This window comes from Maricaulis sp. CAU 1757, assembly GCF_054482675.1.
The window spans coordinates 208318-323660 of sequence record NZ_JBTLRI010000001.1 but is presented as its reverse complement, the minus strand read 5'-3'; the positions used below and the strand labels follow the sequence as shown (position 1 = coordinate 323660).

The 115343-nt window shown below is 66.4% G+C and carries 99 protein-coding genes and 2 other RNA genes (1 of these 101 running past the window's edge); 68 read left to right on the top strand and 33 right to left on the bottom strand.

Annotated elements, in window-relative coordinates:
- The 3 genes in view from ACXYMR_RS01530 to ACXYMR_RS01520 are tightly spaced (each overlapping or abutting the next) and all read right to left on the bottom strand, a layout consistent with a single transcriptional unit that may run on beyond the window.
- On the bottom strand, positions 1-2869 hold the 5' portion of the coding sequence (locus tag ACXYMR_RS01530) for an efflux RND transporter permease subunit (protein ID WP_458940983.1). Its footprint begins 233 nt before the window's first position; only the first 2869 of its 3102 coding nucleotides appear in the window; it begins with the start codon at positions 2867-2869; its stop codon lies beyond the left edge, outside the window.
- Entirely contained in the window at positions 2866-3948 is a 1083-nt protein-coding gene (locus ACXYMR_RS01525) for an efflux RND transporter periplasmic adaptor subunit (protein ID WP_458940982.1), read from the bottom strand. Before ACXYMR_RS01525 ends, ACXYMR_RS01530 begins: the two co-directional genes overlap by 4 nt.
- On the bottom strand, positions 3945-4496 hold the full coding sequence (locus tag ACXYMR_RS01520; RefSeq protein WP_458940981.1) for a TetR/AcrR family transcriptional regulator: 552 nt from the start codon (positions 4494-4496) through the stop codon (positions 3945-3947). Before ACXYMR_RS01520 ends, ACXYMR_RS01525 begins: the two co-directional genes overlap by 4 nt.
- A 258-nt stretch (positions 4497-4754) precedes the next feature.
- On the opposite strand from ACXYMR_RS01520, the gene ACXYMR_RS01515 reads away from it, so the two are divergent.
- The 3 genes from ACXYMR_RS01515 to ACXYMR_RS01505 all read left to right on the top strand — a co-directional run bounded on the left by ACXYMR_RS01515 (position 4755) and on the right by ACXYMR_RS01505 (position 7338).
- Positions 4755-5660 (top strand): S1/P1 nuclease, encoded by a 906-nt coding sequence (locus ACXYMR_RS01515; protein WP_458940980.1) that lies wholly within the window; start codon positions 4755-4757, stop codon positions 5658-5660.
- A gap of 90 nt (positions 5661-5750) precedes the next feature.
- Positions 5751-6794: an SDH family Clp fold serine proteinase gene (locus ACXYMR_RS01510; RefSeq protein WP_458940979.1), complete on the top strand. Its 1044-nt coding sequence runs from the start codon at positions 5751-5753 to the stop codon at positions 6792-6794.
- Between the two features lie 70 nt (positions 6795-6864).
- Complete coding sequence (locus ACXYMR_RS01505) at positions 6865-7338, top strand: GAF domain-containing protein (protein WP_458940978.1); 474 nt, start codon at positions 6865-6867, stop codon at positions 7336-7338.
- A 7-nt stretch (positions 7339-7345) separates the two neighbouring features.
- Here the strand turns inward: ACXYMR_RS01505 and ACXYMR_RS01500 are convergent, their stop codons facing one another.
- Positions 7346-8269, bottom strand: a complete 924-nt coding sequence (locus ACXYMR_RS01500) for an OmpA family protein (protein ID WP_458940977.1) — start codon at positions 8267-8269, stop codon at positions 7346-7348.
- A gap of 101 nt (positions 8270-8370) precedes the next feature.
- Between ACXYMR_RS01500 and ACXYMR_RS01495 the strand changes: the two genes are divergently transcribed.
- Both ACXYMR_RS01495 and ACXYMR_RS01490 read left to right on the top strand, forming a co-directional pair.
- Positions 8371-9096, top strand: a complete 726-nt coding sequence (locus tag ACXYMR_RS01495; protein WP_458940976.1) for a M48 family metallopeptidase — start codon at positions 8371-8373, stop codon at positions 9094-9096.
- Between the two features lie 326 nt (positions 9097-9422).
- Positions 9423-11501 carry a TonB-dependent receptor plug domain-containing protein gene (locus ACXYMR_RS01490; protein ID WP_458940975.1) on the top strand — a complete coding sequence of 693 codons (2079 nt, stop codon included), beginning with the start codon at positions 9423-9425 and terminating at the stop codon, positions 11499-11501.
- Between the two features lie 587 nt (positions 11502-12088).
- On the opposite strand, the gene ACXYMR_RS01485 is transcribed toward ACXYMR_RS01490, so the two are convergent.
- Positions 12089-14329: a S9 family peptidase gene (locus ACXYMR_RS01485; protein ID WP_458940974.1), complete on the bottom strand. Its 2241-nt coding sequence runs from the start codon at positions 14327-14329 to the stop codon at positions 12089-12091.
- A gap of 183 nt (positions 14330-14512) precedes the next feature.
- On the opposite strand from ACXYMR_RS01485, the gene ettA reads away from it, so the two are divergent.
- From ettA to ACXYMR_RS01470, 3 genes are all read left to right on the top strand, one after another.
- On the top strand, positions 14513-16180 hold the full coding sequence (ettA, locus tag ACXYMR_RS01480) for an energy-dependent translational throttle protein EttA (RefSeq protein ID WP_458940973.1): 1668 nt from the start codon (positions 14513-14515) through the stop codon (positions 16178-16180).
- Between the two features lie 296 nt (positions 16181-16476).
- Positions 16477-17217 (top strand): helix-turn-helix transcriptional regulator, encoded by a 741-nt coding sequence (locus ACXYMR_RS01475; RefSeq protein ID WP_458940972.1) that lies wholly within the window; start codon positions 16477-16479, stop codon positions 17215-17217.
- A 92-nt stretch (positions 17218-17309) separates the two neighbouring features.
- On the top strand, positions 17310-18089 hold the full coding sequence (locus ACXYMR_RS01470) for a CPBP family intramembrane glutamic endopeptidase (protein ID WP_458940971.1): 780 nt from the start codon (positions 17310-17312) through the stop codon (positions 18087-18089).
- Here the strand turns inward: ACXYMR_RS01470 and ACXYMR_RS01465 are convergent.
- A complete protein-coding gene (locus ACXYMR_RS01465; protein ID WP_458940970.1) occupies positions 18086-19354 on the bottom strand; it encodes an FAD-dependent oxidoreductase in 1269 nt (422 codons plus the stop codon). The genes ACXYMR_RS01470 and ACXYMR_RS01465 overlap by 4 nt on opposite strands.
- 97 nt (positions 19355-19451) lie before the next feature.
- On the opposite strand from ACXYMR_RS01465, the gene ACXYMR_RS01460 reads away from it, so the two are divergent.
- The 5 genes from ACXYMR_RS01460 to ACXYMR_RS01440 all read left to right on the top strand — a co-directional run bounded on the left by ACXYMR_RS01460 (position 19452) and on the right by ACXYMR_RS01440 (position 23991).
- Entirely contained in the window at positions 19452-20402 is a 951-nt protein-coding gene (locus tag ACXYMR_RS01460; RefSeq protein WP_458940969.1) for an ArsR/SmtB family transcription factor, read from the top strand.
- A 102-nt stretch (positions 20403-20504) separates the two neighbouring features.
- The gene (locus ACXYMR_RS01455; protein WP_458940968.1) at positions 20505-20966 is read left to right on the top strand and encodes an ATP-dependent zinc protease family protein; all 462 of its coding nucleotides are present in this window, start codon (positions 20505-20507) and stop codon (positions 20964-20966) included.
- A 40-nt stretch (positions 20967-21006) separates the two neighbouring features.
- The gene (gene rimK / locus ACXYMR_RS01450; RefSeq protein ID WP_458940967.1) at positions 21007-21912 is read left to right on the top strand and encodes a 30S ribosomal protein S6--L-glutamate ligase; all 906 of its coding nucleotides are present in this window, start codon (positions 21007-21009) and stop codon (positions 21910-21912) included.
- Entirely contained in the window at positions 21912-22946 is a 1035-nt protein-coding gene (locus ACXYMR_RS01445) for a succinylglutamate desuccinylase/aspartoacylase family protein (RefSeq protein ID WP_458940966.1), read from the top strand. The genes rimK and ACXYMR_RS01445 overlap by 1 nt, the downstream gene beginning before the upstream one ends.
- A gap of 82 nt (positions 22947-23028) precedes the next feature.
- Positions 23029-23991: a toll/interleukin-1 receptor domain-containing protein gene (locus ACXYMR_RS01440; RefSeq protein WP_458940965.1), complete on the top strand. Its 963-nt coding sequence runs from the start codon at positions 23029-23031 to the stop codon at positions 23989-23991.
- 203 nt (positions 23992-24194) lie between these two features.
- On the opposite strand, the gene ACXYMR_RS01435 is transcribed toward ACXYMR_RS01440, so the two are convergent.
- Positions 24195-24728 (bottom strand): fasciclin domain-containing protein, encoded by a 534-nt coding sequence (locus ACXYMR_RS01435; RefSeq protein ID WP_458941910.1) that lies wholly within the window; start codon positions 24726-24728, stop codon positions 24195-24197.
- 221 nt (positions 24729-24949) lie between these two features.
- Between ACXYMR_RS01435 and ACXYMR_RS01430 the strand changes: the two genes are divergently transcribed.
- The gene (locus ACXYMR_RS01430; RefSeq protein WP_458940964.1) at positions 24950-25519 is read left to right on the top strand and encodes a cupin domain-containing protein; all 570 of its coding nucleotides are present in this window, start codon (positions 24950-24952) and stop codon (positions 25517-25519) included.
- Here ACXYMR_RS01430 and ACXYMR_RS01425 read toward each other — a convergent pair.
- Positions 25516-29085 carry a hydantoinase B/oxoprolinase family protein gene (locus ACXYMR_RS01425; RefSeq protein ID WP_458940963.1) on the bottom strand — a complete coding sequence of 1190 codons (3570 nt, stop codon included), beginning with the start codon at positions 29083-29085 and terminating at the stop codon, positions 25516-25518. The two genes, ACXYMR_RS01430 and ACXYMR_RS01425, sit on opposite strands and share 4 nt — an antisense overlap.
- A gap of 130 nt (positions 29086-29215) precedes the next feature.
- Between ACXYMR_RS01425 and ACXYMR_RS01420 the strand changes: the two genes are divergently transcribed.
- The 29 genes from ACXYMR_RS01420 to ligA all read left to right on the top strand — a co-directional run bounded on the left by ACXYMR_RS01420 (position 29216) and on the right by ligA (position 62205).
- Entirely contained in the window at positions 29216-30673 is a 1458-nt protein-coding gene (locus tag ACXYMR_RS01420; protein WP_458940962.1) for a metallophosphoesterase family protein, read from the top strand.
- A gap of 87 nt (positions 30674-30760) precedes the next feature.
- Positions 30761-31459, top strand: a complete 699-nt coding sequence (locus ACXYMR_RS01415) for a TerB family tellurite resistance protein (protein WP_458940961.1) — start codon at positions 30761-30763, stop codon at positions 31457-31459.
- Between the two features lie 67 nt (positions 31460-31526).
- Entirely contained in the window at positions 31527-31823 is a 297-nt protein-coding gene (locus ACXYMR_RS01410; RefSeq protein WP_458940959.1) for a hypothetical protein, read from the top strand.
- Between the two features lie 77 nt (positions 31824-31900).
- Positions 31901-32815 carry a DMT family transporter gene (locus ACXYMR_RS01405; protein ID WP_458940958.1) on the top strand — a complete coding sequence of 305 codons (915 nt, stop codon included), beginning with the start codon at positions 31901-31903 and terminating at the stop codon, positions 32813-32815.
- Entirely contained in the window at positions 32812-33483 is a 672-nt protein-coding gene (locus ACXYMR_RS01400; RefSeq protein WP_458940957.1) for an N-acetylmuramoyl-L-alanine amidase, read from the top strand. The genes ACXYMR_RS01405 and ACXYMR_RS01400 overlap by 4 nt, the downstream gene beginning before the upstream one ends.
- A 34-nt stretch (positions 33484-33517) precedes the next feature.
- An RNA gene (gene rnpB / locus ACXYMR_RS01395) (RNase P RNA component class A) lies at positions 33518-33920 on the top strand.
- 294 nt (positions 33921-34214) lie between these two features.
- A complete protein-coding gene (locus ACXYMR_RS01390; protein WP_458940956.1) occupies positions 34215-34676 on the top strand; it encodes a division/cell wall cluster transcriptional repressor MraZ in 462 nt (153 codons plus the stop codon).
- Positions 34673-35677, top strand: a complete 1005-nt coding sequence (gene rsmH / locus ACXYMR_RS01385) for a 16S rRNA (cytosine(1402)-N(4))-methyltransferase RsmH (protein ID WP_458940955.1) — start codon at positions 34673-34675, stop codon at positions 35675-35677. Before ACXYMR_RS01390 ends, rsmH begins: the two co-directional genes overlap by 4 nt.
- Complete coding sequence (gene ftsL, locus ACXYMR_RS01380; protein WP_458940954.1) at positions 35674-36060, top strand: cell division protein FtsL; 387 nt, start codon at positions 35674-35676, stop codon at positions 36058-36060. Before rsmH ends, ftsL begins: the two co-directional genes overlap by 4 nt.
- Positions 36060-37814 carry a peptidoglycan D,D-transpeptidase FtsI family protein gene (locus ACXYMR_RS01375; protein WP_458940953.1) on the top strand — a complete coding sequence of 585 codons (1755 nt, stop codon included), beginning with the start codon at positions 36060-36062 and terminating at the stop codon, positions 37812-37814. The genes ftsL and ACXYMR_RS01375 overlap by 1 nt, the downstream gene beginning before the upstream one ends.
- Complete coding sequence (locus ACXYMR_RS01370; RefSeq protein WP_458940952.1) at positions 37811-39268, top strand: UDP-N-acetylmuramoyl-L-alanyl-D-glutamate--2,6-diaminopimelate ligase; 1458 nt, start codon at positions 37811-37813, stop codon at positions 39266-39268. The genes ACXYMR_RS01375 and ACXYMR_RS01370 overlap by 4 nt, the downstream gene beginning before the upstream one ends.
- The gene (locus tag ACXYMR_RS01365; RefSeq protein ID WP_458940951.1) at positions 39258-40685 is read left to right on the top strand and encodes a UDP-N-acetylmuramoyl-tripeptide--D-alanyl-D-alanine ligase; all 1428 of its coding nucleotides are present in this window, start codon (positions 39258-39260) and stop codon (positions 40683-40685) included. Before ACXYMR_RS01370 ends, ACXYMR_RS01365 begins: the two co-directional genes overlap by 11 nt.
- Before the next feature lie 7 nt (positions 40686-40692).
- A complete protein-coding gene (mraY, locus tag ACXYMR_RS01360) occupies positions 40693-41796 on the top strand; it encodes a phospho-N-acetylmuramoyl-pentapeptide-transferase (protein ID WP_458940950.1) in 1104 nt (367 codons plus the stop codon).
- 10 nt (positions 41797-41806) lie between these two features.
- On the top strand, positions 41807-43240 hold the full coding sequence (gene murD, locus ACXYMR_RS01355; RefSeq protein ID WP_458940949.1) for a UDP-N-acetylmuramoyl-L-alanine--D-glutamate ligase: 1434 nt from the start codon (positions 41807-41809) through the stop codon (positions 43238-43240).
- The gene (gene ftsW / locus ACXYMR_RS01350; RefSeq protein WP_458940948.1) at positions 43237-44364 is read left to right on the top strand and encodes a putative lipid II flippase FtsW; all 1128 of its coding nucleotides are present in this window, start codon (positions 43237-43239) and stop codon (positions 44362-44364) included. Before murD ends, ftsW begins: the two co-directional genes overlap by 4 nt.
- Complete coding sequence (gene murG, locus ACXYMR_RS01345) at positions 44361-45467, top strand: undecaprenyldiphospho-muramoylpentapeptide beta-N-acetylglucosaminyltransferase (RefSeq protein WP_458940947.1); 1107 nt, start codon at positions 44361-44363, stop codon at positions 45465-45467. The genes ftsW and murG overlap by 4 nt, the downstream gene beginning before the upstream one ends.
- Entirely contained in the window at positions 45464-46873 is a 1410-nt protein-coding gene (gene murC, locus ACXYMR_RS01340) for a UDP-N-acetylmuramate--L-alanine ligase (RefSeq protein ID WP_458940946.1), read from the top strand. Before murG ends, murC begins: the two co-directional genes overlap by 4 nt.
- Positions 46870-47793: a UDP-N-acetylmuramate dehydrogenase gene (murB, locus tag ACXYMR_RS01335; protein WP_458940945.1), complete on the top strand. Its 924-nt coding sequence runs from the start codon at positions 46870-46872 to the stop codon at positions 47791-47793. Before murC ends, murB begins: the two co-directional genes overlap by 4 nt.
- A 4-nt stretch (positions 47794-47797) precedes the next feature.
- Complete coding sequence (locus ACXYMR_RS01330; RefSeq protein WP_458940944.1) at positions 47798-48400, top strand: hypothetical protein; 603 nt, start codon at positions 47798-47800, stop codon at positions 48398-48400.
- Entirely contained in the window at positions 48397-49311 is a 915-nt protein-coding gene (locus ACXYMR_RS01325) for a D-alanine--D-alanine ligase (RefSeq protein ID WP_458940943.1), read from the top strand. The genes ACXYMR_RS01330 and ACXYMR_RS01325 overlap by 4 nt, the downstream gene beginning before the upstream one ends.
- 122 nt (positions 49312-49433) lie before the next feature.
- Positions 49434-50201 (top strand): cell division protein FtsQ/DivIB, encoded by a 768-nt coding sequence (locus ACXYMR_RS01320; protein ID WP_458940942.1) that lies wholly within the window; start codon positions 49434-49436, stop codon positions 50199-50201.
- Complete coding sequence (gene ftsA / locus ACXYMR_RS01315; RefSeq protein WP_458940941.1) at positions 50198-51529, top strand: cell division protein FtsA; 1332 nt, start codon at positions 50198-50200, stop codon at positions 51527-51529. Before ACXYMR_RS01320 ends, ftsA begins: the two co-directional genes overlap by 4 nt.
- A gap of 107 nt (positions 51530-51636) precedes the next feature.
- Positions 51637-52032: a hypothetical protein gene (locus ACXYMR_RS01310; RefSeq protein WP_458940940.1), complete on the top strand. Its 396-nt coding sequence runs from the start codon at positions 51637-51639 to the stop codon at positions 52030-52032.
- Between the two features lie 155 nt (positions 52033-52187).
- Positions 52188-53846 (top strand): cell division protein FtsZ, encoded by a 1659-nt coding sequence (gene ftsZ / locus ACXYMR_RS01305; protein ID WP_458940939.1) that lies wholly within the window; start codon positions 52188-52190, stop codon positions 53844-53846.
- Between the two features lie 245 nt (positions 53847-54091).
- Positions 54092-54991, top strand: a complete 900-nt coding sequence (gene lpxC, locus ACXYMR_RS01300; RefSeq protein ID WP_458940938.1) for a UDP-3-O-acyl-N-acetylglucosamine deacetylase — start codon at positions 54092-54094, stop codon at positions 54989-54991.
- Between the two features lie 131 nt (positions 54992-55122).
- Positions 55123-55965 (top strand): outer membrane protein assembly factor BamD, encoded by an 843-nt coding sequence (locus tag ACXYMR_RS01295; RefSeq protein ID WP_458941909.1) that lies wholly within the window; start codon positions 55123-55125, stop codon positions 55963-55965.
- A 21-nt stretch (positions 55966-55986) separates the two neighbouring features.
- Positions 55987-57684 (top strand): DNA repair protein RecN, encoded by a 1698-nt coding sequence (recN, locus tag ACXYMR_RS01290; protein WP_458940937.1) that lies wholly within the window; start codon positions 55987-55989, stop codon positions 57682-57684.
- Between the two features lie 137 nt (positions 57685-57821).
- Positions 57822-59924, top strand: coding sequence for a TonB-dependent receptor (locus ACXYMR_RS01285; protein WP_458940936.1), 2103 nt, complete (start codon positions 57822-57824; stop codon positions 59922-59924).
- 166 nt (positions 59925-60090) lie between these two features.
- Entirely contained in the window at positions 60091-62205 is a 2115-nt protein-coding gene (gene ligA, locus ACXYMR_RS01280; protein WP_458940935.1) for an NAD-dependent DNA ligase LigA, read from the top strand.
- Here ligA and ACXYMR_RS01275 read toward each other — a convergent pair.
- The 3 genes from ACXYMR_RS01275 to ACXYMR_RS01265 all read right to left on the bottom strand — a co-directional run bounded on the left by ACXYMR_RS01275 (position 62177) and on the right by ACXYMR_RS01265 (position 66436).
- Positions 62177-63985 (bottom strand): hybrid sensor histidine kinase/response regulator, encoded by a 1809-nt coding sequence (locus ACXYMR_RS01275; protein WP_458940934.1) that lies wholly within the window; start codon positions 63983-63985, stop codon positions 62177-62179. The two genes, ligA and ACXYMR_RS01275, sit on opposite strands and share 29 nt — an antisense overlap.
- A 61-nt stretch (positions 63986-64046) precedes the next feature.
- The gene (locus ACXYMR_RS01270) at positions 64047-64598 is read right to left on the bottom strand and encodes a hypothetical protein (RefSeq protein WP_458940933.1); all 552 of its coding nucleotides are present in this window, start codon (positions 64596-64598) and stop codon (positions 64047-64049) included.
- Positions 64598-66436: an aminopeptidase P family protein gene (locus tag ACXYMR_RS01265; protein ID WP_458940932.1), complete on the bottom strand. Its 1839-nt coding sequence runs from the start codon at positions 66434-66436 to the stop codon at positions 64598-64600. The genes ACXYMR_RS01270 and ACXYMR_RS01265 overlap by 1 nt, the downstream gene beginning before the upstream one ends.
- 149 nt (positions 66437-66585) lie before the next feature.
- Between ACXYMR_RS01265 and ACXYMR_RS01260 the strand changes: the two genes are divergently transcribed.
- The gene (locus ACXYMR_RS01260) at positions 66586-66750 is read left to right on the top strand and encodes a hypothetical protein (protein WP_458940931.1); all 165 of its coding nucleotides are present in this window, start codon (positions 66586-66588) and stop codon (positions 66748-66750) included.
- A 347-nt stretch (positions 66751-67097) separates the two neighbouring features.
- Here the strand turns inward: ACXYMR_RS01260 and ACXYMR_RS01255 are convergent, their stop codons facing one another.
- From ACXYMR_RS01255 to ACXYMR_RS01235, 5 genes are all read right to left on the bottom strand, one after another.
- Entirely contained in the window at positions 67098-67958 is an 861-nt protein-coding gene (locus ACXYMR_RS01255) for a 50S ribosomal protein L11 methyltransferase (protein ID WP_458940930.1), read from the bottom strand.
- A gap of 45 nt (positions 67959-68003) precedes the next feature.
- Positions 68004-68882, bottom strand: a complete 879-nt coding sequence (locus tag ACXYMR_RS01250) for an alpha/beta hydrolase (protein WP_458940929.1) — start codon at positions 68880-68882, stop codon at positions 68004-68006.
- Positions 68883-69109: 227 nt separating this feature from the next.
- Positions 69110-71401, bottom strand: a complete 2292-nt coding sequence (locus tag ACXYMR_RS01245; protein WP_458940928.1) for an ATP-dependent helicase — start codon at positions 71399-71401, stop codon at positions 69110-69112.
- Positions 71402-71508: 107 nt separating this feature from the next.
- A complete protein-coding gene (locus ACXYMR_RS01240; RefSeq protein WP_458940927.1) occupies positions 71509-72039 on the bottom strand; it encodes a hypothetical protein in 531 nt (176 codons plus the stop codon).
- Between the two features lie 87 nt (positions 72040-72126).
- Positions 72127-73731, bottom strand: a complete 1605-nt coding sequence (locus tag ACXYMR_RS01235) for a chloride channel protein (RefSeq protein WP_458940926.1) — start codon at positions 73729-73731, stop codon at positions 72127-72129.
- Between the two features lie 141 nt (positions 73732-73872).
- On the opposite strand from ACXYMR_RS01235, the gene ACXYMR_RS01230 reads away from it, so the two are divergent.
- A complete protein-coding gene (locus ACXYMR_RS01230) occupies positions 73873-74469 on the top strand; it encodes a hypothetical protein (protein WP_458940925.1) in 597 nt (198 codons plus the stop codon).
- Here the strand turns inward: ACXYMR_RS01230 and ACXYMR_RS01225 are convergent, their stop codons facing one another.
- Both ACXYMR_RS01225 and ACXYMR_RS01220 read right to left on the bottom strand, forming a co-directional pair.
- Positions 74470-74691, bottom strand: coding sequence for a ribbon-helix-helix domain-containing protein (locus tag ACXYMR_RS01225; RefSeq protein WP_458940924.1), 222 nt, complete (start codon positions 74689-74691; stop codon positions 74470-74472).
- Positions 74692-74741: 50 nt separating this feature from the next.
- The gene (locus ACXYMR_RS01220; protein ID WP_458940923.1) at positions 74742-75539 is read right to left on the bottom strand and encodes a peptidoglycan-binding protein; all 798 of its coding nucleotides are present in this window, start codon (positions 75537-75539) and stop codon (positions 74742-74744) included.
- 200 nt (positions 75540-75739) lie between these two features.
- Here ACXYMR_RS01220 and ACXYMR_RS01215 point away from each other — a divergent pair, with 200 nt between their 5' ends.
- The gene (locus ACXYMR_RS01215; protein ID WP_458940922.1) at positions 75740-76045 is read left to right on the top strand and encodes a hypothetical protein; all 306 of its coding nucleotides are present in this window, start codon (positions 75740-75742) and stop codon (positions 76043-76045) included.
- Here the strand turns inward: ACXYMR_RS01215 and ACXYMR_RS01210 are convergent.
- Entirely contained in the window at positions 76042-76284 is a 243-nt protein-coding gene (locus tag ACXYMR_RS01210; RefSeq protein ID WP_458940921.1) for a DUF4169 family protein, read from the bottom strand. The two genes, ACXYMR_RS01215 and ACXYMR_RS01210, sit on opposite strands and share 4 nt — an antisense overlap.
- A 7-nt stretch (positions 76285-76291) precedes the next feature.
- Entirely contained in the window at positions 76292-77686 is a 1395-nt protein-coding gene (fumC, locus tag ACXYMR_RS01205) for a class II fumarate hydratase (RefSeq protein ID WP_458940920.1), read from the bottom strand.
- Positions 77687-77838: 152 nt separating this feature from the next.
- On the opposite strand from fumC, the gene ACXYMR_RS01200 reads away from it, so the two are divergent.
- Complete coding sequence (locus tag ACXYMR_RS01200; protein ID WP_458940919.1) at positions 77839-78177, top strand: RusA family crossover junction endodeoxyribonuclease; 339 nt, start codon at positions 77839-77841, stop codon at positions 78175-78177.
- Positions 78178-79040: 863 nt separating this feature from the next.
- Positions 79041-80963: a S9 family peptidase gene (locus ACXYMR_RS01195; RefSeq protein ID WP_458940918.1), complete on the top strand. Its 1923-nt coding sequence runs from the start codon at positions 79041-79043 to the stop codon at positions 80961-80963.
- 255 nt (positions 80964-81218) lie between these two features.
- Here the strand turns inward: ACXYMR_RS01195 and ACXYMR_RS01190 are convergent, their stop codons facing one another.
- From ACXYMR_RS01190 to ACXYMR_RS01175, 4 genes are all read right to left on the bottom strand, one after another.
- On the bottom strand, positions 81219-82457 hold the full coding sequence (locus ACXYMR_RS01190) for an MFS transporter (protein WP_458940917.1): 1239 nt from the start codon (positions 82455-82457) through the stop codon (positions 81219-81221).
- Positions 82458-82475: 18 nt separating this feature from the next.
- Complete coding sequence (locus tag ACXYMR_RS01185; RefSeq protein WP_458940916.1) at positions 82476-82994, bottom strand: SspB family protein; 519 nt, start codon at positions 82992-82994, stop codon at positions 82476-82478.
- 117 nt (positions 82995-83111) lie between these two features.
- Positions 83112-83474: a transfer-messenger RNA gene (ssrA, locus tag ACXYMR_RS01180) on the bottom strand.
- A 9-nt stretch (positions 83475-83483) separates the two neighbouring features.
- The gene (locus ACXYMR_RS01175; RefSeq protein WP_458940915.1) at positions 83484-84557 is read right to left on the bottom strand and encodes a DUF3667 domain-containing protein; all 1074 of its coding nucleotides are present in this window, start codon (positions 84555-84557) and stop codon (positions 83484-83486) included.
- A 174-nt stretch (positions 84558-84731) separates the two neighbouring features.
- On the opposite strand from ACXYMR_RS01175, the gene ACXYMR_RS01170 reads away from it, so the two are divergent.
- The 6 genes from ACXYMR_RS01170 (at position 84732) to ACXYMR_RS01145 (ending at position 90310) form a co-directional block, all read left to right on the top strand.
- A complete protein-coding gene (locus ACXYMR_RS01170; RefSeq protein ID WP_458940914.1) occupies positions 84732-86705 on the top strand; it encodes a copper resistance system multicopper oxidase in 1974 nt (657 codons plus the stop codon).
- Positions 86705-87478 carry a copper resistance protein B gene (locus ACXYMR_RS01165; protein WP_458940913.1) on the top strand — a complete coding sequence of 258 codons (774 nt, stop codon included), beginning with the start codon at positions 86705-86707 and terminating at the stop codon, positions 87476-87478. Before ACXYMR_RS01170 ends, ACXYMR_RS01165 begins: the two co-directional genes overlap by 1 nt.
- A gap of 35 nt (positions 87479-87513) precedes the next feature.
- The gene (locus ACXYMR_RS01160; RefSeq protein ID WP_458940912.1) at positions 87514-87909 is read left to right on the top strand and encodes a hypothetical protein; all 396 of its coding nucleotides are present in this window, start codon (positions 87514-87516) and stop codon (positions 87907-87909) included.
- Between the two features lie 75 nt (positions 87910-87984).
- Complete coding sequence (locus tag ACXYMR_RS01155; RefSeq protein WP_458940911.1) at positions 87985-88758, top strand: PepSY domain-containing protein; 774 nt, start codon at positions 87985-87987, stop codon at positions 88756-88758.
- Positions 88758-89225 carry a c-type cytochrome gene (locus ACXYMR_RS01150; protein WP_458940910.1) on the top strand — a complete coding sequence of 156 codons (468 nt, stop codon included), beginning with the start codon at positions 88758-88760 and terminating at the stop codon, positions 89223-89225. Before ACXYMR_RS01155 ends, ACXYMR_RS01150 begins: the two co-directional genes overlap by 1 nt.
- A 536-nt stretch (positions 89226-89761) precedes the next feature.
- Complete coding sequence (locus ACXYMR_RS01145; RefSeq protein WP_458940909.1) at positions 89762-90310, top strand: DUF305 domain-containing protein; 549 nt, start codon at positions 89762-89764, stop codon at positions 90308-90310.
- A 49-nt stretch (positions 90311-90359) separates the two neighbouring features.
- On the opposite strand, the gene ACXYMR_RS01140 is transcribed toward ACXYMR_RS01145, so the two are convergent.
- The 3 genes from ACXYMR_RS01140 to ACXYMR_RS01130 form a co-directional block, all read right to left on the bottom strand.
- Positions 90360-90689 carry a hypothetical protein gene (locus ACXYMR_RS01140; protein ID WP_458940908.1) on the bottom strand — a complete coding sequence of 110 codons (330 nt, stop codon included), beginning with the start codon at positions 90687-90689 and terminating at the stop codon, positions 90360-90362.
- 126 nt (positions 90690-90815) lie between these two features.
- Entirely contained in the window at positions 90816-91871 is a 1056-nt protein-coding gene (locus ACXYMR_RS01135) for a chymotrypsin family serine protease (RefSeq protein WP_458940907.1), read from the bottom strand.
- Between the two features lie 99 nt (positions 91872-91970).
- A complete protein-coding gene (locus ACXYMR_RS01130; RefSeq protein ID WP_458940906.1) occupies positions 91971-93374 on the bottom strand; it encodes a hypothetical protein in 1404 nt (467 codons plus the stop codon).
- A 170-nt stretch (positions 93375-93544) separates the two neighbouring features.
- Between ACXYMR_RS01130 and ACXYMR_RS01125 the strand changes: the two genes are divergently transcribed.
- Positions 93545-94249 (top strand): glycoside hydrolase family 25 protein, encoded by a 705-nt coding sequence (locus ACXYMR_RS01125; RefSeq protein WP_458940905.1) that lies wholly within the window; start codon positions 93545-93547, stop codon positions 94247-94249.
- On the opposite strand, the gene ACXYMR_RS01120 is transcribed toward ACXYMR_RS01125, so the two are convergent.
- On the bottom strand, positions 94244-94774 hold the full coding sequence (locus ACXYMR_RS01120; protein WP_458940904.1) for a hypothetical protein: 531 nt from the start codon (positions 94772-94774) through the stop codon (positions 94244-94246). The two genes, ACXYMR_RS01125 and ACXYMR_RS01120, sit on opposite strands and share 6 nt — an antisense overlap.
- A 175-nt stretch (positions 94775-94949) precedes the next feature.
- Here ACXYMR_RS01120 and ACXYMR_RS01115 point away from each other — a divergent pair, with 175 nt between their 5' ends.
- On the top strand, positions 94950-95534 hold the full coding sequence (locus tag ACXYMR_RS01115) for a thymidine kinase (protein WP_458940903.1): 585 nt from the start codon (positions 94950-94952) through the stop codon (positions 95532-95534).
- Between the two features lie 30 nt (positions 95535-95564).
- Here the strand turns inward: ACXYMR_RS01115 and ACXYMR_RS01110 are convergent, their stop codons facing one another.
- The 5 genes from ACXYMR_RS01110 to ACXYMR_RS01090 form a co-directional block, all read right to left on the bottom strand.
- Entirely contained in the window at positions 95565-96770 is a 1206-nt protein-coding gene (locus ACXYMR_RS01110) for an efflux RND transporter periplasmic adaptor subunit (protein WP_458940902.1), read from the bottom strand.
- Between the two features lie 9 nt (positions 96771-96779).
- Positions 96780-99185: an ABC transporter permease gene (locus tag ACXYMR_RS01105; RefSeq protein ID WP_458940901.1), complete on the bottom strand. Its 2406-nt coding sequence runs from the start codon at positions 99183-99185 to the stop codon at positions 96780-96782.
- Complete coding sequence (locus ACXYMR_RS01100) at positions 99179-99913, bottom strand: ABC transporter ATP-binding protein (RefSeq protein ID WP_458940900.1); 735 nt, start codon at positions 99911-99913, stop codon at positions 99179-99181. The genes ACXYMR_RS01105 and ACXYMR_RS01100 overlap by 7 nt, the downstream gene beginning before the upstream one ends.
- Positions 99914-100000: 87 nt before the next feature.
- The gene (locus ACXYMR_RS01095; protein WP_458940899.1) at positions 100001-100894 is read right to left on the bottom strand and encodes a ribose-phosphate pyrophosphokinase; all 894 of its coding nucleotides are present in this window, start codon (positions 100892-100894) and stop codon (positions 100001-100003) included.
- Positions 100894-102402, bottom strand: coding sequence for a thymidine phosphorylase family protein (locus ACXYMR_RS01090; protein WP_458940898.1), 1509 nt, complete (start codon positions 102400-102402; stop codon positions 100894-100896). The genes ACXYMR_RS01095 and ACXYMR_RS01090 overlap by 1 nt, the downstream gene beginning before the upstream one ends.
- 343 nt (positions 102403-102745) lie before the next feature.
- Here ACXYMR_RS01090 and ACXYMR_RS01085 point away from each other — a divergent pair, with 343 nt between their 5' ends.
- The 12 genes from ACXYMR_RS01085 to ACXYMR_RS01030 all read left to right on the top strand — a co-directional run bounded on the left by ACXYMR_RS01085 (position 102746) and on the right by ACXYMR_RS01030 (position 115297).
- Complete coding sequence (locus tag ACXYMR_RS01085) at positions 102746-103735, top strand: RHS repeat-associated core domain-containing protein (RefSeq protein WP_458940897.1); 990 nt, start codon at positions 102746-102748, stop codon at positions 103733-103735.
- Between the two features lie 517 nt (positions 103736-104252).
- A complete protein-coding gene (locus tag ACXYMR_RS01080; RefSeq protein WP_458940896.1) occupies positions 104253-104642 on the top strand; it encodes a hypothetical protein in 390 nt (129 codons plus the stop codon).
- A 562-nt stretch (positions 104643-105204) separates the two neighbouring features.
- Positions 105205-106194, top strand: coding sequence for an RHS repeat-associated core domain-containing protein (locus ACXYMR_RS01075; RefSeq protein ID WP_458940895.1), 990 nt, complete (start codon positions 105205-105207; stop codon positions 106192-106194).
- A gap of 2325 nt (positions 106195-108519) precedes the next feature.
- Positions 108520-108996 (top strand): helix-turn-helix domain-containing protein, encoded by a 477-nt coding sequence (locus ACXYMR_RS01070; RefSeq protein WP_458940894.1) that lies wholly within the window; start codon positions 108520-108522, stop codon positions 108994-108996.
- Positions 108997-109355: 359 nt separating this feature from the next.
- Positions 109356-110213 (top strand): DUF2231 domain-containing protein, encoded by an 858-nt coding sequence (locus ACXYMR_RS01065; protein ID WP_458940893.1) that lies wholly within the window; start codon positions 109356-109358, stop codon positions 110211-110213.
- A gap of 36 nt (positions 110214-110249) precedes the next feature.
- Positions 110250-110684: a YybH family protein gene (locus ACXYMR_RS01060; protein WP_458940892.1), complete on the top strand. Its 435-nt coding sequence runs from the start codon at positions 110250-110252 to the stop codon at positions 110682-110684.
- Between the two features lie 29 nt (positions 110685-110713).
- Complete coding sequence (locus ACXYMR_RS01055; RefSeq protein ID WP_458940891.1) at positions 110714-111010, top strand: hypothetical protein; 297 nt, start codon at positions 110714-110716, stop codon at positions 111008-111010.
- The gene (locus ACXYMR_RS01050) at positions 111010-111447 is read left to right on the top strand and encodes a Spy/CpxP family protein refolding chaperone (protein ID WP_458940890.1); all 438 of its coding nucleotides are present in this window, start codon (positions 111010-111012) and stop codon (positions 111445-111447) included. The genes ACXYMR_RS01055 and ACXYMR_RS01050 overlap by 1 nt, the downstream gene beginning before the upstream one ends.
- Positions 111428-111994: an RNA polymerase sigma factor gene (locus ACXYMR_RS01045; protein WP_458940889.1), complete on the top strand. Its 567-nt coding sequence runs from the start codon at positions 111428-111430 to the stop codon at positions 111992-111994. Before ACXYMR_RS01050 ends, ACXYMR_RS01045 begins: the two co-directional genes overlap by 20 nt.
- 72 nt (positions 111995-112066) lie before the next feature.
- Positions 112067-114076 carry a copper resistance system multicopper oxidase gene (locus ACXYMR_RS01040; protein WP_458940888.1) on the top strand — a complete coding sequence of 670 codons (2010 nt, stop codon included), beginning with the start codon at positions 112067-112069 and terminating at the stop codon, positions 114074-114076.
- The gene (locus tag ACXYMR_RS01035; RefSeq protein WP_458940887.1) at positions 114076-114858 is read left to right on the top strand and encodes a copper resistance protein B; all 783 of its coding nucleotides are present in this window, start codon (positions 114076-114078) and stop codon (positions 114856-114858) included. The genes ACXYMR_RS01040 and ACXYMR_RS01035 overlap by 1 nt, the downstream gene beginning before the upstream one ends.
- A 37-nt stretch (positions 114859-114895) precedes the next feature.
- On the top strand, positions 114896-115297 hold the full coding sequence (locus tag ACXYMR_RS01030; RefSeq protein WP_458940886.1) for a hypothetical protein: 402 nt from the start codon (positions 114896-114898) through the stop codon (positions 115295-115297).
- Positions 115298-115343 lie beyond the last annotated feature (46 nt).

Sequence of the window (115343 nt, the reverse complement as noted above, 5' to 3'; positions counted from 1 at the left end):
TGCCGCGAGCGATGCGGGCATCGATCTCGTCGACCAGCACAATGGCGTTCTTGATCAACATGCCGGACAGGGACAGCAGGCCCAGCAGGGCGGTGAAGGAGAAGGCGACCTGGGTGACGAGGAGGCCGATGACCACGCCATTGACCGCCATCGGCACCACGCTCCAGATCACCAGCGGCTGGCGCACCTTGGCGAAGAGCAGGAAGGAAATGGTCAGCATGGCGATGAAGGTCAGGGGCAATTGCCGGCCGAGGGACGCATTGGCCTCGCTCGAGGCCTCGAACTCGCCCCCCCATTCCAGGCTGTAGCCGGGCGGCAGGTCGATGGCCTCGATCAGGGGCCGGATCCGGGCCAAGCCCTGGGCGGCGGTTTCGCCGGGCTGCGGATTGGCGCGCACGGAGATTGTGCGGGTACGGTCGCGGCGCTGGATCAGGGCTTCCTCGAAGGCCAGCTCAAAGCCGCGGGCCACCTGGCCCATGGGCACATAGGCCTGTCGGGCCGTGCTCCAGACCAGGCGGTCCTGCAGCTGGGCGGTTTCACCACGCTCATTGGCCGGAGCCCGGGCGATGATCGGGATCAGCGTCTCGCTCTCGCGATAGACCCCGACCTGGGCGCCGTCGGTGGCGAACAGGAGGGCGTTGGCGATGTTCTCGCGGGTGACGCCGATCGGCTGGGCCCGCTCCTCGACGATCTGCGGCCGCAGGACGGGAACGGGGTTGCGCCAGTCGGTGCGGATGTCGATGACATCGCCGTCGACATGGAGCCGTGCAACAGCCTGCTCGGCGAGGCCGCGCAGGACCTCTGCGTCCGGTCCCATGAAACGGGCTTCCAGCTGGGCCCCGGACGGTGGGCCGAAGACGATCCGGTCGATGCGGACATCGACATCGGGATAGCGTTCGCGGACATGGCCCAGAATGCGCTGGCCGAGGGCGGGAATCTGGTCGCGATCGGAGGTCTGGACGATCAGCTGGCCGTAGGACGGGCTGGGCTGTTCGGCGTTGTAGGTCAGCATGAAGCGGGTTGCCCCGGCACCGACAAACGTATCGTAGCTTACGGTCTCGTCCTGCTCACCGACGAAAGCGCCGATTTCGCGCATCGTGCGGTCGGTGGTCAGGATGTCGGTGCCCTCCGGGTGCTCCACATTGACGAAGAACATCGGTGTGTTGGCCGGCGGAAAGAAGGCGTTGCGAACCGAGCCGAAGCCGACATAGCAGGCCAGAGTGATGGCCAGCAGCACAAAGAGGACGATCCAACGCCGTGACAGGGCGCCCTGGAGGAAACCGCGATAGGCGTTGAACAGGCGACCGGAATAGAGGGCGTCTTCATCGAGTTCGGCCGAGGCGGCGGCCTGGGCGGCCTTGCGCTCATGGGCGAAGAGGTGGAAGCCGACCAGTGGCACGACACTGACCGCAACCAGCCAGCTCAACAGCAGCGAGATGGCGATCACGGCAAACAGGGAGAACAGGAATTCGCCGGTCGAGTCGGGCGACAGGCCGATCCCGGCGAAGGCCAGGATGCCGATGATGGTGGCGCCAAGCAGGGGCCACTGGGTCGCGGCGACGGCGTCCTCGGCGGCTTGCAGGCGCGGCTTGCCACGGCGGATTCCGGTCAGCATGGACTCGGTGACAACGATGGCGTTGTCGACCAGCATGCCCATGGCGATGATCAGGGCGCCAAGCGAGATGCGCTCCATCTCGATGGCGAACATGTTCATGAAGAACAGGGTGCCGGAGACGGTCAGGAGCAGCACGGCGCCGACGGTCAGCCCCTCGCGCCAGCCCATGAAAATGCACAGCACGGCGACGACGATGCCGAGAGACAGGGCCAGGCTGATCAGGAAGTCATTGATGGCGCGATCGACCACGAGGTGTTGCTGGTAGACCGGGTGGAGCTGGACGCCGACGGGCAGGCTGGCCTCGATCTCGGCCAAGCGGGCGTCGACAGCGTGACCGACATCGACGATGTTGGCGGTGGCGAGGCCGGCAATGCCGAGCGAGAAGGCGCGCACATTGTCGTGGTAGATGAACTGGCGCGGCCGTTCGACCGGGCCGCGGGTCACGGTGGCGAAGTCGGACAGACGGATGGTCTGGTTGCCGGTGCCGGGCGTGACCAGGAGATTGCGGATCGACTCGACGCCGCCCAGGGTCTGAGGCAGGCCGATACGGACATGGCGGTCATCGATGGCGGTGGCGCCGGCGCTGACCACGGCGTTCTCGCGACCGAGCTCGGCCAGCAGGCTTTCATAGGACAATCCGAGGCGGGACAATTCCTCCTGCGCGATCTCGATATAGATGCGCTCCTGCGGTTCGCCCTCGATGGCGACCTTGGCGACATTCTCGACGGTCAGCAGCTCGCGCCGCAGCAGGCGGGCGATGTCGCGGATCTGGCTGTCGGAATAGCCCTCGGCGGTGACCGCGTAGAACAGGCCGTAAGTGTCGCCGAAATCGTCCAGCACGACCGGCGGCCCGGCGCCCGGGGGCAGGCTGCCGGTGGTGTCACGCACCTTAGCGCGCAGGCGCGTCCACACGCCGTCGAGTTGGTCGCCATCGATGGTGTCGTCAATCTGGACGTGGATTTCCGACAGGCCCGGCGAGCTTTCCGAGGTGATGTCGGCAACTTCGGCGAGTTGCTGGATGGCGATCTCGAGGGTCTCGGTGAGCTCCTGTTCGACCTCCTCGGCGGTGGCACCGGGATAGGGGGTGAAGATGATCGCGGTCTTGATGGTGAAGGCCGGATCTTCCAGCCGGCCGACATTGGAAAATCCGTACAGCCCGCCGAGCAGGCAGAACAGGATCACCAGCCAGGTCAGGACCGGCTTGTTGATCGACAGGCGGGCAATGGCGGAGCCGGGTGAGGTGGCGCGGCTCATTGCGGAGTTCCGAAGCGGGTGCTGGCGGAGAGCGGACGCACGGGCATGCCGTCATAGAGCGCCTGCACGCCGGCGGTGACCACCTGCTCGCCGGCGCTCAGGCCGTCGGTAACGATGACCATGCGGTCGCGGCTGCCACCGAGCCGGATGGCGCGCGGACGGACGATGCCGGCATCCGGATTGTCCTCGCTGGCCTGGAAGACCCAGACCCGGGCGCTGCCGTCGGGGGCCTCCGTCACCGCGGTCAGTGGTACGCGCAGGGCGCTGGCGGTGGCGGCGGGACGGTTGAACTCTGCCCACACGGTGGCTGTCATGCCGGGCAGGATATTGGCCGGAATGTCGTCGGGCAGGGCAGCCAGGGCGCGATAGGTCTGCGAGGCGCTGTCGGGCTCGCTGACCAGTTCGCGCGGCTCCAGGGCAAAGGTCTGCCCGGGCAGGAAGGGGAAGGCGGCTTCCAGTGATATCAGGTCGGTGCGGTCGAACAGGGCGACCATGTCTTCGGACACCGGAACCGAGACGCGCAGCTCGCCGGTGTCCTGGATGCGCAGGATCGGCTGGCCGGGCGAGACGATCGTGAAATTGTCCACGAGGCGGCGGCTGACCAGCCCGTCGAAGGGCGCGGTCAGGGCGGTGTATTCCAGATTGCGGCGGGCGCTCTCCAGGGCCACGGCGCGCAGGTCGTAGGTGGTCTGGGCATTTTCCAGCGCCGCCTGCGAGGCGATACCGCGCTCGTGCAGCGTGGTCTGACGTTCCAGGTCGGCGCGGGCCTGCTGCAGCTGGACTCCGGCTTCGCGCACGGCGCGGTCGAAATCCTCGGTGTCGAGACGGGCCACCAGGGCCCCCTGCTCGACGCGCTCGCCTTCTGTGATCGGCAGTTCGGCCAGCTGGCCGCCGACCTGGAAGGCCATGTCGACGCTGATGCGGGCCTCGACCCGGCCGACGAATTCATAGCGGCTCTGTTCGGCCAGGCCAGTGACATCGGCGAGCTGGACCAGGCGGGGTGCGGGCTCGGCGACGGGTTCGGGCTGCGAGCAGGCGGCCAGCAGGGCAAGGCCGGCGAGGGGAAGCAGACGGGTCATGCGTAGAGCGCCTCGCTCATCTCGACCAGGCGGCCGCACACGGCGGGCAGCCGGTTTTCGTCGATGTGGTTGAGCCCGAGCAGGCTGGACAGTTTCAGCCCGTCCAGGGCGAGCAGCACGATGCGGGCCTGGATCGGGTCGGGGGTCGCGTCCGCGATGCGTTCGAAGATCGTTGTCATCATGGTGCAGACCGGGTCGAGCAGGTCGGGCTGTTCGGCCGAAGCGGCGAGCAGGGCGTGCGGCACGCTGGACGCTTCGTCGAAGCGTTCGAGCAGGGTGCGAACCACGGCGGGCAGGACTGGAGCGCCGGCGTCCAGCGCGGCGGCCTCGGCGGCGGCGATATCGGCGGACACCGAGCTCACCAGGCGCTCGACCATGGCCTTGAGCAAGGCCAGCTTGTTGGGGAAGTGGTAGAGCACGCCGCCCTTGGAGATACCGCTTTCGGCGGCGACCCCGTCAATGGTCAGGCGGCCGGCTCCCTCGCGTTCCACGACGGCTTCGGCGGCATCGAGGATGAGGTCACGTGTGGCGGGGCGTTCGGCGGACATGGGGACTCTCGGTGCGGTTCGATTGTTGCGCTGCACATAAACCGTCCAGACGGTACAGTCAATACCGTCCGGACGGTATAGTGATCGTGTCGTGACTACGTCGGGGCATGGCCAATGGATGACAATTCCGCTGTGGTGCCAGCAGGGGTTGTTGCGGGGAGTTCATGCCCGCTCTGGCCGGTAGAGCAGGGGCGGCCGGTGATCTAGAGAGCGCCCATGACCGGTGAATGAGTAATCGAAGCTGTCGGAGACGGGGCGATGAGTGTTTGGGTTCGTGGCGCATTGGCGCTGGGCGTGGCAACGGCCGCATTGGCGACAACCAGCGCGCCGGCGGCGGCCTGGGGCTATGAGGGTCACAAGATCGTCTGTGAACTGGCCTACCGCCACCTCACCGAGACTGCGCGGGCCGAGATCGATCGTCTGGTCGCCGGCGACGACGAGTTCGAGAACTTTGCCGACACCTGTTCCTGGGCCGACGAGGTGCGTCGCACAACGCACCGCCATACCTATCCCTGGCACTTCATCAACCAGGACCGCGACGACCCGGTGATCGACCCGGAAGATTGCGCCGAGGACGGTTGCATTACCGAGGCCATAGACCTGCATGCCGGCATTCTGGGTGACACCTCGCGCTCGGATGCGGACCGTCTGGAGGCGCTCAAATTCCTCGGCCACTGGCTCGGCGATATCCACCAGCCGCTGCACGTCTCGATCCACGGGGATCGCGGCGGCAATGACATCCAGGTGCTGTGGCGCGGCGAGCGCCATACCAGCCTGCACCGGGTCTGGGACAGCGAGATCATGCTCGACTACATGAGCGCCAGCTGGCCGTGGGCCGGGCGCGACGAGCGCGTCGCAATGCTGACCGAGGAGCTGGCCGCCGGCCTCCCGCTCGACGGGGTCACGGTATACGCCACGCTCGATGCAATCGGATGGGCCCAGGAAAGCCATGATATCGTCCGTTCCCGCGACTTTGCCTATTACTGGGCCGACGCCGAGCGGCCGATCGCGCCGGGCGAGCATTACTACGAGACCCATCTCGACACCGTGCATCACCAGCTCCAGCAGGGCGGGGTGCGCCTGGCCGGGCTGATCAACACGCTGATCGAAGGCGACAGGCTGGCGCAATCCGCCGCGACGCCGGCGAGCACCGCCCTCGACTAGCGGCCGGTTTCAGCTTGTCGGGCCGCTTAAGGCTTGGTTAATATTCTCCCGACCCGGGCGTTGTCCGGGTGTGTTCGGGGGGATGGTGTGGTGGTCAGTCTGGTAAGCGAGTGGGCCTGGTGGGGCGGTGCGGGAGCGCTGGCCCTGGTGACCATGCTGACCCTGATCTCCATGACGCTGTGGTATCGCCAGCGCGCCCGCAGCGATGTCCGCCAGGTCAGTGAGCTGCGTCGGCGGCGGCATGCCCGCTATGAGGATGCCCGGCGCGAGTACGAGAAGTACCGGCGCAAGATCGAGACCGGCAATACGGTCCTGATCGACCTCATCCATGATCTCGGCGAGGATCTGGCCGGACGCGACAGCGCGCGCCAGCAGATCGCCTTTGACGAGGCCTTCGAGGCGGTGGCGGCGATCCGCCAGGCCAACCCCCGGACCAATATCAAGATCGTCCTGCACACGCTGGGCGGCTATGCCCGGCCGGCCCACATGATTGCCCAGGCGCTGAAACGCCATGTGGCGCGACGCAAGTCCGGGGGCGGTGCCGGCAAGGAAGGCCAGGTTATCGCCTATGTGCCCTATGTGGCCATGTCGGGCGGGACGATGATCGCGCTGGCGGCCGACAGGGTGGTGATGGACGAGACCGCGTCGCTGGGGCCGATCGACACGATCTATGGCGGTTTCCCCACCGAGACCTATCGCGACCTGCTGGCCAAGAAGGGCGCCGAGGCGACCCAGGACGTGCTGCTGATGCTGGCGCACGAGGCGGAGAAATATGACCGCTATGCCGGCAAGGTGGCGCGCGAGATCGTCAACCCTGCGCACAAGAAAGGCGAGCAGGACCATGCCCTGGCCGACCATCTCGCTTCCGGCACGCGCTCGCATTCCGAGGCGATCAGTCCGGCCGAGGCCAAGGCGCTCGGCATGCGGGTCTCGACCAAGCTGCCGGAGTCGATTGCCGGTCTGGTCGATGCGCGCATCCGCATGATCAATACGCGCGTCGAGTACGAGGCCCGGCGGGAGGCCGACGCGGCGCCCAGCGAAGCCGAGGCCGCGAGCCCGGCCGACCAGGTTATCGAGCAGGCGATCCGGCAATCCTTGCGGGGTGCGGTGGGATTGCGGGCCGGACCGGAGTGATGTGCAGGCCGGGCCTTGAAACCGCGACCCGCATCGCCGATTTGTGGCGGACTGAAACAAGGGCCTGGCCATGACCTCCAAATCCGAACTCTACGAAGATGTCCGCAAGCAGATCGCCGCCGTGATTGCCGGCGAGACCAGCGCCACGGCGCGCTATGCCACGGCGGCCTGCCTGCTGCGCCAGCAGTTCGGGGAGCGCTTCTACTGGACCGGCTTCTACCTGGTCGATGCGGCCAAGGGCGATGAGCTGGTGGTCGGGCCCTACCAGGGCACGCTGGGCTGCCTGCGCATTCCCTTCGGACGCGGCGTGTGCGGCGCCGCGGCGGCGACACGCGAAACCCAGCTGGTCGAGGACGTGCATGCCTTCGAGGGGCATATCGCCTGCGATGCGGCGTCCAATTCGGAAATCGTCGTGCCGGTGTTCGACAAGGCCGGTCAGCTGGCCGCTGTGCTCGACATCGACTCGACCGAAATCGGCGCCTTCGACGCGGCCGACCAGGCCGGGCTGGAAGCGATCTGCGGCGAGCTGCTGACGCTCGACTGAGCGCAGCCTAGCGGGCGACGATCTCGACCCGGCGATTGAGAGCGCGGCCGTCCTCTGCGGCATTGCTGGCTTCCGGCGCGAGCGGCCCGACCCCGCGTGCCTCGAGGCGGTGCGGGGCGATGCCGTAATCTTCGACCAGGGCCGTGCGCACCGCTTCGGCGCGACGGCGTGACAGGCCGAGATTATAAGCCAGGTCGCCGCTCATGTCGGTGTGTCCGACGATGTAGAGGTCGAGCTCCGAACGGGCTTCCAAGAGATCGCGCAGCACGCCCAAGGACGGCGCGGATTCGGCCAGTAGGGTGTCGCTGTCATGGGCGAAAAGCAGACCATCGACGCGGACATGGCCGTGTGCGTCGAGCCCGGCGGCAAGAGCGTCGAGATTGATTTCGACCTGGCCGCGCGGCCTCTCGCCGGTCTCCACGATGTGGATCGAGGTGGCCCGGCGGCCGACCCCGACGGCAACATAGGCGATGCTGCCTTCATGGACGAGACGGCCGGCGACATAGCGTGAATTGGGGCCGTTGATGGCCCGCATGTCATTGGTCTGGTCGTAGACATTGCGCGTGGTCGAGGTCGAGCAGTCGCCATCGCCGGCGCAGGACCAGATTTCCTCCAACCCGGCGGCCTCGAGGGCGTCACGGTAATTGCTGAACACGTCCAGTTCCGAGCGACCTTCCGGATGGCTGTAATAGAGCTTGGTGACCCGGCCTTCGATGGTTTCGGTGATGGCTTCCCTGGCGTCCAGATCGAATCCGACGATGAGCGGGTAGGCATCATGCGGCCATTGCTCGCCATCGCCTGTCGAGCCGGAATAGGGCGTGATCAGCGGGTGGCCCTCGACATCGGTCTGGGCCTGGACGGAGGCGGGAAGCAGCGCCGGCGTGGCGTACAGGGCCAGGGCGGCAAGCAGGGCGAGCGGACGGACGGTCATGTGGGTCTCCCTCATTTGCCCGCACAGCCTACCCGCCCCGGGCTGCGCGGCATAGGGCAGGCCATCTGGACGGCGGCGCACGGTCCTGCTTAGTGAGGGCCATGAGCCGCCAGTCCATCCGTCTTGCCGACCGCGATGTCGCCTACACGCTGAAGCGGTCGGCGCGGCGGCGCACGATCGGGTTCACGATCTCGCATGACGGACTGACCGTGGCAGTGCCGCAGCGGGCCGGCATGGTGCGTGTCGAGGCGGCCTTGCGCGAGAAGGCGGGCTGGATCCTGCCGCGCCTCGACAAGTGGGCCGAGCGGCCGCAGCCGCGCCAGCTGGTGTTCGAGGATGGCGAGGAGCTGCCCTGGCTGGGCGGTGCCCTGCGTCTGCGCCTGGAGCCGGGCGGGGTGCGCACGACGGTGCGGCGCGATGGGAATGGCCTGCTGATCCGCCATGATGGCGAGATGGTCGGCGAGCTGCGCCAGCGGACGCTGACGGCGGCCGTGCAACGCTTCTACAGGCGCGAGGGCGAGGCCCACATGACGCCGCGGACGCTGGACTATGCCGCCCAGCTGGGGCGAACGGTGCGCAAGGTCGTGGTGCGCGACCAGAAGCGGCGCTGGGGCTCATGCGCACCGGACGGCACGATCCGGCTCAACTGGCGCCTCATGGGCTTCCCGCCGGAGCTGATCGACTATGTCTGTGCCCATGAGGCGGCGCACCTGGTCGAGGCCAATCACTCGCCCGCCTACTGGCGTGTGGTGGCGTCGATCATGCCGGACTGGAAACAGCGCCGCGCTCGCATGCGCGACGAGGCCGGCACATGGGCGCTTCCGTAGAGCATTCGCGAAAACGGGGATAACTTTTTCTGTATCCCCGCAAATTCTAAAATTTCTTCTTTTTATTTCAGTTGTTTATGATTTTTCCGACGCGGAAAATCCGCCGGGGTCTGTCCGGGGGGATAATCGGGCAGGGTCTGGAGATGCGGGGCGAGGGAGGGATGACTGCCCTGGCCCGATGCGGGTGCGCTTACGAAACTAACTGTCAGGTCATGCACTTGCCACAGTTCCTTAAGGTGCGGGTAGCGGTTGTGTCATATGGCGGGGGGCAGTTTGACGCGCATCACGGCCGGACAGCGAGGACGGCCATTGCGAGGGGATTCTTTGTGCTTTTGAAATCGCTTATGGCCGGCACCGCGCTGGCCCTTCTGACTGTGCCGGCCGGCCTGGCCCAGACCGTGGCCCTCGATGGCGCGGTGATCCAGTACGCGCCGGACTATTTTGCCACCTACAACCCGGTGACGGCGCGCGACATGGTGCGCCAGGTGCCGGGCTTCTCGATCGACAATGGCGCGCGGGTGCGCGGGCTTGCAGACACCTTTGCCAACGTGCTGATCGACGGCGAAAAGCAGAGCACCAAGTCGGAGAGCATCCATGACATCCTCGGCCGTATCCCGGCCGGGTCCGTGGCGCGCATCGACCTGGTGCGCCAGGCCGTGCCGGGCGTCGACATGCGCGGCCAGACGCGGGTGGTCAACGTGGTGCTGAACGAGACGGCCGACCGGACGACGACGCTGGAAGTGATCTCGGAATATGCGGTGGCCAGCGGGAGCCTGACGCCGGCCGTGGTGGTGTCGTCGAGCTGGGACGTGGGGGATACGCGCATCACGCTGGGCCTGCGACATGGCCAGCACATGGTGCCGATGGAGCGCCGGGAGCAGCTGCTCGACGCCCAGGGCCAACTGATCGAGCGGCGCGACGAGCGCACCTCGCCGCATCACATGATGACCCGGTTCAACGGCACCCTGTCGCAGAGCTTCGAGGATGGCAGCCGCGTCGAGCTGACCGGCTCGGCGGGGCGCAGTGGCGGGCTGATGCGGGATCGCTCGCGGATTTACGCGCCGGACGGTGCGCTGACCGGGGTCGACCTGTTCCTGGCGGATTCGGAGCATTACAACTGGGAGGGCGGCCTGACCTATGAACGGCCGCTGTCGGAACGCCTGTCGGCGCAGATCGTCGGGCTGAGCCGCGGCGGCACCTCGGAGGCGGAACGCCAGTTCGCCCAGACGGCGGCCGGCGGCGATACCCGCACCACCTTCTTCGACCAGTCGGTGGACTCGGCCGAGCACGCGGTGCGCAGCTGGCTGACCTGGGATCGCAGCACGGCGCACAGCTTCGAGCTGGGCGGTGAGGTCGCGTACAATGCGCGTGACAATGCGCTGGCCATCCGGGTGCAGGACGGCGGTAGCTCGCAGCTGACGGATCTGCCGGTCAGCGACACAATGGTGGAGGAGGTGCGCGGCGAGCTGTTTGCCAGCCATGTCTGGGCCGCCCGCGAGAATGTCAGCGTCGAAAGCGGGCTGCGCATCGAGCGCTCGCGCATCGAGCAGTCCGGCGATGCCTCGCGGGAACGCAGTTTCACCTATGCCAAGCCGCGCCTGCAGGTGACCTGGGAGGCCAGCGAGCAGAGCCAGTGGCAGCTGGTCGTCGAGCGCAGCGTCGCCCAGCTCGATTTCGGCGAGTTCGCCAGTGCCGTCGACCCGCGCGACAACCAGGTGCTGATCGGCAATCCGGAGCTGGAACCGCAAAAGGTCTGGCGCGGCCAGCTGCGCTGGGAGCGGCGCTGGGGCGAGGGCGGCAGCTTCGCCGTGACCGGCGTGCACGAGCGTATCACCGATGTGCAGGACCTGCGGCCGATCCGCCTGTCCGACGGCCAGGGCGGGGTGATCACCCGCGACGCGCCGGGCAATATCGGCGATGGCCGTGTGAGCTATCTCAATGTCGAAGCGTCGCTGCCGCTGGACGGCCTCGGGCTGGACAATGCCAAGCTCGACCTGTTCGGCATGCTGCGGCACAGCGAGGTGACCGATCCGACCACCGGGGAGAGCCGGGCGATCGACGACCTCGAACCCTGGCGCCTGGTGGTCGATTTCCGCCATGACATGCCCGAGCGCGACCTGGCGTGGGGACTGGGCCTGTACTGGCAGGGCGAGGAATCAAGCTGGCGCTTCGACCGCGAGATCCACTCGCGGATGGCGGCGCCGCAGATCAATGTCTTCGTCGAGTCCACCGTGCTCGAGGACACCACGCTGCGGGTGTTCTGGGGCGATGTGTTCAAGGCCAGCTATGAGCGTGAACGGGTGTTCTACGACGGCAGCCGCGATGTCGCCGACGTGGTCCGCCGCGAGCACCAGGAAATGCAGCTGGGCGGCTTCGTCGCGGCAAGGTTGGTGCGGACGTTCTAGCGGGGCCGCTGGCGCGGCCATCCTGTCGGGGCCGCTGGCGCGGCCGCCCCTCACCCTGAATCCCTCTCCCCGGTCGGGGTGTTTGGACCGGGGAGAGGGGGAGGGTTGGTTCTTTCAAATTCGATGTACGCCGTCATCCCACGGGGCCGCGTAGCGGCCTCCGGGGGACCTCGGCTATCAAGCTGACGAGAAGAATGAGGTGATCGCGACCGACTTGTTGGCTGAGGTCCCCCGGATCCCGGCTTCGCCGGGACCGTGGGATGACGGTGTTGTGAGGTGGAGAATGCGCGCCCAGGCGCGGAAAGGACCATTGATCTCTTGTCGGCCAGCGGGCCTCAGACAGGGTTTCAGGTCAAGGGCGTGGCAGCGCCGCTTCGCGGTCAGGACCCTTGACCTGAAACCCTGTCTGAGGCGGACTCTCGGCAAGAGATGAATGGGCAGGAGCGGGCGCGATGCGTCCGCATTTTTCTGCAACGCAGGGAGCTCCGGCCCCTCGCGAGCTGGTCCCCGCGACCTCTTCGGCCCCGCCTTCGCCAAGGCTACGGCGGGCCCACTTCCCCGCTAGGCGGGAAAAAAGGGTGCGCCCCCTACTCCCCCGGCTTCAGGTGCGCGTCGAAATAGTCGCGGACCATCGTCCACAGATGGACCTGGCGGTCTTCGCCGCGGATGCCGTGGCGTTGGCCGGGATAGGTCATCATGTCGAAATCCGCGCGGCGGGCCTGGAGCTCGCTGTAGAGGCGGACGGAGTTGGCGAAGATGACGTTGTCGTCGGCCATGCCGTGGATCAGCAGGAGCGGGGTCTCGTAGCCGTCGAGATGGGCGAAGACGGAGCCCTGCTCATAGCCCTCGGGGTTCTGCTCCGGGGTATCCATGTAGCGCTCGGTATAGGCGGTGTCGTAGAGGGCCCAGTCGGTGACCGGGGCGCCGGAGACGCCGGCGGCGTAGGCGCCGGGGGCCTGCAGTGTGGTCATCAGCGTCATGTAGCCGCCATAGGACCAGCCCCACATGCCGACGCGGTCGCCGTCGACGAAGTCCTGGGCCTTCAGCCAGTCCAGGCCGGCCAGCTGGTCGGCGACCTCGACGGTGCCCATGGAGCGGTCGAGATGGGCCTCGAAATCGCGGCCGCGATTGGCGGCGCCGCGATTGTCGACAGTGAAGTAGACATAGCCGGCGCGGGCGAAGATCTGGGCCCGCAGGCTCTGCCAGCCCTGGTGCACCTGCTGGGAGTGCGGGCCGCCATAGACGTACTGGATGGCCGGGTATTGCTGCGCCGGGTCGAAATCGGCGGGGTAGTAGAGGACATAGTCCAGCATGGTGCCGTCGGCGCCGGGGATCTGGCCGTATTGCGGGGCGACATGGGCGCCGGCATAGGGGCCGTAGGGGTGGTCGGCGTCCAGCCGGTTTTCCTCGATCCAGCGGATCAGCTCGCCGTCGGCGCTGTAGAGGCCGGTCTGCGGCGGCGTGGCCGGGTCTGAATAGGCGCCGATGAAGGTGGAGGCGTCGCTGTTGAAGCGGGCGCTCCAGCGGCCGTCGCCCTCGGTGATGCGGGTCGGTGCGGCGGAGCCGTCGAGGGGCACGGAATAGACGTGGCGCTGCAGCGGCGTCTCGGTCCAGCCGGTGAAGAAGACGCGGCCCGCCCCGGCGTCGACATGGTCGATCTCGTTGACGTTCCAGGCGCCGGAGGTGACGTCGCCGATGACGCTGCCGTCGGCGGCGATGTGGCGGATGTGGCGGAAACCGCCTTCCGTGTCCTCGGTGGTGATCAGCACGGAGCCGTCGTCGAGGGCCTCGAAGTCGTCGGCCAGGTTGATCCAGCTGTCGGCGGTCTCGGTGTACCACGGCTCGGCCGTACCGGTGGCCGGGTCGACGGCGAAAATGGTGAGGACGTCCTGGGCGCGATTGAGCATCTGGACGTAGGCGCGGCCGGCATCGGCCGACCAGTTGACGCGGGCCAGGTAGTAGTCGGCCCGGTCGCCGAGATCGACGGCGACGCGCTCGCCGCTGGCGCGGTCGATGATGAACAGCTCGACGGTGGCATTGGGGCGGCCGGCGCGCGGATAGCGCTGGTCGACGACGCGGGCCGAGCCGTCGGCGTCGATCTCGAGGCGCTGGATGTTGTCGACCGGGCTTTCATCGACGCGGGCCACGGCAAGGTACTGCTCGTCCGGCGACCACCAGTAGCCCGTCGAGCGGTCGAGTTCTTCCTGGGCGACGAACTCCGCCATGCCCCAGGACACGAGGCCTCCCGCGCCGTCGGTCAGGGCGGTTTCCGCGCCGGATTCCAGATCGGTGACGACAAGGTTCTGGTCGCGGATGAAGGAGACGAAATTCCCCTGCGGCGAGATGCGCGCATCGGTCTCGTAGGCCTCGGTCTGCATCAGGCGGCGGGCCTCGCCGGTCGCGACATCGACGCGGAAGACGTCGCCGTCGAGCGGCACCAGGATGGCTTCGCCCTGCTCGTCCCAGTCATAGCGCACGATGCCGCTGGAGGAGATGCGGGCGCGTTCGCGCAGCTGGCGCTCGGCCTCGGTCAGCTCGCGCTCGTCCGGCGCCAGCACGGCGCTGTCGACGAGGCGGTAGGGCTCGCCGCCCTCGATATCCATGGCCCACAGGTCGAGCACGTTCTGGTCGTTCTCCTTGGGCTGCAGGAAGGTGACCCGGCTGCCGTCCGGCGAAAAGGTCAGGGCGCGCGGTGCCGGACCGGTCAGGGACGGGCTGGCATACAGGCGCTCGATGGTCAGGGGCTCGGTGCCGAGGTCCGTGTGCGGGGCAGCCTGCAGGCCGGCGAGCAGGAGGCCGGTCGATCCGGCGAGCAGGGCAAGGGTCATGGCGAACTCCAATGGCACAATGTTTCAAGGGTGTGGAAACTGGCGAGCGGGGGCGGCGGCGTCAAGCAAGCGTGAGGGTCGGGATCGCGCTTCACCGCAGCGCACCACCGCATTGCCCCGCAGGCCGCACTCCGCTATGTCAGCGCCAGAATTCCTCCCCTCGCGACGAAGAGTGTCCGCCCCATGTCCGCCTATCAATACGTCTATCACATGGACAAGCTGTCCAAGACCTATCCCGGTGCCGCCAAGCCGGTGTTCGACGGGATTTCCCTGCACTTCCTGCCCGACGCCAAGATCGGTGTCGTCGGCGTCAACGGCGCCGGCAAGTCGACCCTGCTGAAGATCATGGCCGGCATCGACACGGAATTCTCCGGCGAGGCCTGGGCGGAAAAGGGCGTCAAGGTCGGCTATCTGCCGCAGGAGCCGCAGCTGGATGAGTCCAAGACGGTCTGGGAGAACGTCATCGAGGGCTCCGAGCACAAGAAGCTGATGGATGACTACAACGCCATCTCGATGAAGCTGGCCGAGGACTATTCCGACGAGCTGATGAACGAGATGAACGATCTCCAGGAGAAGATCGACGCGGCCAATGCCTGGGACATCGACTCGAAGATCGAGATGGCGATGACGGCGCTGCGCTGCCCGCCGCCGGAATGGCCGGTCACGGATCTCTCGGGTGGTGAGCGCCGCCGCGTGGCGCTGTGCCGCCTGCTGCTGTCCGAGCCGCACATGCTGCTGCTCGACGAACCGACCAACCACCTCGACGCCGAGTCGGTGGCCTGGCTGCAGCACTATCTGGAAGAGTTCGCCGGGGCCGTGCTGATCGTCACCCACGACCGCTACTTCCTCGACAACATCACCACCTGGACGCTCGAGCTCGATCGCGGCAAGGGCGTGCCCTATGAGGGCGGCTATACCGCCTGGCTGGAGCAGAAGGAAAAGCGCCTGGCCCAGGAAGGCCGCGAGAAGAGCGCCAAGGAACGCGCCCTGGCCCGCGAACTGGACTGGATCCGGGCCTCCCCGAAGGCGCGCCAGGCCAAGTCGAAGGCGCGTATCAAGTCCTACGAGGAACTGCGCGAGGCGGCGGAGACCCGCGAGATCTCGACGGCCCAGATCAACATCCCGCCCGGCCCGCGTCTCGGCGGCGTCGTGGTCGAGGTGGAAGGCCTGAAGAAGGGCTTCGAGGACAAGCTGCTGATCGACGGGCTGGACTTCAAGCTGCCGCCGGGCGGCGTGGTTGGCGTGATCGGTCCGAACGGCGCCGGCAAGTCGACCCTGTTCAAGATGATCACCGGCCAGGAGACCCCGGACGAGGGCTCGATCCGTCTCGGCGAGACGGTCAAGCTGTCCTATGTCGACCAGTCGCGCGACCAGCTCGACCCGAACAAGAATGTCTGGGAAGAAATCTCCGGCGGTCATGACATGATCGACCTGGGCGGCCGCGAAGTGCCGAGCCGGGCCTATGTCGGTGCCTTCAACTTCAAGGGCGGCGACCAGCAGAAGAAGGTCGGCCTGCTGTCCGGCGGTGAACGCAACCGGGTGCACCTGGCCAAGGTGCTCAAGGAAGGCGGCAACCTGCTCCTGCTCGACGAACCGACCAACGACCTCGACGTGGAAACCCTGTCGGCGCTGGAATCCGCGCTCGAGCGCTATCCCGGCTGTGCCGTGGTGATCTCGCACGACCGCTTCTTCCTCGACCGTATCGCCACGCACATTCTGGCCTTCGAGGGCGACAGCCACGTGGAATGGTTCGAGGGCTCGTTCTCGGACTACCTGGAAGACAAGAAGCGCCGGCTCGGCCCCGATGCCGACCTGCCCAAGCGCATCAAGTTCCAGAAGTTCGCACGCTAGGCCGACGAACGGACCTGACGCTGAAGAAGGGCCGCTCCGGAAACGGGGTGGCCCTTTCCTTTGGCGGACGCAGCCCCATTTCCGGTCTGACGCGTTACCTTCCCGGACGCTCCGGTTGACAAGGTCGGGTGGAGTCGCGTGTGTTGCCGGTCCTATCGACCGATCAGTGGACGCCCGTCGCGCGGCGGCGCGGCAGGCCTCTGCCGGCAGGGTTGGACCTTTTTGCGAGGGTTTCCGGTGGTTCCTGATCACCGGATGAATGGGCGAGGACAGCTTGCCCAGAAGGAGTGTGGTCCGTGGTCCGCGAGGAACAGCGCGAACTGAGAAACTGGCGGCGGCGCCAGGCACTCGGTGTGGTCAGCCTGTTCGGGCTTGCCGTGCCGGCGACCGCCATCCTGGCCGGGCTGGCCATTACCCAACCCGACACCTTCCTGACCAGTCCCGCAGTGCTGCTGCTGCCGGTGGCCCTGTTGTGGGTGTGGCTGCTGCACCGGTCGCCGCGGCGCTGGTGGCAGGCGCACCAGGACAAGAAGTCGGGCAAGGTGGAGGAATGGCGCGGCCCGATCGACCTGGTCGAGCGCTGGGGTATCGGACTCTTTCCCGTGCGGCGCTGTTATCTGAGGCTCGACGGAGAGCTGTTCCCGATCTCGCGCTTCTGGGTCGACCAGGTGGTGCCGGGTCTGGACTACACGGTGCGTTTCGCGCCGGAAAGTCACGCCGTGCTGTCGCTGCAGCGACACGGCCGAAGTGGCGGGCCGATCGCCGTGAGCCGGTCCAGTCACGACCTGACGCGGCGGGAAAAGGAATTGCTGCGCTACATCGCCGAAGGCCTGACCGACAAGGAAATCGCCCGCGTTCTCAGGCTCTCGCCCTCGACCGTGCGGACCTATAATTCCGAGCTCTACAGCAAGCTGGGCATCGAGCGGCGCACCCAGGCCGTGCCGATCGCCCACGAACTTGGTCTGCGCGGCTCCGACAATGCGCCATTGAATGCCAACCTGACGCCGGATGAGACGCCGGCTGAAAAGACCGACTGACACCTGTCAGTCGACACATTGCCGACATCTGTCGATGGGCAGGCCGGCTCTGTCTTGCCAGCGTGCTCCCGAATTCGCTTCGGGAGACCTGCATGACGTCGCTTTCCAACATTCGCACCAAAACCGACCGCTTCGGGTCGCCCTGGCGGTTCTGGCATGGCCTGCTCATCCTGGCGCTGGCCATGGCGGCCTACACGGCGCTGAGCATCGGACATTTCCAGCTGGTCGAGCGCACGGTCGGGGTTGAGGCCTATCTGGGCAGCGGCGATCGCCTGCCGGCCTCTGTGTTGCTGGCCGGTCAGCTGAACAAGGCGGTGGCGCTGGTCGGCGTGCTGGTCGTGGCGGGACTGGTGCTGCCACGCTTGCCGCTGAGCGCGGTCGGACTGAAAGCGGCGGCCTGGCGCTGGATCGGGCTGGCGGTCGTGATGGCGCTGGCGGCGTTCGTGCTGCGGCTCGGCCTGGCCAAGGAGATGGTGGCCTGGGTGCCGGGCTGGCTGCCCCTGGTGCAGCCGCCCTTCGCCCTGGACGGGGCAAGCGGGGTGGTGATGGCGACGGGCTTCCTGGTGATGACGGTGGTGATTACGCCCTTGGCCGAGGAAGTGTTCTATCGCGGCTTCCTGTTTCGCTGGATGAGCGCCTATCGCGGGGTCCGGCTGGCGGCGCTGATCAGCTCGATGATGTTTGCGGTCATGCATGTGGTGCCGCCGCAGGTGATCAGCGCCTTCGGCCTGGCGCTGGTGCTGTGCTGGCTGTACTGGCGCACCGGCTCGATCTGGCCGGCGATCGTGGCGCACATGGTCAACAATGCGCTCGGGATCGGGCTCGGCGCGGCGGCGCTGGCCGGCCGGCTGCCGGCCTGGCTGACGCCCTAGAAGCGTTTGGCGGAGAACGGCTCCGGGTCGACGGGTGTCGCGCGGCCATCGACCAGGGCGGTGAGCAGATCGGCCGAACCCATGGCCTGGGTCCAGCCGAGATGGCCGTGGCCGGTGGTCAGCCAGAGCCCGGGGGCGCGGCTCTCGCCTATGAACGGGCGACCGTCGGCGCTCATCGGCCGGAAACCGGCCCAGGCCTGGCGCGGCCCTTCCAGCAATTGCGGAGCCAGGCCGGGGTAGAGCGCCGTCAGGAGGCGTTCCAGATTGGCGATGCGTTCCGGACGCAGATCGCGCTCCGTGCCGGTGAACTCCGCCGTGCCGGCGACGCGCAGGCGCTCGCCGAGCGGGGTGACGATGGTGTGAAGGCTGGCGTCAACGACGGGCAGGGAGGGGCGGTGCTCCAGCGGGCCCATGTCGAGGGTCAGCGAATAGCCCTTCACCGGGCGCACCGGCAGGTGCAGGCCATGCGGGCGCAACAGGCTGGCGCTCTCGTGCCCGGTGGCCAGAACCACGGCCTCGACCTCGATGGTTTCCGTCTCGGTGGCGATGCCGACGATGCGGCCGCCACGGTCGAGCAAATGGCTGACCCGGCTGTCCCATTCGAACTCGACGCCGTCGGCTTCGGCGGCCGCCGCGAGACCGAGCGTGAACTGGCGCGCATCACCGCTCTCGTCATCGGGATAGTGGATGGAGCCGGCGATGCGTTCGGCGACGCCGGCGAGCAGCGGTTCGCGGGCCAGGGTGGCCTCGCGGTCGAGCACGTCGAGACGCAGGCCGAGATCGGCCAGGCGTTCGCCATTGCGCGCTTCGGCTTCCAGCTGGTCGCTGCCGGAGCAGACTTTCAGCGTGCCCTGGGCCAGCGCGTCATAGCGCAGGTCGAGGGCCTCGCGCACGGCAATGGTGCGGGCGAGGGAATGGCGTGACAGGGCGAAATTGGCCCGCGCGGCGGCCTCGAACTGGCGGGGAGATGCGTTGAGCAGGAAGCGCAGCCCCCAACCGGCCAGGCCGGGCGCGGCCCGCAGACGCAGCTTGAGCGCCGCCTGCGGGTCGGTCAGCGAGGCCAAGAGGCGCGTGTGCACGCCGGGCGCGTTCCACGGTTCCGGTTCCGACGGGGTCAGGGCACCGGCATTGGCGAAGCTGGTTTCCTCGGCCGGGCCGGAATGCGCGTCGAGCACGATGACGCTGTGGCCGGCCTGGCGCAGTGTCCAGGCAGCGGTCACACCGGCCAGGCCGGCGCCGATCACCAGAATCTCCTTGCCCGCCAAGTCTGTCTCCGATTTCGTCAGCTACACGGTTTGGTTTGAACTTCGCGGGGATGCGGATAAAAGCAAGCCGTATTGTGCATTTGCTGACACGGATTTCATGGACACATTGGTCACACAGCTGAAAGCGCTCGCCGAGCCGACGCGCCTGCGCATGGTGGCCCTGTTGTCGCGCGGCGAACTGACCGTGTCGGAACTGGTCCAGGTGCTGGGCCAGAGCCAGCCGCGGGTCAGCCGGCACCTCAAATTGCTGACCGATGCCGGGCTGGCCGAGCGGCTGCCGGAAGGTGCCTATGTGTTCTACCGGCTGACCGATGCGGGCGGCGGCCGGCGACTGGCGCAGATGGCCAATGATCTGGTGCCCGAGGACGACCCGGTGCTGACCCGCGATGTGTCACGGCTGGATGCCATCAAGCAGTCGAGGGCGAGGGCGGCACAGAGCTATTTCGAACAGGTCGCCGGCGACTGGGACCGCATCCGCTCCCTGCACCTGGCCGATCACAAGGTCGAGGCGGCCATGCGTGAGCTGGCCGGCGCCGGGCCGTTCGGGCTGATGATCGATGTCGGGGTCGGCACGGGGCGGGTGCTGGAATTGTTCTCCGACCGCGTCGAGCGCGGCATCGGTGTCGATATCAACCACTCCATGCTCAATGTGGCGCGGCTCAACCTGCAGCGCGCCAATCTGCGCCACTGCTCGGTGCGCCATGCCGATGTCGGGGCGCTGCCCTTCGAGTCCGATGTGGCCGACCTGGTGACCGTGCACCAGGTGTTGCACTACCTGGAAGAGCCCGGCCTGGCGGTCGACGAGTGCGCGCGGGTGCTGCGGCCGGGCGGCAATCTGCTCATCGTCGACTTCGCCCCGCACCAGCTGGAGACCCTGCGCGAGGAGCACTTCCACCGGCGGCTCGGCTTCGAGGACGGCGAGATGATCGGCTGGATCGAGGAAGCGGGCCTGGAGAAGGTCGACCAGGTGGCGCTTTATCCGGATGATCCCCAGGGCCAGCTGACGATGAAGATCTGGGTTGCCCGCAAGCCGGTATCCGCCCACTGAGCGGCGTGGCCGCGTGGTTTCGCCGCCGGCAAATCTGTGTCAGAACCAAGGGGATGGCGGCCGGACAAGCGGCCGCGGCACGGCGATGTGCCGGGAGGCGGAATGAGCAGCAGCAAGGGGTCGGCCCCGGCGATCATCGTCGGATGGCGGGAATGGGTGTCGCTGCCGGGCCTGGCCGATGTGCCGATCAAGGCCAAGATCGATACCGGCGCACGCACCTCGGCGATCCATGCCTGGAAAATCAAGCCGTTCAGCCGCGATGGCGAGAACTGGGTCAGTTTCGAGCTGCACCCCAACCAGGACGACAACAAGACGCGTATTCCCTGCGAGGCGCGCGTGCTGGAAAGCCGCAAGATCAAGAGTTCGACCGGGCACGAGCAGGAACGCTTCGTGATCCGCACGGACCTTTCCCTGGGCGGTCGCAAATGGCCGATCGAATTGACATTGACCCGGCGCGATGAAATGGGATTCCGGATGTTGATCGGGCGCACCGCCCTGTCACCCTCGGTTCTCGTCCATCCGTCGAAATCCTTCCTCTGGCCCGTCAAGGAACGGGCGCGCTGAGGGCCGTACCGGCCCGGCAATTTGTCTCTGGAGACCCGTCATGCGCATGTTGATGCTTGCCCGTAACGCCAAGCTGTATTCGCACCAGCGCCTGGTCGAGGCGGCCGAGGCGGCCGGGCACGAACTCGAGATCCTCGACACGCTGAAGATCTACATGAATATCGCGTCGCACCGGCCCGAGCTGCGCTATCAGGGCAAGGTCATTGAGAATGTCGACGCGATCATCCCGCGTATCGGGGCGTCGATCACCCATTACGGCATGGCCGTGGTGCGCCAGTTCGAGATGACCGGCGTGTGGTCGATGAATGAATCGGTGGCCATCGGGCGGTCACGCGACAAGCTGCGCTCGCTGCAATTGCTGTCGCGGGCCGGGATCGGCCTGCCGGTCACGGCCTTCGCCCATGACACATCCTCGGTGGACGACGTGCTCGACAGCGTCGGTGGCGCGCCGGTGGTGATCAAGCTGCTGGAAGGCACGCAGGGCGTCGGCGTGGTGCTGGCCGAGACGCGGCGCTCGGCCAAGTCGGTGATCGAGGCTTTCCGTGGCGCCAAGGTGGACATCCTGGTGCAGGAATTCATCAAGGAGGCCGGCGGTGCCGACATCCGCACCATCGTGGTCGGCGGCAAGGTCGTGGCGGCGATGAAGCGGCAGGGCGCCGAGGGCGATTTCCGCTCCAATTTGCACCGCGGCGGCGAGGCCTCGAAGATCAAGCTGACGCCGGAAGAGCGCTCGACCGCGGTGCGCGCGGCCAAGGTGATGGGGCTCAACGTGGCCGGCGTCGACATGCTGCGCGCCAATCACGGACCGGTCATCATGGAGGTGAACTCCTCGCCGGGCCTTGAGGGTATCGAGAACTCCACCGGTATAGACGTGGCCGCCAAGATCATCGATTTCATCGAGAAGAGCGCGGTGCCCGGTGCCACCAAGACGCGCGGCAAGGGCTGATGCGGGCGCCGTTCGAAATGGCCGGGGCGTCGATCGCGCCCGGCACGACCGGCGTCATCGACCTGCCGGTCTCCGTGCTGTCCGACCACACGCCGATGGCGCTCAATGTGCATGTCATCCACGGCAAGCGCGAGGGGCCGACCGTGTTCGTCTCGGCGGCGGTACATGGCGACGAGATCATCGGGGTCGAGATCATCCGGCGGCTGATCCGCACACCCCAGCTCAAATCGATCGCCGGCACGCTGATCTGCGTGCCCGTGGTCAACACGTTCGGCTTCATCTCGCACTCGCGTTATCTGCCGGACCGGCGCGACCTCAACCGCTCCTTCCCGGGCGGGCCGTCGGGCTCGCTCGCGGCGCGGCTGGCGCATCTGTTCATGACCGAGGTGGTGGGACGCTGCGATGCCGGAGTCGACCTGCACTCCGCCGCGGTCAATCGCACCAATCTGCCGCAGATCCGGGTCGACACGGCGGTGCCCGAGGCGCTGCGCCTGGCGGAGGTGTTTTCCGCCCCGGTGATCGTCCACTCGGCGCTGCGCGAGGGCTCGCTGCGCGAGGCCGCCCAGGCGCTCGGAAAGCCTGTGATCGTTTACGAGAGCGGCGAAGCGCTGCGCTTTGACGAGACGGCGCTGCGGATGGGCGTGAAGGGCGTGCTGCGCGTACTCGGCGAGCTCGGCATGATTCGCTCCGACAAGCGGTTGAAGCCGGCCCTGACGCCGGAGGTCAGCGACAAGTCGGTGTGGGTGCGCGCGGCCATGGGCGGGGTGCTGCGCATGCACCGCTCGATCGGCCAGCACGTGGCCAAGGGCGAGGTTATCGGCACGCTGTCCGACCCGCTCGGCGAAAAGGAACGCGAGGTCAAGGCCCCGGCGGCCGGGTTGATCGTCGGCCGCACCGTGCTGCCGATCGTCAATGAGGGCGACGCGATCTTCCACATTGCCGAGATCATGAAACGCCGCAACGAGGAGCCGCTGGCCCACATCACCGAGGCGCTGGGGCGAGATCCGCTGTTCGACGAAGACGAGATCATTTGAGGATGGCGGGCGGCCAATTAACCACCGGTTGCAATATTGTCCGAATCTGCAGACGGTCATTCCTTCGTAGAATGAGGGTGAGATGCGGGCCTTTTTGTCCTACGCTCATGAGGATGAGCGATACAAAGCACAGATACTAAAGCACCTCGCTCTGATGAAGCGAGAAGGGTTGATTGACGTTTGGCACGACCGAGAAATTCGTGTCGGGCAAGACATTGGGAATACCATCGACGCAAATTTAGAGTCAGCTGACCTGTTCATTGCGCTGATCTCATCGGATTTTCTTAGCTCGGAGTATTGTTTCTCTGTCGAGATGCGACGTGGACTAGAACGCGCCGGCCAGGGAGACTGCATTTTTGCGACTGTTATAGTAAGAAGTTGCGACTGGCAAAGCGCCGAGTTCGCTAAGTTGCTGGTGTTACCGACTGATGGAAAGCCCATATCGAGGTGGGCTGATATCGATGAGGCCTACACAAACGTCGCGCTCGAGTTACGGAAAGCTATCTCTGAATGGGTGAAGCGAAAAGGACGCACGGATAAACTAAAGGAATTGTCGCCTCAGGATAGGTCGCCGAAGGGCGTATTGGTTGATAGGCCCAAATCTGCTAATCTTACGATAAAGAAGAATTTTTCAGACCTCGAAAAAGACATTTTTCTTAAAAATGGATTTGAGTACATCGCTAAATATTTGGAGGCGAGTGCAGAAGAGCTATCAACGCGAAACTCTCCTATAGATTATTCGACTGAGCAAAATGGCGAGCGGGTTTTGTTAAAAGTGTACCGTGATGGGTCAATAGTTTCTCAGATTCAGGCCCGTTTGGGTAACCATATCGGTGGTCGGGGAATTTCCATCTCTTACGGTGTAAATGCGTCGAGGCCAGGAGCGATTAATGAAATGCTCGGGTTGGCTGATGACGGAGTGGAGCTGTATCTGACGCCTATCCTCGGATTTCATACTGGGGCGGAAAATGGAAAGAAGTTAAGTTTCGAAGGGGCGTCTGAATACATCTGGTCGTTTGTAATAGAGCCGCTGCAGGGAGATTGATATGCCTACGTCTGTTTTGTACGTTTGCCTCAGATGTCAAGAGGAATGGCAAGCTGAGGTGTGGACGCAAGAAGAGGCCAAATCGCAAAACCTCCAGCTGGGCAAAATGACTTGCCGAAATTCTCAGTGCAAATCGACGGACGTGAAGCCCAAGTCCGAACTGGAAGGTTAGTGGGCGAGTAGCGAACTCGCCCACTTGAAAGCTAGTCTTCCGGCATGATGACGGCGTCGATGACGTGGATGACACCGTTCGAGGTCATGATGTCGGCCTGGGTCACATTGGCCTGGTTGACCGTGACGCCATTGGTCGCGTCGATGGCGACGGTCGAGCCCTGGACGGTTTCCACCGACAGGGTCTGGCCGGCCAGCTGGTCGGAGGTCACGGCGCCGGAGACCACGTGATAGGTCAGGATGGCGGCGAGCTGATCACGGTTTTCCGGCAGGAGCAGGCTCTCGACGGTGCCTTCCGGCAGCGCTGCGAAGGCGGCGTCGGTCGGCGCGAAGACGGTGAACGGACCGTCGCTCTTCAGCGTATCAACGAGACCGGCGGCCTGGACGGCGGCAACCAGCGTGTCGAAGCTGCCGGCGGCAATCGCGGTATCGACAATGTCGGCCTGCTGTATGCTGCCATGGCCGGAACCGTGATGGTCCTTGACGGATTTGGACGGGGCGTCGGCCAGGGCCGGGGCGGAAATCAGGGCGGCCGCGGAGACGGCGAGAGTTACGAGACGCATGATGGCGCTCCCTTGGTTCGGGTGAAGCGGCACCGCCAAAATGGCGCCGCGGGTCGTCGGGTCTCGTGCACAAGACAAAAGCTCATACGGTATGAGTTCCGGATCAGATGAATGATTGCGGCGATTTAATCTGGGAGGGTCCGCCGGGCGGCCGCAAGCCTCGTGCTTGCGAGGGGCGGGTGCGCTGGCTTTAATGGCGTCAGCTCAAAAAGAGGGGGAGCGACATGATGCTTTTGACACTCGCCGGCCTGATGCTGGCCGTGACCGATCCGGGCGCCGGGCACGATCATCCACCGGTCATCGTGCCGCCGGGCGAGGGCGAGGCGGTCGGCGTCCCCTTCCATCCGGTCGACAAGCTCCTGTCGGAGGAGGACAATGCCGACGGGCTGGCCTTTTACGAATTCCGCGTGCCCCCGCAGAGCGCCGGCGCGCCGCCGCATACGCACACCCATGAGGACGAGTTCTTCTATGTCGTGTCCGGCACGGTGAGCTTTCTCAATGGCGAGGAGGTGGTGGCCGGCGGGCCGGGCACTTTTGCCGCGATGACGCGCGGTCATGCCCACGCCTTCTGGAATGCCGGCGAGGACGAGGCGGTGATGCTGGTCGGCGTGTCGGCCGGCGAGTTCGAGACCTTCTTTGATGCCGTGGCCGCGGAAGTCGCGGCGGCGCCGCCGGCCGGGCCGGAGGAAATGGGTGCGCTGGTCGGCCGCCTGGCGGCCGAGCGCGGCATCGAGATCCGCATGGACCTGCTGCCGGACGAGGCGGCCGAGCTGTACGGCATGCCGCCGCGCTAGGGCTGTTTTCCCAACCCGCCACCGCCCGGCGTGTCGATCTCGACGGCGTCGCCGGGATCAACCTCGATGCGGAACAGGCCGGGCAGGTCCTCGGTCTCGCCATTGGCGCGCTCGACGCGTTGCTGGCCCGGCCTGGCCGCGCCGCCGCCCTTGAGGCCGAAGGGTTCTTCCTTGCGGCGCGAGGACAGGAGGGCGACCTCCATGGCCTCCAGAAAGCGCAGCTTGCGGCTCGAACCGTGGCCGCCGGGCCATTGGCCGGTACCGCCCGAGCCGGGGCGGATGCGGTGATGTTCGACGCGCACCGGGTAGCGCAGTTCGAGCACTTCCGGGTCGGTCATGCGCGAATTGGTCATGTGGGTGTGGATGGCGTCGGTGCCGGCGAAGCCGTGCCCGTCATTGTCGAGCCCGGCGCCGGAGCCGCCGCAAATGGTCTCGTAGTACTGGTGGGCCGCATTGCCGAAGGTGAAATTGTTCATCGAGCCCTGGCTGGCGGCGAGCCGGCCGGTGGCGCCGAACAGGGCGTCGACCACAAGCTGGCTGGTTTCCACATTGCCGGCGACCACGGCGGCCGGCGGTTTCGGGTTGAGCAGGCTGCCGTCCGGGATGATCAGCTCGATCGGCTTGAGGCAACCCTCATTGAGCGGGATGGCGTCGCCGACGAGGCAGCGGAATACGTACAGCACGGCGGCGCGGGCGACCGAGGCCGGGGCGTTGAAATTGCTCGGGCGCTGGGGCGAGGTGCCCGTGAAGTCGACGAGCGCCGTGCCGGCCTCGCGGTTGACGGTGATGGCGACGCGGATCTCGGCGCCGTCGTCGAGGCGGACCGTATGCGAGCCGTCCGACAAGGCGCCGATGACCCGGCGCACGGCGCGCTCCGCATTGTCCTGGACGTGGCCCATATAGGCCTTGACCACATCGAGCCCGTTGTCGGCGACGAGGCGGTGCAGGGCGTCGGCGCCGCGGGCGCAGGCGGCCAGCTGGGCCTTCATGTCGGCGATGTTCTGGTCGGGCTTGCGGGCCGGGTGGGGCCCGCCGGCGAGGATGTCGCGCACCCTGTCTTCGCGGAATTCCCCGTCGCGCATGACCAGGACGTTGGAAAACTGCACGCCTTCCTCGGCAATGTCGGTGGAGAAGGGCGGCATTGAGCCCGGTGCGATGCCGCCGATATCGGCATGGTGGCCGCGCGCGGCGACGTAGAACAGGCGCTCATTCGTCTCCGGGTCGTGCACCGGGGTGACGAGGGTGATGTCGGGCAGATGGGTGCCGCCATCATAGGGCGCATTGACGGCGACGGCGTCGCCGGGGCCGAGATCGGGGTGGGCGGCGGTGGCGGCGCGGACGCTGTCGGACATCGAGCCCAGGTGCACCGGCATGTGCGGCGCATTGGCGACCAGGCCACCGGTCGCGTCGAACACGGCGCAGGAGAAGTCTAGGCGCTCCTTGATGTTGACCGAGTGGGCGGTGCGCTCCAGCGCCACGCCCATCTGCTCGGCCACCGACATGAAGCGCTTGTTGAACAATTCGAGGCGGACCGGGTCGAGCTCGGTGGAGGCGGTTTCACCCGTGCTGGCGGCGCGGCGGTGCAATGACAGCATGCCGTCGGCGAGGCGGGTCGCCTGCCAGCCGGGTTCGAGCACGATGGTGGTGTTGGGGTCCATGACGAGGGCGGGGCCGTCACAGCGGTCGCCGGCGCCGAATGCGGCCAGTTGGAACACCGGCACATCGCGCCAGGCGCCGTCCTGGTAGAGCCGGGTGGTGGCGGCGGGCTGCGGCGTGCCGCAGGGGTCGGGCAGGGGCAGGGTCCAGTCCGATGCGCCGGGCGGGTCGGCCTCGACGGCAACGCTGACACTGTCGATCTCCAGCGCGCCCTCCGGCACGAAACCGAACAGGCGCTTGTGAGCGGCGGTGAAGTCGCGGCGCATGGTGTCGATGTCGGCGGCACTGACGGGCAGGGCGGTGTCCGAGCCGGTCACCCGGATGTGCAGTTCGGCATGGTGGCGCAAGGCGGCGGCGTCGAGCCCCTGGTCGAGCAGGGCCTGGCGGGCCTCTTCGGTGAGGCGCTCGATCTGGGCGGTGGCATCGCCGAGCCCGGAGTGGAGCGGCAGGCCGAGGCTGGCCTGGCGGGTTTCGCGGATCTCCGCCAGGCCGATGCCGAGGGCGGACAGGAGGCCGCCATAGGGGTGGATCAACACGGTGGTCATGCCGAGCGCGTCGGCCACCCGGCAGGCGTGCTGGGCGCCGGCGCCGCCGAAGGCCGCGAGGGCGTAGGCGGACGGATTGACCCCCTGTCCGATGGAGATCTGCTTGATCGCCTGGGCCATGCTCTCGATGGCCACGGCAAGGAAGCCCTCGGCGGCGGCTTCGGCGCTGTCCAGACCCATGGCGCCGGCGAGCTCGGAGAGGGCCCTGCGGCTGGCGGCGACGTCGAGCGGCTGGTCGGACTCGGGGCCGAAGACGTGCGGGAAGAAGTCCGGCTGCAGGCGGCCGAGAACGATATTGGCGTCGGTGACGGCGGCGGGACCGCCGCGGCCATAGCCGGCCGGGCCGGGCATGGCGCCGGCGCTGTCCGGGCCGACGCGGGCGCGTTCGCCGTCGAACACCAGGAGGGAGCCGCCACCGGCTGCCACCGTGTGCACAGCCATCATGGGCGCGCGCAGGACCTGCCCGGCGACCCGGGTTTCGCCGGTGCGCTCATACTGCTCGCCGTCAAAGCGTGACACGTCGGTCGAGGTGCCGCCCATGTCGAAGCCGATGACCTTGTCATGGCCGGCCGTGCGTGCGGTGCGGGCCATGCCGACGACACCCCCGGCCGGGCCGGAGAGCACGGCATTGCGGGCATGGAAGGCTGCCGCCGGGGCCAGGCCGCCGGACGATTGCATGAAGTAGAGCGGGGTCTCGCCGAGCCCCTCGTCGACCCGGCCGACATAATCGCGCAGCACCGGCGAGAGATAGGCGTCGAGCACGGCGGTCGAGGCGCGCGGGCCGATCTTGACCAGCGGGCTGGCCTCGGAGGAGCGGACGATGGTGGCAAAGCCGGCCTCGCGGGCCAGTTGCGCGAGGCGGTCCTCGTGGTCGGGGCGGGCCCAGGCATGCATCAAGCCGATGGCGACGCTGTCGATGCCGGCCTCGCGGGCGACCTCGAGGGCCCGGCGGGCGGCGGCTTCGTCAAGCGGCCGGATGACCTCGCCGCTGGCGCTGCAGCGTTCGTCGATTTCCGCCACCCGGTCGTAGAGCGGGTCCGGGCGGGCCAGGTCGAGGGCGAAGATGTCGGGCCGGGTCTGGTCGCCGATGACCAGGAGGTCGGCAAAGCCGGCGGTGACAAGGAAGAGGGTCGGCGCGCCCTTGCGTTCGAGCAGGGCATTGGTGGCCACCGTGGTGCCCATCTTGACGGCGGAGACCGGCGCCCCGGCCGACAGGCGGCGCACGCCCTCGCTGGCGGCGTCGGCATAGTCGGGGCTTTCCGACAGGAGTTTCAGGGCGTGCAGCTGGCCGTCGGGGGCGCGTCCGATGACATCGGTGAACGTGCCGCCGCGGTCGATCCAGAATTCCCAGGCTTTGTCTGACATGGCGCGAAGGGAGCGGTTTTTCTCGGCCGATGCAAGACGGGATGACGGTGGAATCGCGGGCAGGTGGTTTTGACTCGAAACTCGACCTCAACGGGTGTATGGTCCCGACGCATCATTCAGGGAGGAGATCATGGAAACACTGGACAAGACCGGTCTGGCCGATCGGCTGTGCGAGGTCGGCATCCCGGCGCCCCGGGCCAAGCTCCTGGACACCTCCATCCATGATGTCTTCCAGACCCTGGTGGCGAGCGACGCTCTGGGCAAGGCGTCGATCCTGCGGGCGCAGGGCAAGACCTATCCGCCGCTGCCCGCAGGCGGACAGGCCCAGATGAGCCTGGTGCTGTACTGGCTGAAATACGAACCGCCACTGCTCAAGGATATCATTTCCTCCCTGCCGACCGACGTGCAGCGTGTCTGGGCTGTGATCGATACCGTGATCGTCGTCCTGTATCCGCCGACCATCACGCCGACCGAATACGCCTGGGCGGCAGCCCGAGCCGAGGGCGTCGTGGCACCGGACGGCACCATACTCGGGGCGGCCGAGTACCAGGATTTCGATCCGGGCTGGCTGTGGGCCTTTTTCAACTACCTGATCAACCTGGTCGACGAGTCGCGCATCGCTCCCTTTTCGCCGCCGAAGGGTGGAGCGCCCCATGTCGGCAAGTTGCAGACCACGAACGATGAATGCCGGATTGCCCTGGTGGGCGATTGGGGTACGGGCAAGTTCGACGCGGGCGGCTATGACCCCGCCACCGACGTGCTGGCCGCGATCGAGCAGCAAAAGCCCGACTACATCATCCACCTCGGCGATGTGTACTATGCCGGCACCGAGACCGCGCCGCCGCCCGAGGAGGAGTCGAAGCATTTCCTGTCGATGTGGCCGGACATGCCGCCGGGACGCAGTTTCACGCTCAATTCCAACCACGAGATGTATGGCGGCGCGAACGGGTACTTCAACGTCGCGCTGGGGCGCACGGCGAGCGAGCCGACCCCGTTTGCCCACCAGAACGGGTTCTCGTACTTCGCCCTGACCATGGGTGATACCGCCATTGTCGGGCTCGACGCCGCCTATTTCGATCCGTCCGCGCTGTACATGGAAGGCGGGCTGGGCGAGCTGACCGGGCCGAAAGCCGATCCGCAATACGACTTCCTGCGACGCATCGCGGCGGCGCATTCCAACCTCACCCTGCTGACCCACCAGACGGCGATGACCATGGACGGCACGACACTCTTGCCGCTGTGGAGCGATGTGACCCAGGTCGTGGACGCCAAGCAGATCCGGCTCTGGTACTGGGGACATATCCACATGGGTATCGCTTATAGCGACGGCTCGGTGCTGGGCCAGAAGGGCATACGGACCGGCTGTGCCGGCCATGGCGCCATCCCGATGGGAGTGCCCTGGGGTCTGCAGCAGAGCGGACAGGGCATTGGCTGGTTCAGCCACACCAAGGTTGGCGGCACGGCTTATCCCAACCGGGTCAAGAACGGCTTCGCCATGCTGACGCTGAGCGCTGCCGGGTGCGCCGAAGCCTTCTACGAGCCGGGCAATCGTGATCCGGTGTGGACCCGCCCCGCGTCGGCAAACTAGCAGTCCAGGCAGGACTGGCGGGCCGGATGTCACGGCCCGCAGTCTGCCCTATCGCCTTCCGGCCCGCTTGGCGCTAAACCCGAAATCATGGGTTTCTGGCGGTCATTGGCGAACCGGCTCAACGGGCGAGAGGATTTTCTCGACTGTGACGGGTGTGACGACGCGATCATGCATCGCGTCGACGATGCCGATTTTGCCATGGCGCTGATCGGGCTCGGGGCCAAGATGGCCAAGGCCGACGGCCAGGTGTCCCGCAGCGAGATCCGGGCCTTCTACGAGGTCTTCCGGCCGCCACCGGAAGGCCGCGCGCCGCTCGACCGGGCCTTCGAGCTGGCCACCCGCACAACGCTGGGGTTCGACGGCTATGCCAGGCGCCTGGCCAAGCGGTTCCGCGCCAATCCGGCGATCCTGGAGGACGTGCTCGACGGGCTGTTCCACGTCGCCAAGGCGGACGGCAGCGTGACCCCGGACGAGATGGACTATCTCAGCCAGGTGGCGGAGATTTTCGGTTTCTCGGAGCTGGAGTTCCGGCGCATCCGTTCCGGCCATGTCGATAATGGCGATGCGGACCCCTACATGATCCTCGGCATCGATGCCGATATCAGCGATGCCGATCTGCGTCGTGCCTATCGCCGGATCGCCTCCCAGAACCACCCGGATCGGCTGATCGCACGCGGCGCGCCGCTCGAGGTCCAGCGCATGGCGAACGAAAAAATGTCTGCGATCAACGCGGCTTACCGCCAGATTCAGCAGGAAAGGGCGGGCAATCACGGCGTCGGTGATTGACTGGAGCCGCGAGAATGCCAACATGAAGGGGCGGGGGTGAGACCACTCTGAGCCGAACCGAGGACCCATGACAGACGCCCGACGCACTTCAACAAGCCTGTTTTCCAGCCGAGCCGGCCGGGTGGCGCGCGACGTGCTCGCAGCGCTGCTGGCGCTGGCCTTCCTCGGCGTGATCCTGTTTCTCGCGGCCATGCTGACGGCCGCCTTCCTGGTGGTTGCCGGGCTCGCCCTCCTGGCCGGCGGGGCCTACTGGATGTGGCGCAAGCTGCGCGGATCGAAATCCTCCGGTGACCCGAGCATCCTGGTGGCCACGCGCGGCCCGGATGGCTGGACGGTCGAAGGCATCGACCCGCAGGGCCGCTAGGGCCGAACCGGAAAGTCCCCGGTTTTCCGTCACTTCATTGCTTGAACCTTGGCTGGTCCCGGTCCATGACTGGGGTCATGAAACCACGTGACTTTCTCGCCCTTGTGGCCGTGTGTGTCGTCTGGGGCCTGAATTTCGTGGTCGCCAAATTTGCCGTCACGGGGGCGCCCGGCTGGGTACCCGGCTTTGACGGCGTGCCGCCGATCTTCTTCGCCTTCCTGCGCTTTGCCCTGCTCTACGCCTTCCTGGCGCCGTGGCTGATGCCGCGGCCCAAGGACATGAAGACGCTGCTCATCGTGGCCATGTGCATGGGCGGGCTGCAATACGTGCTGATCTTCATGGGCATGCAATGGGCGACGCCGTCGGGCATGGCGATCGCGCTGCAGACAGCGGTACCCTTCGCTACCATCCTGTCGATTTTCATGCTCAAGGAAACCGTCGGCCTGCCGCGCATCGCCGGCATGACGCTGGCCTTTGGCGGGGTCATGCTGGTGGTCGCCAACCCGCAGGCGGGCGATCTCACCTGGGGCCTGCTGATCGGTGTCGGCGCGGCCTTCGTGGCGGCGGTGGGGATGATCTACGTCAAGCGGCTGCCGCTCGATTCGATCCACATCCAGGCCTGGATCGGGCTGATTTCCTGGCCGCCCCTGCTGGCCCTGTCGCTGACCTTCGAGAGCGACCAGCTGGCGGCCACCCTGTCGGGCGGCTGGTGGTTCCTGGCAGCGCTCCTGTTCACCGTGGTGCTGGTCAATGTGTTCGGGCATGGCGTGTTCTACAGCCTGCTCAAGCGCTACGACGCCACGCTGATCGCCCCGATCACCCTGCTGGCGCCGCTGGTTGGGGTGATTTCGGGAGTGCTGCTGACCGGCGACCCGACAGGCTGGCGGCTCTATGTCGGCGGGGCGCTGACGCTGGCCGGGGTGGGTATCATCGCGGTGCGCCAGAACCGCAAGCTGCCGACCGCGGCGCTGGCCCGGGAGAAGACGCTATGAGCCTCAAGGTCAAGGCGGCGCCGTCGCCGAACTTCAACGAGCGCAAGCGCCCGGTCCGCTTCATCGTGCTGCACTATACCGGCATGGAGACGGGCGAGGAGGCGCTCGAAAAGCTGCGGGACGACAAGGTCGGCGGCCGGGTGTCGTCGCATTATTTCGTCGAGGAGGACGGGCGCATCTTCCAGCTGGTCGGCGAGGACAAGCGGGCCTGGCATGCCGGGCGCGGGTTCTGGAAGGGCGAGGACGACATCAATTCGGCCTCGATCGGCATCGAGATCGTCAATGGCGGACATGCCTTCGGCCTGCCGGACTTTCCCGAGGCCCAGATCGCGGCGGTGATTGATCTCGTGCGGGACATCATGGGACGGCATGGGATCGCGCCTGCGGATGTCATCGGTCATTCCGACATCGCGCCGGGCCGCAAGACCGATCCGGGAGAGAAATTCCCGTGGTCGCGGCTGGCCGAGGCGGGCTGTGCGCTGGCCTTGCCGGACACGTTCAAGGCCGGCGAGCCGATGGCCCAGCTCAAGCAGATCGGCTATGCGCCGGAACCGGGCCAGAGGGCGGTGGTCGAGGCTTTCCAGCGACGCTGGCGTCCAAGCCGGGTCGATGGCGCGCTCGACAAGGAAACCCGCGAGCTGATCGGGCGCGTGGCGTCGCTTGCTTGACGGGGCGTCCCAACTGGCCGACATACACCGCCGATCAGGTGGCCGGGCGGCCGCGGCAGCAGGTCCGGAAACGGCGCTGTCGAGGAAAGTCCGGGCTCCACGGAGGCACGGTGCCGGGTAACGCCCGGCGGGGGCAACCCCAGGGAAAGCGCAGCAGAGAACAGACCGCCCGCCTTGGCCCGCTTGCGGGCTCCGGCGTGGTAAGGGTGAAACGGTGCGGTAAGAGCGCACCGCCCCGACCGCAAGGAAGGGGGCTAGGCAAGCCCCACCGGGAGCAAGACCGAATAGGGATGGACGCCGCTTCGTGCGGCACGGGCGCCTCCGCCTGCCATCCGGGTAGGTCGCACCAGGCGTGTCGCAAGGCCCGCCGCAGATGAATGGTCGCCCAGTCCCGTTCGCGGGATGGACAGAACCCGGCTTACAGGCCGCCTGATCACCTTTTTCTGCTCCGTCATGGCCCTCAAAATGTGGCCTTTGCGCCACAATTGCGCCGTTTTCCAACAATCCACCGTTTTGCACTGCTGCCCGCCAAGACCGCGTAATTGCTGGCGCCGGGCTGTGGATATTAACTTCTTGTTCCGCATCTGTTCTTGATTTCGCGTCTCGCGAATACTTCGGAAGGCGCTCTAAACCATAACATATGACCTCTTCGTCATTGTTTCCCATGCTGTCCCATGATATCCCATAATTAACCATCGGTAGCCCGTGTTGGGGTTGGGGAGTGTCTGGGCGTGTTTCTGTCGACCACGAGCAATGGCGTTGACGCCAAGGGACGGGTTTCCGTCCCTGCGGATTTCCGCGCCGTGGTCCGGGGCGGTCCGTTTGACGGCATCATCGTCTGGCCATCCTTCGATGGCCCCTATCTGGAAGGTGGCGGTCAGGCCCTGCTCGAACGCTACCAGGCGCTGATCGAGGACATGGATCCGTATGACGAGGCGCGGGTCGCCTTCGAGCGGGCCATTTTCGGCGCCGCGCGGCCGCTCAACTTCGACGCCAATGGCCGGGTCACCCTGCCCAAGGAATTCATCGATCACGCCGGTCTGGACGGCAAGGCGACCTTTGTCGGTCTCGGTTCGCGTTTCGAGATCTGGCAGCCGGACGCCTATGAGGAGCACAAGTCCACGGCCCAGAGCTTTGCCCGCGACAACAAGCGCTCGCTGCGCCTGGCCCCGCGTCCGGGAGGCAGTGCATGAGCGCCAGCCCGCACATTCCGGTGATGCTGGAGGAGGTCCTGACCGCGCTCGAGCCGCGCGACGGGGCACTCTATGTCGACGGCACGTTCGGCGCCGGCGGCTATTCGCGGGCCATCCTGTCGGCCGCCGATTGCCGGCTCATCGGCATTGACCGCGATCCGCGCGTGCAGTCGGCGGCGACCCAGCTGGTGCAGGCTGCCGGCGGCCGTTTCGTGTTCGCCGAGGCGCCATTCTCCGACATGGAGGAGGTGGTGCGGGCGCGCGGTGAGGCCGGCGTTGACGGCATCGTGCTGGATATCGGCGTGTCATCGATGCAGATCGACCAGGCCGAGCGCGGTTTCTCCTTCCAGAAGGACGGGCCGCTCGACATGCGCATGGCGGCGCACGGGCCGACGGCGGCCGATGCGGTCAACCATCTCAGCGAGGCGGAGCTGGCAGACATATTTTATGTCTACGGCGAAGAACGCCGTTCGCGCCGTGTCGCCAAGTTCATCTGCGAGGCCCGCCGCGAGGCGAAAATCGAGACGACAGGCCGTCTCGCCGACATCGTTTCCCGCGCAATGGGCGGAAAACATTCAAAGATTCATCCCGCCACCCGGGTTTTCCAGGCCTTGCGCATATTCGTCAATGACGAGCTCGGCGAGCTGGCTGCTGCGCTGGAGGCGGCCGAGCGGCTGCTCTTGCCGATGGGGCGCCTGGTCGTGGTTACCTTCCATTCACTGGAAGACCGCATGGTTAAGAGCTTCCTGCGGGCCCGAGCCGGGCTTGCCGGAGGCGGCGGATCGCGCCATGAGCCGGTCCGGGAGACCGGTCCCGAGCCCAGCTTCAAGCTGCTGCACCGCAAGGCGCTGGCAGCCAGCGCGGCCGAGGCCGAGGTCAATCCGCGATCTCGCTCTGCCAAGTTGCGAGCCGCCGTTCGAACCGCGGCGCCAGCCTTTGAAGAGGGGCCGGCTTCGCACAGTCATGTTGTGTCGCTTGCCCATCTGGAGGCTGCGCTATGATCCGCACGCTCAATGCGATTGCGCTCGTCGTGGCCGCCTGTCTCGCCGTCGCGCTGTACATCGCCAAGGCCGAGGCCCGGAGTTCGGAAGAGCGACTGGAGGAGATCCAGGCGCAACTCGCCGAGGAGCGTCGCGAGATCAATGTGCTGAATGTCGAGATTGCCCATCTCGAGGACCCGGAACGCCTGCGCGCCCTGGCGCGCCGCTATCTCGGCTTCGAGCCCCTCGATCCGGCACGGGAGGTCGAGTTGAACGATCTGCCGCTGCTGGCCGAACCGTCTGCGCGCCCGCCCCACGGGCGACCTGATGAGCGCCTGGTCAGCCAGGCGCCGGTGCCGCGTGCCGGGCCGGTCGAGCCGCATCCGGTCGGGGGGTCGGACTGATGCGTTGGTGGCCATTCCGCAAGCCGGTCTCGGCCGAACGCAAGGGAACGACCCTGCCGCCGCTGGCCGAAGCCGCGCCGGCCGACATGTCCCGCCTGTTGCGTATCGAGAGCGACGAGACCCGCGCCATTGACGCGGCACGCTCCCGCCTGCGCGTCATCGGCATGAGCCTCGGCGTGTGCTTCGCCATTCTCGCGGTGCGGGCCATGGATATCGCTTTCACCGGGCCGGCCGTGGCGGCGCCGATCACGGCGAGCAGTGACGCGGTGCCGCGCGGCGACCTGTTTGACCGCACCGGCGAAGTCCTTGCGACGACACTTGAAACCCACTCCCTGTACGCCGACCCGGCCCTGGTCTGGGACGCGGGGGAGACCGCGGAGGCGCTGGCCGCCGTCCTGCCGGACCTCGACGTGGCCAGCCTGACCGAGCAATTGTCGTCGCGCCGACGCTTTGTCTGGGTCAAGCGCAACCTGACCCCGCGCCAGCGCCAGGCGGTGTTCTCGCTCGGCCTGCCCGGGCTCGGTTTCCGTACCGAGCCGCGCCGGGTCTATCCGCGCGGGCGGCTGGCCTCCCACATTGTCGGCTATACCGACCGGGACCTGCAGGGTCTGGCCGGCGCCGAAAGGGCCTTCGACGGCGCGCTGCTGTCCGGTGACGGGCGGCCGGTGGCGCTGTCGATCGACATGTCGGTGCAATTCCATCTCGACGAGGTGATGCGCCAGACCATGGCCGAATTCAACGCCGACGCGGCGGTGTCGATCGTCATGGATGTTCGCACGGGCGAGATCCTCGGCATGGTCTCGCTGCCTGATTACGATCCCAACCGTCCGATGGAATCGCAGAACGGCGAGCGCCTGAACCGGGCTGCCCAGTCGGTCTACGAGATGGGCTCGACCTTCAAGGCCTTCACCGTGGCGCTGGCTCTCGAGCAGGGCACGGCGACGCTGGAAAGCGGCTATGACGCCTCCAATCCGCTGCGTATCGGCGGCCACACGATCCACGATTACCACGCCGAGAACCGGCGCCTGACATTGTCGGAGATCTTCACCCACTCGTCCAATATCGGCTCGAGCCTGATCGCCCTGGAGGCCGGGGCGGAGGCGCAGCGCGGCTTCCTCGGCGACCTCCGCCTGCTGGAGCGGGCCCCGATCGAGCTGGCGGAAAGTGCCGATCCGCTGCTGCCGCGCCAGTGGGGACCGACCGAGACGGCGACGATTTCATACGGGCACGGCCTGGCGGTGAGCCCGATCGCGACGATCGCCGCCTTTGCCGCCATCGCCAATGACGGCGTCTATGTGCCGCCGACCCTGCTGCCGATCGCGGCTGACGAGACGGTGGTCGGCGAGCGCGTGATGTCGAGCGAGGCGTCGCGCGCCGTGCTCGATTTGATGCGCGAGAACGTGACAGACGGAACCGGCGGCAATGCCGAGGCGCTGGGCTACCGGGTGGCCGGCAAGACCGGGACGGCCGAGAAACCGTCGCGCGGCGGTTATGACCGCAACCGTCTGGTGTCGTCCTTCTCCGCCGTCTTCCCGCACGATGATCCGCAATACGCGTTGCTGGTGCTGCTCGACGAGCCGCACGGCAATGAATCCACCTATGGCTATGCAACGGGTGGGTGGACAGCGGCCCCGGCGGTGGGCGAGATCGTGTCGCGCATCGCGCCCATCCTGGGCGTGGGCCGGACCGACGACGCACCCGACGAGCGGGCGGCGCGGGTCCGCGCCGTATTCATGCCGGAGGATAGTCGGTGACACTGGATGAGCTGATCGTCGGAGAAGGCCTGGAGGTCGCGGGCGGGGACACCGAGATCAGCGGACTGACGCTGGACAGCCGCAAGGTGCAGCCGGGCTGGCTGTTCGCGGCCCTGCCGGGCGTCAAGATGCACGGCCGGGCGTTTATCGGTCAGGCCATCCAGGCCGGTGCCGCGGCGGTGCTGACCGACAGCCCGCTGGAAGGCGTGGCGGTTCCGGTCATTGTCACGGCCGAACCGGCCGCCCTGCTGGCCCGCATGGCGGCGCGCTTCCATCCGCGCCAGCCGCACCACATCGTCGCATTGACCGGAACCAATGGCAAAAGCTCGACGGTCGAGTTCCTGCGCCAGATCTGGGCCGGTGCCGGACGCGAGGCGGCCTGTCTCGGCACGCTCGGCGTGACCCGTGGCGACGCGGTGGAATACACCGGCTACACGACGCCGGACGCGGTGGCGCTGCAGCGCGCGCTCGACCGGCTGGCCGGCGAGGGGGTGACCCACCTGGCCATGGAAGCGTCGAGCCACGGTCTCAAGCAGCACCGCCTCGATGGGGCCCGGATCAAGGTCGGCGCATTCACCAACCTGACCCAGGATCATCTCGACTATCACCCCGATTTCGATGATTACTTCGCATCCAAAGAGTTGCTGTTCACGCAGCGTGTCGACGGCGATGGCCGGGCCGTCATCATGGTCGATGACGAGTGGGGTGCGCGCATGGCGCAGAGCGCCCGCGCGCGCGGACTGGAGACCGTGACGGTCGGTTGGCGCGGCGATGATCTGATGATCCGGGAAATCACCCCGCGCCCGGCCAGCCAGGACGCGGTGTTCGACTGGCGCGGCAAGGAATATCGGATCGAGATCCCGCTGGTCGGCGAGTTCCAGATCCTCAACGCTCTCCTGGCCGCCGCGATCGCGCTGGCCGAGGGTATTGATCCGACGGTCGTGGTGGGCACGCTGGAGCGGCTCAAGGGAGTTGCGGGGCGGCTGGAGAAAGTCGGCGAGACCCGCCAGGGCGCACCGGTGCTGATCGATTTCGCCCATACGCCGGACGGGCTGGACAAGCTGTGCAGGGCGGCGCGGCCGCACACCCAGGGCAAGGTTGTTCTGGTGTTTGGATGTGGTGGTGATCGTGACCCCTCCAAGCGGGAGAAGATGGGCCGGGTGGCCGCGAAACTGGCCGACCAGGTCATCGTCACCGATGACAATCCCCGATCCGAGGATCCCGCCGCCATCCGCCGCGCCGTGCTGGCCGGCTGCCCCGAGGCCGAGGAGATCGCCGACCGCGCCAAGGCGATCCGGCGCGGCGTGGCCTTGCTGGGCGAGGGGGATTGCCTGCTGGTCGCCGGCAAGGGGCATGAGGACGGTCAGATTGTCGGCGATGTCGTTCACCCCTTCGATGATCGCGAGGAGGGGCGCAAGGCGTTGGCCGAGCTGGGGGTGATGCATGACGGATAGGGCTGATCAGGGCGAGCCCTTGTGGACGGCGCGCCAGGCGCTGGCGGCGACCGGCGGGCAATTGCACGGGTCAACCGATTGGGTGTGCCGGGGCGTGTCGATCGACACGCGGACGCTCGAGCCGGGCGACCTGTTCGTGGCGCTCGAGGATGTACGTGACGGTCATGATTTCGTCCGCGCTGCCGAGACGGCCGGAGCGGCGGCGAGCCTGGTGGCGCGCGCCGACACCGGGGACGGCGCCCGGCTGCAGGTGCGCGACACGCTGAAAGGGCTGCGCGACCTTGGCGTGGCCGCCCGCGAGCGCTGTGCCGCGATCCGGGTCGCGGTCACCGGCAGTGTCGGCAAGACCAGCGTCAAGGAAGCCCTGGCCCATGTTTTCCGGGCCGCGGGGCCGGCCCATTGGAGCGTCAAATCCTACAATAACCACTGGGGCGTGCCGCTGACCCTGGCGCGCATGCCCAAGGCCACGCAGCGCGCCGTGTTCGAGCTGGGCATGAACCATGCCGGCGAGATCCGAGACCTGTCGGGCCTGGTGCAGCCGCACGTGGCGCTGATCACCCGCATCGCGCCGGCACACCTGGAGCAACTCGGCTCGATCGAGGCGATCGCCGACGCCAAGGCCGAGATCTATGAGGGGCTGGTGGCGGACGGCGTGGCCATCTATCCGGCCGACGATCCGCTGGGCGATCGGCTGGCGCGCCAGGCCAAGCGCTCCTGTGCTGCCTTCATGATTGATTTCGGCACGGCGGCCGACGCCGCCGTGCGCATCGAGAGTTTCGAAACCGGGCTGGACGGCAGTCGTGGTGTGGCCAATGTCCTCGGCATACGGGTGCCGTTCCGTCTCGCCGCCACCGGCGCCCACTGGGCCTGGAATGCCGGGGCGATCTTCGCCGCCGCGGCCGGGGCCGGGCTGGACGCGCGCGAAGTCGCCGAGGCGCTGGCCGAGGTCGAGGCGGAAGCCGGGCGAGGCCAGTCGCGCAGCATCGCCATGCCGGGCGGCTCATTCACCCTGCTGGACGACAGCTACAATGCCAACCCGATGTCGATGGCGGCCGCAATCGCGGCACTGGGAGCGGCCCGACCGGGCCAGGGCGGGCGTCGCATCGCCGTGCTCGGCGAGATGCTGGAACTGGGTCCGAAGGCGGGCGAGCTGCACGCCGAACTGGCGCAGCCGCTCAAGGCCGAGGGGATTGACCAGGTGGTCACTTGCGGCGCACTGATGCGCCACCTGCACGATGCCTTGCCGGAGAGCCGGCGGGCAGGCTATGCGAAGGATGCATCGGCCGGGCTCGACCTGGTCAAGTCGATGGTGCGACCGGGCGATGTGGTTCTCATCAAGGGCTCCAACGCGTCCGGCCTGCATCGCATCGCCGCCGCGCTGAGTGACGGCTCCGCGTTTGGACTGACGGAGGCCTGAGGCCGACATGCTCTATCTCCTGCTCGCGCCGCTGGCCGAGGACCTGCAGCTGGCCAATCTGCTGCGCTACATCACGTTTCGCACCGGCCTTGCCCTGTTCACCGGAATGATCATCGCCTTTGCCTTCGGCAAGCCGATGATCAACTGGCTGCGCAAGAAGCAGGGCAAGGGCCAGCCGATCCGGGCGGAGGGCATTGAGCGGCATGTGGTGGAAAAGGCCGGCACGCCGACCATGGGCGGCTTCCTGATCCTGATCGGGGTGATGGTGGGCACGCTCTTGTGGGCGGACTTGACCAACCAGTATGTCTGGATCGTGCTGTTCGTCACCGCGGGCTTTGGCCTGGTCGGGTTCATCGACGACTATCTCAAGGTGACCAAGCAGACGACGGCCGGGTTTGGCGGCAAGTTCAAGCTGGCCTGCGAGTTCGTGATCGCGCTGATTGCCGTGTTCTGGACCACGGCCGCCGCCCGCGAGTTCGGAACGCCGGACGCCGTCACGACCTCGATCGCCTTCCCCTTCTTCAAGGACTTCCTGTTCAATATCGGGCCCCTGTTCTTCGTTTTTGCCTGTATCGTCGTGGTCGGGGCCGGCAATGCCGTCAACATGACGGACGGGCTGGACGGGCTGGCCATCGTCCCGGTGATGATCGCCGCGGCGACCTTCGGCGCCATCGCCTATGTCGTCGGCCGGGTCGATTTCGCCGAATACCTGCAGGTCCACTACACCGCCGGCACCGGCGAATTGCTGGTCTTCTGCGGTGCCCTGCTGGGCGCCGGGCTGGGCTTCCTGTGGTGGAACGCACCGCCGGCCATGATCTTCATGGGTGATACCGGGTCGCTGTCGCTGGGCGGGGCGCTCGGAACCATTGCCGTGGCGGTCAAGCACGAGATCGTGCTGGCCATTGTCGGCGGGCTGTTCGTGCTGGAGATGGTCTCGGTGATGGTCCAGGTGGCCAGCTTCAAGCTGACCGGCAAGCGGGTCTTCCGCATGGCACCGATCCACCACCATTTCGAGAAGCATGGCTGGGCCGAGCCGACCATCGTGATCCGCTTCTGGATCATCGCCGTGGTTCTGGCGTTGATTGGACTCGCAACCCTGAAGCTGAGATAGAGTCGAGGGTATGATCCCGATCCACGCATATGAGGGCCGCCGGGTGGCCGTGTTCGGATTGGGGCGGAGCGGCATCGCCACCGCCAAGGCGCTGCTGGCCGGTGGGGCCAAGGTGTCGAGCTGGGATGACAGCGAGGCATCGCGCACCGCCGCCGAGGCGGCCGGTCTCGAGCTCGATGACCTGAACCGGCGCGACTGGGGCGATGTCGCCGCTCTCGTGCTGTCGCCGGGCATCCCGCTGACCCATCCCAAGCCGCACCGCATGGTCGAGCTGGCCCGGGCCGTGGGCGCGCCGGTGATCGGCGATATCGAGCTGTTCGCCCAGGCCGTCGAGGCGATGCCGGACAGGCGCCGACCCAAGATCATCGGCATCACCGGTACCAACGGCAAGTCGACGACGACGGCGCTGATCGGCCACATCCTGCAGGAATCCGGTCGCAAGGCGCTGATCGGGGGCAATATCGGGGCGCCGATCCTGTCCCTGCCGGCGCCCTCGCCAGGGGCCCACTACGTGCTTGAGCTGTCGTCCTATCAGCTTGACCTGACGCAATCATTGCGCGCCGACGTGGCGGTGCTGCTGAACCTGTCACCGGACCATATCGACCGGCATGGCGATCTGCAGGGCTATTTTGCGGCCAAGCAACGCCTGTTCCAGATGCAGGCGCCCGACGGCATCGCCGTGATCGGCATCGATGACAATGACACGGCGGGGTATTTCTCGCGCCTGCGCGGGCAGCGCCGCGAAGACCAGGTGATCCCGATTTCCGTCGGGCGGGTGTTCGCGCGCGGCGTGTATGCGCTCGGTGACCGCGTCTATGACGCCCTGGACGGGGCTTCGCACCCGGCCGTCGACCTGTCGCACGCTCCGGCCCTGCCGGGCCGTCACAACGCCCAGAATGCCGCGGCGGCACTGGCCGCTGTCCGGGCGCTGGGCGTGACGGCACGGGCGGCGGCGAAGGCCATGGCGAGCTTTCCCGGTCTGCCGCACCGGCTCGAGCGTGTCGGCGTGCTCGACAACGTCTCCTTCGTCAATGACAGCAAGGCGACCAATGGCGAGGCCGCGGTGCAGGCGCTCAACTGTTTCGACCGGATTCACTGGATCGTTGGCGGACGGGCCAAGGAGGGCGGCCTGGCGACCACGGAACCGGCTTTCGGGCGGGTCGCCAAGGCCTATCTCGTGGGCGAGGCCGAGAAGCGCTTCGCATCCGAACTGGATGGCAGGCTGGAGTATGAGCGATGCGGCACGATCGAGCAGGCGCTCGAGGCGGCGACGCGCGATGCCAGGGCCGGCGAGGGCGCACGCATGGTCCTGCTGTCGCCGGCCGCTGCCTCCTTTGACCAGTTTTCCAGCTATGAGCAACGCGGCGATCATTTCCGTGACCTGGTCGCGGGCCTGATCGAACGCGAGGGTGCCGGAGCCGGCGCCGAGGAGACGGCCAAGTGAAAGACAGCTTGCCCCGGGCGGTCGCGACCTGGTGGCGGGGCGTGGACCGGACCCTGCTGGTCATTGTCATCGCCCTGATCATGACCGGCCTGGTGCTGTCGATGGCGGCCAGCCCGGCGGCGGCCGAACGCCTCAATCTCGATGACCCGTTCTACTTCCTCTACCGGCAGAGCGTGTTCGCCGGGCTCAGCCTGATTGGCCTGCTCGGCATTTCCATGCTCAGCCTGAAGGGCGCCCGGCGCCTGGCCGTTCTGGGATTGCTGGGCTCGCTGGTCCTGATGGTGGCAATCCTGTTCATCGGCCACGAGGTGAAGGGGGCGACGCGCTGGATCCGCATCGGATCGTTCGGTCTGCAGCCCTCGGAATTCCTCAAGCCGGCCCTGATTGTCACCGCGGCCTGGCTGTTCTCGGAGGAAAAGCGCGGGGCGCCGATTCCCGGCCGGCTGATCGCCTTCGCCTTGTACGGCATCGCCATCGTCCTGCTGATGCTGCAGCCGGATTTTGGCCAGTCAGTGCTGCTGACGCTGATTTTCGGGGGCATCTTCTTTGCCTCCGGCCTGTCCTGGCTGTGGGTGGCAATCCTCGGCGGATTGGCGGTGGCCGGGTCGGGGCTGGCGTACATGACCCTGCCACACGTGGCCAGCCGGGTGCAGCGCTTCCTCGACCCTGAAAGCGGCGACACCTACCAGATCGACCGCGCCACCGAGGCCATCTCGCGCGGCGGCATTGCCGGCGTCGGGCCGGGCGAGGGCGAGGTCAAGCACTTGCTGCCCGACGCCCACACCGATTTCATTTTCTCCGTGGCGGCGGAGGAATTCGGCCTGATGGCCTCGCTCGCCATCATCGGGCTGTTCGCCCTGCTGGTGGCCCGGGCGTGGTTGCAGGCGATGCGGCTCAATGACAGTTTCGCGCAACTGGCGGTGGCCGGGCTGGCGCTGCAATTCGGACTGCAATCGCTGGTCAATATCGCCGTAAACTTGAACCTCATTCCGCCCAAGGGCATGACCTTGCCCTTCGTGTCCTATGGCGGCTCATCGATGCTGGCGCTGGCCTTCGGGGCCGGCCTCATGCTTGCCTTCACCCGGCGCCGCCCCGGCGCCTACACACCCAGGTTCAGTCCATGACGCCACGTCGCTGCCTGCTTGCGGCCGGAGGAACCGGCGGCCACATGTTCCCCGCCCGGGCCGCCGCCGAGGCGCTGATCGAGCGCGGCTGGCAGATCCGGCTGGTCACCGATGCGCGCGGCCTGCGCCATGCCGAAGGTTTTCCGGCGGTCGCCGTCGACACCATCAATTCGGCCAGCCCGTTCACCTCGAACCCGGTCAAGCTGGTGAAGGCCGGGGTCGAGCTGACCCAGGGCATGACCCAGGCGCATGCCATCATGAACCGCTGGAAACCCGATGTCGTGGCCGGCTTTGGCGGCTATCCGGCCTTTCCGGCCTTGGCCGTGGCACAGGCGCGCGGTCTGCCCTTCGCCATTCACGAGCAGAACGCGGTCCTGGGCCGCGTCAATCGGGTATTCGCCGGCCGCGCGGGCTTCGTGGCCTCGGGTTTCGAGCGTCTCGACCGGCTGCCGTCGAAAGCGCGCAAACGCCATCTTCTGACCGGCAATCCGCTGCGCGAGGCGATCCTCGAAGCGCGCGCTGCGGGCTATCCGGAACTGACGCCGCAGGGGCGCATTAACATCCTCGTCCTGGGCGGCTCGCTGGGCGCGCGCATCCTGTCGGAGACGGTGCCGGCGGCCATCGCGGCGCTGCCGCAAGACTTGAGGGCCCGCCTGGACGTGGTGCAACAGACGCGCGAGGAAAACCTCGATGAGGCGCGCGAAACCTACAGGTCGGCCGGAGTGAATGCGCGCTGTGAACCCTTCTTCGACGATGTCGGCGGCCTCTATGCGGCCACGCACCTGGTGATCGGCCGGGCCGGGGCCTCGACAGTGTCCGAAGTGGCGGGGGTCGGCCGGCCGGCGATCTTCTGCCCGCTTGCCATTGCCGCTGACGATCACCAGGCCGCCAATACAGAAGGCCTCGAAAAATCGCTCGCCGCCGATGTGCTGCGCGAGGGCGATTTCACCGTCGAGCGCCTGAGCCAGTTGCTTGAAACCCGTTTGTCCAAACCCGAGGACCTGAAGGAGCGCGCCGCCGCGGCGCGCTCGCTCGGTCGCCCCGATGCCGCCGAAGCGCTGGCCCGGGCGGTCGATGGTCTGGTCCGTGGAGCCCTCGTATGAAATTCAAAGATCTTCCCTTCCAGGTCGGCCCGATCCATTTCGTCGGCATCGGCGGTATCGGCATGAGCGGCATTGCCGAGGTGATGCTGAATCTGGGCTATGAGGTGCAGGGCTCGGACATCAAGGAAAACCCCAATGTCGAGCGCCTGCGCGAAAAGGGCGCCCGGGTCATCATCGGCCACGGACCGGAGAATGTGGACGGGGCGGGCGCTATCGTGGTGTCCTCGGCGATCAAGCCGAACAATCCGGAATTGCTGGCCGCGCGCGGCATGCGCATACCGGTGGTGCGCCGGGCGGAAATGCTGGCCGAGCTGATGAGGCTGAAGTTTGCGGTCGCGGTCGGTGGCACGCACGGCAAGACCACAACGACATCGCTGGTCTCGGTGTTGATGGACGCGGCCGGTGTCGATCCGACGGTGATCAATGGCGGCATCATCACGGCCTATGGCTCCAACGCCAAGGTCGGGCTGGGCGACTGGATGGCGGTCGAGGCGGACGAGAGCGACGGGTCCTTCCTGAAGCTGCGCGCGACCATCGCCATCATCACCAATATCGATCCGGAGCACATGGAGCATTACGGCGATTTCGACACCCTGCGCGCCGCCTTCCACCAGTTCGTCTCCAATCTGCCCTTCTACGGCTCGGCGGTGCTGTGCTCGGATCATCCCGAAGTGCAGAGCCTGGCCAGCAAGATCGAGGATCGCAGGGTCATCACCTACGGCTTCAACCCGCAGGCGGATGTGCGGATCCAGAACCTGCGCTCGACGCCGGAAGGGTCGACCTTCGACCTGGCCTGCCGGGTGCGCGGCCAGGAGATGCAGTACTGGTGCAACCTGTTCCTGCCGATGATGGGCGAGCACAATGTGCTCAATGCCACGGCAGCGCTGGTGACGGCGCGCGAGCTCGGCCTGACCGAGGACAAGGCCAAGGAGGCGCTCAAGGGATTTGGCGGCGTCAAGCGCCGCTTCACCCAGACCGGCACCTGGAACGGCGCCCGCATCATCGATGATTACGGCCACCACCCGGTCGAGATCAGCGCCGTTCTCAAGGCGGCGCGCCAGGCGTCGCACGGCAAGGTGATCGCGGTCATGCAGCCGCACCGCTATTCACGCCTGCACGATTTGTTCGAGGAATTCTCGACCTGTTTCAATGATGCCGACAGCGTGCTGGTGACACCTGTCTACGAAGCCGGCGAGGACCCGATCGAGGGTGCCGACCAGGCCCACCTGGTCGACAGCCTGGGCTCGCACGGGCATCGCGACGCCATCGCGGTGACCCGCGACACGGTCGCCGAGGAAATCGCCAAACGGGCCGGCGAAGGGGATGTGGTGATCTGCCTCGGGGCCGGTGACATCACCGGCTGGGCGTATGAATTGCCGAATGAGTTGGAGGGCGTTGGCGCATGAGTCTGGTCGACCGCCTGCCCGATGTGCGCGGCAAGTATGTCGAGTCCGCGCCGTTGAAAGACATCACCTGGCTGCGCGTCGGCGGGCCGGCGGAAGTGCTTTACCTGCCGGCCGACGAGGCCGACCTGGCGCGCTTCCTGGCCGAGACGCCGGATGAAGTGCCGGTGCACGTGCTGGGGGCCGGGTCCAACACGCTGGTGCGTGATGGCGGCGTGCCCGGCGTGGTGATCCGTCTGGCCGGACCGTTCGCTCGGACCGAGGCCATGGACGGCCAGCGGCTGCGGGCAGGGGCCGGGGCGCTCGACAAGATGGTCGCCAAGGCGGCGGCCAAGGCCGGTCTGGCCGGGATGGAATTCCTGGTCGGCGTACCGGGGACGATCGGCGGGGCGCTGCGCATGAATGCCGGCTGCTACGACCAGGAGACCAAGGACATCGTGGTCGAGGCGGTGGCGCTGGACCGGTCCGGGCGCCGCATTGTCGCTTCACCCGAAGAGCTCAATTACGCCTATCGCCATTGTGACGCGCCGGAAGACTGGATCTTTACCGAAGCGGTCCTGCAGGGCACGCCGGACACGACCGAGGCGATCACCGCCCGGATGGAGGCGATCACCGCCCGGCGCGAGCAAACCCAGCCGATCCGCGAGAAGACGTCCGGCTCGACCTTTGCCAACCCGGATCCGCCCGGCACGCCGGACCAGCGCAAGTCGTGGCAGCTGATCGACAGTGTCGGCGGCCGGGGCTATCGGGTCGGCGGGGCGCATTTTTCCGAACACCACTGCAATTTTCTGATCAATGAAGGCGATGCGACCGCGGCCGACCTGGAACAGGTCGGCGAGGATATCCGGGCCCGCGTCCGCGAAACACACAAGATCGACCTGCGCTGGGAAGTCCGGCGCATCGGGGTCGACAAAGGGGAATAGGCCGATGAGCAAGCAGCTGGAACAACTGGTCGCCCCGGTGCGCGACAAGTTCGTCGAGGCCTACACGCTGTGGGTTGCCGAAATGGCGCAGCAATTCGACGAGGGCGTGTGCGAGCATCCCTTCAAGATCGCCTCCAACCCCAATCTGATGCGGCAGCTCTATCGTGTCGATTTCGCCGTCAGCCTGAAGGACCAGCCGGAATTCCGCGAGTTCAAGATGGAGAGCATGCTGGGATTCCAGCCGGCCACCGGGCCACTGGACGGCATGACCCTGCACCTGCACCCGTTCCGCTGGGACGGTGCGGTGGTGCAGATCGACGGCGCGGTGTGGGACGAGACCGGGCTGGAGCAGTGGTTCGAGCGCTGGTTCGGCCTGGTGATGGGCGCGCCCATCGCGTCCGCGCGCGGGCAGCCGTCCGGCCGCATCCATGCGGTGGTGCGTGAGGGGCAAGCCCTGCACATCGACTTCGGTTCGGCGCCGGTCGCCGCCCTGGGCGAACTCGCCGAACTGGCGCGGCGCAGCGGCGTGGCGCATTTCGGCGTGCATGATGCCACCCTGCTGGCCCAGCAGCAGGCCGGTGGTGGTCAGGGGCAGACCCTGTCATGACCCGGCGCGTCGCGGTTCTGCTCGGCGGCCTTTCGCCGGAGCGTGAAGTCTCCCTCGTCTCCGGCCGGGCGTGCGCCAAGGCGCTGCGCAGCAAGGGCTATGACGTGGTCGAGATCGATGCTGGCCGGGACTTGTACACCCAGCTGGTCGAGGCAGACCCGGACATTGTTTTCAACGGCTTGCACGGCGAGTGGGGCGAGGATGGCCTGGTCCAGGGCGTGCTCGAGCATTTCGGCAAGCCCTATACCCATTCCGGCGTCGCGGCGTCGGCCCTGGCAATGGACAAGCAGCGCGCCAAGGATGTGCTGCGGGCCGCCGGCATTGCATGCCCGGAAGGCTTCATCGCCAACCGGTTCGAGGCCGCCAGGACCCACGCCATGGAACCGCCCTACGTGGTCAAACCCAACGCCCAGGGTTCTTCGGTCGGCGTCCACATCATCCTGGAAGGGGCCAACCAGCCGCCACAACAACTCGCCGGCGAGGGCTGGGGGCTGGGTGACGAGGTGCTGGTGGAAAAATACATCCCCGGCCGCGAGCTCACCGTGGCGGTCATGGAAGACCGGGCCCTGTGCGTCACCGAGATCGTGCCGAAGACGGCGTTCTACGACTATGACGCGAAGTACCTGACCGGCGGATCCGATCATATTTTACCGGCCAAGATTCCGGCCGCAGTGGAAAAGCAGGCCATGGAACTGGCGGTGAAAGCCCATCAGGCGCTGGGCTGCCGGGGCCTGACGCGCTCTGATTTCCGCTACAATCCCGACGAATCCAACCCTTTATGGTTACTCGAAATTAACACCCAACCGGGCATGACTCCTACTTCATTGGCGCCAGAACAGGCGCAGTTTTGCGGGATCGAGTTTGCTGATCTCGTGCAATGGATGGCGGAGAACGCGTCGTGTCGAAGGTAGGGCGTGGCGGGTCGCGGAAGACAGCGGCCCGGCGCAAGTCCAGATCCCGAAGCGCCGCGGTGTCTGCACCGCGGCGTTTGCGTAACTGGGCCGAGGCCCAGATCCGGGGTGCAAGATATCGTATGGCGAACGCCGCCCGGCTGGGTGGCATGGCGATGGCCGGCATGGTGGCCGTCGCTGTCAGCGGACTTGCGGCCTTCGGTCAGCTCGATGACGTGGTGGCCTATGGCGGAGACAAGCTGGCGACACGTCTGGTGGAAGCCGGGTTTGCAGTCGACGCCGTCGACGTCACCGGCGCGCAGGGCAATGCCGCCCACACCATCGTGGCGGCGACCGGGATCCGGGCCGGGCAACCGATCTTCGCGATCAATCCGTCCGACGTGCGTGACCGCGTGGAAGCCCTCTCGACGGTTCGCAGTGCCCGGGTGGCGCGGCTGCTGCCGGACCGGGTGGCGATCGTGGTCGAGACACGTGAGGCGTTTGCGCTGTGGCAGGTCGATGGCGACCTGCACATCATCGACCGCGACGGCGTGGTGCTGGCGCCGGCCGACGTGATGAACCCGCCGCCTCTGCCGCTGGTCGTGGCCGAGGGGGCCAACGAGGCAGCAGCGCAGATCATCGAGGCGCTGGACCGTCATCCGATCGTCCGCGAACGCGTGGTTGGCGCGGTGCGGGTCGGCGAGCGACGCTGGAATTTGCGGCTCGAGAACGGAGCCGACGTGAAATTGCCGGAAGGCGATGTGTTTGCCTCGATCGCCATACTGGCGCGATTGCAGGCGGAGCGTGGTGTGCTGCGGCTGGCCGCAGAGAGTTTTGACCTGCGCGGTGATGGGGACCTGATTGTTCGGGCCCTGCCGGACCGCGTAAGTCTTCGGGAGCGTGATGCGTGAGTGTGTTTAGTTTTCTCCGGCCGGTTCAGGCCAGTCCCGTCGACGGGGTGAAGACCACCGGTGTGTGCGCCGCCCTTGATGTCGGCACCAGCAAGATCGCCTGTTTCATCGCCAAGTCGGACCAGACCGTGTCAGGCCCGCGGCCCCGCGTTGTCGGCGTAGGCCACCAGTCGAGCCGCGGCGTGCGCGCCGGCGCAGTGGTCGACATGGATGCGGCGGCGGACGCCATTCGCACGGCCGTTGAACAGGCCGAGCGCATGGCCGGGCTGGCTGTCAATTCGGTGACCGTGACCCTGTCCTCCGGACAGCCGAGCTCGACGCGCCTGGCCGCCGAGATCGACCTGCCGCAGCGCGAAGTGACTGAGCGCGAGCTGCGCCGCCTGCTCAATGGCGCACTGTCGGAATTTGCCGTCGACGACCGTGTGGTGCTGCACGCCATTCCGCTGTCCTGGTCGGTCGATGACCATCGCGGCATTCGCGATCCGCGCGGCATGTTCGGACGGACGCTGGGGGTCGAGGTACATGTCATCACCGCCGCCATTGGCCCGCTGCGCAACCTTCTGACCTGTGTCGAGCGCTGTCATTTCGACCTCAAGGGTGTGGTGGCGACGCCCTACGCCTCGGGTCTCTCGGCGCTGGCCGATGACGAGGTGCAACTGGGCGCGACGCTGATCGACATGGGCGCCGGGGCAACCACGGCCTCGGTCTTTGCCGAGGGCGCGCTGCTGCACATTGATGCGGTTCCGGTCGGAGGCTCCCATGTGACGTCGGATGTGGCCCGCGGCCTGTCGACGCCGCTGGCTGCGGCCGAGCGCCTGAAGACGCTGTACGGGTCGGCGCTGGACAGCCCTGAAGACGATCAGCAGATGATCGAGGTGCCCTCGGTCGCCGGCGAGAACGGGACGATCTACGACAGCGTTCCGCGGGCCCTGCTGAATTCCATTATCCGCCCGCGCCTGGAAGAGACATTCGAGCTGATCCGTGACCGTCTCGAGGCGGCCGGGGTCAATCACTCGGCCGGTCGCCGGCTGGTGCTGACCGGCGGGGCATCACAGCTGCCCGGCGCGGCCGAGCTGGCAGCGCGGGTGTTCGGCAAGCAGGTGCGCCGGTCCGGACCGAGCGGGGTCTCCGGTCTCGGGGATGCGGTGTCCGGTCCGGCTTTCAGTGCGGTCGCCGGGATCGTGCGGCGCGAGACGCGCGGAGCGGCTGAAGCGATTGCCGGCCCGCCGCGGCTCGGTCAGGTGCCGGTGAGTGCGCCGCGGCCGCGTCCGGATCACGCCTCCGGCCGCGCCACGGCCATGTGGCGCTGGTTCGCCGAGAGCTTCTGAGCAGGCCGGCAAGCGGGTGGTTGTCGCATAAACAATTACGAGGTGTCTGACGCGCGCGTGTGGGACAACAGGCTTCAATTCGTCCTGTTGCACCCGAGGGGGCATGCATGTCCTTCAATCGCGTCCGCTACCTGTCCGAGCTCAATTGCGTCGAGGCCGTCATTGACGGTTATGAGGACTGGCAGTCCGCGATGCAGGTCGTCGAGGAGATGATCGAGCTCGCCGAGGATCGCGACTGGGTCCGGTTCCTGATTGATTTCCGGCTCGTTGACATGCGCGTATCGGTCTCTGAAGCACCCGATATCGCGACATTTTTCGACAATCTGATGGATCAGAAGGGCGAGTTCGCCCTGCTCCTGCCCGTGGAAGCACGGGGCGAGGCGACCGTGCGATCCTTCGGCGGCAAGATGGTCGCCCTGGGGCATTCGGTTGTGTACCTGAAAACCGTCCATGAGCGGGACCTGTGGTTGCGTGACGATACCCGGCACGCGGCGGCGGGTTAACTGTAACGCGACTGCTTCCGACTGTGATTCCGGCCGAGTCCGTAGCGGTTTCGGCGGAAGAATTAACCTCGGTATTAACGCCTGCTTAAGCGTCTCGGAGCGACACTTCTCGGTGAATCGCCCTTAACCATCGCTCTCGCTAACGGGGTCCCCCAATGACGCTGAACCTCTCCATCCCTGAAACTACTGAATTACGGCCGCGTATCGTCGTTTTCGGTGTTGGCGGCGCCGGGGGAAATGCCGTCAACAACATGATCGAATCGCAACTTGAAGGCGTCGACTTTGTCGTGGCCAACACCGACGCCCAGGCCCTGACCCGGTCGAAGTCGGAAAAGCGCGTGCAAATGGGCGCTGCCATCACGGAAGGTCTCGGGGCGGGGGCCCGGCCGGAAGTGGGAGAGCAGTCGGCCGAGGATTCCATCGAGGAAATCCGCGAGCACCTCGCGGGCGCACACATGGTCTTCATCACCGCCGGCATGGGCGGCGGAACCGGCACCGGTGCGGGACCGGTCGTGGCCCGGGCCGCTCGCGAGATGGGCATCCTGACGGTCGGTGTGGTGACCAAGCCCTTCCACTTTGAAGGCTCGCGCCGCATGAAGCTGGCCGATAGCGGTATCGACCAGCTGCAGGAGCACGTCGACACGCTGATCGTGATCCCGAACCAGAACCTGTTCCGCATCGCCACGGAAAAGACCACCTTTGCCGAAGCCTTCTCGATGGCCGACCAGGTGCTGCACTCCGGCGTCCGCGGGATCACCGACCTGATGGTCATGCCGGGCCTGATCAATCTCGACTTCGCCGACGTGCGTGCGGTGATGAACGAGATGGGCAAGGCGATGATGGGCACCGGCGAAGCGAGCGGCGAAAAGCGCGCCGTGGAGGCCGCCCAGGCGGCGATCTCCAACCCGCTGCTGGACGATGTCTCGATGAAGGGCGCCACCGGCGTGCTCATCAACATCACCGGCGGCTATGACATGACCCTGTACGAGGTCGACGAAGCGGCCAACGAGATCCGCGCCGAAGTGGATCCGGAAGCCAATATCATCGTTGGCTCGACCTTCGACGAGACCATGGAAGGCTCGATGCGCGTGTCTGTTGTCGCGACCGGCATCGACGCGGAAGTCCAGCAACAGGCCGATCCGCGCAGCCGCGCCCGTTCGGCGCCGGCCGCCCCGGCCAAGCCGGAGCGCCCGCAGGCGACCAGCCCGAACGACGCCATCCTGCCCTGGAAGCGGATGAATACCGACCGCCCGGGCCGGCTGATGAATGAGGACACGCGCGGCGAGACGCGCCAGCCGACCACCGACATGCGCCCGGCCGAGCCGGCCCCGCAGCAGCCGCAAGCCCCGGTCGAGCCGGAGCCGCAGGCCCAGGCCGAGCCGATGAAGCGCGCCGTCGGCGCCGAAGACCTCAGCGATGCGATCTCCGACCGTGAGGTCGAGACCCAGCGTGACCCGTATCTTGCCGAGGTCCGCACCTCGCAGGTTGAGCACCGCGGCGAGGCTCCGCAGGTGGTTCAGGACCAGGCCCGCCTGGCCCAGGAAGCCGCCGCGCTCAATGCCCGCTACGAGCAGCGTCGTACCCAGACCGGTGCGCCGCAGCAGGCTGGCAGTGATGCCGAAGAGGGCAAGCGGGGCTTCTCGCTCTTCGGTCGACGCCGCAAGCCCATCGAGCCGGCCCCCAAGGCCGCCCCGGTGACCAAGAACACTCCGGTCCAGACCAGTCCGCGTTCCGCCTCCGGCGATCTGTTCGGTGACAGCCTGGAAGACGGTGACCTGGAAATCCCGGCCTTCCTGCGGCGCCAGGCGAACTGAGGCTCCCCGGAGCTCCTGACATGAAGAGCCCGCCGGCTGGTTCCGGCGGGCTTTTTCGTGGCTGACGCGGCGGCCCTGCCGCCAATGCTGCGCGTGCGTAACATTGCGCAACAAAGCTTTAATTGAAGCGGGACAGGGGCTGGTGTTGTGTGCAGCTGAGCGCGGCTGTCCGTGTCTCGGCGCGCGCCCCGAAACGTGTGCGCCCGTGTTCGAGTTTTTGTGTTCCTGGCAAGAGTGGCGTCACAGTGATCCATCGGCAAACCCTGGCAGCACCCGTCGTCAGCGCGGGTATCGGTCTTCACACCGGTGAGCGCGTGCGCCTGGTCCTGCGGCCGGCCTCGGCCGGTACCGGCGTCGTCTTCGTGCGCTCGGACATCAAGGATTTGCCCAACCGGGTTGCCGCACGGGCCGACGCGGTGACCGAGCTGCGCCTTGGCACCACGATTGCCAATGCGGACGGTGTGTCGGTTGCCACGGTCGAACACCTGATGGCGGCGCTGGCCGGCCTCGGTGTCGACGATGTGGTGGTCGAGGTCGACGGGCCGGAGCTTCCGGTCATGGACGGTTCGGCGGCGCCTTTCGTCGAGCTGATCAACCGCGTTGGCCTGAAGCCGCACGCCATGCCGCGACGCGCCATCCAGGTGCTCAAGCCGGTCAGCATCGAGGCCGATGACAAGCGGGCCAGCTTCCTGCCGGCCCTGCGCCCGGCCATCGAGATCGACATTTCCTTCGAGCACCAGGCGGTGGGGCGCCAGTCCTGCGTCTTCGACATCACGCCCGAGATCTTCAGCCACGACATCGCGGCTGCCCGCACCTTCGGTTTCAAGAAGGATTACGAGGCGCTGATCCAGCACGGCCTGGCCCGCGGCGGTTCGATGGACAATGCCATCGTGCTCGACGACCACGGCGTGGCCAATCCGGAAGGCCTGCGCTTTTCCGACGAGTTCGTGCGTCACAAGGCGCTCGACGCGATGGGCGATCTCTACCTCGCCGGCGCGCCGATCATCGGCCTGTATTCGGCCTCCCGCCCCGGGCATGCGCTGAACAACCAGGCGCTTCGCGCACTGCTGGATGACCGGTCCGCATGGATGTGGGTCAACATGCGCGACAGCGAGGCGGTCGATGTCGCCATGGCGCGCTCCTGACCCGGCTTTGAACGGCCGGTCACCACTTCTCACTGAACCGGCTCTTTTGCCTTTGGCAATCATCCGCTACAAACGCTGAAGAACAGGTGGTCGTCCGGCCGCCGACAAAGCTGTTGAGCCCTTGTTCCATGATGTCCTTGCCGCGTTTTACTGTGCCGCGTTTCCTTGTGCCGCTTGGCCTGTCTGCAGCCCTGGCCGCGTGTGCCAGCGGGCCTGACGCGTCCGTGGCCTATGTCGAGCGGCCGGCAGAGACGATTTACGGCGAAGCCTTCGATTCGATGGACAGTCGCGAGTTCGATCTCGCCGCGGCCCAGTTCGACGAAGTGGAACGCCAGCACCCCTATTCGGAATGGGCCCGCCGCTCGATGTTGATGGCGGCCTTCGCCAACTACCAGGCGAACAATTACGACGAGGCGATTTCCGACGCCCAGCGTTTCATCTCGCTGCACCCGGGCAATCGCAACGCGCCTTACGCCTACTACCTCATCGCCGTGAGCTATTTCGAGCAGATCGTCGATGTCGGTCGCGACCAGGCCGTGACCCGCCAGGCGCTGGACGCGCTCGAGCAGGTCGTGCGCCGTTATCCGGAAAGCCGCTATGCCACGGATGCGCGCCTGAAGATCGACATGACGCGTGACCACCTGGCGGGCAAGGAAATGGACGTCGGACGCTGGTATCTGCGCCGCCATTACCATCTTGCCGCCATCAATCGCTTCCAGAACGTGCTGCGCGATTACGGCACCACCTCGCACGTTCCCGAGGCCCTGCATCGCATCGTCGAGGCCTATGTGGCCCTGGGTGTCGATGGTGAGGCGCGTGAAGTCGCTGCCGTGCTCGGCTACAACTTCCCCGGCTCGCAGTGGTACCAGGACAGCTATGACCTGCTGACCCGCGAGGGCATCGCCACCGAGGAATTGGTTGACCATGGCGATCCGAGTTATTTCGAGCGCGCCTGGCAGCGCCTGTTCGGCTAGTCGAGGGAGCCTATCGGCTGAATGCTGCTCTCCCTTTCCATCCGCAACATTGTCCTGATCGACACGCTGGATGCTGTATTTGAGGGAGGGCTGTGTGCCCTGACCGGCGAGACCGGCGCCGGCAAGTCGATCCTGCTCGGCGCGCTGGGACTGGCCGCCGGCGAGCGCGCTGACCGCGCCCAGGTGCGCAGCGGCGCCGACGAAGCCCAGGCGATCGCCGAGTTCGACCTGCCCGACAACCATCCGGCGCGCGCCCTGCTCGACGAGGCCGGTCTGACGGTGGAGCCGGGTGAGGCGCTGATCCTGCGTCGGCGGCTGGCCGAGGACGGTCGCAGCCGGGCCCATGTCAATGATCAGCCCGCCAGTATCGGCCTGCTGCGGCAGCTTGGCGATGTCCTCGTCGAGGTGCACGGCCAGCATGACGGCCGCGGCCTGATGGATCCCAGATCCCATCGCCAGTATCTCGACCGCTATGCGGGTCATGACGCCCTGCTGGCGGCGACCCGGCGCACCTGGCGCGACCTGGCCGAGGCACGCAAGCGCAGTGAAGCGCTGCGCCAGCACCAGGAAAGCTCGGATGAGGAACGCGATTTTCTCAACCACGCGCTCGAGGAATTGGACCGTCTGCGTCCCGAAGCCGGCGAGGAAGAGGCGCTGTCCGAGGAGCGCCAGTTTTTACAAGGCGCGGAGCGGGCGCTTGGTGACCTGCAGTCGGCTCAGGAAGCGCTGGCCGGGGAGGGCGGCGGCCTGGAGGGCCGGCTCAATGCCGCGCTGCGCGGACTGGAGCGCGTGCGTGAGCATATCGGTACGGGCGGCGGCAAGGCGGGCGAGGCGCTCGAGCGCGCGGCCACAGCCATCGACAGGGCGCTGATCGAGTTCAACGAGGCGGAAGACGCGCTGGGCGATGCGGCCGAGGCGTTCGATGTCGAGCCGGGCCGGCTCGACCAGGTCGAGGAGCGGTTGTTTGCACTGCGTGGCCTGGCCCGAAAACACCACGTTTCGGTCGAGGAGCTGGCGGCGCTGCACGAGACATTGTCCGAGCAGCTGGATGCGATCGAGAACGCGTCCGAGCGGCTGGCCGAGGCCGACAAGGCGGTGGCAGCCGCGCAGGCGCTTTATGACGACGCGGCGCATGCCCTGACCCGCAGTCGCACCGCAGCAGCCAAGAAGCTGGCCGAGACGGTCGAGGCCGAGCTGGCGCCGCTCAAAATGGACAAGGCGCGCTTTCGCGTGGCCCTGGTGACCGACCCGGAGCGCGCCGGCCCGGAGGGAAGCGACCAGGTGGCGTTCGAGGTTTCCACCAATCCCGGCTCGCCCTTCGGTGCGCTGGACAAGATCGCCTCAGGTGGCGAGCTGTCGCGCTTCGGGCTGGCACTGAAAGTGGCACTGGCCGATGGCGATGACGGCCTGGTCATGGTGTTTGACGAGGTTGACCAGGGCGTCGGCGGGGCCGTGGCCGACGCCGTCGGGCGGCGTTTGAAGCGGTTGGCAGAAACCGGTCAGACCCTGGTCGTCACGCATTCCCCGCAAGTTGCAGCCCTGGCCGACCATCACTGGAAGATCGTCAAGCAGGATGACGGGGCGGGCGGCGTGCGCACCACCCTGGTCAAGCTGGACGGGGCCGAGCGCCGAGAGGAAATTGCCCGAATGCTGTCCGGTGCCGCGGTCACCGAGGCCGCCCGGGCGCAGGCGGACGCCTTGATGGCGGTGGAGGCCTGAAGCCGGTCTGCCACCGGTCCTGCGGTGAAACTGCAACTGATATGCAATTAAATTCATGAAGGCGGCTTTCTGCGATTGACTTGCAGGTGCGATCCATTATCCACGCTGGAAACGCTCTCCAGTCGAGGAATTAGTCCATGCGTATCTGTCTGTCGGCCCTTCTCGCCAGCGCCGCCACGTCCGCCCTTGTGGCCGGCGTCGCCCACGCCGATCCGTCCGCCGATCTCGATGTCATCACGGTCAATGGCCGCTTCCTGTCGCTCGACCAGATCAATGCGGTGAAGACTCCGACCCCGATCATCGACGTTCCGCAGAGCCTGTCGATCATCTCGGAAGCCCAGATCGAGAACCAGGCGTTCAATGATCTCGGAGACGTGCTGCGCTATACGCCGGGTCTGTCGATCAGCCAGGGCGAGGGGCACCGCGACGCCATCAATATCCGCGGCAACCAGACCACGGCCGACTTCTTCCTCAATGGCTTGCGCGATGACGTGCAGTATTACCGCCCGCTCTACAATGTGGCCCAGATCGAGATCCTGCGCGGCTCCAACGCACTGCTGTTCGGCCGCGGTGGCGGCGGGGGCGTGATCAACCGGGTGACCAAGTCGGCCATTGTCGGCGAGACCTTCGCCGACGCGGCAGCCAGCATCGACACGTTCGGCGCCCATGCATTGAGCGGGGACGTCAATATGGCCCTCGGCAATGAAGCGGCTCTGCGGGTCAATGGCTTCTACGAGCACCTCGACAATCACCGCGACGCCTTTGATGGCGAGCGCTACGGCTTCAACCCGACCGCAACCTTCGAGCTGAGCCCGCAGACCACGCTCAATCTCTATTACGAGTATCTCAATGACGATCGCGGCGTGGATCGCGGTGTGCCGTCGGTTTCTGTCGCCGGCCAGCCGGACATTCCGCTTGCCGGGCAGCGGGACACCTTCTTCGGATCGCCCGAACACAATCTGACCACGCTGGAAGCACACATCGTGCGGGCCCGCGTCGACCATGATTTCAACGGTGCCCTGCGCGGAAATCTGACCGCCCAGTTCGCCGATTACGACAAGCTTTACCAGAACCTCTACCCGGCCGGTTTCGACAGCTTCGCGGCGCCGCAGACGGTCACGCTGGACGGCTACCAGGACATCACGGCGCGTCAGAATGCGCTGATCCAGGGCAATCTGGTCGGCGAGTTCGCCACCGGCGCCTTCTCGCACACCCTGCTGGTCGGTGCCGAGTATGGCGACCAGTCGACCGACAATGCGCGCAATGACAACCGCTTTGCCGCCAATAATGACGACCAGATCACCATCGCCTTCACCGACCCGCTGGTGATCCCGGCGTTCTCCTTCTCGGCTCCGGCACGCGACCGCTCGTCCGAGGTGGAGACGATGTCGCTGTACATCCAGGACCAGGTCGACATCACCGAGCAGCTCAAGGTCGTGGCCGGCCTGCGCTTTGACCGCTTCGATGTCTCGGTGCTGGACCGCCAGGCCATTTCGGCTAGCGATGACGGTCGGCGCAGCCGTGTCGACGAGGAAGTGTCGCCGCGCTTTGGCGTGATCTACAAGCCGGCCGACAATGTTTCCATTTACGCCAGCTATGCGGAAACCTTCCTGCCGAGTTCGGGCGACCAGTTCCTGACCCTGAGCCGGACCAGCGAGGACATCCAGCCGCAGGTCTACGAGAACACCGAGCTGGGCCTGAAGTGGGACATCAATTCCGATCTCAGCCTGACCACTGCGGTGTTCGAGCTGGAGCAGGGCCTGTTCACCACAGTTGATCCGGACGATCCGTCGACGGTCATCACGGTGCCCGGCAGCACCACGCGCGGCTATGAGGTCCAGCTGACCGGCAAGATCAGCGACACCTGGTTCCTCAATGCCGGCTATTCCTACCTTGATGGTGAAGTCGATGGCGGCAGCTTTGCCGGCAATGAGACGCGTCAGACGCCCGAGCACATGATCTCGCTGTGGAATGAGTATGCTGCCACTGACCGGCTGACCCTGGCTCTCGGCATGACCCATCAGGCGGCCTATTTCGTGCGCGAAGACAATGCCGTCGAGGTCCCGGCCTACACGCGGGTGGATGCGGCTGTGTACTACGAGCTGAGCGATGTGACGCGCGTGCAGCTCAATGTCGAGAACCTGCTGGACGACGAGTATTTCCCCGACGCTCACAGCAATGACAACATCTCGACCGGTGCGCCGACCAATGCGCGCCTGACCGTGCGGCACCGCTTCTAGGCGGCTGGCCATCTGGCACAAGGAGGCGGCGGTTCCTGCGGGGCCGCCGCCTTTTTTGTGACCCGGGCTGGATCCGGGAAGACGTGCACCCGCGCCGCAGCACAGTGTCGACCTCGAGACAAAACTGCCGCAAATATAGGCGCGAGGCAGCGGACGGAACCGGACAATGAGCGCTCTCAAGGACGTGGATCAGCTCAGCGCCAGCGAGGCGCGCCAGGAGCATGCCCGCCTGGCCCGCGAAATCGCTAAGCACGACAAGGCCTACTACCAGGACGACGCGCCGAAGATCTCCGACGCCGTGTATGACCAGCTGCGCCGGCGCCTCGAAGGGATCGAGGCGGTGTTTCCCGAACTGATGGGCGCTGACAGCCCGTCGCGCCAGGTCGGTGCCGCACCGGCCAGCAAGTTCGGCACGATCACCCATGCAGTCCCGATGCTGTCTCTGGGCAATGCCTTCAGCGATGACGAGGTGGCCGAGTTCATCGGCCGGGTCCGGCGTTTCCTCGGGCTGGAGGACGGGGCGCCGGTGCATGTCACGGCGGAGCCGAAGATCGACGGGCTCTCAGCCTCGATCCGCTATGAAAACGGCCAGCTCAAGCACGCCGCTACGCGCGGTGACGGTCTCACCGGTGAAGACGTCACGGCCAACATCCTGACGCTTGACGATATCCCGCAATCCCTACCGGGGACGGACTGGCCGTCAGTGCTGGAAGTGCGCGGCGAAGTCTACATGTCGCATGACGATTTCGCCGATCTCAACAGGCGGCAGGAAGAAGCGGGCAAGCCGGCCTACAAGAATCCGCGCAATGCGGCCGCCGGCTCACTGCGGCAGATCGATGCGCGCATGACGGCGCAGCGCCCCCTGCGTTTCTTTGCCTACGCCTGGGGCGAGGTCTCCGAGCCGCTGGCCGACACCCAGTGGGGCGCGGTCGAGCGGCTCGGCGCACTCGGTTTTCCGACCAATCCGCTGATGCGATTGTGCGAGAGCGCCGAGGGCCTTCTGGAAGTCTATCGCGACATCGAGGCCCAGCGGTCCGAGCTCGGCTATGACATCGACGGCGTGGTGTACAAGGTCGACCGGCTCGACTGGCAGGAGCGGCTGGGATTTGTCGCCCGCGCCCCACGCTGGGCCATTGCCCACAAATTCCCGGCCGAGCAGGCGACCACGACGCTGGAGGCCATCGACATCCAGGTTGGCCGGACCGGCGCGCTGACCCCGGTGGCACGGCTCGCCCCGGTGACGGTCGGCGGCGTGGTGGTCTCGAACGCGACGCTGCACAATCAGGACGAGCTTGAGCGCAAGGACGTACGCCTCGGCGACAAGGTGGTGATCCAGCGCGCCGGCGACGTCATCCCGCAGATCGTCCGGGTGGTCGACCGCGACCGAGCCGATCGGCCGGAACCCTACGCCTTTCCCACCGAGTGCCCGGTTTGCGGCAGCCAGGCGGTGCGCGAGCACGATCCCAAGACCGGCAAGCTGGACGCGGTGCGGCGTTGTACCGGCGGGCTGATCTGCCCGGCCCAGGTCAAGGAGCGCCTGAAGCACTTCGTGTCACGCAAGGCGTTCGACATTGAGGGGCTCGGGACGCGGCAGATCGAGGACTTCCACGGCGAGGGCCTGGTCACCGAGCCGGCGGAGATATTTACCCTGAAGGCGCGCAACGCGGCCGGCCAGGTCACGCCGCCGCTGCAGGAGCGCGAGGGCTATGGCGAGACCAGCGTGGCCAATCTTTTCGCTGCCATCGAGGCGCGTCGAACGATCGGGCTGGGGCGTTTCCTCAACGCGCTGGGCATCCGCCATGTCGGCGAGAACACGGCGCAATTGCTGGCCCGGTCCTACGGCAGCTGGACGGCGTTCCGGCAGGCCTGTGAACAGCTTGCCGGCAGCGCGGCGCGCGAGGAGATGCTGGCCATTGACGGTATCGGCGAGGCCGCGGTGGAAGCCCTCCAGCAGTATTTCGAGGAGGCGCACAACCGCGCCATGCTCGACCGGCTGGTTGCCAAGCTGAGGATCGAGGACGCGGCAGCGCCGGCCAGTGACAGCCCTGTTGCGGGCAAGACGGTGGTGTTCACCGGGACGCTGGAGCGCATGACACGCGATGAAGCCAAGGCCAAGGCGCAGGCGCTGGGTGCCAAGGTGGCCGGTTCGGTGTCGGGCAAGACGAACTATCTGGTGGCAGGGCCGGGGGCCGGCTCAAAGGCCAAGAAGGCGGCCGAGCTGGGAGTCGAGACGCTGAGCGAGGACGACTGGTTCAAGCTGATCGGCGAGACGGCGGGCTGAGCGCACCAGATGCCTGCTGGTCCTGACGCTCGGCCAGTTCGTGCAGGAAGTGCTGCAGTGCGTCGAGGCGCAGCGGCTTTGCAAGATAGCCATCGAACAGGTCGATGCCGGTCAGCTTGTCCGCCTCGCCCCGGCTGACCGCGGACACGGCGACGATTTCCATGAGCTGGGGCGGAAAATCCCGGCGCATGATGCGGGCAGCCTCGACGCCATCCATGACCGGCATCTGCAAATCCATGAAGACCAGGTCCGGCCGGGTTGAACGGCAAAACTCGAACGCCTCCTCGGCGCTCAGGGCGGACGCGATATCGAGCGGCCCGTCATCACTCATCACCTGTTCGAGCAGGGCGCGCAGCACAACATGATTGGTCGCGACATCGTCAACGATCAGGACGGTTTCCAGCCTGGGGCGTCGCAAGGGGCGCGCCGGTGCGCTGCTCCGGGCGGGTGCCAGCACGCCGGGCGCGAGGTCGAGCGCAAGCCTGAATGTCGTGCCGCTGCCCGGGCGCGAGCTGGCGGTCAGATCGCCGCCCATCAGGCGGGCCAGCTGGCGGCTGATCGACAGGCCCAGACCGGTGCCGCCATATTGTCTCGTGATCGATGAATCGGCCTGGCTGAAAGCTTCGAATATGTGGTCGAGCCGGTCGGCGCTTATCCCGACGCCGGTATCGTGCACCTCAAAGCAGGTGGGCAGGGTCCCCGCTGGGGTGGGGGCTGACTGGGAGACCCGGATATCGATGCCGCCGGAGGCCGTGAACTTGATGGCGTTGGACAGCAGGTTGTTGAGCACCTGACGGGTGCGCAGGGGATCGCCACGCACAACGCGTTCCGTCAGCCCGGCGGTATCGATGCTGAAGGCCAGGCCTTTCTCTTCCGCCTGCGAGATCCACGCGGCCCCGGTGCGGTCCACGAGATCGTGCAGGTCGTAATCGACCTGTTCCACCTGCAGCTGGCCCACCTCGATCTTGGACTGGTCGAGAAGCTCGTCGAGCAGTTGCAGGAGGGTGGCGCCGGACTGGCGGATCAGGTCAAGCCGGCCCTGCTGCTCAACCGGCAGGCCGCCAACACGGTCCATCACGTCGGCCATGCCCAGCATGCCGTTGAGGGGGGTGCGGACTTCATGACCGACATTGGCGAGGAATTCGGTTTTGGCACGCTGGGCGGCCCGACTGTCGGCGAGCGCTTGGGCCAGCTCCCTATTGCCGCGCTCGAGCCGGCTTTCCGCATGTCGCGATATCGAGCGCAGGATGGAGGAGATCATCACCACGAACAGGCAGGCAAAGGCGAAGGCGAGGCAGGTCGCGGTCAGCGGGTAGGCCAGCGTGCCCTGATAGCTTTCGGCGAGGCGGATCACCGAACCGAAGAACGCGATGGCGAGCGGTACGATCCACAGCAAGCTGCGGGGTCCCCAGAAGTGATAGAAGCCGAGAATGATGCTGGGCAGGTAGGCGGCAGCCGGCGGCACGAGGCCGCGATTGCCGAGGACGGCCAGCCCGTAGGTCAGCGTGATGAGCACGGCGATGGTGGTCATGGTCACGCCCGGCCGGCGCAGGACCAGGCCGACAATCCCACTCAGCAAGATCAGGATGCCGCTGGCCAAGGTCAGGGCGACCATGCCCGGACGGCCCTCGCCGGTGACGTGCAGCAGACTTGCGTTGAACAGGGCGAGCAGGGCCAGCAGGATGGAGAAGGCAAACGCCAGACGGCCCCGGAGGGCTGCTTCCAGCTCCCGGTCCGTATCCTGACCGGTCAAGCGGTCGACATGGACCCAAATGTCCACCAGGCACCTCCTGTGCTGGCAGTCAGTCTGGCGGGCCCGCCCTTAACGCTTTGCTCCGCCTTCAGTCATTTCTGATGACCTGGTCGTCGACCCGGCGATACACACCGTCGATGGGCATGTCGCCACCGCGTGCTTCCAGGTAGGCGAGGAGTACGCCCTTGAGGCGGTCCCAGTCATCGACGCGGCAGTAGCCGCTTTCCTCTTCGATGGGCGTGGTGACGTCCCAGTGGTCGCGGATGGCGCTGTCGAGATCGGCGCAACGCGGGTGGTGGTAGGTGATGGTGCGGCCGTTCTCGTGCACGTAGAGCAGGCCGTAGAGCCAGTGATTGTCGTCACGCCTCATGCCGACATAAAGCGCTCCGTCAAGTTGGCGCAGGCGCACGCCTTCGTGCGGGAAATCAGCCATGTCCGAGACATAAAAGCCGCCACGGTGCTCGATTTCGCCCGACCACATGTCGTAGTCGAAGGCGCGACCGTCAGGGTGGTGCGGACGGTGGGCGTAGACGCCTTCGCTGATCGGGAAGTCGGCCCGGAAGCGGCCGATCAGCGCGTCTTCCGAATAAAAGCAGCCGCCCAGCAGGGCGGCTGCAATCAACACCACAAGGGGGCGCACTAGGGCGTGGCTCCCAGGAAGGACTCGGTCGCCTTGACCAGCCAGTCGGCGACTTCGCCGGTGACGTGCGGCAGGATGCGTGTGCGCACCTCGCGGTGATAGTCGTCGAGCCATTGCAGCTCGGCCGGAGTGAGCAAATGGGTGTCGACCAGGCGGCGGTGGATCGGCGCCATGGTCAGGGTCTCGAAACCAAGCATCGGCCGGTCGCCGCCCTCGGGCACCTCGGGGTCGGTGACGACCTGCAGGTTCTCGATGCGGATGCCATAGCCGTCGGCCTTGTAATAGCCCGGCTCGTTGGACACGATCATGCCCGGCTCGAGCGGCACCGAATTGGGCGCCTTGGCGATGCGCTGCGGGCCTTCGTGCACGCCCAGGAAGCTGCCGACGCCATGGCCGGTGCCGTGGTCATAGTCGAACCCGGCCATCCACAGCGGTTGGCGCGCCAGCACGTCCAGCTGGGTGCCGGTCGTACCCTTGGGGAAGCGGATCATCGACAGGGCGATATGGCCCTTGAGGACGCGCGTGAACTGGGTGCGCATCTCCGCCGTCGGATCGCCGATCGGCACGGTGCGGGTGATGTCCGTGGTGCCGTCCGGGTACTGGCCGCCACTGTCGACGAGGTAGAGCGATCCGGGCACCAGTTTCAGATTGGTGTCCTCGGAGACGCGATAGTGGGCGAAGGCGCCATTGCCCTGGGCTCCGGAGATGGTGTCGAAGGACAAATCGCGTAGTTCCGGCAGCTCCTTGCGCAGGCTTTCCAGCTTGCGGGCCGCCTCGATCTCGTCGACCTCGCCGGTCTGGGCGGCGGTATCGAGCCAGTGCAGGAAGCGGGCGATGGCCGCCCCGTCGCGGATGTGGGCGCGGCGCGAGCCTTCCACTTCGGCGGCGTTCTTCTGGGCCTTGGGACGCATCACCGGGTCTTCCAGCTCCTGCACCTTGGCGCCGCCGGTCTTGAGCGTTTTCAGCACCCAGGCCGAGGCCGTGGTGGGGTCGACGCGGACGGTTTTGCCTTCAAGCTCCTTCAGGCCGGCGCCGAACTCGCTTTCCGGGCGCAGGGCGACCTGGTTGCCGAGATGGGCACGGGTCTCGTCACCGATCTTGTCGGGGTCGACGAAGAAGGTGGCGGTGCCGTCCTTGTGGATCAGGGCGGCCGACAGCGGCAGGGGCGAGCGCGAGACATCGCCGCCGCGGACATTGAACAGCCAGGCAATCGAGGGCGGCGCGGTGATCACCGCCGCGTCGGCGCCGCCGCGCTTGATGGCGATGCCTATGCGGGTGCGCTTGGAGGCGTGGTCCTCGCCGGCGAACTCCATCGGGTGCGGCACGACCTCGGCCTTGGGCGCGGCCGGGCGGTCGGTCCAGGCCTTGTCGACCGGGTTCTCGTCAACCGAAACCAGCTCGACGCCGGCACGCATGGCGGCAGTCTCGATGCGCTTGAGGGCGGCGGGCGAGTGCAGGCGGGCATCATAGCCGATGCGCTCGCCCTCGCGGCCATTGTCCTGGATCCAGCCATACAGGCCCTGTTCGACCAGGTCGGCATACTCGAAAATGTCGCCATCGACCTGGTTCTTGACCTGCAGCGTGTAGCGGCCGTCGACGAAGACGGCGGCACGGTCCTTCATGACGATGGCGGCGCCGGCCGAACCGGAGAAACCGGTGGCCCACAGCAGGCGCTCATTGCAGTCGGGCAGGTACTCGTTGTCGTACTCGTCCTCGTGCGGAATCAGGAAACCGTCCAGGCCGAGCGCGTCGAGCGCGGCGCGGATCTTGGGGACATTCTCGCGACCGTAATGCGGGCCGCCCTTGGCGTCGAAAGTCTGGGAAATCATCTGGGTCATGGAGCGGAAGGTATGCTCGTGCGGGGTCCCGTTCAATGGTCGTCCCCAGAGCCCTGCATTCCTGCAAGGCTGCCCTGCTGAAGCACGACTTCGCAAGCCGGTCGAAGGGGATCAGAAGGTGCGCCCCGGTGGTCCTGATTAACGGAGTGATGACCATGCTTTACGGCCTCGACGACCTCAACCGCAATGGCGGCGACATGCTGTCGCGCTCGATGAACCGCTCGCGCGCCCGGACCGGTGTGCGTGTGCTGCCGCGGACCACGGATGTGGACGGGTTTCTGAGTGCGTGCGGGTTTCGCGGCAAGCGGAAGTAGGGCCTGGCGGGTCCGGTCGAGTTCTGTTCGGCTTGAACGGCGCGTCGGGGTCCCGGACTTTCGCCCCGCCTTCGCGGGGCATGCATCCGGGATGACAGCCCTTCACAAGGGTTCCCCATCGAAAGGACGCGCCTCTGCGCGGAAAGGTCCATTGATCTCTTGTCAGCCAGCGGGCCTCAGTCAGCTTTCCAGGTCAAGGGCGCGCACCCCCGCTCCGCGGGTATACCCCTTGACCTGGAAAGCTGACTGAGGCGACATCTCGGCAAGAGATGAATGGGCAGGTGGGGCGCTTAGGGCGCCCCTTTATTTTACTGGCTCGGACGGGTCCGAGGTCGGCTCGGCCCGGCTCAGCCCTTCTTGGCCACCAGCGTCTCCCAGCCGTCGATCGGCTCCTGCCGGTGCACCTTGAGGCCTGCCGCCTCATACGCCTGGCGCACCCAGGCCTCCTGTTCGGTCAGCAGTCCGGACAGGATGACCTGGCCGTTGTCGGCGAGGGCGTTGGCAATGCCGGGCGCCAGCTCGACCAGCGGGCCGGCCAGGATGTTGGCGAAGATCAGGTCAAACTTGCGGCCCGCCAGCTTGGCGTGATCAAGACCTTCGGCGGTGAAGCAGTCAATCTGCGGCGTCCCGTTTTTCTCGCAATTGACCACGCTCTCCTCGACCGCCTCCGGGTCGATGTCCGAGGCCAGCACCTCGGCGTCCGGCAGGAGCTTGGCGGCGGCGATGGCGAGGGCGGCGGTGCCGCAGCCGAGATCGAACACGATGGCTGGGCGCTCGCCGCGATCGAGCATGTCGGAGAACGCGATCAGGCAGCCGCGCGTGGTGCCGTGATGGCCGGTGCCGAAGGCCGGGCCGGCCTCGATCTCCAGCCCGGTCTGGCCGTCGCGGACAGCGTGCCGGTCATGCGCGCCATGCACGGTGAAACGCCCGGCCTCGACCGGTTTCAGGCCTTCCAGCGAGATGCGGACCCAGTCCTCTTCGGGGATCGGGGCGCAGGTCAGGGCGATGCTGTCGGGCAGGCCGGCGACGGCGCGGAAGGCGGCCTCGTCCGGGCTGGCGTCGAACATGACGTCGAGCTGGTGGGTCGGACCGGCCTCGAACAGCGACCAGGACAGGGCGATCTGCGGGGCGGCCGCGTCGAGGCGTTCAACGGCGTCGGCGAGGACGGGAAAGTCGGCGAGGGCGGTGAGGCGCCAGAGCGTGGTCATGTCGGGGCTCCGAAGGACGAGGGTGCGCGGCGCCTGGCGCCGGTTTCACTCCGCTTGCGGCATTTCCAGCGCCTGTTCAAGGGCGCGGCGTATCTCCGTCCAGGCCGGCGTGGTCGGGTCGATCAGCTCGAAATGGCCCGCGCCGTCGATGACATGGTGTTCGACGCGGTCTCCGCGAGCCCCGGCGAGGGTGCTGTAGCGGTCGCCGAAATCCGGAGGCACGATGGGGTCCAGTGCGCCGGAGAAGAGGATCTGTCGGACCGCCAGTGGCGGCATTGCGGCCGGTGAGAGTGTGGCGAGGTCGGCGTCGCCGATCAAGCGGGACACCGTGTCCGGTTCTCCGCAGCGGCCCGGGCCGTTGTCGCGGTAATCCGCCAGGTCGAGGATGCCGGCGAGGCTGATGACGGCGTCCGGCTCGAGGACGCGGTCATGGGCCGCCCAGACGGCCAGGTGGCCGCCGGCGGAATGGCCGAGATAGGCTAGCCGGTCGAGGTCAAGATCGTGCGCGGCGGCCAGCGTGCCAAGATGGGTAACGCCGGTGCGCACGTCGTCGAACGTGCCCGGCCAGCCGCCATCGGCATGGCCGAGGCGGGCATATTCGACGTTCCACACTGCGATGTCCCGGTTGCGCAGATCGGCCGCAAGATAGTCCTGGAGGATGGTGCCAGGAACTTGTGACAGCCAGCAGCCGCCGTGGATCATCACCACGACCGGATGGGGGCCGGGACCTGTCGGCAGCCACAGCTCGCCGAACTCCTGCTCGCCGGGTCCGTACTGGACGCGGTGGTCAGCGGTTTCGCGTGGGCGCTCGAGGAGGTCGCTCCAGGTGATGGGACGGGAGGCAGCGTGAGGGTCGGCCGGGACGGGCGGGGTGGTCTGGCAGGCTGCGAGGGTGAGGGCCGCGATCAGGGCAAGGCTACGCAAGCGGACACTCCGGAACTTGGGCTCGTGGTGAGACATGCGAGCGCAGGCTCGGAATAGGGCATGGATGTCTTGCCGGGAGTTCGCCTCAGAGGGTCAAAGCGGTCAAGGCGCATGCCCGTTGCGTGGCGCCGACGGCGGCCTTGACAGCTTTGACCCTCTGCGGCCGGCTAGCCTGCATAACATCGAGCAGGCTCGCTTGTCCCAAGAGGAACTCGGCGCGCTCGGGGCTACGGCAATTCCCGCAGGAAGTTCTCGACCACCTTCTTCTCGCCCGCCTTGTCGAACTTGACGGTGAACTTGGCGCCGTCGGCCTTCTTGACGGTGCCGTAGCCGAACTTGTCGTGGAAGACGCGGTCGCCGGCTTTCCATTTGCCGGTGGTGTCGCTGTCGCCGCTCTCGATCAGGGTCGCCTTGGCGTTGATGGTGGGCGGGTTGGAGCGGGCGCCGGACTGGGAGTTGGCCTGGTAGCGTTTCCAGCCGGGGCTTGAATAGGACGAGGCCATGGGATTGGCCGGCTCGCGGACATTCTCGAAGCCGGGGCCGCCATCGTAATAGCCGGTCTCCGAGCGCGCCTCGACATGGTCGACCGGCATTTCGTCGATGAAGCGGCTGGGGATGACCGACTGCCAGCGGCCATAGATCATGCGGTTGGCGGTGAACGTGATGATGGCGCGTTCGCGCGCCCGCGTGATGCCGACATAGGCGAGGCGGCGTTCTTCCTCGAGGGATTTGGTGCCGCCCTCGTCGAGCGAGCGCTGGGAGGGGAAGACGGTCTCTTCCCAGCCCGGCAGGAAGACGAGGGGAAATTCCAGGCCCTTGGCGCCGTGCAGCGTCATCAGGGAGACCTCTTCCTCTTCGGTGGTGCGGTCGGCATCGGTCAGCAGGGCGACGTGTTCGAGATAGGCCTCGAGCGTATCCCACTCGCCCATGGCGCGGACCAGTTCCTTGAGGTTTTCCAGCCGGCCGGCGGCCTGGGGCGTCTTGTCCTCGCGCCACATGGCGGTATAGCCGCTCTCGTCGAGGATGATCTCGGCGAGCTCCTCGAGGCGGCTCTCCTCGGCCTGTTCGCGCCAGCGTTCGACGTCGCGCAGGAAGACCTGAAGGCCGGTGCGCGCCTTGCCGCGGATCTCGTCGGTCTGGACCATGAGGCGGGCCGCTTCCGACATCGGCACGCCCATGGAGCGGGCAGCCATGGCGATCTTCTGCACCGTGGTGTCGCCAATGCCGCGCTTGGGCGTGTTGACGATGCGTTCGAAGGCGAGGTCGTCCTCCGGCGAGCGCACCAGGCGCAGATAGGCATGCGCGTCGCGCACTTCGGCGCGCTCGAAGAAGCGCGGTCCGCCGATTACCTTGTAGGGCAGGCCGAGCATTATGAAGCGGTCCTCGAAGGCCCGCATCTGCCAGGCGGCGCGCACCAGCACGGCGCAGTCCTCATAGGAGCGCTGGCCGGACACCCAGTTCTCGATCTCCTCGGCCACGTAGCGGGCTTCCGCCTCGCCATCCCAGATGCCGCGCACCTGGACCTTCTCGCCGGCCTCGTCCTCGGTCCACAGCGTCTTGCCGAGACGCGAGCGGTTGGCGGCGATGAGGCCGGAGGCGGCGCCCAGGATGTGGGCGGTGGAGCGGTAATTGCGTTCCAGCCGGATGACCTCGGCGCCCGGGAAGTCCTTCTCGAAGCGCAGGATGTTGTCGACCTCGGCGCCGCGCCAACCATAGATCGACTGGTCGTCATCGCCGACGCAGCAGATATTCCCGGTGCCCTGGGCCAAGAGACGCAGCCAGAGATACTGGGCGATATTGGTGTCCTGGTATTCGTCGACCAGGAGATAGCGGAACTTGTCGTGATAGATATTCAGGACATCGGGGTGGTCCTTGAAGATGTGCAGGGTGTGCAGCAGCAGATCGCCGAAATCGCAGGCGTTCAGGGTGCGAAGGCGATCCTGGTAGAGCTCGTAGAGCTTCTGGCCGCGACCCTCGGCGAAGGCCCACTTGTCGTCCTCGCCAAGCTGGGCCGGCATGAGGCCGCGATTTTTCCAGCCGTCGATCAGGCTTGAGAGATGGCGCGGGGTCCAGCGCTTCTCGTCGATCCCCTCGGCCTGGATGATCTGTTTCAACAGGCGCAGCTGGTCGTCGGTGTCGAGGATGGTGAAGCTCGACTTGAGCTCCACGAGCTCGGCATGGCGGCGCAGGATCTGGGCCGAGATGGAGTGGAAGGTGCCGAGCCAGGGTACGCCCTCGACGGCCTCGCCGATGATCCTGCCGACGCGCTCCTTCATCTCGCGCGCCGCCTTGTTGGTGAAGGTGACGGCGAGGATTTCCCACGGCCGGGCGCGGCCGGTGGCCAGGATGTGGGCCAGGCGCGTGGTCAGCACCCGCGTCTTGCCGGTGCCGGCGCCCGCGAGCACCAGCACGGCGCCGTCAAGCGCTTCCACGGCGGCGCGCTGTTCCGGGTTCAGACCCTCGAGATAGGGCGTCGGCGGCGCCGGCCGCGCCATGTCGGAAATGGAGAGATTGGACATCGGATCTTCAGCTGGATGACGGATCAGCCGCTATTGTGGACCGATTGGCCCGCCAGCCCAAGGCCGCGATGTGTGATTGTTCGACTTTTGTTCGAAGCCGGTTGTGGTCAGCCGAACAGCGCGTCGACGTCGGCCTGGACGCTTTCGTCCTGGTATTCCGCCTCGCCTTCGGTCTGGCCGTGGATGGCGCCGGAGGCGGCGGCGATCAGCGGCTTGATTTCGGTGGTGGCGGTATGGGCGATGGCGGCGAAGTCGTCGGGGCCGGGCTCGCCGCGCAGGCGCTCCTGGGCTTCCATCACCTCGGTGTCGATCTGCAGGATCAGGGTTTCAAGGTGGGCCCGTACGGCCTTCGGTGCGGCGCCATAGGCGAGGATGGCCAGGTCCTTGTCCTTGAACGCGGAATTGGCGAAGTGCCCGCAATAATCGAGCGGTTGCCAGTCGAGCACGTCCTCGGCGCAATCGGGCATGTCGGGCAGCATTTCCATCAACATGACCACTTCGTTGAAGTGGTTGAGATAGTCGGTGGCGAGCCCGGTCTCCGGGTTGATATTGGCGGCGGCAAGCGCCTCGGCCGACAGGGCGCCCTGTCCCAGTGCAGGGCGGGAACCCGCCTCGATGTCCTGCCAATCCGGTGTCATTCCGCCACCTTTAGTCGGACAATCTTTCCAGAGAGTAAGCGCTCATAAAGCATGAACAGTTCCGGCTCCGGTCCGTCCGGGAGCGGTTCAGCCGTGCTCCTCCTCGCTGATCTCGGCGAGGCGGCGGGCATAGGCCGCCTGGGCATCGGCCTTGGTGATGACACCGACAATGTCCTGGTCGCCGGTGCGGCGCCGCACGGCTGCGCGGTCGAGCTGCTCGGCATCGAGCACGGACAGGGCCTTGGACAGGGTGTCGTCCTCGAAGACATGGGCGCTGTCAGGGAACTCGGCATCGCCCCAATCATCCAGCCCGATATAGAAATCGCGCACCCGTACGGTCTGCAGGACGAGGCGGCCGGAGCCGCCGGCGATGTGGTAGCCCTTGCGCTGGACCTGGAGCTGGAACAGCGACCCGCCGAGCACCGACTGGGTCAGCACGGTGGCCAGGGAGACGGCGACCAGCACGGCAACCGAGGCCTCGTAGCTGGCGGTCAGTTCGAACACGATCAAGGTGGTCGACAGCGGCGCGCCGAGCACGGCTCCGGCGACCGCGCCCATGCCGATGACGGCGAAGAAGCTCGCCCCGGCGGTCTGATCTCCCAGCAGTGCGGTCATGATCAGCCCGAAGGCCGAGCCCAGCATGGCGCCTAGATACATGGAGGGCGAGAAAACGCCGCCGCCGAAACGGCAGGCCAGGGTGATGATGGTCGCGATCACCTTGAGGGTGATGAACAGGATCAGCTCGCCGAACAGGTATTCGCTCTGCAGGGCGTTGGAGGTCGCTTCATAGCCGACCCCCAGGATCTCCGGCGCCAGCAGGGCCAGGAGGCCGATCACCAGACCACCGGGGATGGGCAGGAACCAGGTCGGCACGGAGAAACGGTCGCACAGGCTCGTCAGCCGTCCGGGCAGGAACAGCATGCCGCGATTGAACAGGATGGCGAGGCCGGCGGCGGCGATGCCGAGCAGGGCCGCGGCGGGAAAATCCCACAGCGTGGTGGTGGCGATCTCCGGCATGCCGAATACCGGGTCCTGGCCGAGATGCTGACGCACGATGACGGCGCCGACGACGGAGGACACGGCGACCGGCGCGATCGAGCGCAGGGCGTAATGCCCGAGGATCACCTCGAAGGCGAACAGGGCGCCGGCGACCGGGGCGTTGAAACTGGCCGACACCGCGGCGGCGGCGCCGCAGGCCAGCAGGATGCGGCTACCGCGCGGCGGCATTTTGAGAATCTGGCTGAACGCCGAGGCCAGCGAGGCTCCCAGATGGACCGCCGGACCCTCGCGCCCGGCACTGGCGCCGCCGCCGAGTGATATGGCCGAAATCACGGCAGAATACAGTCCGGCGCCGACCGGGATGCGGCCGGAGCGCACGGCGCGCGCCTCGACCACGTCGGACACCACCGAGGCGCGCGTTTCGGGCGTCAGGCCAAGCTGCTTGCCGATCAGCAACAGGATGGCGACCAGGAGGCCGGTGGCCAGCGGGATCAGGATCAGGCGCGAGGCGGGCAGGGTCGCGGCGGTCGAGGCGAGCTCGACCTCGGTGACGCCGAAGGCGGTCTGCTCGACCAGGGAGATGCCGAGGCGCAGGCCGAGCGTGGCATATCCCGCGACCACGCCGACGGTCAGGCCCAGAAGCCAGAGGGCCGGCCCGCGTCCTTCGCGCATCGCTGTCAGCAGATAATTCACGTCCTCGCCCGCCCAGCAGTCCGTTCGCCCTCAAACTGGGTTGTATTGCGGGCGCGGGTCAAGTTTGGTGCGCCGTGACACCATCCGTTTGGGCGCGGGCATCAAGGACGCTAAGGTCGAAAGGCAAAGGGGGGACCTGAAATGAAAAGCACACTTGCAATCGCCGCACTGGCCTTGCTGGCGACCGGGGCGGCCTGGGGCCAGGCGCCGAGCAGCGTCTACACGCGTATCGACGAGAATTGTGCCGGGCGAGCCCTGGGCGATGAGCAGCCGGTGTACGAGACGGCGTGTGCCGGGCCGTCCGGGTGGAGTGTCTACCTGCATGCATCGGAGCATGGTCAGTCGATCCGATATGTGGCGGACGGACAGGCCTGGTCGACGCCGGTCATGGCGCCGCAGCTCGGCATGTTCGGGGAGTTCCACGATGTCATCGAATGGCGCTATCGGGGCGATGAGGTGAGGGCCAGCATTCACCGGTATTTCCATTACAGCCCCGGCGCGTCCGGTGCGGGCGGGGAGATGGCGCAGCGCCAGACCCTGCAGGTGACCGGTTTGCGGGCGGGCGTCGACGACAGCGCCTGTGCGGTGGCCTGGATCGCCGCGGACCGGGTTGCCAATGCCAATGAACTGGCGCGTCGCATCGCCGACCGGATCGTGCCGGCCGCAGCGTGCCCGTCGAAAGTCCTGGCTATCGAGACCCTGGATGACGCCCGGCGGGCCGGTCTGTCGGCGGATTGATCAGCTCTTAGCGGCCCGCCGCTGCAGGCGTCGAAGCACCCAGACCCGGACCGAGGAGGCCAGGGGTTCAGTGCCGCGCGCCTGGTCGAGATCGGCGATGAGGGCGGCCACGGCGCGACCATCCTCGGCGCAGGCGCGGTCGATTTCGGCCCAGAACTCCGGTTCGAGGGAGACGCTGGTGCGGTGACCGGCGAGGGAGAGCGAACGTTTGACCAGCGGCATGGCGGCAGGCTCCCCGATCCTGACCGGTCGGGCAAGCCTGCTGTGCCGTGTCAGCCGGCCTTGGGCAGCTTGGCCCAGGTGGCGGGGCCGACTATGGCATCGGCCTGCAGTGTTTCGCGGGACTGGAACAGGCGCACGGCGAGCTCGGTGGACGGCCCGAAATCACCGTCGATGACGACCGGGAAGCCGGCCTTGCGCAGGCACTCCTGCAGATAGGCCACGGCCGGGCCCTTGTCGCCGCGCTTGAGGACGGCGCGGGCGCCGGGCGGGTTGTCGGCCTCGATCAGGATGCCGCCGAGGCGGGCCAGCTCGGTCTTGGCCTTGCCGAGATAGTTTCGCCGGTCCTCCAGCCCGTTAGTGCCGCCATTGATGGCCCGGGTGACGGCCACCAGATCGTCGCGATCGGCCTTGTCGTTGATGTTGCGGCTGGTCCAGTATTCCGCCGCGATGATCAGGGACAGGGCCGGTTCGGCGGCGCGTTCCGGCTCGCCCTCCAGGTCGATGCCGAGCTTCTTGCCGAGGGCGCGGTAATTGGCCCGGCCGGTCAGCTGGATGAGGCCGCGACCCTTGTAGCGCTTGCCGTCGCCGGGCTCGCTATTGCCGAGATCGGCGCGCCCCTCATAAGCGGCCCCGGAGGCAAATTCCTCGGTGGTCCGGAAGCCGGCGCTCTCATGCGCCAGCTGGGCCAGGAAATGGGCGATGCGGAGCGGCGTGTCGATACGGTAATCGGCCAATGTGGCACGCAGCGTGGCCCCGACGGCGTTGATGATCTCGGCCTGCCGGCGGGCCTTGTCCCCGGAGAAGCGTGGCGCGATGGCGTGCAGGGTATCGGCGTTGACCGGCAACATGTCGGATCTCCCAGTTCGCAGAGCTGCCCGACCCTACACCAAAACCGGATTGTGCGGCGTGATCCTCGCCACGCGCGCCGGCGCGGCCGTAAACGTCGTTCACGGACTGGTTACCCTCATGGGAAGAATTCGAGGCGAAATTGATTCAGATGCGCTAGGCAAGGGGTTCGCATGGGCTGCGAAGGCTCCAAGGGGTTGCGATGTCGAGATGGTATAAACCGGTTCCGCTGACGCCACGGGCGCGGGACACCGTTCCGGACGAATCCGGCGTGTATGTCCTGCTCGAGAACGAGGCTGATTTGACGTCAGTGCTCAAGATCGGGCCGACGCGGTCACTGCGGCGCATGTTCGAGCGTGAGGCGGAGGGGCCTGCGGCCGAGCGTCCGGCAAAGCCGACGGCGATGATGTTCTGGCCGACCTCGTCCGATGCGCGCGAGGCGTCCAGGCTGATCGTTGAATACCGTCGAAAGCGGGGACGGTCACCGGCCCTGAATGCGGCTTTCTAGCCGTCTGTTTCAGTGGCCGGGGGACGGCCTGGATCACCGACCGAGCCCGCCGCGTCCCCGGCGGGCTCCCGTCGTTTGGCCTCCAGTTCTTTTTGAACCTTGAGACGCTGCGCCTCGGCCAGTTCACGGGCTGCCTTCGGCATGCCGTGGGCGACGCGATTGGCCGCGGCGGCTCGCGCCTTGTCGGCGCGGGCCTTCTGCTTGCGGTACTGGCGCAGGTTGACGGGCTTGGCGCTCATCGGCGGATCAGGCGTTGGGGCCGATCATTTTCTCCGGACGCACGATCTCGTCGAACTGCTCCTCGCTGACGAAGCCCAGCTTGACCGCCTCCTCGCGCAGCGTGGTGCCGTTCTTGTGGGCGGTCTTGGCGACGATAGTGGCGTTGTCGTAGCCGATGGTCGAATTGAGCGCCGTGACCAGCATGAGCGAGCGTTCCATCAGCGAGCGGATATTGTCCTCGCGCGCGGTGATGCCGGTGACGCACTTGTCGGTGAAGGTGTTGGCGGCGTCGGAGAGCAGGCGGATCGACTGCAGCACATTGTAGATGATCACCGGCTTGAACACGTTGAGCTCGAAATGGCCCTGGCTGCCGGCGAAGGAGACGGTGGTGTTGTTGCCCATGACCTGGGCGCACACCATGGTCATCGCCTCGCACTGGGTCGGGTTGACCTTGCCCGGCATGATCGACGAGCCCGGCTCGTTTTCCGGCAGGGCAATCTCGCCGAGACCGGAGCGCGGGCCGGAGCCCAGGAGGCGGATGTCATTGGCGATCTTGAACAGCGACACGGCGGCCGAATTGAGCATGCCCTGCGCCTCGACCAGCGCGTCCTTGGTGGCCAGTGCCTCGAACTTGTTAGGCGCGGTGCGGAAGGGCAGCTTGGTGAAGGCGGCGACTTCCTCGGCGAACTTCTCGGCGAAGCCCGGCTTGGCGTTGAGCCCAGTGCCGACGGCGGTGCCGCCCTGGGCCAGTTCCATCAGCGCGTCCATCGTGCCCTCGACGCGGCGGATGGCATTGCCGACCATGGCCGTGTAGCCGGAGAATTCCTGTCCGAGCGTGAGCGGGGTGGCGTCCTGCAGATGGGTCCGGCCGATCTTGATGATGTCCTTGAACTCGTTCGCCTTGTCGTTGAGTGCATTGTGCAGCTTGCCGAGCGCCGGCAGGAGGCGGTGGTCGATTTCCTCGGCGGCGGCGATGTGCATCGCCGTGGGGAAGGTGTCGTTGGACGATTGCGAGCGGTTGACGTGGTCGTTCGGGTGCACCGGATCCTTCGAGCCGACAGTGCCGCCGAGCATCTGGATGGCGCGGTTGGAGACCACTTCATTGGTGTTCATGTTGGACTGGGTGCCCGAGCCGGTCTGCCAGACAGACAAGGGGAAATGGTCGTTCCACTTGCCCTCGGCCACTTCGAGCGCGGCGGCGGCGATGGCGTCGGCCAGTTCCGGCTCGAGATTGCCCAGCTGCTTGTTGGTCAGGGCGGCGGAACGCTTGACGATGCCGAGGGCGCGGATCAGCGGCACCGGCATGGTCTCGGTGCCGATCGGGAAGTTGATCAGGGAGCGCGCGGTCTGGGCGCCGTAGAGCTTGTCGGCGGGAACTTCGAGAGGGCCGAAGCTGTCGGTTTCGGTGCGCTTATCGCTCATGAGGGGAGACTCCTTGCAGCCCGCCGGACGCGGCTTGATGATGGCAAACTTGATTCGGACGTGTAGCACTTGGGCGTGATCCATCAAGATGATGATGCGTTTCAGGTCTGCCTCCGGCATCCGAAACCGGTCCTGGAAAGGTTCAGGCACGAATGTCTGGCGATGAACTCAATCTGCGCGTCGACGCGCTGACCACGCAGACGCGGCGCTTCAAGTCGCTGATCGGCGAGTTCCTGCGTCTGGAATTCAAGCGGGCGCGGCCGAAATGGGGTCCCTACGAGGTGTGCATCGAGATCGAGGGCGTGGCCGGTGATGATGGCCGCGATGTCGATCCGGTGGCCAAGGCCGTGCTCGACGCGCTGACCGGGGTGGTGTTTCACGAGGGCAGCCAGGTGCGGCGCCTGGAAGTGATCAAGCGCGAGGGACCCCGCCCGCGCATCGCGGTGACGGCGCGGCCGATGGCCGAACAGCGCGTGCTGGAAGACGCCTGAGGGGCGCGGCTTCCAGCGACGGTTTGCGAAACCGGGGAAAACTTTCGCGATGTCCCCGCAACTTTCTGTGCTTTATCCAGCTATATCAAAGACTTGAAATTTTTATTGCGCGCCAAATCCGCCGGGGGTCTGTCCGGGGGTAGGTTCGTGCAGGGTCGGGGAAATGGGGGTGTTCGGATGTATTGGGAAAGATCGGTACAGCGTCCATCCGGGGGGCTCAGCCAACCGGGGTGCGGATTGGGCGAGCTTGCCATGGCGGGCTGGATAGCTGAGGTCCCCCGGTCAAGCCGGGGGATGACGGTGGATTGGGGGCAATGCAATGCGCGCGCCGGGCGCTGGATATGTGAAGCTCGATGCGGCGAACACCGGGGTGATGGGTCCCGGACCTCCGCCCCGCCTGCGCGGGGCATGCATCCGGGATGACATTTTTTGTGTTTGGTTGGATTTATCGCGCCACAGCGCGGAGAGAGCCATTGATCTCTTGTCAGCCAGCGGGCCTCAGGGGGAATTTCAAGTCAAGGCCGCCTTCGGCGCCGCTCCGCGGGCATGCGCCTTGAGTTGGAATTCCCCCTGAGGCTTTCTCTCGGCAAGAGATGAATGGGGATGTGCGGGCGCTGGGGGCGCCCGGGATTGCCTGCGGAGGGGGCGCGTTTCGCCTGAAGGCTGGGCGCGATTCAGCGCGCCGAACGATCTGAGCCTCGCCCTGTCCGCACGCACCGTCATGGCCGGGCTTGGGCGGAGTAAAAGGGGTGCGGCGACGTGATGGCCCGGGAATGCCTAACCTTTTTGTCATCGGGTTTTTCTGGCCATGGGCGGACGACCAGCCTAGCCTGTGCCCAGCTCAGTCGAATGAGGGGAAGATCATGAAAAACTGGATGTATCTGGCGGCCACGGCCCTTGTGGTGGCGCTGCCCGGCATGGCGTCGGCACAGGTCGAGCGCGTGGTGCGCGGCAATCTGGAGATGGAGAATATTCCGGATATCCCGGAGGATGTGTCCGAACGGCTGCGCACCTACCAGAACACGCGTTCGGCCGGCTTCCAGGGCTTCCTGCCCGATGGCGGCATCCTGATCTCGACGCGCTTCGGCGAGACCAGCCAGATCCACCGGGTCGACCAGCCGATGGGCGCGCGCTCGCAGCTGACCTTCTATGACGAGCCGGTCAACGGGGCCAGCATCCGGCCGGGCGGGGCGGGGGAGTTCGGCTTTGCCCGTGATCGCGGTGGTGACGAGTATTACCAGCTCTTCGTGTTCGACCTGGACAGCGGTGATGTGCGCCGCATCACCGAGGACGAGACGCGCAACGGGTCGGCGAGCTGGTCGGACGACGGGGCCCATATCGCCTGGTACCGCTCGACCGAAGGCGATCCGGACTGGGATATCCTGGTGGCCGATGCGGACGACCCGACGAGCCGGCGGGTGCTGGTCGAGGGCGAGGGCGCGATCTTCCCGGGCGACTGGTCCGATGACGGCGCGCAAATCCTGTTCGGGCGCTATTATTCGATCACGCACAGTGACCTGTTCGTGGCCGATGTGGCGACCGGCGAGGTGACGGAAATCAATCCGGACGCCGACGTGGCCTATGGCGGGGCGGAATTCCTGCCCGACGGCGATATTCTTGCGGTGACCGATGACGGGGCGGAGTTCCGCCGCGTGGTGCGTTTTGACGCGGACAGCGGCGACAAGGCCTTCGTGACGCCGGAGCATGGCTGGGACGTGTCCTCGATGAATGTGTCGCCGGACGGCCGCACCCTGGCCTATATCCTCAATGCCGGCGGGCTGTCGGAGTTGCATTTGCTCGATATCGAAAGCGGCGAGAGCCTGGCCAGCCCGGACCTGCCGGTCGGTCTGGTCGGCGGGCTGGAATGGGATGAGGACGGCTCGCGCCTGGGCTTCACGCTCAACGCGGCGACATCGCCGAGCGATGCCTGGGTGTATGAACTGGCATCCGGTGCGCTGACGCGCTGGACGCAGAGCGAGGTCGGCGGGCTGGACACGTCACGCTTCGTCGAGCCGGAGCTGGTCTCCTTCGAGAGCTTTGACGGGCTGGACGTGCCGGCCTTCGTCTACAAGCCGGACAGCGAGGGACCGCACCCGGTCATCGTGTCGATCCATGGCGGCCCGGAAGGCCAGTACCGGCCCAGCTTCTCCTCGACCATCCAGTACTGGGTCAACGAGCTGGGCGCGGCGGTGATTGCCCCGAACGTGCGCGGCTCGAGCGGCTATGGGCGCGAATACGTGATGCTGGACAACGCCTTCAACCGCGAGGACTCGGTGCGCGATATCGGCGCCCTGCTCGACTGGGTGGCCGAGCAGCCGGACCTCGATGCGGACCGCGTGGTGGTTTATGGCGGCTCCTATGGCGGCTACATGGTGCTGGCCTCGATGGTGCACTATTCCGACCGCCTGGCGGGCGGCGTCGACATTGTCGGCATCTCCAACTTCATCACCTTCCTGGAGAACACGGCCGGTTATCGGCGCGATCTGCGCCGGGCCGAGTATGGCGATGAGCGCGATGACGACATGCGGGCCTATTTCGAGGAGATCTCGCCGTCCAACCGGGCGCACGAGATCACCGCGCCGCTGTTCATCATCCAGGGGCTGAACGATCCGCGCGTGCCCGCGAGCGAGGCGGAACAGATCCTGGTCGCGGTGCGCGAGGCGGGCGGCGATCCCTGGTACCTGCTGGCCAATGACGAGGGCCACGGCTTCCGCAAGAAGTCGAACCGGGACTTCCAGCGCGAGGCGGAGACGATGTTCCTGCGCGAGGTGCTGGGGCTGGAATAAAAGTTGTCGGGCAGGGCGGTGCGTCTTCCCGTAGGTACGTAATGGGGAAGGTGTCATCCCGGATGGATGCCCCGCGGATGCGGGGCGCAAGTCCGGGACCCATCATCCCGGTGTCTGCCGGTTTTGCGAGCGGGTCGGGGAGCGAGGGTATGGGTCCCGGCCCTCCGGCCCGCCTGCGCGGGCCATGCGGCCGGGATGACAGTGGTGTGTGAGCGGGCGGGTGCGGGCGCGGCGCGTCCGCTCTACCAAGACGGCTCAGCGCATCCCCCCCGCCATCTTCACCGCTTCCGGGCGCGCCCGCAGCCTCACCATGGCGACGATCCCGACGGCCGGGCCGATGGCGAGCGGGGTGAAGGCCCAGGTCCAGCCGACGGCTTCGATCCACAGCGGCAGGAGCTGGACCATGAGGGCGGTGAGGGCGAAGCCGAGGGCGGTCTGCAGGGTCAGCAGGGTGCCGGTGGTGCCGGGCGGGGCGAGCTCGGTGATGGCGGCGGAGAATTGCGCGCTGTCGGCGATGACGCTGATACCCCAGACCATCAGGACAAGGATGAGGACGAGCGGGGCGGCGTGGAAGAGCGGGCCGGCCAGCAGGGCGCAGCTGCCGGAGACGGCGAGGGCGGCGATGGTGATGGCGGTGCGGCCATGGCGATCGGCCAGGCGGCCGGCCAGGATGCAGCCGATCGTGCCGACGGCAATCGTGGCGAAGGCGGTCAGGTCGCCCCAGGCCGCCGGGGCGTCGCGGCGGGCCCAGTAGGCGTGGGCGAAGGGGCCGATCCAGGCCCACAGGGCGTAGAGCTCCCACATGTGGCCGAGATAGCCCAGATTGGCCAGGCGCAGGGCCGGGTCGCGGATGGCCAGCCTCGCGGCGGCCGGGTTGAAGGCGGCGGCTTGCCAGGCCGGGCCGATGCGGGTCTTGAGCACCAGGCCGGCGGCCAGCACGGCGAGGGCGGCCGAGACGGTGAAGGGCAGGCGCCAGTCGAGGCCGGAGCCGGCCAGCTGCACGGCGAAGGGCAGGGCCGAGCCCAGGGTCAGGGCGGCGACCAGGAGACCGACGAGGAGTCCGGTATCGCCCCTGCCCCAGCTGGCGGCGAGCTTCATGCCGACCGGGTAGACCAGGGCCAGGCCGGCACCGGCGATGAGGCGGCTGGCGATCATGGCCAAGCTGCCGGGTTCCAGGCCGAGCGCGGCCAGATTGGCGAGGGCGGCGATGACGGCGCCGACGGCGAAGACATGGCGGGCGTCGAACCGGTCGGGCAGGCCGGCCAGGGCGCTGGCCAGGGCGCCGATGACGAAGCCGGCCTGCACGGCGCTGGTCAGGGCGGCCCGGCGCCAGGCCGCGAGCGGGGCGGCGGTCACCAGATCGGGCAGGGCTGCGGCCCCGGCGAACCAGACCGACAGGGCCAGGAGCTGGGCGGCGATGATCAGGCCGAGAGCCGACCATTTCGCCCGGTCAAACCGGGCGGGCTGTGGATGAGCAGGCGATGGCGGGCGCATGGCGGGGCCCGGCCGGCGCTATTTCTTGCGGAAGCTGTCGAGGCTGACGACCTGGCCGCTGCCGTCCGGCGAATGATCGTCATCGCCATTGTCACCGCCATCGTCCTTGTCGGCCTTCTCGGCGGCCTTTTCCGGCTTGGCCTTGCCGATCGAGGCGGGGGCGTTGGCCGCGGCCTCTTCCTCGTGCTCGAACTGCAGGTGGAAGCCGACGCTGGGGTCGTGGAAGCGGGTGATCGCGGAATAGGGCATCTTGAGATATTTCGGCACGCCGGAGAATTTCAGCGTCACCTCGAAGCCGGTCTCGGTGATTTCCAGGTCCCAGAACTGGTGCTCGAGGACGATGGTCATCTCCTCGGGATACTTGTCCTTGAGGCTGGGGTCGATATCGACGCCGGGCGCCCCGGTGCGGAAGGTGATGTAGAAATGGTGCTGGCCGGGCAGGCCTTCCGGCGCCGCGGCACGCAGCAGGGCCTGGCGAACGACGCCGCGCAGCGCGTCCTGCGCCATCAGGTCGTACCGCATCAGATCCTTGGCCATGTCGTGTCTCCCCCGGACGTCATTGATTTCGAGCGTACTCCACGGCAGGGGCACGTCAACGGGGAAGGGCGGCTGGCGCTGTGGGTGGGGTGAAGCGAGGGTAAAATAATCAAGGAAAGTGGAGGCTTCTGTTGCCAGGTGCCTCCGGACCCCGCCTGGACTCGCTAAGGGCCCAGGAGTTTTAGAGCGAGATTACCCGCGCTGCATTACGCAGCGAGAGCGACCTCTTCAGCAAAGTTGTCGTTGGCAACTTTAAAAATGAGCCTGTATCGGGCCTCACCCGAGCGAAAGCAGTCCCTTTTACCCGTCCGTCGATCCTGTTTCGGCCCCAAGCAATGCCCGCCAACGACGGGGATAGAGATTGGTGGAGCCGCCGGGTACTGCCCCCGGGTCCGGTCCGGTTATTATGAGCGCGTTTATCGCTATAGCTGGCGAACCAGCACGCTCAATATAGGGGATTTGCCCGGCGTTTTGAAGGGGGGAGCGCGGTTACAACGCGGCCAGCAGCATCAGGCTGACGGCAACCAGGGAAAAGCTGACAACCAGGGCGAAGGCCTGGACCGGCACGCGCAGCGCGGCGCCCCACCAGCTGGACGCGTAAAAGTGCCGGTCGGCCCGCCACAGCGTGACCAGCAGGCCCAACCCGCCTGTCACCAGAGCGGCAATGGTCAGGGCGACACTGGGAGCCCAGTTGGCCAGCAGCAGCGTGGCGCCGATCAGGGGCAACAGCGGCACCTGCAGGTAAAGCACGGCAATCAGCTGCTCGATCAGCCGGCGGCGGGGGTGCAGAAGCCGGTTCAGCAGGGCGAGGATCAGCACCGTGAGCAGCAGCGCCTGACCGGCCGAGGCCGCGGCCCGGGCTTCCAGGAAGCGTGGCTCGGCCGCGGCCTGGTACTCGAAATCGGACATGAAGCCGGGCAGGCCGTCATCCTGCGCTTCCTGCACCAGGCAGGCCCGGGTGTCGCCGTCGATCAGGCGCGGGGCGGGCGGCTCGCCCATCTCGAACACGGTGACCACGATGCCGGCGTCGGCGGGGTAGTTTAGCGAGCCGTCATCGGCGATCTCGTCGGGACCGGGCCAGGCGCCGCACAGGTCTGGCGGGGCGGGGCGGGCCAGCAGGTCGGCCTGGCTCGCCTCGGTGCGCTCCTCGGCCGGGATCAAGAAGCTGCGGCGGTAGGCGATCTCGGCATCGTCGAGCGCCCGCACGCTGTCCTCATTCGGCAGGATATCGACCGCCAGCACGCGCATGTCGAAGCTTGCCATGGCGGCGAAGAAGGCCAGGCTGACCAGGAGGTAGAGGCGGACCGGCGGGGTGAAGCGGGCGCGCTGGCCGTCGGCATAGCGCCGGGCCAGTCGGCCGGGATCGACCAGGGCGGCGCGCAGCGTGGTCAGGAAACGGCCGTCCCAAGTGAAGATGTCACCGACACTGTCGGTCAGCAGGGTCCAGGCCGGGCGGCGGATATCGCGCTCGTGCTGCCCGCACTGGCTGCAGTACGGGCCGGTGAGCGCAGCGCCGCAATTGGCGCAGGGTGCGCCGGGTCTGGAGTGCTCGGTCTGGGTCATGGGCTGTGCGTTGTCCCCCGGAACCCCATTGGTGACCGGGTCGGCGCAGGGGTCAAGCGGTCGTGTCGGGCGGCGCGGCGCGGCTGCGACGCTGTGCTGGGCTGGATTTGCGATTGAGCGACCTATATGAGCGGTGACCGAACTTTCTCTCGTGCGCTCAGGAGTGTGTGTCTCGTGATTTCCCGTCGCTTGTTTCTCGGATCCGCGGCCGCCGCCGGCGGCGTTGCTGCCAGTGGCCTTCTGCCGGCCTGGGCGCAGTCCGGAGGTGCGGCCAATCTGAACGGGCTGCGGCCCCTGTCGGGCGAGGTCTTTGACCTGACGATCGGCCATTCGCAGGTGCGCATCAACGGGCAGACCGGGCCGGCGATCACGGTCAACGACCAGGTGCCCGCCCCGCTCTTGCGCTGGCGTGAGGGCGACGAGGTAACGCTGCGCGTGCACAACACGCTGGCCGAGGACACCTCGATCCACTGGCACGGCCTGCTGCTGCCCTTCGAGATGGACGGGGTGCCGGGCGTGACCTTCCCCGGCATCCGGCCGGGCGAGACCTTCACCTACCGCTTCCCCATCGTGCAGGCGGGGACCTACTGGTACCATTCGCATTCCGGACTGCAGGAACAGATGGGCCATTACGGGCCGATCATCATCGAGCCTGCGGGCGCTGACCCGGTCGCCTATGACCGAGAATACGTGGTGGTGCTCTCGGACTATACCTTCGAAGGGCCGCACCGGGTGTTCGAGAAGCTGATGAAGGTCAGCCACACCTATAATTACCAGCAGCGCACGGTGCCGGACTTCTTCCAAGATGCGCGTGAGGACGGCTTCATGTCGGCCCTGCGCAATCGCCTGATGTGGGGCGAGATGCGGATGAACCCGACCGACATCTCCGACGTCACCGGGGCGACCCTGGACATGCTGGTCAACGGGCACGGGCCGGACGACAACTGGACCGGGCTGTTCGAGCCGGGCGAGCGGGTCCGCCTGCGCTTCATCAACGCCTCGGCCATGACCATTTTCAATGTCCGTTTCCCGGACCTGCCGATGACCGTGGTGCAGGCGGACGGGCTGGACGTGCAGCCCGTCGAGGTGGGCGAGTTCCAGTTCGGGCCGGCAGAGACCTATGACGTCATCGTCGAGCCGCGCGACCACCGCGCCTACACCATGATGTGCGAGAATATCGACCGCTCCGGCTTTGCCCGCGCCACCCTGGCGCCGCGCCTTGGCATGGTCGCGCCGGTGCCGCCGCTGCGTCCGCGTCCGACCCTGACCATGACCGACATGGCGATGGATCACGGCTCGATGGGGCATGGCGGGCACGCCACAGACGATGACAGCGCCGGGCCGATGGATCACACCGCCATGGGGCATGGCGGTATGGACCACGGCGCGATGGGGCACGGTGCAATGGGGCACGGCGCGGCGATGCCGGATGACAGCGGGCCGCAACGCCATGACCATCCGGACGGGCCGGGCGTGGTCGGGCTGGCGGCCCAGCCGACCAACCGGCTCGGCGAGCCTGGGGCAGGCCTGACCGACGTGCCGCACAAGGTGCTGGTCTACACCGACCTCAAGAGCCTGGTGCCAAATCCGGACCGGCGACCGCCCGGCCGCGAGCTGGAAATCCACCTGACCTCCAACATGGAGCGCTACATGTGGTCGTTTGACGGGCGGCGCTTCTCAGAAGTGGTCGACCCGATCGTGTTCCACGAGGGCGAGCGCCTGCGCCTGACCCTGGTCAACGACACCATGATGGCGCACCCGATCCATCTGCACGGCATGTTCTTCGACGTCGTCACCGGCGTCGACGACGCGCACAAGCCGCGCAAGCACACCATAACCGTCAAGCCGGGCGAGAAGCTGTCGGTCGACGTGACGGCCGATGCGGTCGGTGACTGGGCCTTCCATTGTCACCTGCTCTACCACATGCATGCCGGCATGTTTCAGGTCGTCTCGGTGCTGCCCAACGACGAGGCGCCGGCGATGGGACATGACGCCCACGGTGCACATGGAGCGCATGCGGACCATCACGCGCCAGCAGCGCCGGACCCGCATGCGGGGCATGGCGCTCATGGCGGCCATGGTGATCACGGGGCAGGGCAGGGCGCGCCGGATCCCGATCCGCATGCCGGACATGGAGGACATCACTGATGCGCGCGCTCGTAACCGCCCTGGCCGCGCTGGCCGCCCTCGCGTCCCCCGCCGCCGCCCAATCCCAGGCCGAGGCATATTATCCGGCCGACGAGATGCGCGCCTCGCTGGAGCATCTGCGCGCCATCACCGGCGACCAGAAGGTTTTCTTCTTCCAGGCCGAACGGCTGGAAGTGCAGTGGGACCAGGACGGCGAGGAGACCGGCCTGTGGGACGTCAACGCATGGTATGGCGGGCGCATTCACCGGGTCTGGCTGAAGAGCGAGGCGGAGTACGAGGTCGGGCACGGCGAGTTCGAGGAATTCGAGGTGCAGGCGCTGTACAGTCGCGCGGTGTCGGATTTCTTCGACGTACAGGCCGGCCTGCGGCATGATTTCGAACCGGACGCCGGACGCAGCCATGCCGTGCTCGGCGTGCATGGCGAGGCCCCCTACTGGTTCGAGATCGATGCGGCGGCCTATCTGAGCGAGGACGGCGAATTGTCGGCGTCCTTCGAGACCGAATACGAGCTGCTGCTGACCCAGCGCCTGGTGCTGCAGCCCATGGTCGAACTGGGCTGGCAGGCCGAGGCGGTGCCGGAGCTGGGCCTGGGTTCGGGGTTCACGGGTGTCGAGGCGGGACTGCGCCTGCGCTATGAAGTGCGCCGTGAGATCGCTCCCTATGTCGGACTTGCCTGGGAGCGGGCGCTCGGCGACACGCGCGACCAAATCGCTGCGGCCGGCGGCGCGATCGAGACGACGCGACTGGTCGCCGGGGTGCGACTCTGGTTTTGATGCCGCGAACCGATTTCATGACAGGGGAATTCGCTATGAAAACGATACCATTGATTTCCGCCACCGCGCTTGCGCTGGCGCTGGGCAGCGCGGTCCACGCGGACCACGGCCATGGTGAGGACGAGGCCGACGGCCCGACGGCGGAAGCCTGCCGCGAGATGCACACGGCGATGATGGCCCGTCACGAGGCCGGCGAAAGCCATGACGACATCATGGCCTCGCTCGACGGCGAGGGGCGCGAAATGGCGCGGGCCTGCCACGCCCTGATGCAGGCCGAGGGGCATGCCCATGGCGCAGGCCACGGGCACGGTGAGGGTCACGGGCATGGCGACGGTCACGGGCAAGGCGAAGGTCACGCCCACGGCATGGCTCACGCCGACGGTCAGGCTGATGACCACGGCGAACATCAGGACGCGCCGCACGAGCACTAGGCGCGTCTGCCAGACCGCCTGACGACGCGGACCGGTCCGGCGGGCCGGTCCGCCCTTGCCTTTGGGGAGGCGTGAATGACGACATTGCTGCGCTGGACCGTCCGGGTCCACAAATGGGTCGCCCTGGCGGTCGGCATCCAGATCGTGCTGTGGGTGATGGGCGGTGTCGTCATGAGTGTGCTTCCGCTCGAGCAGGTGCGGGGCGAGCACAACATGGCCGTCCCGCCCGAGGTATCGATCGACGCCGCGCAGGTCCTGCCGCTGACCGAGGCGCTGCGCCAGGCCGATTTCACCGCCCCGCTCAGGCAGGCCCGGCTGGAGACCTGGCTCGACCGGCCGGTCTGGCGCGTGGTGTCGTCCGGAGGTCTGCCGGTGATGATCGATGCCGCGACCGGGGCCCGGCTCAGCCCGGTCGACGAGACGACCGCGATGGCCGTGGCCCGCGCCGATTACCTCGGGGAGGACGACATCGCCTCCGTCGAGTACCTGGCGGCCGCGCCGCGCGAAGCCGGCGGGGGTGGCCCCGTATGGCGCGTGACCATGGATGACGGCGAGGAAACCCGTCTCTACGTCAGCCCCGACACCGGCCTCATCGCGGCGCGGCGCAATGCCAGCTGGCGCTTTTTCGACTTCTTCTGGATGCTCCACATCATGGACTATGAGGAGCGGGAGAATTTCAACAATCCGCTGCTGATCACGGCTTCGCTGCTGGCGCTGCTGACGGTGCTGGCCGGATTTCTCCTGCTGATCCTGCGCATGCAGCGCCTGGTGCGCATGGAAATGGCAAAGGCCCGGATGCGGCGGTCGGTCGGCCCGAACGGGTCGAGCCAGAGCCGGCGAGGTGCTTGATGGCTGCGTTCAGGATGCGCGGTGTCATGTGTGCGGCGGCCCTGCTGGGGCCCATGCTGGTGGCGGCCTGCACGGATGTCGAGGAAGCGGCGCAATGGCCGATCCCGACCGATGACCCCGCCGTCCTGACGCAGGGTGCGGAGCTCTACCGGGCCCATTGCGCCAGCTGCCACGGCGCCGAGCTGGAAGGCCAGCCGGACTGGCGCACGCGGCGCCCCGACGGTCGTCTGCCGGCGCCGCCGCATGATGTGACGGGGCATACCTGGCACCATCCGGACGCAGTGCTGTTCGAGATCACAAAGCTGGGCACGGAGGCGGTGACGCCGCCGGGGTATGAGTCCGACATGCCCGGATTTGCGGAGCAGTTGAGCGATGCCGAGATCCGCACCGTGCTGGCTTATATCAAGTCGACCTGGCCGGCGGAGATCCGCGCGCGCCAGGACGCGATGAGCCAGCCGGTGGAGTAGGTTTTTCCTGGCCCGCTGGCGCGGGCGCCCCTCATCCCCGCTTCGCGGACCTTCTCCCCGGTGGGGGAGAAGGGGTTTCGCGCGTTCTGGTGTCATCCCGGATGGATGCCCCGCGAATGCGGGGCGGAAGTCCGGGCCCCATCATCCCGGTGGCTGCCACCGGAGCGAGGTGGTTGGAGAGGGAGCGTATAGGTCCCGGCCCTCCGGCCCGCCTGCGCGGGCCATGCGGCCGGGATGACAGATTTGGTTTGCATACGCGCAAGGCGCGGAGATGATCATTGATCTCTTGTCGGCCAGCGGGCCTCAAGGGGTTTTCCAAGTCAAGGGCGGTGCAGCCGCCGCTTCGCGGTTTTACCCTTGAGTTGGAAAACCGCTTGAGGCGACATCTCGGCAAGAGATGAATGGGCAGATGCGGGCGCGATAGGTGCGCTTTTTGGTCTGCCACGCGCCTTGCGGTCTGGCCGCCCCGGAACACTCCCTGCGCGCGGGCGTTGCAGTGTGACACCAGTCTGCACTCGCATCCAGGGAGCCCAGCCATGCAGGAACACAAGTCCAGCTATGTGAAGTTCGCCGCCATGATCGTCACCTCCATGGTGGTGATGTTCGGCATCAAGTATCTCAACACTTACGACCTGTCGCACGTCTATTGGTCGGAGACGCGCTTCTACATGACTTTCATGATGGGCGGGGCGATGGCCATCGTCATGCTCGCCTTCATGCTGTCCATGTACAAGGACAGCAGGCTCAACCTGGCCATCTTCGCCGGCAGCGCGCTGGTCTTCCTGGTCGCCCTGTGGCTGGTGCGCAGCCAGGAGACCGTGGGCGACGAGAGCTGGATGAGCGCCATGATCCCGCACCACTCGATCGCCATCCTGACCTCCGAGCGGGCCCATATCGAGGATGTCCGCGTGCGCGAACTGGCCAACGCGATCATCGAGGCCCAGCGCAAGGAGATCAAGGAAATGGAGTGGCTGCTCGAGGATATCGACGCCAACGGCCTGGCGACCACGCAGGCCGAGGCGGCGGCGCGGCCGGTGCCGGAATACGAGGGCGTGGTGGCGCCGGATGATCCGACGGTGCCTTAGGCAAACCGCGAACAGTACCGGGCGCCGCGTTGCTTGGTCGCCGAACGCGCTAACCGTGCGGCTGTGCACCAGCTGCTGTGACCGGGCCGGCCTCAACGAGGCGAAGCGGCACTCCCGCCAGTCGCTGCGGCAGGGGCAGGCGGCTGCCGGACGTGGCCGAGCGGGCAAGTTGGAGCCGGATTTCCGGACCATCCGGCCCGCCCACGAGTGCCAATCCGTTGACAATGGCGCCATCCAGGCCGAGGCGAGCTCCATCGACCATGACCTGGTCCTGCATCAGCAATTCATGGAGTACGTCAAATACGGTCAGCGCCGTTTCGATCTGCGCCGGGTCGTCGGACAGCTTCGCCAACTGAGCGGGAGTGAGGTCGGGGCGCATCGGGTGGCGGACATCCTTTCCGGTACTAGGAGCTGAATGCGCTTCTCGGGTCTGCTTGGCAACCCATGGGGGCGATCGCCGGCCGTCGCCCGGACAGGGGCGACGACCCGGCGACCTTGCTGCCTGTCAGCGTTTGAAGCTGACTGCACCACCGGCGGGTGTGGCCAGAGCGGCCAGGACCTTGTCGATCGGATTGATCCAGGACTTGAAGTCGCTGGTGCGGGTGGAGCCTTGCGAATTGTCGGCGAAGTACAGGCCGACAGGGATATTGGTGCCACTCTCCGTGACCAGCGAACCGGAGTCGCCGCTGCGCCCGAAGGCGCTGGCCGGGTCATCAACTTCGATCTGGTTGACGAAGCGCCCGGTTTTCGCGCCCGGGTATTCGACATTGACGGCGACGCCGACGGCGCTGACCTTGCCCGTTGTCGCGCCGGTGGTCCGACCGGATTTCTGGACCGCGAGGTTTTCCACTGCGGTCTTGGATCCGGCGCCGAGAGCCGCTGCGGAACCGTCGGCCTGGACAATCCCGGCAGTCACCAGGCTGGGATCGCTGACAACCCCGATGGCGGCATCCACTTCATTGCTGGCCGAGCTGCCAAAATCGACGGCAACCAGCGGGCCGGTGACGCCGATCTGGTCGGTCAGCGCGCCGCCGTCTCCCGGTGAAGGTTGCAGGATCACACTGGACGTCGATCCATCCTGTGGCACGAAAACGTGCCAGTTGCTCAGTATGCCGGTCTTGCTTCCGTAGGTTACGGCGCAGCCCAGTGTCCCGGACGGCGTGCTCCCGGTCACGACATGGGCCGAGCAGCCACCGGCCGCAGGGCGCAACTTGGCCTGCTGGCCGCGCGCCGCGGTGATCGCGCCGATGACCGTGGTATGGACCGGAATGCCCTGAACCTCCGAGGGGAAAGCCGGGCGGTTGCGGATGCTGCGGGTTGGATGGCGCAGGCGCAGGCCAAGGGCGACACGAGGGGTGCGGTGGTCGCTGTTCGGGTGGCGCTGAATGGCAAGGCCGTTGACGCACTGGGGGTGTTGGGGGTCGGCGATGGCGTCGGGTTCGAATTCAACGCCGGCCAGGTAGAGCTCGTAGAGTTCGTGATAGGCGCTCAGAACGCGATCGAAATGGGCCTCGTCATCGAGGAGATGTTCGATTTGTTCGAACCGGATGTCGGGTTTCATTGAAACCTCCATGAGTTAGGGCGTAACCGGGCTCGGCGGCCATGCCGCCAGAGCCCGGATCCGGCTGTCAGCGTGCGGCGCATGTCGCCGCACATGGGGTCAGGCAGGTTCCATCTCGGCGGCCTGGGCGCCCGATGATGCCGACTGGTCGAAGGTCATCTTGGAACTGATGACTCCCAGCAGGATCGGCAGGGTGCTCTTGATGGGGCCGAGCGAGATCGTGTTGCTGTTGTCGTCGAACTTGACGTCCTTGCTGTTGGCATAGGCGGAGTGCTTGGCACCGCCGATGCGGAAGGGTCCGATCGACACCGACGTCGTGGTCTCGGTCTTGAAGGCCGACTTCAGATAGCTGTAATCGGCATTGCTCAGGGTCAGGGTGATTTGCGGCTCGAAGGCGATCACCGCGTAGGCCGGAATGCGGCCGAGGGAGCCCTTGGGACCGAAGAAGTCCGGGGCCGACTTGAGCAGCTTGTTGTGGTAGTTCTGGATCAAGCCCTGCTGGAACCACTTGCCCGGGGACAGCTTGAACACGCCGAGCCCGGTAAAGGCCGCCTCGAACGAAAAGTCCGTATGGCTGTAGTCGAAGGTGTGGGTGTCCTTCTGGGTGGAGGTTGAAACCTCGACATTGATGAAGAAGTCGTCGAAGCCGCCTTCGGCGCTTACGGCCCAGCCGAAATCCTTCCAGGATTGCGACGTGGCGCTGCCGTCGAACTTGATGACCTGGCCCTTGGTCCCGTTCGTGCTGGCCGCTTGCCATTCCTGGTACTTGGCGTTGAAACCGTCGATGGCAAATGCCGGCGCAAAGCTTGAGACCAGGCTGCTCGCAGGCGGCGACGGGTTCGCACCTGGCAGTTCCGGCGTCCCGCCCGCGGGGGCGATGGTGCCGGTTTTCACCGCCATGTTGTAGGGCGTCTGCATGGTTATGTCATTGGCCCCGGATGCCGCGCTCAACATGTTGCGGGCCTGGGCGATGACCTCATAACCGGCGCCATAGCGCTGGGTCATGAGTTGCTGCCACTTGCTGACCGCACCGGACAACGCGTTACGCGCCTCGATGAAGGTCGGGTACTGGCTCTGGACGTAGGCGGCGAAGGTGATGTCCGGTGCGATCTGCTTGTACTGGGTCCAGCCCGTCATCGCCTTGGTCTGAACTGCCGACATGTTGTTCTGGGCCGCGTTCATGGCTGTGGCGGCGACGTTGATCTGGCTGTCCAGGTTGGGATTGGGATCGCCACCCAGGTCGATATTGTCGAGAAAGGTCTCGTAGCTCGATACCAGGTCGCTCATCTCGATATAGGACGGAGAAGCGGCCGGGATGGTGTTGCCGATCTGGTAGACATATTCGGCGGCAACTTGCGGATCGCTATTGCCCAGGTCGACGGAGAGGTTTGCCGAGGCAAAGCTCAGGCCCTGGACGTTCGGATCGAACGTGCCGGTTGATACGGCTTGCTTGAGTTGTGTGGCGTACTGCTTCCACACGTCACCGGTTGTTGTGTTAGGCATGGCTTTGGCCCCTTTGGTGTTGAACTGTCAGGATTTCTGACATCGCCCCGTCCGATGTGAACGGTGAGTTGGGCAAGATGCGCCTTCAACCAGTAATTGAAACTGGGGAAGTGTTCCCCATGGACGTGAGGGCCTCCCGCGGTGAGAGATCGGCGGGCTCTGGAGGCTTGATGATGATGTTGCGGCGACCCGGTCCCGAACTGACCCGAAGAGACTGGCTGGGCGGCGCTCTGGCCGCATCTGGCCTGGCCATGTCCGGGGCGTCGGCGGACAGCGCGGCGATGCAGGGCGTTGACGCCAGTCACTTCAACGGCCCCGTCGACTGGACCCGGGTTGCCCGGGCCGGCATCGGCTTCGCCTACCTGAAGGCCAGCGAAGGCACGGGCTATCGCGACCCGCGGTTCGAGCTGAACCGGTCCGCCGCGCGGGCAGCCGGCCTGCTGACAGGCGCGTATCACGTGTTCCGGCCGGACCTCGACGCAGGCAAGCAGGCGCAGTTCTTCCTGAGTGTCGCGAGTTCGTTGAGCGGCGGCTTGGTGCCGATGCTCGACATCGAGCGCGCGACCAAATCCGGCGCCCGCGCGGAAGCGGCTGCAGCAAGCCTGTGGCTGGAACACGTGGCCGCTCGGCTGCCCCTCCGGCACCGCAAGCCGGGCGTTTACATTCGCCGGCTCACCTGGCAACGGCTCGGCCAACCTGGCTGGTCGGGCTATCCCCTCTGGTTGGCCGACTGGACGGCAACGCCTCCGCTCCCGCCGGCTGCATGGGAGAGTTTCGCCCTCTGGCAATACAGCGCGTCAGGCGCAGTGGCAGGGTTTTCCGGGGCGGTGGACCGTTCCGTCGCCGGAGCGGCTTTCGCGGCGTTGAGATTATGAGGGAATTGTTTCCCGGCTTGCGGTATGGCGAAGAATACGACGCGAAATGCCGAACATCCGGGTAATCTGGTCGGCAGGACAGTCTGCCGCCACGGCGCGGCGAATGGCACTGCGGCGGATGGCACTAAAAATTCCCCAGCTTGATGGCATGTCGACAACCAGACCCGGCGCTGCAGCCTTGTGGATCGCGGCATGTGTGGAGGCGCGGATATCGACCCCGAACCGGCAGGCAAGGTCCGCTGGTGTACGGGGAATATAGAGCCGGCGGCCTCCGACATGGCGTTGGCAGGCCATCAGGCTGGGGAAGCCTTCCCGACCGGCGATCTCCGCAGCAATCCAAGGCAGGGCTGCCAGCGTGTCCGAGCGAAAGGCTTCGCAATAGGAAATGAGTTGGTCCAGGTCCCGGCTTCCTGTCTCGGGAAGGCCAGAGAAATAGGTCGGCACTTGCATCGCGAAGGCCTTTGGCTTGTTCGAGATTCCCCTGAAAAGAGAAATCTGTTTTACAGCATCTTTTGGTTGAGTCAACGTTTAGTTGTTTCCGGCAACTGCGCGAGCGATGGAGGCCCGGTTCCAATGGCTGTTCTTCGCGCCCGGCCTGTACCCGGCGCACCCTGACGGGCCGTCCGGAGCCGGCCGCATGGACTGATCAAGCCCTACAATGACCGCTGGGCCGTCTCAGGAATCGCGCTACGCACCGGCCATGTCCAAGCTCTACTTCACCTACAGCGCCATGAATGCCGGCAAGTCGGCCATTCTTCTGCAGTCGGCGCACAATTATCGCGAGCGCGGCCTGCGGGTCATGCTGTGGACGTCGGCGCATCATGCGCCGACGCCCGAGGCGGAGTCCGGCGAGATTGAATCGCGCATCGGGCTGCGCGCGCCGGCCTCGATCTTTCGCGACGGCACGGACGTGTTCGAAGCGGTGCGCCAGCGCCATGCCGAGGAGGCGCTGGGAGCGGTGTTCTTCGACGAGGCGCAATTCCTTACCGCGGCCCAGGTGCATGCGCTGGCCCGGGTGGCCGACGATCTCGACCTGCCCGTGCTGTGCTACGGCCTGCGCACGGATTTTCGCGGCGCATTATTCCCCGGCTCGGCCGAGCTCCTGGCCCTGGCCGACCAGCTCCGCGAAGTGCGCACGATCTGCCATTGCGGGCGCAAGGCGACGATGAACCTGCGCCGCTCGCGCGAGGGTGAAGTGGTCGCCAGCGGTGCACAGGTGGCGGTCGAGAAGGCGAGCTATGTGTCGCTGTGCCGCAAGCATTTCAACGAGGCGCTGGCGGGGTAGGTGGGCCACGCAGCGCAAGCGGGCCAAGACCTATCGCGTCTGCCTGAGCGTGATCCGCCGCCCATCGGTCATCTCCGTACCGGGAAAAAGCACCACCGGCGTGTCCGCTTCCGGGCCGCTCGTGAGCTGGGCCACCTCGCCATTGTCCCGGCCGATGGTGACGGGTGTCAGGCGAGCGCGGCCGCCCTCGATCGTGAACACCGCCCATTCGCCCCGGTGCCGGAACAGCGCGGAGACCGGGACCTGGCGGGTCTCGTCCTCTGACCACACGGTTATCGCGGCCTCGACCCGGTAGCCATGGCGCAGCGCCGACCAGTGTTCCGGGGGATCGCTGAAATCGACGATAACGCGAACCCGCTGTTCCTCAACGCCCAATGCCGAGACCTTGGTGAAGCCGTAGGGTTCGACGCGCCGGACCTGACCGCCGAGCGCGCGGGTGTCACGACTCCATCCGGTCAGGCGAACGGCATCGCCCGGCTCGACTTGCACGGCATCGGTGGAGAGCAGCTCGACCACGACTTCCAGGTCCGCCGGATCACCGACCTCGATGACCACCGTTCCGGCGGCGACCGGCGTCTCGCTTTCCTGCAGGACGCGCAGGACCACGCCGTCGATAGGGGCGCGCAGGTCGATCACCGGGCGAACCCGGCCGCCGTTCTCATCGGGCTCCATCAGGCGTATCTGCGCGGCTTCCAGCTCGGCTTCCCGCATCTGCACGGCCGCCCGGGTCCGGCGCGTCGCAGCCAGGGCCGCGCGTCGCGCGGTGCGGGCCTGGTCGAGCAGGGCCTGAGAGGCGATGCCCCGCTGGTGCAGGGACCGCATGCGGTCGTACTCGGTCTGCGCCAGTTCCAGCGCCGCGTCACTGCTCGCAATCTCGGCCTCCCCGGCCAGCAATGCGGCCTCCGCCAAATGCAGGGCTGCCCGCGCCTCGCCTTCGGTGCGCGCGTCGAGGAAGGCCGGCTCGCTTGGCAGCAGCCGGGCCAGCACGTCACCGGCGCTGACCGTATCACCCGGTTCCGCGTCCACGCGCAGCAAGCGCCCCCCGACCGGGGCGGCAAGCACATAGACATCCCGCACCCGGGTGTAGGCTTCGTCCCTGACCGCGACCGTCATCGGCCCGGCGCTGACCTGGCCTGCATCCACCGGGACGGCTTGCGGGCGGAGGGCGAGGACCAGCAATGCCAGTACCGTCAGAACCGCCAGGCTCCAGAACACGAACCGAAAGCTGATCTTCATGCCATGCTCCTATTCGCCGGCCTTGAGGGCGGCCACCAGGTCGAGTTGATCGAGGCGTGCTCGCACCAGCAGGGAAGACGATATTGCCGCCGCCAGCACGACGATAGCGGCCAGGCCGAAGGTCCCCGGGTGGATGACAAAGGGCAGGCGAAACAGGTCCGAGCTCATCGCGCCGGCGAAGTACCAGGCGAGGCCAACCCCGGTTATGGCGCCTGCCGGCAGGGCTGCCAGCGTGATCAGGCCGATCTCGCCCAGAAGGACATAGGCGACCTCCGCCCGGGTGAAGCCGAGCACCCGCAGCACGGCGAGTTCATGCTCGCGCTCGGAAAAGGAAATACGCACGCTGTTATAGATCACGCCGATGGCGATGAGAGCGGCGAATCCGGAGTAGATGAAGATCGCCGTGCCCATGTTCTGGTCCATCAGCGTGACGAAGCTGCGTTCCGCCTCGCGCTGCAGGGAGATGCCGGCAATGCCCGGCATCTGTTTGAGGCGCGTGTAGAGGGGGCTCGTGGCATCGGGGTCGACCAGCAGGTTGGCGCCGTTGGCCATCGCGCCCTCTCTCATCACGCCGTTGAGGTCGCCGATCTCCATCAGCGCGGCGGAGCCGATCAGGGTCGTGGCGACGGCGGCGACGGGCAGTTCCAGGACCGGCCGGCCCCCCTCGGTGACCTCGATCGTCACCCGCTCGCCGGTATCGACGCCGAGGGCGTCGGCGAGGTCGCGCGACAGGACCAGCGCACCGGGCGGCGGTTCGACCGGTTGGCCGCGTCGGTCGATCATCCGGGTCAGCAAGGCGTCGCGCGGCGTCCCGGTGAGGGCCGTTCTTTCCTCGGTCGTTTCGTGGCGAAGGCGCACCGCAACCTGGCGCACCGGTTCCGCCCTGAGCACGCCGGGGAGCCTGTCCAGCGTGTGCACGGCCGCCAGGGAGCGCGGCTCGACGAAGGTGACGGCAATGTCCTGCCGGTTGGACTGGCCGAAATACACGTCGACCATCGCTTCCATGGAATCGAGAAAGAACAGCGTGCCGATCAACAGCCCGCCGGAGGTCGCGATCCCGACCAGGGTGAAGCCGGAGCGCCCGGGCCAGCGCGAAATTTGCCGCACAATCATCCGCGTCTGGTGGTCGAGGAGCCTCCAGCGGGCAAGCGAGGCGCCGGCAAGGCCAGAGAAATCCGGTGGCGGGGAGGGGCGCATGGCCACCGCCGGGGCGAGCCGCGCGGCGCGCCAGGCAGCCAGCCCGCCTGCGGAGCCGACGGTGACCAGGGTGATCAGCAGGGCGGCGGAGTAGGCCCCGGGGTTCAGCTCGAAGATGAGGAAGGGGAAGTTGAGATACCGGGTATAGATCTCCGCCATCCAGCTGCCGAACCAACTGCCCATTCCTATTCCCACCAGCAGGCCTGACAGGCCGATGATGCCGGCGAATTTGAGATAGTGGAGCACGACGGCACGGTCGCTGTAGCCGAAGGCCTTGAGCAGGCCGATCTCGGTCCGCTCCGTGGCGATCAGCCGTGACAGGACCACGTTGACGAGAAAGGCGGCGATGACGAGGAAGACCGGCGGAATGATGGTCGCCATCGTGTCGAGCTGGTCGATTTCGCTCGACACGAAGGCGTTGGAAAATTGCTGGTCGCGGCCATAGGCGCCGGCGGCACCGTAGGGGGCCAGAAGACCGTCGAGCCGGGCGAGGGCGGGCCGGACGGGCTGGCCGGCTTCAAGGACCGCCACAATCTCGTTGAAGGCGCCGTCGCGATCGACAAGCTCTCCGAGCGCTTGGCGCCCCATCCAGACCACTCCGAACAGGCGGGCGTCCGGAACGATCTGGCCTGGCGCGATGGCATAGACGTGTTCGGGGGACAGGGCGCGGCCGACGATGCGCAAGTTCTCGCGCCCGCCATGAATCGTGGTCTGGACCGTGTCGCCGAGCTGCAGGCCATGGGCTTCGGCGAAACTGTCAAGGAGGACCGCCTCGTCGCGGTGCCCGGGGCGGGGCAGGCGCCCCTCTGCGAGGTGCAGCCGGTTTACCGCCGACTGCCGACCGTCGGGCAGGGAAATGGCCTCGCCGGCAGCCGGCGCATCCATTGACGGCATGTCGAACAGAACGGGGAGGCGAATGCGCGCTTCTGCCGCGGAGACCCCCGGCAGGTCACGGACCTCGTCCACCAGCTGGTCCGGCGCCCGCACCACCGGCGCCCAGACATCGGCGAACCGGTAGCGCTCGTAATAGGCGGCGCGGGTCATCTGCAGCGAGTCCAGCAGGCCGGCGGAGACAATCATCACGGCGATGCCGCCTGCCACCACCAGGGCGATGGCGAGGGCCTGCAGCTTCATGGCCCACATATCGCGCGCCAGCTTGCGGTCCAGCTGGCTGTGCAGCAGGGCCGCCGGATCTCTCCTGTGCCTGCGCCCTACCATTGCAGCACACCGGGATCGACCGGGGACGCGTTGACACGAACCTCGCCGACGCGCCCGTCGGAAAAGGTCACCACCCGGTGCGCCATGTCGGCGACCCCGGCATTGTGGGTGATCAGCAGGATGGTGGCGCCGAGCGTCTCATTGACCATTTTCAGGGCTTGCAGGACGCGCACGCCGGTGGCGCTGTCCAGCGCGCCGGTGGGTTCGTCGCACAGCATCACGTCGGGGCGTTTGGCGATCGCCCGGGCGATGGCGACGCGCTGCTGTTCGCCGCCTGACAGTTCGGCCGGGAAATGATCGATGCGGTTTTCCAGCCCGACGATAGCCAGGGCTTCGGCGGCCGGCATCGGCTCGGTGGCAATCTCGGTGATGAGCTCGACATTCTCCCGAGCGGTCAGGCTGGCCATCAGGTTGTAGAACTGGAACACGAAGCCAACATGGTTGCGGCGGTACAGTGTCAGCGCCCGCGTAGAGGCCTGCATCATGTCCTGGCCACGGAAGCTGAACGCGCCGTCACTGGCGCGGTCCAGTCCGCCGAGAATGTTCAGCAGGGTGGATTTGCCGGAGCCGGACGGGCCGAGCAGGACGACGATCTCGCCTTCCGGAATATGCAGGTCGACACCGCGCAGGGCGTGGACGGCGGTCGCCCCCTCCCCATACACCTTGGTCAGCCGCCTGACCTCATAGCATGATGTCCCGGCGCCGGATTTGGCCTGCGCTTGCGTCACGACATGTCCCGCCTCCCGGTGCGTGTATAGCACTGGCAGCCGGCGCGATGCATGCGCTTTCGCGACGCCCGGCGCGGCACCGGGCGCTCAGGCGCCGGCCAGGAGGTCGCGGATCTCGGCGGCGAGCAGGCCTGTCACGTCGAGGGCGTTGCTCGGGTGCGGGACCGCGTTGGTGGACAGGATGCGGCCGGCTCCGGCCTTTTGCAGCAGGTTGAAGGCATCGCCGGCGAACAGGCCGTGCACGCCGATGCAGACCGGCGGCGGCGCGCCGGCCGCGCGCAGGCCGTGCACGGTTTCCGCCAGGGTGTGTCCGGACGAGATGATGTCGTCGACCAGGACCGGCGTATGGTCCGGCCAGCGAGCGAGGTCGGGCACCTCGATGGTGACCGAGCGGTCGCCGTGCCGGGTCTTGCTCAGGACGATTGCCGGAGCGCCGGCGTCGCGCGCCACCGCCCCCACCCATTGCCGGCTCTCCGCATCGGGTCCGACCAGGAGCGGGGTATCGACATGGGCGGCGATCCAGCCGGAGATCAGCGGAGCCGCGTGGGCGATGCGGCAGGGAATATCGTAGATCTCCGCCAGCGTGTCATAGCGATGCAGGTGGGGATCGATGGTGACCAGCCAGTCGAACTCGCGGCTGACCAGGCTGGCAAAGCAGGCGGCGCTGACCGCTTCGCCGTCGTGGAAGCGCGTGTCCTGGCGCATGTAGGGCAGGTAGGGCACAACCAGGCCGACGCGGCGGGCCCCGAGTTCGCGCGCCGTGCGGGCCAGGAAGGCCAGGGACAGGAATTTGTCGTCGGGCCGGTCGAGAAAGGCCAGCACAACGACATCCCGGCCGTCCACCGGCGTGGCGATACGCACCAGGCTTTCGCCATCGGGAAAGCGCCGCAGCTCGGTGGCGCCGGGCTCGGCAGCGATGGCGGCGGCCAGTCCGGCGGCCAGGCCGAGCTGGTCATGAAGCGCAAGCAGCAGGGGTTTCATCACACGTCTCCAACCTTGACGATGTCCGCATGGGATTCGACGAACTCGCGGGCATAGTCGAGCTCCCCGGGGGATTCGGCGTGCACGGTGAAGAGCACGTCGCCGGCATCGACGAGGCTTTCCAGAGGGGCCCGGAAGCTGATCCCCGCCGACCGGTCGAAGGGGGCGCCAGCCAGTTTCGCGGCGCGCGCCAGCAGGCGGTTGTCGACGCTTTCCACGCGCCCGGGCCGGGAGCAGACGATGTCGTGCCGGTAAGGGGCGACCGGCGGTTCGCGCAGTCCGCCCTGGGCCTCGCAGATGGCCTGGAATTTCTGCCAGGCCCGGCCGTCGTCGAGCAAGGCCGTGGCCAGTGCGAGACCGTCCCCGGCGGCGGTCCGTCCCGCCAGGTCGAGCAGCTCGCCGGCCAGTGCGAGGGCGCGGTCGCGCAGGTCGCGCGGCGCGTCCGGGGCATTTTGCAGGACCGCCAGAACGTCATGCGCCTCGAGCGCCGGGCCGATGCCTCGGCCGACCGGCTGGCGGCCATCGCTGATGACGCAGCGCACGGTGACGCCGACCGCCTCGCCGACCGCGCCGAGATGATCGGCGATGATGCGCGCCGCCTCGGGCGTGCGGATCTTGGCGGTCGGGCCGGTCGGCAGGTCGAGCACCACATGGGTCGAGCCGGCGGCGGCCTTCTTGGACAGCACGGAGGCGACGAGCTGGCCCTCGCTGTCGAGGTCGAGGGCGCGCTCGATGCGGATCAGGATGTCGTCGGCCGGGCTGAGATGGACGGCACCACCCCACACCATGCAGCCGCCCTCCCGGTTGACCACCTCGCGGATGCGCTGCATCGACAGCGACACCTCGGTCAAGGTTTCCATGACGTCGACCGTGCCGGCCGGCGAGGTGATGGCGCGCGACGAGGTCTTGGGCATGGTCAGGCCGGCAGCGGCCATGATCGGTACGATGATCGGCGTCGTGCGATTGCCGGGCAGGCCGCCGACGCAATGCTTGTCGACCACCGGCGCGGTGTCCCAGTCGAGCCGGTCGCCGGCCTCGATCATGGCGTGCGTCAGATGCACCATCTCGCGGCGGTCGAGACTGCTGCCGGCGCAGCTGGTGACCAGGGCGGAGAGCTGGACATCGGAATACAGGCCGGCGGTGATGTCGCGCACGATGGCGCGGGTGCTGGTCTCGCTGAAGGCGTGACCATAGATCTTGGCGCGCACGGCGCTCATCGATTCCACCGGTCGCGTGTGATGCACCGTCAGCTCGGCGCCGTCCTCGACCTCGAGACGGCGGGCGGCCTCGCGCGACAGGCCAGCCTCGCAGTCCTGCAGCAGCGCCGCATCGATCACGTTGACGGTGGCGATCACCGAGCGCCCGTTGGCGCGCACCTCGACCCGGGCCTGCACGCCGAAGCCTTCCGAGCGGCACACCGGACAGTCGGGCCGGATATAGATGACGGATTCCAGCCCGGTATCGATGCCGAGCCATTTCAGGCGCAGGGTGTTCTGTCGACGCGTCATGCCTGCGCTCCGGCTGCGGCGGGCGGCTCCGGCGCAAGCGCCCGAGCCGCCCCCTCCCGGCGCTCACGATGCCGGCAAAACAGGGGCCGTGACAACCGTCTGGCGGGGCGGACGCGAAACACGGCCCGGGCCGGACCCGGCGGGCGTGAGCTGCGCGACAGGCCCGGCAGGGCCCGGACCGCCCTAGAGCGCCGGCGCGCGCGCCCTGAGCTATGACGCCGACGGCAATCTGATCTCGGATGGCTCGCGCACCTTCACCTATTCCTCGGAAAACCAGTTACTCACGGCCACCGACACGGCCGGGCTGGATGCGCTGTATTCCTACGGGCCGGCGGCACGACGGGTGCGCACGGACATCAATGGCGTGCAAACCGATTTTATCCATGCCGGCGGCATGGAGATCGCCGAATACGCGGCTTCGGGGACGCTGTTGCGGCGCTATGTGCCGGGACCGGGTGTCGACCAGCGTGTGGCGCTGGTGGAATGCGCGGCGAGTGCCAGCTGTGCGCCGGGGGATGCCGGTGTCGAGACCCGCCACTACTTCGCCGACCGCCAGGGCAATGTCCTCGCCGTCACCAACCAGGACGCCACGCTGGCCCAGCAATTTCTGTACACGCCCTTCGGGGTCGAGCTGGTCGGCGATGAGGCCGGCAATCCGTTTCGCTATACCGGCCGGCGCTTCGATGCGGAGACCGGGCTGTATTATTATCGGGCGCGCTATTACGACGCGGATCTGGGGCGGTTTTTGCAGGTCGATCCGATCGGGTATGCGGACCAGTGGAATTTGTATGCGTATGTGGGGAATAATCCGCTGAATGCGACGGATCCGAGCGGGGAGGCGGGAATAGTAGGCTTTGTGGTTGGCGCTACAGTCGATATTGGTATGCAGATGGTGCTGGAAGGTAAGTCACTTGACGAAGTAGATGTTGGCCGAGCGGCAGTTGCTGGTGTAGCTGGGGCAACTGGTCTCGGTGTGCTGCAGCAGGGCTCGCGCGTGCTCCGGGCGTATCGCGGAGCGAGGAGCTCCCAACGGGCATTGGAGAGCGCCAGGCGGAGTACTCAACGAGCTAATAGTAATCGTCAGCGCAGACAGCGAGGGTGGAGGGAGCAAGGCGCGGAAAATCGCCGAGATAATAGTGTGAGGGAGCTCGTACGAGACGGTGCTGTGGCAATCGGCGCCACTGGTGGGGCGGCCGCAGCGAAAGAAGCGCTGCCAGATGTTACAGTTGAAGATGTTGTGGACGGCGTTAATGATGCTGTGGAGAGTTTGCCGGATCCAGTTGAAGAGGTCGATGAATGGCTAGGTGATATTGACCAGACGATTGGCAGTTAGAATAAGGCCGATTAAATGGAAGTGAAGTCTATATGAAAAACATTCAGCATTTACTATTTTATGTATTTCTTCCGTGGATGATTATGTATGGATTGAAATATGGCGCTTTGTTTTCTTTCGGGTTAATTTATCTTAAGTCATACTTTGAAATAGGTAACTTTTTCACTTGGGTATGTTTTGGTTTAGGGTTGGTTGGAATCCTTAGGGTGTTCGAGCCTATAGAGGCTTGGGCGGCCAAACGGGAGCGGGCTGCGAGAGCAAGGCGAAAGGGCTAACAGACAACCGGGGACCCGGTTTTAAGCGAGACTGGCCTCGTGGCCCCCGAATCAGGCCCGGACGCAAGCAGCGACGACTTCAGTGATTCCTCTGGCCCTTGTCCACTATTGCATTTTTAGATTGTGCGCAGACGCCTGCTTTGCTACCGCTTCATCGGACCTTGCGCGCATTGCCGTAGGTCGGGGGAAGAGCATCGGACAGACGATCTTAAGATCGGGCCGCCGATGGAAGTGGGGGCAGGTTGAATTCCGAGTCATCGCGCGCCGCGCATTCCACACTGCTGGGCTGGCTGATTGTGGCGCTGGCCGCGCCCGCTCAGGCCGTGCAGAGTAGTGAGGCGCCGCCCCGCGAAGATGCGCCCGAGATCACCATTGGTGATGGCCGCTTCATCCGCGACTCCGGCCTCGACCCGGCCGGCCGGGACCAGCGCTTGCCCGGCGGCGGGTTTTCAACTGCGTTTCGGGACGCCGAGGTCACCACTGTCGTCAACCAGGTGCTGGGCGACTTTCTCGGTCTGGACTTTACCGTGGATAAACCGGGACAGACACAGTTTTCCGGGATAAACCGGGACAGACACAGTTTTCCGGTCATGCGCCGTCCGCCTTGGCGGGGCGCCCGGGCCTCAAAGTAACCGCGATAAACCGGCGATAAACCGGGACAGACACAGTTTTCCGGGTCATGCGCCGTCCGCCCTGGCGGGGCGCCCGGGCGGTTTGGGCCTTAGCGCCCGGCCGGACGTGGTCTCCAGTTCGTCGATCCAACCCTGGTCGCCCGGCGGATATCCTGTGCCGGTATAGTATCCGATGCGCGCCGCTTTCCGGGTTAAGACCCTCGGCCAGATAGGCGTCCCAGTTCCGGATCCGCCGAAGTAACCGGAAGTAACCGGGACAGACACAATTAACCGGCCAGCCGCGTCGACGCGCGGAGACATCCATTGATCTCTTGTCGGCCAGCGGGCCTCAGTCAGCTTTCCAGCTCAAGGGTGAAACCGCGCAGCGGCGGCTGCGCCGCCCTTGACCTGGAAAGCTGACTGAGGCGTCATCCCGGCTAGAGATGAATGGGGCGGTGCGGCGCGATGCGCCGATGGGTACGGAGGGCATTCCCTGGGATAGGCACAGTGCCTGCCGTATTCGTCGCGAATTAATTTCGTCTGTCCCGGTTGTTTCGGCGAATACGCCGCCTCGGGCGCGCTGTTGCGGCGCTATGTGCCGGGGCCGGGCATTGATCAGCGGGTGGCGCTGGTGGAATGCGCGGCGAGTGCCAGCTGTGCGCCGGGGGATGCCGGCACCCAGACCCGGCACTACTTCGCCGACCGCCAGGGCAATGTCCTCGCCGTCACAAACCCGGACGGCACGCTGGCCCAACAATTCCTGTACACCCCGTTCGGGGTCGAGCTGGTGGGCGACGAGGCCGGCAATCCGTTTCGCTATACCGGCCGGCGCTTCGATGCGGAGACCGGGCTCTACTATTACCGCGCGCGCTATTACGACGCGGATCTGGGGCGGTTTTTGCAGGTCGATCCGGTGGGGTATGCGGATCAGTGGAACCTGTATGCGTATGTGGGGAATAATCCGCTGAATGCGACGGATCCGACGGGGATGATTGGTAGCCCTGATAGCCTGAGGCCAGGCGGTGATAGCCAGAGCCGCTTTGCCACTAGCTATTTGGCTTGGGCGCAGGACAATCCCGAAGCCGCACAGCGCAATGCGGTGTTGGGCATGGGGGTCATGGTTGTGGTGTCGGGTGGGGTGCTGGCTGCCGTTGAGTTGGCGCCAATGATATTAGCCAACCCGGCCACGGTCAGCGAAATGGGCATCGCTGCAGCAGAAATGTCGGCAGGTGAAGCGCTCGGTGCTGGCACATTGGCGGTCGGTAGCGCGGCTCTTGCCGATGATGCTATCGACCAAGGCGCCAGATTCTTCCGCGGAGCCAATCGTGACGCGGCGCTGTCACCGCATCGCCGCCAGGACGGGTCCTTGAGCTGCGCTTATTGTGATCGCCCCTTGACCGAAACACCTGGTCAGCGAAACTCGGTTCAAGTTGACCATATTACCCCTTATTCACAAGGCGGCGCCACAGTGCCCGAGAATGCCGCTCCAGCAAGTCCTTCATGCAATGCTTCCAAAGGTAGTCGCCAGCTGGGATCGGAATGGGTGCCGCCGAACGAGCGAGAGCCGCGATGAGTACTGGAGATGTAGACTTTGCCGGTTACCGGTTCGATCCTGATAAGGCGTGCCTGATTTGTAATCACATTTTTAACAACACCAATCGTGTGTTCCAAGTGGCTCACGATCCTGATGGTTGGCTACAATTCTTTTGCTGTCAGCAAGATCACACGGCGGACGAAACAAAGATCGTCTCGCTGTCGGAACTGCTGAGGAGGCATCCCTATCTGGAGGCTGTGCCGACCGTCCATCCAAACCAATACGCCACTCGTCAACCCGGGGGTTTGTGGATCGTAAGGGCTGTTTAGAAAGAATGGTGAAGAGAGCGCGAAAAAACAGGGACATGGCCGTAATCGCATGAAATAACCGGGACAGACACAATTAACCGGCCAGCCGCGCCGACGCGCGGAGACATCCATTGATCTCTTGTCAGCCAGCGGGCCTCAGTCAGCTTTCCAGCTCAAGGGTGAAACCGCGCAGCGGCGGCTGCGCCGCCCTTGACCTGGAAAGCTGACTGAGGCGTCATCCCGGCAAGCGATGAATGGGGCGGTGCGGCGCGATGCACCGATGGGTATGGAGGGCATTCCCTGGGATAGGCACAGTGTCTGCCTTATTCGTCGCGAGTTAATTGTGTCTGTCCCGGTTGTTTCCGGGCTAGTTTTTCCGGAAATATGGACAACCTAATTTCTATATATGCAGCTGGATTGATGGATAGTGTGGCTGATTTGTTAGATAAATTAGTCGAAAAATCTGTTTGTCATGAGTAAAGGTAATCCCTATAGAAGGCGTTATAATATAATTGTCTCATGGTTGTACGTTGTTTTTGTTATCTCCATTATTGCGTCTGCGCTGATTTCATCTGCTTGGATCGCTTCGGTTGTACTGAGCGCGGCAGCGATCATGGGCCAGCCTTACGTAATGCGCTGCCCTAATTGTGACGAACCCGCGCTGGGATGGTTCAATTTCGCTTTTTTAGGTGGCCGATGCAGAACATGTGGGCAGAGCTTTACGGAATAGAGGTAGAGTGAATCAGAAGTTCAGCGGATGGTCGTAATTCCGGCTGCTTCGGGTCTTCAAACGGGGGCTCCGCGAGCAGCCCCGATGGATCAGTAAAGGCGCGTGACCAGGCGCGATTACGGCCATGTCCCCAAGTAACCGGGACACACACAATTAACCGGCCAGCCGCGCCGACGCGCGGAGACAACCATTGATCTCTTGTCAGCCAGCGGGCCTCAGTCAGCTTTCCAGCTCAAGGGTGAAACCGCGAAGCGGCGGCTGCGCCGCCCTTGACCTGGAAAGCTGACTGAGGCGTCATCCCGGCAAGCGATGAATGGGGCGGTGCGGCGCGATGCACCGTTGGGTACGGAGCGCATCTACTGGGACATACACAGTTTCTGCCGTATTCGTCGCGAATTGATTGTGTCTGTACCGGTTGGTTCGATCCAGGGGGAAGCAAATGAAAGAGAGTGCTCACCTCGTATTTTTTGTTTTTGTGCCATCTTTTATTATTTCAATAGTAAGGTACGGGGGGTCTTTTTTCTTTATTTATTATATTCGGGATCGTTTTCATTATCGAGATTGGATTGCGTGGCTGATTTTGGCGTTTGGTGTGATTGCCATTTTCATAGCGTCTAGTTTCATGAAGGCTTGGCAAACGAGGTTGATGCAGTCTAACCGGCGAAAATATATAGATAAATGGTGAACTTGCTGTCTTGGCGCCGATGCCATTTGTCGCATACCATTTCCGCGACCTAACTTCCGCGACCTAACGAAAAATTGTACCAAGACGCAAATCGCAAGAGTGTTAGTTCAGGAGCTGAGCATTTACTGCGATAGGCACAGTGTCTGCCGTATTCGTCGCGAATTAATTGTGTCTGTCCCGGTTAGTTTAAGCCGCACTATGAGCGGTTCGAAGGCCTCGAGCTGGGCCAGCGGCTCAAGGACAAGGATGCCGAGCCCTGGTGCGGCATCCAGATCATTTCCCTGGGCAGCGGCGACGTAGTCCTCCGGCTGCGCCTTGAAGGCGCCCTGGCAGGGCTTTTTGACGTAACCACCCTGGATTCCCCTGGCCTGGATTCCCCTGGCCTGGATCACCCTGGCCTGGATCATCCTGGCCCCGGGTCAAAAACCCGATCCCGCCCGGACCGCAGTCCAAAGAGATCCGGTCGTTTATCACCATGGAACGGCCGGCCTGGGGGGAGTAGGCGAGGGAAGGCGGCACGGCAGCGCCAAGGCCGGCCGTCCCGCCATTAAGCCTAGCCCATCACGAACACATTGGTCAGTTGCAGCTTATTTCCGGGCCCGGGAATAATATTCACAATTCCAAATCCCGAGACGGTCAAGGTGCCCCGAACCGGTCTGTCCAATCTGCTGTTCGTGCGGCGTAAAGCGAGCGGTCTCTCGAAGCGAGACGTAGCCCTTGAGTTGGGCGTTAGCCCTGATGTCGTCGGCCAATGGGAACGCGGAGAGCATCTACCGCGGGTAAAGTACGTTCCGGCGCTCGTCGCCTTTTTGAAGAATGATAGTTGGCTGCCCAGTAGTACATTTTCTGAACGTGTGAGGCGGTTTCGGGCGCTCCGCGGATGGTGTCGTAGCAAGCTCGCCGCATGGATCGGAGTGGATGCGCGCACCATTGGGCGCTGGGAGAATGGGGCCGCGCCGCCGGTCGAGCGTCAGCACATAGTTGATCGCCAGATGTTGGAGGCGTCCATTCGGGACCCTGTCTCGCAGCAATCCGAAGGTGCCCTCCGCGCTCAAGGACGGTCACGTCGGCGAGGAATGCGAGCGAAACCAGCAGGTAAAAGCGGGCGGTCGAGGTGAAGCGGGCGCGATGGCATCGGCAACGCCGTGGGCTATGCGCCCGGATGCCATGAAGGCGCAGCGCAGCGTCGTCAGGCACCGGGTGACCCAGTGAACCGGTCGCTGACACTGACGGACCTGAGTGCCCAGGCCTCGGCGAATGGTGCGCTCGCGCCTGCTGTATCTGCTAGAGTTGGTCCGACCAACGTCGTGTCGCGATTAGCCCGAAGTGCTAGCCGAGTCCCATCCACTTCGCGCTCGCTCACCTGGACCCCTGACCTGTACCACTCGCCCCAATCGGGCAGTTCCGTCAAGATGGCTGAGCGCCGCTTGAGGGGGCGGGGCGCGGCCTGCGTAGTCCTGAGGAAGGAAAGTGTGTCATGAGAACATTCGTGTCTGTTCTGGGCCTCGTCGCGGGTCTGCTCATCCTGTCGCCGGCGGCCGGGGCGTCGCTTCACCCGCCGGCCGAATCGGAGGAGCCGGTCGAGGCGTCCAGCCCCGATACGCACGATCATCCGGCCGGCACGCCCGACCAAGATCATCCGGCTGCCGTCCAGGACCACGCTCACCCTGCCGACACCCCGGCCCACGAGCATTCGGCTCCCGCCGGTGATGCGGACGCGATGGACACACCAGCCCATGCCCACGCTCCGCAGGAGGCACACGATCATCATGCCGGTGAGCATTCTGCCGGGGCAGACCCCTGCGCCGGGGGCGCCGAAGATGACCTTCACGGCGCGGCCGCGACGACGGCGGGCGGGCATGCGCACTGGGGCGATCACGGTCCGCAGAACGATTTCGAACGGGCGATCGCCGCGACCGGAGCCCTGCATCCCGTGGCGGTCCACTTCCCGGTGGCCCTGATCTTGGTGGCGGGGCTGGCGCAGATCCTCGCCTGGCTGCAGCCTCAGGCGCCGTGGACGCACAGCGTGCGCTACCTGGTGTGGACGGCGGCGGCCGGTGGCCTGGCGGCCGGACTGCTGGGCTGGGCCCATGCCGGACCGCCGGCAACCGGCGAGGCGGGTCTGATGGCCTGGCACCGCTGGATCGGCACGGTGATGACGGTCGTGCTGCTGGTCACCGCAGGCCTGTTCGAGGCGGCGGAGCGCGGGGCTGGCCGGTCGGTGCGAGTGGCGGCGGTGGCGTTGCTGTTCGCCAGTGCGACCGTGGTGGCCGTCAATGCTTTCCTCGGTGGCTCGCTGGCCCATGGCGGCCTCCGTCACCTGATCGGCGGCTAGTCGGGCCTTGGTTTTGTTGCAGAAAAGGAAAACGAGATGATGCATTTCAGCTTGGCGGCCGCGGCCGCGCTAAGCATGAATGTTGCGCTGGACGCCGAGCCGGCGGTTGAAGAAGTGCTCGAGGGGTATTCGCAGGCCCTGTCAGATGAGGACGTGGCGGCAGCCGAGCAATGGGTGCTGGCCGAGGGCACGGATTTCACGATTTTCGAGGGATCGGGAAGCGATGTCGGCTGGGCCGAATATCGCGACCACCACCTGGCCCCGGAATTCGCCGCCGAGCATGTGGAATTCCACGTGTATGACTGGAGTGAGTATTCGGTGACGGTCGATGAAAACCTGGCGGTGGCCACATTCGACATCCGCATGGAATATACGATGCGGGGCGAGGCGCGCGAACGCAATGGTCACGGTACCGCGGTGCTGCAGCGCACCGAGCAGGGTTGGCGGATCCGCCACCTTCACACGTCGTGAACGGCCCCCGGAGCGGGGTGGGAGGAAAAATGACGGACAGGGATATCGACCGGGCTTTTACCCACTGGCGGGCAGCGCCGCTGCCCGCCGTGGTGCCTGGGTTGGCGGTGCAGGTGATTCATGCGGCGCGGCAGGCGCGCGCCGCGCGTCGGCAAAGCCTGATGCGGGCCGCATGGCGGGCCGCTCCGGCCGCCGTATCGCTTGTGTTCGGGCTGACCGCCGCAGCCTTGCTCGCTACGCCGGAGCCGGATGACATGATGGCCGTTTTCGATCCGCAGGCGGATTTCCTGCTTGGCCCGCCCGGGCCGGTCGGAGGGCTTGACTGATGTGGAAGACTGCCCTGATCGCCTCGGTATTCGGTTTCCTGGCCGGCCTGGCCGGTGTGTGGGCCGGGTTCGGCCTGTTCCAGACCGCCGCCGCTCCGCCGCAGAGCCTGCATGACCTGGTGCACCACGAATTGCATTTGGATGCGGACCAGGCCGCTCGGATCGAGGCGTTGGAGGCCGAGTTTGCCGATGAGCGCGAGGCGTTGGAGGCCCGTCTCGCCGCGAGCCGCAGCGTGATCGGCGCTGCTTTGTTGGCCGACCGGACCCTGTCCCGGGAGGTGGAGCAGGCGGCCGAGCAGTTCCATGACGTGATGGGTGAGATGCAATTGGCGACGCTGCGCCACGTCCTGGCCATGCGCAGTGTCCTGGACGCGGACCAGCAGGCGGTCTTTGACGAGAAGCTGGCCCAGACATTCGATGTCCGACGCGAGGAGTGAGGGCGGCACCGACGACGGCGAACTGGCGCGCCGGGCGGCGGATGGCGACGAACGCGCGTTTGCTGCGCTTGTCGACCGTCATGGCGCACGTCTGACCCGGTATCTTCAGGGTGCGGCGGGAAGCCGCTCCGTGGCGGACGACGTCGCCCAGGACACGTTGGTGGCGGTGTATCGAAATCTTCACCGGTTCGATCCGGCGCGATCGTTTGAGACCTGGCTGTTTGCCATCGCCCGCAACAAGCTGCGCGATCATTTCCGGCGCCTCGCCGTGCGACGCTGGCTGGGCGGAGGTGAGGCCATGGATGAGGTGGCCGACCCCGCGCCCGTACCGGACATCATTGCCGCGGACCGAGAGGCTCTGCAGCAGGTGCAGGCTTTTGTCGCGGAACTACCGGAGGGCTTGTCGACGCCGCTCCTCCTGTCGGCGGTGGAAGGGTTGAGCCTGCCCGATATCGGCAAAGTCTTGGGCCTGTCGACCAAAGCGGTCGAACTGCGCATCTACCGGGCGCGGCGTCGTCTCAAGCACTACATGGGGCGTGAGGGCTAGCGCCGCACTGCGCGTATGCTAGTAGTCCGCCCGGACCTTGCGGCCGGGTTGCCAACAAACTGGAGAGTGCCCGTGATTTCCCGTCGTTTGTTTCTCGGTTCCGCTGCTGCTGCCGGCGGCGTCGCGGCCAGCGGATTGCTGCCGGCTTGGGCGCAGTCTGGCGGAGCGGCCAATCTGGCTGGGCTGCGGCCGCTCTCCGGCGAGGTCTGCGACCTCACGATCGGGCACTCGCAAGTGCGCATCAATGGCCGCACCGGGCCGGCGATCACCGTCAACAACCAGGTGCCGGCGCCTCTGCTGCGCTGGCGCGAGGGCGACGAGGTTACCCTGCGCGTGCACAACACGCTGGCCGAGGACACCTCGATCCACTGGCACGGGCTGATCCTGCCGTTCGAGATGGACGGCGTGCCGGGCGTCACCTTCCCCGGCATCCGCCCCGGCGAGACCTTCACCTACCGCTTTCCGATCGTGCAGGCGGGGACCTACTGGTACCACTCGCACTCCGGGCTGCAGGAGCAGATGGGCCATTACGGACCCATCGTCATCGACCCGGCAGGCCCGGATCCGGTGGCCTATGATCGTGAATACGTGGTCGTGTTGTCGGACTACACGTTCGAAGGTCCGCACCGTGTGTTCGAGAAGCTCATGAAGATGAGTGACACCTACAATTTCCAGCAGCGCACCGTGCCGGACTTCTTCGAGGATGCGCGCGAGCAGGGCTTCATGGCGGCGCTGCGCAACCGGATGATGTGGGGCGAGATGCGGATGAATCCGACCGACATCTCCGACGTCACCGCGGCGACGCTGGACATGCTGGTCAACGGGCACGGGCCCGAGGACAACTGGACCGGTCTGTTCGAGCCGGGCGAGCGGGTCCGCCTGCGCTTCATCAACGCTTCGGCGATGACCATCTTCAATGTCCGCTTCCCGGATCTGCCGATGACCGTGGTGCAGGCCGACGGGCTGGACGTGCAGCCGGTCGAGGTCGGCGAGTTCCAGTTCGGGCCGGCGGAGACCTATGACGTCATTGTCGAGCCGCGAGAGCACCGCGCCTACACCATGATGTGCGAGAATATCGACCGTTCCGGCTATGCCCGCGGCACGCTGGCGCCGCGCCTCGGCATGGTGGCGCCGGTGCCGCCGCTGCGGCCGCGCCCGACCCTGACCATGACCGACATGGGCATGGATCACGGCGCCATGGGGCATGGCGGTCACGCCACCGATGACGATGCGGCCGGGTCGATGGATCACACGACTGCCAGTCAAGGTGCAATGGATCACGGCGGCATGGATCATGCGGCAATGGGGCATGGCGGCATGGATCACGCCGCCATGGGGCATGGTGCGACGGCCATGCAGGACAGCGGTCCGCAGCGCCACAACCACCCGGACGGGCCGGGCGTAGTGGGCCTGGCAGAACAGCCGACCAATCGCCTCGGCGAACCCGGAGCCGGTCTCACCGACGTGCCGCACAAGGTGCTGGTTTACACCGATCTGAAGAGCTTGGTGCCAAATCCGGATCGTCGGGCCCCGGGACGTGAGATCGAGATCCACCTGACCTCGAACATGGAACGCTACATGTGGTCTTTCGACGGCCGCCGGTTCTCCGAAGTGGTCGACCCGATCATCTTCCATGAGGGCGAGCGGTTGCGCATGACGCTGGTCAACGACACCATGATGCCGCACCCGATCCATTTGCACGGCATGTTCTTCGACGTGGTGACGGGGGTGGATGACGCCCACAAGCCGCGCAAGCACACCATCACGGTGAAGCCGGGCGAGAAGCTGTCGGTCGACATCACGGCCGATGCGGTCGGTGACTGGGCCTTCCACTGTCACCTGCTCTACCACATGCATGCCGGCATGTTCCAAGTCGTCTCGGTGCTGCCGGGCGAGGCGCCGGCCATGCCCATGGGGCATCACGGCCACGACATGCACCAGGGACACCCCGCCCCGGCACCGGACCCGCATCCCGGACATGGCAATGGCCATGGCGGTCACACCGCGCCGGCCGCAGATCCCCACGCCGGCCACGCCATGCCTTCACCCGATCCGCACGCCGGCCACGGAGACCACCACTGATGCGCCCGATCCTGACCCCACTCGCCGGCGTGGCCGCGCTTGTCCTGTCGACCGCGCCGGCCATCGCCCAGACCCAGGCCCAGGCGCATTACCCGCCGCACGAGATGGAAGAGGCGCTGGAAGAGTTGCGGGCGGAGACCGGGGCCCAGAAACTGTTCTTCTTCCAGACCGACCGTCTCGAGGTGCAGTGGGACGAGGACGGGGAAGAGACCGGCCTGTGGGATATCAATGCCTGGTATGGCGGCCGCATCCATCGGCTGTGGATCAAGAGCGAGGCCGAGTACGAATTCGGCCATGGCGAGTTCGAGGAATTGGAAGTGCAGGCGCTGTACAGCCGGGCCATCTCCAACTTCTTCGATGCCCAGGCCGGGGTGCGCCACGACTTCAAGCCGGATGCTGGTCGGTCCCACGCGGTGGTCGCGCTGCAGGGCGAGGCGCCGTACTGGTTCGAGATCGATGCCGCGGCCTATCTCAGCGACCGGGGCGAGGTCTCGGCCAGTCTCGAGGTCGAATACGAATTGCTGCTCACCCAGCGCCTGATCCTGCAGCCGATGGTCGAATTCGGCTGGCAGGCCGAAGCGGTTCCTGAACTCGAGCTCGGGGCCGGGCTGACCGGCGTCGAGGCCGGGCTGCGCCTGCGCTATGAAGTGCGCCGGGAGATCGCGCCCTATGTCGGCCTGTCCTGGACCAGCGCGCTCGGCGAAACCCGTGACATTGCGCAGGCCGCCGGGGCCGAGATTGAGGCCACCCGCTTTGTTGTCGGGCTGCGGACCTGGTTCTGATGACGGCCACACGATTTTTCAACAAGGGAATACCCAGATGACCTTCAAGTACCTGCTGACCGCCTCCGCGCTGACCCTGGCCCTGGCCAGCGGCGCCCAGGCCGATCACGGCCATGACGACGAGACGACCCACGGCCCGACGGCCGAGACTTGCCGCGACATGCACAGTGACATGATGGCCCGGCACGAAGCCGGCGAAAGCCATGACGACATCATGGCCTCGCTCGACGGTGAAGCCCGCGAGATGGCCCGTGCCTGCCATGCCATGATGCAGGCCCGCATGGAGGCCGAAGGCCACGCGCACGGTGAGGGCCACGGTGATCATCACGGGACAGATCACGCCGAGGGTCATGCCGAGGGCCTTGCGGAAGGGCATCCGGAAAATCATGGTGAGGCCCACGGCCATGATGATGACCACGCCCAGCTGCACGAGCACTAACGCCGACTTGAATTGTTCCAGGGCGCGGACCGGTCAATCCTGACCG

Excerpts from the sequence above, each read along its gene's own strand:
- ACXYMR_RS01520 (WP_458940981.1), bottom strand. The coding sequence starts at position 4,496 with ATGTCCGCCGAACGCCCCGCCACACGTGACCTCATCCTCGATGCCGCC.
- ACXYMR_RS01165 (WP_458940913.1), top strand. The coding sequence starts at position 86,705 with ATGCGCGCGCTCGTAACCGCCCTGGCCGCGCTGGCCGCCCTCGCGTCC.
- ACXYMR_RS01310 (WP_458940940.1), top strand. The coding sequence starts at position 51,637 with ATGTCCTTCAATCGCGTCCGCTACCTGTCCGAGCTCAATTGCGTCGAG.
- ACXYMR_RS01065 (WP_458940893.1), top strand. The coding sequence starts at position 109,356 with ATGAGAACATTCGTGTCTGTTCTGGGCCTCGTCGCGGGTCTGCTCATC.
- mraY (WP_458940950.1), top strand. The coding sequence starts at position 40,693 with ATGCTCTATCTCCTGCTCGCGCCGCTGGCCGAGGACCTGCAGCTGGCC.
- ACXYMR_RS01400 (WP_458940957.1), top strand. The coding sequence starts at position 32,812 with ATGAGCCTCAAGGTCAAGGCGGCGCCGTCGCCGAACTTCAACGAGCGC.
- ACXYMR_RS01220 (WP_458940923.1), bottom strand. The coding sequence starts at position 75,539 with ATGTTGCCGGTCAACGCCGATACCCTGCACGCCATCGCGCCACGCTTC.
- ACXYMR_RS01330 (WP_458940944.1), top strand. The coding sequence starts at position 47,798 with ATGAGCAAGCAGCTGGAACAACTGGTCGCCCCGGTGCGCGACAAGTTC.
- rsmH (WP_458940955.1), top strand. The coding sequence starts at position 34,673 with ATGAGCGCCAGCCCGCACATTCCGGTGATGCTGGAGGAGGTCCTGACC.
- ACXYMR_RS01060 (WP_458940892.1), top strand. The coding sequence starts at position 110,250 with ATGATGCATTTCAGCTTGGCGGCCGCGGCCGCGCTAAGCATGAATGTT.
- ACXYMR_RS01190 (WP_458940917.1), bottom strand. The coding sequence starts at position 82,457 with ATGCGCCCGCCATCGCCTGCTCATCCACAGCCCGCCCGGTTTGACCGG.
- ACXYMR_RS01155 (WP_458940911.1), top strand. The coding sequence starts at position 87,985 with ATGACGACATTGCTGCGCTGGACCGTCCGGGTCCACAAATGGGTCGCC.
- murD (WP_458940949.1), top strand. The coding sequence starts at position 41,807 with ATGATCCCGATCCACGCATATGAGGGCCGCCGGGTGGCCGTGTTCGGA.
- ACXYMR_RS01445 (WP_458940966.1), top strand. The coding sequence starts at position 21,912 with ATGCGGGCGCCGTTCGAAATGGCCGGGGCGTCGATCGCGCCCGGCACG.
- ACXYMR_RS01440 (WP_458940965.1), top strand. The coding sequence starts at position 23,029 with ATGCGGGCCTTTTTGTCCTACGCTCATGAGGATGAGCGATACAAAGCA.
- ACXYMR_RS01240 (WP_458940927.1), bottom strand. The coding sequence starts at position 72,039 with ATGACACCGGATTGGCAGGACATCGAGGCGGGTTCCCGCCCTGCACTG.
- ftsL (WP_458940954.1), top strand. The coding sequence starts at position 35,674 with ATGATCCGCACGCTCAATGCGATTGCGCTCGTCGTGGCCGCCTGTCTC.
- ACXYMR_RS01485 (WP_458940974.1), bottom strand. The coding sequence starts at position 14,329 with ATGACCCTTGCCCTGCTCGCCGGATCGACCGGCCTCCTGCTCGCCGGC.
- ACXYMR_RS01255 (WP_458940930.1), bottom strand. The coding sequence starts at position 67,958 with ATGACCACGCTCTGGCGCCTCACCGCCCTCGCCGACTTTCCCGTCCTC.
- ACXYMR_RS01260 (WP_458940931.1), top strand. The coding sequence starts at position 66,586 with ATGACCATGCTTTACGGCCTCGACGACCTCAACCGCAATGGCGGCGAC.
- recN (WP_458940937.1), top strand. The coding sequence starts at position 55,987 with ATGCTGCTCTCCCTTTCCATCCGCAACATTGTCCTGATCGACACGCTG.
- ACXYMR_RS01405 (WP_458940958.1), top strand. The coding sequence starts at position 31,901 with ATGAAACCACGTGACTTTCTCGCCCTTGTGGCCGTGTGTGTCGTCTGG.
- ACXYMR_RS01125 (WP_458940905.1), top strand. The coding sequence starts at position 93,545 with ATGATGATGTTGCGGCGACCCGGTCCCGAACTGACCCGAAGAGACTGG.
- ACXYMR_RS01325 (WP_458940943.1), top strand. The coding sequence starts at position 48,397 with ATGACCCGGCGCGTCGCGGTTCTGCTCGGCGGCCTTTCGCCGGAGCGT.
- ACXYMR_RS01035 (WP_458940887.1), top strand. The coding sequence starts at position 114,076 with ATGCGCCCGATCCTGACCCCACTCGCCGGCGTGGCCGCGCTTGTCCTG.
- ACXYMR_RS01050 (WP_458940890.1), top strand. The coding sequence starts at position 111,010 with ATGTGGAAGACTGCCCTGATCGCCTCGGTATTCGGTTTCCTGGCCGGC.
- ACXYMR_RS01245 (WP_458940928.1), bottom strand. The coding sequence starts at position 71,401 with ATGTCCAATCTCTCCATTTCCGACATGGCGCGGCCGGCGCCGCCGACG.
- ACXYMR_RS01090 (WP_458940898.1), bottom strand. The coding sequence starts at position 102,402 with ATGACGCGTCGACAGAACACCCTGCGCCTGAAATGGCTCGGCATCGAT.
- ACXYMR_RS01210 (WP_458940921.1), bottom strand. The coding sequence starts at position 76,284 with ATGAGCGCCAAGCCCGTCAACCTGCGCCAGTACCGCAAGCAGAAGGCC.
- ACXYMR_RS01410 (WP_458940959.1), top strand. The coding sequence starts at position 31,527 with ATGACAGACGCCCGACGCACTTCAACAAGCCTGTTTTCCAGCCGAGCC.
- ACXYMR_RS01105 (WP_458940901.1), bottom strand. The coding sequence starts at position 99,185 with ATGGTAGGGCGCAGGCACAGGAGAGATCCGGCGGCCCTGCTGCACAGC.
- ACXYMR_RS01295 (WP_458941909.1), top strand. The coding sequence starts at position 55,123 with ATGTCCTTGCCGCGTTTTACTGTGCCGCGTTTCCTTGTGCCGCTTGGC.
- ACXYMR_RS01285 (WP_458940936.1), top strand. The coding sequence starts at position 57,822 with ATGCGTATCTGTCTGTCGGCCCTTCTCGCCAGCGCCGCCACGTCCGCC.
- ACXYMR_RS01425 (WP_458940963.1), bottom strand. The coding sequence starts at position 29,085 with ATGTCAGACAAAGCCTGGGAATTCTGGATCGACCGCGGCGGCACGTTC.
- ACXYMR_RS01200 (WP_458940919.1), top strand. The coding sequence starts at position 77,839 with ATGTCTGGCGATGAACTCAATCTGCGCGTCGACGCGCTGACCACGCAG.
- ACXYMR_RS01430 (WP_458940964.1), top strand. The coding sequence starts at position 24,950 with ATGATGCTTTTGACACTCGCCGGCCTGATGCTGGCCGTGACCGATCCG.
- ACXYMR_RS01160 (WP_458940912.1), top strand. The coding sequence starts at position 87,514 with ATGAAAACGATACCATTGATTTCCGCCACCGCGCTTGCGCTGGCGCTG.
- ACXYMR_RS01500 (WP_458940977.1), bottom strand. The coding sequence starts at position 8,269 with ATGACCGTCCGTCCGCTCGCCCTGCTTGCCGCCCTGGCCCTGTACGCC.
- ACXYMR_RS01455 (WP_458940968.1), top strand. The coding sequence starts at position 20,505 with ATGAGCAGCAGCAAGGGGTCGGCCCCGGCGATCATCGTCGGATGGCGG.
- ligA (WP_458940935.1), top strand. The coding sequence starts at position 60,091 with ATGAGCGCTCTCAAGGACGTGGATCAGCTCAGCGCCAGCGAGGCGCGC.
- ACXYMR_RS01470 (WP_458940971.1), top strand. The coding sequence starts at position 17,310 with ATGACGTCGCTTTCCAACATTCGCACCAAAACCGACCGCTTCGGGTCG.
- ACXYMR_RS01515 (WP_458940980.1), top strand. The coding sequence starts at position 4,755 with ATGAGTGTTTGGGTTCGTGGCGCATTGGCGCTGGGCGTGGCAACGGCC.
- ftsZ (WP_458940939.1), top strand. The coding sequence starts at position 52,188 with ATGACGCTGAACCTCTCCATCCCTGAAACTACTGAATTACGGCCGCGT.
- ACXYMR_RS01265 (WP_458940932.1), bottom strand. The coding sequence starts at position 66,436 with ATGACCCAGATGATTTCCCAGACTTTCGACGCCAAGGGCGGCCCGCAT.
- ACXYMR_RS01130 (WP_458940906.1), bottom strand. The coding sequence starts at position 93,374 with ATGCCTAACACAACAACCGGTGACGTGTGGAAGCAGTACGCCACACAA.
- ACXYMR_RS01115 (WP_458940903.1), top strand. The coding sequence starts at position 94,950 with ATGTCCAAGCTCTACTTCACCTACAGCGCCATGAATGCCGGCAAGTCG.
- ACXYMR_RS01135 (WP_458940907.1), bottom strand. The coding sequence starts at position 91,871 with ATGAAACCCGACATCCGGTTCGAACAAATCGAACATCTCCTCGATGAC.
- ACXYMR_RS01215 (WP_458940922.1), top strand. The coding sequence starts at position 75,740 with ATGTCGAGATGGTATAAACCGGTTCCGCTGACGCCACGGGCGCGGGAC.
- ACXYMR_RS01525 (WP_458940982.1), bottom strand. The coding sequence starts at position 3,948 with ATGACCCGTCTGCTTCCCCTCGCCGGCCTTGCCCTGCTGGCCGCCTGC.
- rimK (WP_458940967.1), top strand. The coding sequence starts at position 21,007 with ATGCGCATGTTGATGCTTGCCCGTAACGCCAAGCTGTATTCGCACCAG.
- ACXYMR_RS01055 (WP_458940891.1), top strand. The coding sequence starts at position 110,714 with ATGACGGACAGGGATATCGACCGGGCTTTTACCCACTGGCGGGCAGCG.
- ACXYMR_RS01145 (WP_458940909.1), top strand. The coding sequence starts at position 89,762 with ATGCAGGAACACAAGTCCAGCTATGTGAAGTTCGCCGCCATGATCGTC.
- ACXYMR_RS01365 (WP_458940951.1), top strand. The coding sequence starts at position 39,258 with ATGACGGATAGGGCTGATCAGGGCGAGCCCTTGTGGACGGCGCGCCAG.
- murB (WP_458940945.1), top strand. The coding sequence starts at position 46,870 with ATGAGTCTGGTCGACCGCCTGCCCGATGTGCGCGGCAAGTATGTCGAG.
- ettA (WP_458940973.1), top strand. The coding sequence starts at position 14,513 with ATGTCCGCCTATCAATACGTCTATCACATGGACAAGCTGTCCAAGACC.
- ACXYMR_RS01185 (WP_458940916.1), bottom strand. The coding sequence starts at position 82,994 with ATGGCCAAGGATCTGATGCGGTACGACCTGATGGCGCAGGACGCGCTG.
- ACXYMR_RS01045 (WP_458940889.1), top strand. The coding sequence starts at position 111,428 with ATGTCCGACGCGAGGAGTGAGGGCGGCACCGACGACGGCGAACTGGCG.
- ACXYMR_RS01175 (WP_458940915.1), bottom strand. The coding sequence starts at position 84,557 with ATGACCCAGACCGAGCACTCCAGACCCGGCGCACCCTGCGCCAATTGC.
- ACXYMR_RS01225 (WP_458940924.1), bottom strand. The coding sequence starts at position 74,691 with ATGCCGCTGGTCAAACGTTCGCTCTCCCTCGCCGGTCACCGCACCAGC.
- ACXYMR_RS01420 (WP_458940962.1), top strand. The coding sequence starts at position 29,216 with ATGGAAACACTGGACAAGACCGGTCTGGCCGATCGGCTGTGCGAGGTC.
- ACXYMR_RS01320 (WP_458940942.1), top strand. The coding sequence starts at position 49,434 with ATGGCGAACGCCGCCCGGCTGGGTGGCATGGCGATGGCCGGCATGGTG.
- ACXYMR_RS01375 (WP_458940953.1), top strand. The coding sequence starts at position 36,060 with ATGCGTTGGTGGCCATTCCGCAAGCCGGTCTCGGCCGAACGCAAGGGA.
- ACXYMR_RS01230 (WP_458940925.1), top strand. The coding sequence starts at position 73,873 with ATGAAAAGCACACTTGCAATCGCCGCACTGGCCTTGCTGGCGACCGGG.
- fumC (WP_458940920.1), bottom strand. The coding sequence starts at position 77,686 with ATGAGCGATAAGCGCACCGAAACCGACAGCTTCGGCCCTCTCGAAGTT.
- murG (WP_458940947.1), top strand. The coding sequence starts at position 44,361 with ATGACGCCACGTCGCTGCCTGCTTGCGGCCGGAGGAACCGGCGGCCAC.
- ACXYMR_RS01110 (WP_458940902.1), bottom strand. The coding sequence starts at position 96,770 with ATGAAGATCAGCTTTCGGTTCGTGTTCTGGAGCCTGGCGGTTCTGACG.
- ACXYMR_RS01095 (WP_458940899.1), bottom strand. The coding sequence starts at position 100,894 with ATGAAACCCCTGCTGCTTGCGCTTCATGACCAGCTCGGCCTGGCCGCC.
- ACXYMR_RS01150 (WP_458940910.1), top strand. The coding sequence starts at position 88,758 with ATGGCTGCGTTCAGGATGCGCGGTGTCATGTGTGCGGCGGCCCTGCTG.
- ACXYMR_RS01415 (WP_458940961.1), top strand. The coding sequence starts at position 30,761 with ATGGGTTTCTGGCGGTCATTGGCGAACCGGCTCAACGGGCGAGAGGAT.
- ACXYMR_RS01030 (WP_458940886.1), top strand. The coding sequence starts at position 114,896 with ATGACCTTCAAGTACCTGCTGACCGCCTCCGCGCTGACCCTGGCCCTG.
- ACXYMR_RS01195 (WP_458940918.1), top strand. The coding sequence starts at position 79,041 with ATGAAAAACTGGATGTATCTGGCGGCCACGGCCCTTGTGGTGGCGCTG.
- ACXYMR_RS01505 (WP_458940978.1), top strand. The coding sequence starts at position 6,865 with ATGACCTCCAAATCCGAACTCTACGAAGATGTCCGCAAGCAGATCGCC.
- murC (WP_458940946.1), top strand. The coding sequence starts at position 45,464 with ATGAAATTCAAAGATCTTCCCTTCCAGGTCGGCCCGATCCATTTCGTC.
- ACXYMR_RS01495 (WP_458940976.1), top strand. The coding sequence starts at position 8,371 with ATGAGCCGCCAGTCCATCCGTCTTGCCGACCGCGATGTCGCCTACACG.
- ACXYMR_RS01140 (WP_458940908.1), bottom strand. The coding sequence starts at position 90,689 with ATGCGCCCCGACCTCACTCCCGCTCAGTTGGCGAAGCTGTCCGACGAC.
- ACXYMR_RS01460 (WP_458940969.1), top strand. The coding sequence starts at position 19,452 with ATGGACACATTGGTCACACAGCTGAAAGCGCTCGCCGAGCCGACGCGC.